Source organism: Clostridium aciditolerans, assembly GCF_016316925.1.
GTDB lineage: Bacteria > Bacillota > Clostridia > Clostridiales > Clostridiaceae > Clostridium_AM > Clostridium_AM aciditolerans.
Map to the genome: position 1 here is coordinate 57,672 of NZ_JAEEGB010000005.1, position 115,343 is coordinate 173,014.

Annotated in this window: 102 protein-coding genes, 2 CRISPR repeat arrays and 5 riboswitches (2 of these 109 cut by a window edge); of the genes, 25 read left to right on the forward strand and 77 right to left on the reverse strand. The window is 31.3% G+C overall.

All coding sequences use genetic code 11. The annotated features are described in order from the left end of the window. From I6U51_RS04035 to I6U51_RS04075, 9 genes are all read right to left on the reverse strand, one after another. Positions 1 to 2,560 carry the 5' portion of a cell surface protein gene (locus I6U51_RS04035; RefSeq protein WP_211141312.1) on the reverse strand. The gene continues 284 nt to the left of window position 1, outside the view, so 2,560 of the gene's 2,844 nt are visible here — the first part of the coding sequence; the start codon lies at positions 2,558 to 2,560; the stop codon falls past the left edge of the window. Positions 2,561 to 2,733: 173 nt separating this feature from the next. Further along, positions 2,734 to 3,549, reverse strand: a complete 816-nt coding sequence (locus I6U51_RS04040) for a hypothetical protein (protein ID WP_211141313.1) — start codon at positions 3,547 to 3,549, stop codon at positions 2,734 to 2,736. A gap of 267 nt (positions 3,550 to 3,816) precedes the next feature. Further along, positions 3,817 to 4,004, reverse strand: a riboswitch (cobalamin riboswitch). Between the two features lie 97 nt (positions 4,005 to 4,101). Further along, on the reverse strand, positions 4,102 to 5,355 hold the full coding sequence (locus I6U51_RS04045) for a prenyltransferase/squalene oxidase repeat-containing protein (protein ID WP_211141314.1): 1,254 nt from the start codon (positions 5,353 to 5,355) through the stop codon (positions 4,102 to 4,104). A 25-nt stretch (positions 5,356 to 5,380) separates the two neighbouring features. Continuing rightward, positions 5,381 to 6,148, reverse strand: coding sequence for a DUF4430 domain-containing protein (locus I6U51_RS04050; protein WP_211141315.1), 768 nt, complete (start codon positions 6,146 to 6,148; stop codon positions 5,381 to 5,383). A gap of 27 nt (positions 6,149 to 6,175) precedes the next feature. Beyond that, positions 6,176 to 6,862, reverse strand: a complete 687-nt coding sequence (locus I6U51_RS04055) for an ECF transporter S component (RefSeq protein WP_211141316.1) — start codon at positions 6,860 to 6,862, stop codon at positions 6,176 to 6,178. Beyond that, the gene (locus I6U51_RS04060) at positions 6,859 to 8,484 is read right to left on the reverse strand and encodes an ABC transporter ATP-binding protein (RefSeq protein WP_211141317.1); all 1,626 of its coding nucleotides are present in this window, start codon (positions 8,482 to 8,484) and stop codon (positions 6,859 to 6,861) included. Before I6U51_RS04060 ends, I6U51_RS04055 begins: the two co-directional genes overlap by 4 nt. Then, on the reverse strand, positions 8,465 to 9,400 hold the full coding sequence (locus I6U51_RS04065) for an energy-coupling factor transporter transmembrane component T (protein ID WP_211141318.1): 936 nt from the start codon (positions 9,398 to 9,400) through the stop codon (positions 8,465 to 8,467). Before I6U51_RS04065 ends, I6U51_RS04060 begins: the two co-directional genes overlap by 20 nt. Positions 9,401 to 9,463: 63 nt before the next feature. Further along, the gene (locus I6U51_RS04070) at positions 9,464 to 12,292 is read right to left on the reverse strand and encodes an Ig-like domain-containing protein (protein WP_211141319.1); all 2,829 of its coding nucleotides are present in this window, start codon (positions 12,290 to 12,292) and stop codon (positions 9,464 to 9,466) included. Between the two features lie 12 nt (positions 12,293 to 12,304). Then, positions 12,305 to 14,284, reverse strand: coding sequence for a cell wall-binding repeat-containing protein (locus I6U51_RS04075; RefSeq protein WP_211141320.1), 1,980 nt, complete (start codon positions 14,282 to 14,284; stop codon positions 12,305 to 12,307). Between the two features lie 297 nt (positions 14,285 to 14,581). Beyond that, positions 14,582 to 14,781: riboswitch (cobalamin riboswitch) on the reverse strand. Positions 14,782 to 15,073: 292 nt separating this feature from the next. Further along, a riboswitch (cobalamin riboswitch) is annotated at positions 15,074 to 15,255 on the reverse strand. Between the two features lie 188 nt (positions 15,256 to 15,443). Between I6U51_RS04075 and I6U51_RS04080 the strand changes: the two genes are divergently transcribed. Further along, entirely contained in the window at positions 15,444 to 16,403 is a 960-nt protein-coding gene (locus I6U51_RS04080) for a cell wall-binding repeat-containing protein (RefSeq protein WP_211141321.1), read from the forward strand. 138 nt (positions 16,404 to 16,541) lie between these two features. Here I6U51_RS04080 and I6U51_RS04085 read toward each other — a convergent pair whose 3' ends face one another. Beyond that, entirely contained in the window at positions 16,542 to 17,087 is a 546-nt protein-coding gene (locus I6U51_RS04085; RefSeq protein ID WP_211141322.1) for a flavodoxin family protein, read from the reverse strand. 117 nt (positions 17,088 to 17,204) lie between these two features. Here I6U51_RS04085 and I6U51_RS04090 point away from each other — a divergent pair, with 117 nt between their 5' ends. Continuing rightward, positions 17,205 to 17,546 carry a winged helix-turn-helix transcriptional regulator gene (locus tag I6U51_RS04090; RefSeq protein ID WP_211141323.1) on the forward strand — a complete coding sequence of 114 codons (342 nt, stop codon included), beginning with the start codon at positions 17,205 to 17,207 and terminating at the stop codon, positions 17,544 to 17,546. A gap of 218 nt (positions 17,547 to 17,764) precedes the next feature. Here I6U51_RS04090 and I6U51_RS04095 read toward each other — a convergent pair whose 3' ends face one another. Beyond that, positions 17,765 to 18,373: a lactate utilization protein gene (locus tag I6U51_RS04095; RefSeq protein ID WP_211141324.1), complete on the reverse strand. Its 609-nt coding sequence runs from the start codon at positions 18,371 to 18,373 to the stop codon at positions 17,765 to 17,767. A gap of 132 nt (positions 18,374 to 18,505) precedes the next feature. Here I6U51_RS04095 and I6U51_RS04100 point away from each other — a divergent pair, with 132 nt between their 5' ends. Then, complete coding sequence (locus I6U51_RS04100) at positions 18,506 to 19,393, forward strand: LysR family transcriptional regulator (protein WP_211141325.1); 888 nt, start codon at positions 18,506 to 18,508, stop codon at positions 19,391 to 19,393. A 159-nt stretch (positions 19,394 to 19,552) separates the two neighbouring features. Here I6U51_RS04100 and I6U51_RS04105 read toward each other — a convergent pair whose 3' ends face one another. The 4 genes from I6U51_RS04105 to I6U51_RS04120 all read right to left on the reverse strand — a co-directional run bounded on the left by I6U51_RS04105 (position 19,553) and on the right by I6U51_RS04120 (position 21,648). Then, positions 19,553 to 20,116 carry a GNAT family N-acetyltransferase gene (locus I6U51_RS04105; protein WP_211141326.1) on the reverse strand — a complete coding sequence of 188 codons (564 nt, stop codon included), beginning with the start codon at positions 20,114 to 20,116 and terminating at the stop codon, positions 19,553 to 19,555. 229 nt (positions 20,117 to 20,345) lie between these two features. Then, positions 20,346 to 20,534: a hypothetical protein gene (locus tag I6U51_RS04110; protein WP_211141327.1), complete on the reverse strand. Its 189-nt coding sequence runs from the start codon at positions 20,532 to 20,534 to the stop codon at positions 20,346 to 20,348. Positions 20,535 to 20,873: 339 nt separating this feature from the next. After that, entirely contained in the window at positions 20,874 to 21,278 is a 405-nt protein-coding gene (locus tag I6U51_RS04115; RefSeq protein ID WP_211141328.1) for a VOC family protein, read from the reverse strand. A gap of 46 nt (positions 21,279 to 21,324) precedes the next feature. After that, the gene (locus tag I6U51_RS04120) at positions 21,325 to 21,648 is read right to left on the reverse strand and encodes a hypothetical protein (RefSeq protein ID WP_211141329.1); all 324 of its coding nucleotides are present in this window, start codon (positions 21,646 to 21,648) and stop codon (positions 21,325 to 21,327) included. 260 nt (positions 21,649 to 21,908) lie between these two features. On the opposite strand from I6U51_RS04120, the gene I6U51_RS04125 reads away from it, so the two are divergent. Together I6U51_RS04125 and I6U51_RS04130 are read left to right on the forward strand one after the other, a co-directional pair. Continuing rightward, entirely contained in the window at positions 21,909 to 22,220 is a 312-nt protein-coding gene (locus tag I6U51_RS04125) for a PadR family transcriptional regulator (RefSeq protein ID WP_211141330.1), read from the forward strand. 14 nt (positions 22,221 to 22,234) lie between these two features. Further along, positions 22,235 to 22,750 carry a DUF2812 domain-containing protein gene (locus tag I6U51_RS04130; protein WP_211141331.1) on the forward strand — a complete coding sequence of 172 codons (516 nt, stop codon included), beginning with the start codon at positions 22,235 to 22,237 and terminating at the stop codon, positions 22,748 to 22,750. 295 nt (positions 22,751 to 23,045) lie between these two features. On the opposite strand, the gene I6U51_RS04135 is transcribed toward I6U51_RS04130, so the two are convergent. Continuing rightward, entirely contained in the window at positions 23,046 to 23,300 is a 255-nt protein-coding gene (locus I6U51_RS04135; protein WP_211141332.1) for a TfoX/Sxy family protein, read from the reverse strand. Positions 23,301 to 23,348: 48 nt separating this feature from the next. Next, the gene (locus I6U51_RS04140) at positions 23,349 to 23,675 is read right to left on the reverse strand and encodes a winged helix-turn-helix transcriptional regulator (protein WP_211141333.1); all 327 of its coding nucleotides are present in this window, start codon (positions 23,673 to 23,675) and stop codon (positions 23,349 to 23,351) included. Positions 23,676 to 23,813: 138 nt separating this feature from the next. On the opposite strand from I6U51_RS04140, the gene I6U51_RS04145 reads away from it, so the two are divergent. The 3 genes from I6U51_RS04145 (at position 23,814) to I6U51_RS04155 (ending at position 26,308) form a co-directional block, all read left to right on the forward strand. Then, a complete protein-coding gene (locus I6U51_RS04145; RefSeq protein ID WP_211141334.1) occupies positions 23,814 to 24,821 on the forward strand; it encodes an NADH:flavin oxidoreductase in 1,008 nt (335 codons plus the stop codon). A gap of 271 nt (positions 24,822 to 25,092) precedes the next feature. Then, a complete protein-coding gene (locus tag I6U51_RS04150) occupies positions 25,093 to 25,746 on the forward strand; it encodes a flavodoxin family protein (protein WP_211141335.1) in 654 nt (217 codons plus the stop codon). Between the two features lie 43 nt (positions 25,747 to 25,789). Continuing rightward, positions 25,790 to 26,308 carry a nitroreductase family protein gene (locus I6U51_RS04155; RefSeq protein WP_211141336.1) on the forward strand — a complete coding sequence of 173 codons (519 nt, stop codon included), beginning with the start codon at positions 25,790 to 25,792 and terminating at the stop codon, positions 26,306 to 26,308. Between the two features lie 71 nt (positions 26,309 to 26,379). On the opposite strand, the gene I6U51_RS04160 is transcribed toward I6U51_RS04155, so the two are convergent. The 5 genes from I6U51_RS04160 to thrC form a co-directional block, all read right to left on the reverse strand. Then, on the reverse strand, positions 26,380 to 26,820 hold the full coding sequence (locus I6U51_RS04160) for a GNAT family N-acetyltransferase (protein ID WP_211141337.1): 441 nt from the start codon (positions 26,818 to 26,820) through the stop codon (positions 26,380 to 26,382). 160 nt (positions 26,821 to 26,980) lie between these two features. Next, positions 26,981 to 28,267 (reverse strand): homoserine dehydrogenase, encoded by a 1,287-nt coding sequence (locus tag I6U51_RS04165; RefSeq protein WP_211141338.1) that lies wholly within the window; start codon positions 28,265 to 28,267, stop codon positions 26,981 to 26,983. Between the two features lie 36 nt (positions 28,268 to 28,303). After that, positions 28,304 to 29,620, reverse strand: coding sequence for an aspartate kinase (locus I6U51_RS04170; RefSeq protein ID WP_211141339.1), 1,317 nt, complete (start codon positions 29,618 to 29,620; stop codon positions 28,304 to 28,306). Between the two features lie 216 nt (positions 29,621 to 29,836). Then, complete coding sequence (gene thrB, locus I6U51_RS04175; protein ID WP_211141340.1) at positions 29,837 to 30,745, reverse strand: homoserine kinase; 909 nt, start codon at positions 30,743 to 30,745, stop codon at positions 29,837 to 29,839. 9 nt (positions 30,746 to 30,754) lie between these two features. After that, a complete protein-coding gene (thrC, locus tag I6U51_RS04180) occupies positions 30,755 to 32,236 on the reverse strand; it encodes a threonine synthase (protein ID WP_211141341.1) in 1,482 nt (493 codons plus the stop codon). A gap of 380 nt (positions 32,237 to 32,616) precedes the next feature. After that, positions 32,617 to 32,710: riboswitch (glycine riboswitch) on the forward strand. A 144-nt stretch (positions 32,711 to 32,854) separates the two neighbouring features. On the opposite strand from thrC, the gene I6U51_RS04185 reads away from it, so the two are divergent. From I6U51_RS04185 to I6U51_RS04195, 3 genes are all read left to right on the forward strand, one after another. Next, a complete protein-coding gene (locus tag I6U51_RS04185) occupies positions 32,855 to 33,124 on the forward strand; it encodes an ACT domain-containing protein (protein WP_211141342.1) in 270 nt (89 codons plus the stop codon). Positions 33,125 to 33,148: 24 nt separating this feature from the next. Then, positions 33,149 to 34,504 (forward strand): DUF711 family protein, encoded by a 1,356-nt coding sequence (locus tag I6U51_RS04190; RefSeq protein ID WP_211141714.1) that lies wholly within the window; start codon positions 33,149 to 33,151, stop codon positions 34,502 to 34,504. Between the two features lie 242 nt (positions 34,505 to 34,746). Continuing rightward, positions 34,747 to 35,988, forward strand: coding sequence for an MFS transporter (locus I6U51_RS04195; RefSeq protein WP_211141343.1), 1,242 nt, complete (start codon positions 34,747 to 34,749; stop codon positions 35,986 to 35,988). Between the two features lie 27 nt (positions 35,989 to 36,015). Here the strand turns inward: I6U51_RS04195 and I6U51_RS04200 are convergent, their stop codons facing one another. Continuing rightward, entirely contained in the window at positions 36,016 to 36,792 is a 777-nt protein-coding gene (locus I6U51_RS04200; protein WP_211141344.1) for a DUF817 domain-containing protein, read from the reverse strand. A 104-nt stretch (positions 36,793 to 36,896) separates the two neighbouring features. Continuing rightward, entirely contained in the window at positions 36,897 to 38,321 is a 1,425-nt protein-coding gene (locus tag I6U51_RS04205; protein ID WP_211141345.1) for a sigma-54 interaction domain-containing protein, read from the reverse strand. Between the two features lie 474 nt (positions 38,322 to 38,795). Between I6U51_RS04205 and I6U51_RS04210 the strand changes: the two genes are divergently transcribed. Further along, complete coding sequence (locus I6U51_RS04210; protein WP_211141346.1) at positions 38,796 to 39,512, forward strand: CoA transferase subunit A; 717 nt, start codon at positions 38,796 to 38,798, stop codon at positions 39,510 to 39,512. Between the two features lie 13 nt (positions 39,513 to 39,525). Next, complete coding sequence (locus I6U51_RS04215; protein ID WP_211141347.1) at positions 39,526 to 40,173, forward strand: 3-oxoacid CoA-transferase subunit B; 648 nt, start codon at positions 39,526 to 39,528, stop codon at positions 40,171 to 40,173. Positions 40,174 to 40,353: 180 nt separating this feature from the next. Here I6U51_RS04215 and I6U51_RS04220 read toward each other — a convergent pair whose 3' ends face one another. Further along, the gene (locus I6U51_RS04220) at positions 40,354 to 40,890 is read right to left on the reverse strand and encodes a cysteine hydrolase family protein (protein ID WP_211141348.1); all 537 of its coding nucleotides are present in this window, start codon (positions 40,888 to 40,890) and stop codon (positions 40,354 to 40,356) included. 35 nt (positions 40,891 to 40,925) lie between these two features. Beyond that, a complete protein-coding gene (locus I6U51_RS04225; protein ID WP_211141349.1) occupies positions 40,926 to 42,095 on the reverse strand; it encodes a threonine synthase in 1,170 nt (389 codons plus the stop codon). 141 nt (positions 42,096 to 42,236) lie between these two features. Between I6U51_RS04225 and I6U51_RS04230 the strand changes: the two genes are divergently transcribed. Then, the gene (locus I6U51_RS04230) at positions 42,237 to 43,118 is read left to right on the forward strand and encodes a LysR family transcriptional regulator (RefSeq protein WP_211141350.1); all 882 of its coding nucleotides are present in this window, start codon (positions 42,237 to 42,239) and stop codon (positions 43,116 to 43,118) included. An 81-nt stretch (positions 43,119 to 43,199) separates the two neighbouring features. On the opposite strand, the gene I6U51_RS04235 is transcribed toward I6U51_RS04230, so the two are convergent. The 5 genes from I6U51_RS04235 to I6U51_RS04255 all read right to left on the reverse strand — a co-directional run bounded on the left by I6U51_RS04235 (position 43,200) and on the right by I6U51_RS04255 (position 47,340). Continuing rightward, positions 43,200 to 44,219, reverse strand: coding sequence for an ABC transporter substrate-binding protein (locus I6U51_RS04235; RefSeq protein WP_211141351.1), 1,020 nt, complete (start codon positions 44,217 to 44,219; stop codon positions 43,200 to 43,202). After that, a complete protein-coding gene (locus tag I6U51_RS04240; protein ID WP_211141352.1) occupies positions 44,219 to 44,959 on the reverse strand; it encodes an ABC transporter permease in 741 nt (246 codons plus the stop codon). Before I6U51_RS04240 ends, I6U51_RS04235 begins: the two co-directional genes overlap by 1 nt. Continuing rightward, positions 44,956 to 45,708, reverse strand: coding sequence for an ABC transporter ATP-binding protein (locus tag I6U51_RS04245; RefSeq protein WP_211141353.1), 753 nt, complete (start codon positions 45,706 to 45,708; stop codon positions 44,956 to 44,958). The genes I6U51_RS04240 and I6U51_RS04245 overlap by 4 nt, the downstream gene beginning before the upstream one ends. Positions 45,709 to 45,714: 6 nt before the next feature. Next, the gene (gene tenA, locus I6U51_RS04250; protein WP_211141354.1) at positions 45,715 to 46,374 is read right to left on the reverse strand and encodes a thiaminase II; all 660 of its coding nucleotides are present in this window, start codon (positions 46,372 to 46,374) and stop codon (positions 45,715 to 45,717) included. Positions 46,375 to 46,469: 95 nt separating this feature from the next. Beyond that, positions 46,470 to 46,578: riboswitch (TPP riboswitch) on the reverse strand. 300 nt (positions 46,579 to 46,878) lie between these two features. Continuing rightward, positions 46,879 to 47,340, reverse strand: a complete 462-nt coding sequence (locus I6U51_RS04255; protein WP_211141355.1) for a hypothetical protein — start codon at positions 47,338 to 47,340, stop codon at positions 46,879 to 46,881. Positions 47,341 to 47,405: 65 nt separating this feature from the next. On the opposite strand from I6U51_RS04255, the gene I6U51_RS04260 reads away from it, so the two are divergent. Next, on the forward strand, positions 47,406 to 47,702 hold the full coding sequence (locus I6U51_RS04260; protein WP_211141356.1) for a hypothetical protein: 297 nt from the start codon (positions 47,406 to 47,408) through the stop codon (positions 47,700 to 47,702). A gap of 6 nt (positions 47,703 to 47,708) precedes the next feature. Here the strand turns inward: I6U51_RS04260 and I6U51_RS04265 are convergent, their stop codons facing one another. The 7 genes from I6U51_RS04265 to I6U51_RS04295 form a co-directional block, all read right to left on the reverse strand. Next, positions 47,709 to 49,088, reverse strand: coding sequence for a diguanylate cyclase domain-containing protein (locus I6U51_RS04265; protein WP_211141357.1), 1,380 nt, complete (start codon positions 49,086 to 49,088; stop codon positions 47,709 to 47,711). A 37-nt stretch (positions 49,089 to 49,125) separates the two neighbouring features. After that, the gene (gene cheB, locus I6U51_RS04270; protein ID WP_211141358.1) at positions 49,126 to 50,157 is read right to left on the reverse strand and encodes a chemotaxis-specific protein-glutamate methyltransferase CheB; all 1,032 of its coding nucleotides are present in this window, start codon (positions 50,155 to 50,157) and stop codon (positions 49,126 to 49,128) included. Between the two features lie 18 nt (positions 50,158 to 50,175). Then, entirely contained in the window at positions 50,176 to 52,392 is a 2,217-nt protein-coding gene (locus I6U51_RS04275; RefSeq protein WP_211141359.1) for a hybrid sensor histidine kinase/response regulator, read from the reverse strand. Between the two features lie 17 nt (positions 52,393 to 52,409). Continuing rightward, the gene (locus I6U51_RS04280; protein ID WP_211141360.1) at positions 52,410 to 54,458 is read right to left on the reverse strand and encodes a methyl-accepting chemotaxis protein; all 2,049 of its coding nucleotides are present in this window, start codon (positions 54,456 to 54,458) and stop codon (positions 52,410 to 52,412) included. A 108-nt stretch (positions 54,459 to 54,566) separates the two neighbouring features. Beyond that, a complete protein-coding gene (locus tag I6U51_RS04285; protein ID WP_211141361.1) occupies positions 54,567 to 55,055 on the reverse strand; it encodes a chemotaxis protein CheW in 489 nt (162 codons plus the stop codon). Further along, the gene (locus I6U51_RS04290) at positions 55,052 to 56,500 is read right to left on the reverse strand and encodes a CheR family methyltransferase (protein ID WP_211141362.1); all 1,449 of its coding nucleotides are present in this window, start codon (positions 56,498 to 56,500) and stop codon (positions 55,052 to 55,054) included. Before I6U51_RS04290 ends, I6U51_RS04285 begins: the two co-directional genes overlap by 4 nt. 320 nt (positions 56,501 to 56,820) lie before the next feature. Next, entirely contained in the window at positions 56,821 to 57,972 is a 1,152-nt protein-coding gene (locus I6U51_RS04295) for a methyl-accepting chemotaxis protein (RefSeq protein WP_211141363.1), read from the reverse strand. A gap of 269 nt (positions 57,973 to 58,241) precedes the next feature. Between I6U51_RS04295 and I6U51_RS04300 the strand changes: the two genes are divergently transcribed. The 4 genes from I6U51_RS04300 (at position 58,242) to I6U51_RS04315 (ending at position 62,969) form a co-directional block, all read left to right on the forward strand. Further along, positions 58,242 to 59,879 (forward strand): helix-turn-helix domain-containing protein, encoded by a 1,638-nt coding sequence (locus tag I6U51_RS04300; protein WP_211141364.1) that lies wholly within the window; start codon positions 58,242 to 58,244, stop codon positions 59,877 to 59,879. 135 nt (positions 59,880 to 60,014) lie between these two features. Next, positions 60,015 to 60,530: an RNA polymerase sigma factor gene (locus I6U51_RS04305; RefSeq protein WP_211141365.1), complete on the forward strand. Its 516-nt coding sequence runs from the start codon at positions 60,015 to 60,017 to the stop codon at positions 60,528 to 60,530. Beyond that, entirely contained in the window at positions 60,530 to 61,831 is a 1,302-nt protein-coding gene (locus I6U51_RS04310; protein ID WP_211141366.1) for a DUF4179 domain-containing protein, read from the forward strand. Before I6U51_RS04305 ends, I6U51_RS04310 begins: the two co-directional genes overlap by 1 nt. A 46-nt stretch (positions 61,832 to 61,877) precedes the next feature. Then, complete coding sequence (locus tag I6U51_RS04315; protein WP_211141367.1) at positions 61,878 to 62,969, forward strand: XdhC family protein; 1,092 nt, start codon at positions 61,878 to 61,880, stop codon at positions 62,967 to 62,969. A 118-nt stretch (positions 62,970 to 63,087) separates the two neighbouring features. Here the strand turns inward: I6U51_RS04315 and I6U51_RS04320 are convergent, their stop codons facing one another. The 19 genes from I6U51_RS04320 to I6U51_RS04410 all read right to left on the reverse strand — a co-directional run bounded on the left by I6U51_RS04320 (position 63,088) and on the right by I6U51_RS04410 (position 79,550). Beyond that, positions 63,088 to 63,540 (reverse strand): cupin domain-containing protein, encoded by a 453-nt coding sequence (locus I6U51_RS04320; RefSeq protein WP_178910156.1) that lies wholly within the window; start codon positions 63,538 to 63,540, stop codon positions 63,088 to 63,090. Positions 63,541 to 63,600: 60 nt separating this feature from the next. Then, positions 63,601 to 64,716: an ethanolamine utilization protein EutH gene (gene eutH / locus I6U51_RS04325; RefSeq protein WP_211141368.1), complete on the reverse strand. Its 1,116-nt coding sequence runs from the start codon at positions 64,714 to 64,716 to the stop codon at positions 63,601 to 63,603. An 80-nt stretch (positions 64,717 to 64,796) separates the two neighbouring features. Next, entirely contained in the window at positions 64,797 to 65,066 is a 270-nt protein-coding gene (locus I6U51_RS04330) for a EutN/CcmL family microcompartment protein (RefSeq protein WP_211141369.1), read from the reverse strand. 28 nt (positions 65,067 to 65,094) lie between these two features. Further along, complete coding sequence (locus I6U51_RS04335) at positions 65,095 to 65,814, reverse strand: hypothetical protein (protein ID WP_211141370.1); 720 nt, start codon at positions 65,812 to 65,814, stop codon at positions 65,095 to 65,097. 26 nt (positions 65,815 to 65,840) lie between these two features. Next, a complete protein-coding gene (eutJ, locus tag I6U51_RS04340; protein ID WP_211141371.1) occupies positions 65,841 to 66,668 on the reverse strand; it encodes an ethanolamine utilization protein EutJ in 828 nt (275 codons plus the stop codon). A 13-nt stretch (positions 66,669 to 66,681) separates the two neighbouring features. Next, positions 66,682 to 67,308 (reverse strand): ethanolamine utilization phosphate acetyltransferase EutD, encoded by a 627-nt coding sequence (gene eutD / locus I6U51_RS04345; RefSeq protein WP_211141715.1) that lies wholly within the window; start codon positions 67,306 to 67,308, stop codon positions 66,682 to 66,684. A 22-nt stretch (positions 67,309 to 67,330) separates the two neighbouring features. Next, positions 67,331 to 68,083 (reverse strand): cobalamin adenosyltransferase, encoded by a 753-nt coding sequence (locus I6U51_RS04350; RefSeq protein ID WP_211141372.1) that lies wholly within the window; start codon positions 68,081 to 68,083, stop codon positions 67,331 to 67,333. 105 nt (positions 68,084 to 68,188) lie between these two features. Beyond that, positions 68,189 to 68,473 (reverse strand): ethanolamine utilization microcompartment protein EutM, encoded by a 285-nt coding sequence (gene eutM, locus I6U51_RS04355; protein ID WP_211141373.1) that lies wholly within the window; start codon positions 68,471 to 68,473, stop codon positions 68,189 to 68,191. A gap of 48 nt (positions 68,474 to 68,521) precedes the next feature. After that, complete coding sequence (locus I6U51_RS04360) at positions 68,522 to 69,988, reverse strand: acetaldehyde dehydrogenase (acetylating) (RefSeq protein ID WP_211141374.1); 1,467 nt, start codon at positions 69,986 to 69,988, stop codon at positions 68,522 to 68,524. Beyond that, positions 69,985 to 70,644, reverse strand: coding sequence for a BMC domain-containing protein (locus I6U51_RS04365; protein WP_211141375.1), 660 nt, complete (start codon positions 70,642 to 70,644; stop codon positions 69,985 to 69,987). Before I6U51_RS04365 ends, I6U51_RS04360 begins: the two co-directional genes overlap by 4 nt. A 15-nt stretch (positions 70,645 to 70,659) precedes the next feature. Next, positions 70,660 to 71,316: an ethanolamine utilization microcompartment protein EutL gene (eutL, locus tag I6U51_RS04370; protein ID WP_211141376.1), complete on the reverse strand. Its 657-nt coding sequence runs from the start codon at positions 71,314 to 71,316 to the stop codon at positions 70,660 to 70,662. Between the two features lie 18 nt (positions 71,317 to 71,334). Then, positions 71,335 to 72,216, reverse strand: a complete 882-nt coding sequence (eutC, locus tag I6U51_RS04375) for an ethanolamine ammonia-lyase subunit EutC (protein ID WP_211141377.1) — start codon at positions 72,214 to 72,216, stop codon at positions 71,335 to 71,337. 14 nt (positions 72,217 to 72,230) lie between these two features. Beyond that, complete coding sequence (locus I6U51_RS04380) at positions 72,231 to 73,598, reverse strand: ethanolamine ammonia-lyase subunit EutB (protein ID WP_211141378.1); 1,368 nt, start codon at positions 73,596 to 73,598, stop codon at positions 72,231 to 72,233. Positions 73,599 to 73,620: 22 nt separating this feature from the next. Continuing rightward, a complete protein-coding gene (gene eutA / locus I6U51_RS04385; protein ID WP_211141379.1) occupies positions 73,621 to 75,054 on the reverse strand; it encodes an ethanolamine ammonia-lyase reactivating factor EutA in 1,434 nt (477 codons plus the stop codon). Positions 75,055 to 75,341: 287 nt separating this feature from the next. Then, entirely contained in the window at positions 75,342 to 76,748 is a 1,407-nt protein-coding gene (locus tag I6U51_RS04390; protein ID WP_211141380.1) for a sensor histidine kinase, read from the reverse strand. A gap of 33 nt (positions 76,749 to 76,781) precedes the next feature. Next, positions 76,782 to 77,360 carry an ANTAR domain-containing response regulator gene (locus tag I6U51_RS04395; protein ID WP_211141381.1) on the reverse strand — a complete coding sequence of 193 codons (579 nt, stop codon included), beginning with the start codon at positions 77,358 to 77,360 and terminating at the stop codon, positions 76,782 to 76,784. Positions 77,361 to 77,407: 47 nt separating this feature from the next. Further along, positions 77,408 to 77,842, reverse strand: a complete 435-nt coding sequence (locus I6U51_RS04400; protein WP_211141382.1) for a EutP/PduV family microcompartment system protein — start codon at positions 77,840 to 77,842, stop codon at positions 77,408 to 77,410. A gap of 11 nt (positions 77,843 to 77,853) precedes the next feature. After that, positions 77,854 to 78,243: an ethanolamine utilization microcompartment protein EutS gene (gene eutS, locus I6U51_RS04405; RefSeq protein WP_211141383.1), complete on the reverse strand. Its 390-nt coding sequence runs from the start codon at positions 78,241 to 78,243 to the stop codon at positions 77,854 to 77,856. Between the two features lie 137 nt (positions 78,244 to 78,380). Next, the gene (locus I6U51_RS04410; protein WP_211141384.1) at positions 78,381 to 79,550 is read right to left on the reverse strand and encodes a 1-propanol dehydrogenase PduQ; all 1,170 of its coding nucleotides are present in this window, start codon (positions 79,548 to 79,550) and stop codon (positions 78,381 to 78,383) included. Positions 79,551 to 80,109: 559 nt separating this feature from the next. Between I6U51_RS04410 and helD the strand changes: the two genes are divergently transcribed. Then, a complete protein-coding gene (gene helD, locus I6U51_RS04415; protein WP_211141385.1) occupies positions 80,110 to 82,356 on the forward strand; it encodes an RNA polymerase recycling motor HelD in 2,247 nt (748 codons plus the stop codon). Between the two features lie 318 nt (positions 82,357 to 82,674). Here helD and dsdA read toward each other — a convergent pair whose 3' ends face one another. After that, positions 82,675 to 84,039: a D-serine ammonia-lyase gene (gene dsdA, locus I6U51_RS04420; protein WP_211141386.1), complete on the reverse strand. Its 1,365-nt coding sequence runs from the start codon at positions 84,037 to 84,039 to the stop codon at positions 82,675 to 82,677. Between the two features lie 384 nt (positions 84,040 to 84,423). On the opposite strand from dsdA, the gene I6U51_RS04425 reads away from it, so the two are divergent. Together I6U51_RS04425 and I6U51_RS04430 are read left to right on the forward strand one after the other, a co-directional pair. Further along, positions 84,424 to 84,978, forward strand: coding sequence for a helix-turn-helix domain-containing protein (locus I6U51_RS04425; protein WP_211141387.1), 555 nt, complete (start codon positions 84,424 to 84,426; stop codon positions 84,976 to 84,978). Positions 84,979 to 85,422: 444 nt separating this feature from the next. Further along, positions 85,423 to 86,334, forward strand: coding sequence for a DMT family transporter (locus I6U51_RS04430; RefSeq protein WP_246517070.1), 912 nt, complete (start codon positions 85,423 to 85,425; stop codon positions 86,332 to 86,334). Positions 86,335 to 86,357: 23 nt separating this feature from the next. On the opposite strand, the gene I6U51_RS04435 is transcribed toward I6U51_RS04430, so the two are convergent. Next, on the reverse strand, positions 86,358 to 87,722 hold the full coding sequence (locus tag I6U51_RS04435; protein WP_211141388.1) for an aminotransferase-like domain-containing protein: 1,365 nt from the start codon (positions 87,720 to 87,722) through the stop codon (positions 86,358 to 86,360). 114 nt (positions 87,723 to 87,836) lie between these two features. On the opposite strand from I6U51_RS04435, the gene I6U51_RS04440 reads away from it, so the two are divergent. Then, positions 87,837 to 88,787: a DMT family transporter gene (locus I6U51_RS04440; RefSeq protein ID WP_211141389.1), complete on the forward strand. Its 951-nt coding sequence runs from the start codon at positions 87,837 to 87,839 to the stop codon at positions 88,785 to 88,787. Between the two features lie 83 nt (positions 88,788 to 88,870). Here the strand turns inward: I6U51_RS04440 and I6U51_RS04445 are convergent, their stop codons facing one another. The 5 genes from I6U51_RS04445 to I6U51_RS04465 all read right to left on the reverse strand — a co-directional run bounded on the left by I6U51_RS04445 (position 88,871) and on the right by I6U51_RS04465 (position 93,751). Beyond that, entirely contained in the window at positions 88,871 to 89,635 is a 765-nt protein-coding gene (locus tag I6U51_RS04445) for a DeoR/GlpR family DNA-binding transcription regulator (RefSeq protein ID WP_211141390.1), read from the reverse strand. Between the two features lie 84 nt (positions 89,636 to 89,719). After that, positions 89,720 to 90,097: a RidA family protein gene (locus tag I6U51_RS04450; protein WP_211141391.1), complete on the reverse strand. Its 378-nt coding sequence runs from the start codon at positions 90,095 to 90,097 to the stop codon at positions 89,720 to 89,722. A gap of 19 nt (positions 90,098 to 90,116) precedes the next feature. Continuing rightward, positions 90,117 to 91,067: a sugar phosphate isomerase/epimerase family protein gene (locus tag I6U51_RS04455; RefSeq protein WP_211141392.1), complete on the reverse strand. Its 951-nt coding sequence runs from the start codon at positions 91,065 to 91,067 to the stop codon at positions 90,117 to 90,119. 292 nt (positions 91,068 to 91,359) lie between these two features. Further along, the gene (locus I6U51_RS04460; protein WP_211141393.1) at positions 91,360 to 92,142 is read right to left on the reverse strand and encodes a DeoR/GlpR family DNA-binding transcription regulator; all 783 of its coding nucleotides are present in this window, start codon (positions 92,140 to 92,142) and stop codon (positions 91,360 to 91,362) included. Positions 92,143 to 92,470: 328 nt separating this feature from the next. Next, positions 92,471 to 93,751 carry an MFS transporter gene (locus I6U51_RS04465; protein ID WP_211141394.1) on the reverse strand — a complete coding sequence of 427 codons (1,281 nt, stop codon included), beginning with the start codon at positions 93,749 to 93,751 and terminating at the stop codon, positions 92,471 to 92,473. A 443-nt stretch (positions 93,752 to 94,194) separates the two neighbouring features. On the opposite strand from I6U51_RS04465, the gene I6U51_RS04470 reads away from it, so the two are divergent. After that, entirely contained in the window at positions 94,195 to 95,076 is an 882-nt protein-coding gene (locus I6U51_RS04470; protein WP_211141395.1) for a YitT family protein, read from the forward strand. A 117-nt stretch (positions 95,077 to 95,193) separates the two neighbouring features. Beyond that, positions 95,194 to 97,979: direct repeats of the CRISPR family, unit length 30 nt; unit sequence ATTTAAATACATCCTATGTTATGGTTCAAC. 180 nt (positions 97,980 to 98,159) lie between these two features. Here I6U51_RS04470 and cas2 read toward each other — a convergent pair. From cas2 to I6U51_RS04525, 11 genes are all read right to left on the reverse strand, one after another. Continuing rightward, positions 98,160 to 98,447 (reverse strand): CRISPR-associated endonuclease Cas2, encoded by a 288-nt coding sequence (gene cas2, locus I6U51_RS04475; protein WP_211141396.1) that lies wholly within the window; start codon positions 98,445 to 98,447, stop codon positions 98,160 to 98,162. Position 98,448: 1 nt separating this feature from the next. After that, positions 98,449 to 99,450, reverse strand: a complete 1,002-nt coding sequence (gene cas1b, locus I6U51_RS04480) for a type I-B CRISPR-associated endonuclease Cas1b (RefSeq protein ID WP_211141397.1) — start codon at positions 99,448 to 99,450, stop codon at positions 98,449 to 98,451. Between the two features lie 103 nt (positions 99,451 to 99,553). Then, positions 99,554 to 100,042 carry a hypothetical protein gene (locus tag I6U51_RS04485; protein ID WP_211141398.1) on the reverse strand — a complete coding sequence of 163 codons (489 nt, stop codon included), beginning with the start codon at positions 100,040 to 100,042 and terminating at the stop codon, positions 99,554 to 99,556. 40 nt (positions 100,043 to 100,082) lie between these two features. Continuing rightward, entirely contained in the window at positions 100,083 to 100,577 is a 495-nt protein-coding gene (gene cas4, locus I6U51_RS04490; protein WP_211141399.1) for a CRISPR-associated protein Cas4, read from the reverse strand. A 110-nt stretch (positions 100,578 to 100,687) separates the two neighbouring features. Continuing rightward, positions 100,688 to 101,725: a threonine aldolase family protein gene (locus tag I6U51_RS04495; protein ID WP_211141400.1), complete on the reverse strand. Its 1,038-nt coding sequence runs from the start codon at positions 101,723 to 101,725 to the stop codon at positions 100,688 to 100,690. A 287-nt stretch (positions 101,726 to 102,012) separates the two neighbouring features. Then, positions 102,013 to 104,574, reverse strand: a complete 2,562-nt coding sequence (gene cas3, locus I6U51_RS04500) for a CRISPR-associated helicase Cas3' (protein ID WP_211141401.1) — start codon at positions 104,572 to 104,574, stop codon at positions 102,013 to 102,015. Positions 104,575 to 104,616: 42 nt separating this feature from the next. After that, on the reverse strand, positions 104,617 to 105,411 hold the full coding sequence (cas5b, locus tag I6U51_RS04505) for a type I-B CRISPR-associated protein Cas5b (protein WP_211141402.1): 795 nt from the start codon (positions 105,409 to 105,411) through the stop codon (positions 104,617 to 104,619). Positions 105,412 to 105,414: 3 nt separating this feature from the next. Next, a complete protein-coding gene (locus tag I6U51_RS04510) occupies positions 105,415 to 106,365 on the reverse strand; it encodes a type I CRISPR-associated protein Cas7 (RefSeq protein ID WP_211141403.1) in 951 nt (316 codons plus the stop codon). Continuing rightward, the gene (gene cas8b / locus I6U51_RS04515; RefSeq protein ID WP_211141404.1) at positions 106,365 to 108,113 is read right to left on the reverse strand and encodes a type I-B CRISPR-associated protein Cas8b/Csh1; all 1,749 of its coding nucleotides are present in this window, start codon (positions 108,111 to 108,113) and stop codon (positions 106,365 to 106,367) included. The genes I6U51_RS04510 and cas8b overlap by 1 nt, the downstream gene beginning before the upstream one ends. 12 nt (positions 108,114 to 108,125) lie before the next feature. After that, positions 108,126 to 108,818 (reverse strand): CRISPR-associated endoribonuclease Cas6, encoded by a 693-nt coding sequence (cas6, locus tag I6U51_RS04520; RefSeq protein WP_211141405.1) that lies wholly within the window; start codon positions 108,816 to 108,818, stop codon positions 108,126 to 108,128. Between the two features lie 374 nt (positions 108,819 to 109,192). Then, positions 109,193 to 112,119: a CRISPR direct-repeat array (repeat unit 30 nt; unit sequence ATTTAAATACATCTTATGTTATGGTTCAAC). Between the two features lie 200 nt (positions 112,120 to 112,319). Continuing rightward, a complete protein-coding gene (locus tag I6U51_RS04525) occupies positions 112,320 to 113,093 on the reverse strand; it encodes an MBL fold metallo-hydrolase (protein ID WP_211141406.1) in 774 nt (257 codons plus the stop codon). A 54-nt stretch (positions 113,094 to 113,147) separates the two neighbouring features. On the opposite strand from I6U51_RS04525, the gene I6U51_RS04530 reads away from it, so the two are divergent. After that, positions 113,148 to 113,615, forward strand: coding sequence for an Lrp/AsnC family transcriptional regulator (locus I6U51_RS04530; RefSeq protein WP_343069503.1), 468 nt, complete (start codon positions 113,148 to 113,150; stop codon positions 113,613 to 113,615). Between the two features lie 184 nt (positions 113,616 to 113,799). Here I6U51_RS04530 and I6U51_RS25025 read toward each other — a convergent pair whose 3' ends face one another. Continuing rightward, positions 113,800 to 114,624 (reverse strand): methyl-accepting chemotaxis protein, encoded by an 825-nt coding sequence (locus I6U51_RS25025; RefSeq protein WP_211141407.1) that lies wholly within the window; start codon positions 114,622 to 114,624, stop codon positions 113,800 to 113,802. A 182-nt stretch (positions 114,625 to 114,806) separates the two neighbouring features. After that, on the reverse strand, positions 114,807 to 115,343 hold the 3' portion of the coding sequence (carB, locus tag I6U51_RS04540) for a carbamoyl-phosphate synthase large subunit (RefSeq protein WP_211141408.1). It continues 2,670 nt past the right edge of the window; the window shows 537 of its 3,207 coding nt (coding positions 2,671-3,207); the start codon falls outside the window, past its right edge — the gene reads right to left on this strand; its stop codon occupies positions 114,807 to 114,809.

Below are 115,343 nucleotides of genomic sequence, written 5' to 3' on the forward strand. Positions count from 1 at the left end.
AGGTTGAACTTGCATTTAAGTTACTTATCTCTATTGATGTTGGTTTAGGATTTTGATTTACTTTTTCTTCTGCTGCAGTTAACTTAGCCTTTACTTCATCTTTAATAGAAGCTTTTTTAGCATCGCTGAGTCCATCATATAAAGCTCTTGCTGCGGCAACTTCTGCTTTGTTATCAGAAGTAATATTTTCTGGCAAAGCTTTTATAGCATTGTTCACAGGCACAGTAGAATCTTTAACATCTGTACAATCAAAAATAGAATTTCTTCCTTCATATGCTCTTATAAGAGACTCTAAACCTCTACCCATTTGTGCAGGTTCATAACTATTCTTCTCTATTTTGGTAGTACCTTTTTCAATATCATAGGATTCTAATGGATCATCTAAAATACTTTTGCCATTTTTAATAAATTTTTTATCAAAGATGTCCACATGAGCCATTCCTAGAGTTATATACACCTGAGCATTAGTCCATGGATTACTATACTCATAACTATAGCCTCCATAAAAGAAACCTTTATAGGTTTGAGAGTTTGAGATTTGATCAAGTCTATGATTCATATTTTGTTTTACATCATAGTACTTGTCTCCTTCTTTTGCATTTGGATTATAGTAAGCTGCAATAGGTTGAAATCCCATAGTCCACATATCCGGAGCCATATTCTCTAATACTATGGAACCATCAGCACCTTTTGTTCCATTTCCAGGTTTAGCCCACTCATGTATTAAATCCTCTAAGTTAATATGATTACCATCCTTTGGAATAGCATAATTATAAGAATTCAATGCAAAAACTGCATACTGATTTTTAAAAATTTGTATTGACACTTTTAAATAATCATTATTTGAAATAATATCTATTAAATCATAGGCTTCAATATCACGAGGATCATATCCAACAGCAGTAATTGCCAAAACTAATTTTTCCCACTCTGTCATCTTTACATCCTGCACAGTTATGCCTGCTGCTTTCATTTTCTTTAATCCATCTCGCACACTTTTAAACCAGTCATCATAATATCCTTGCCTTACTCCTTTATAACCAGAACGAGCAGCTGAAAACACACCCCACACATCTGCCATAAATATAATAGTACCTTCTTGTTCTGGAGCTGGAGCTTTATCTCCACTCCAAGTAAATTCCGGAACAGCTCCTTGTCCAATCTCTAATTTTTTGTAGAGAATATCCTGTGCCTTTTTAGCATTTTCTATCTGCTCTTTTTGCTGCTCTTTTCTAGGTCCTGGAGCTCCGTTATCTTTAAGTTTAGCAGTGGAAGGTAAAGCTTTACTCAAAACAAATTTATAATCGTCATTTTTAGCATTAGTTAACTTTACCTTACTTAAATCAAAATTTACAGGTACGTCTCCAATAGTTGGTGCTGAAAAGGTTACATCTCCATCATAAGTAGCAGTAACATTATATTTAGCTATTAAAGCTTCATTTTCAGAGGATTCTGCAACTATCTTTATATCTTTTACTTTTGTTTTAAGATTATCTGCTACAGAAAGATTGGTATCATAGGTTTTATCTTCAGCGGTTATCTGGACATTTACAGGAATTGTAGTTGCTACTTTATTTTCATTTTCTGGATTTAAATAAGGGTAACCATCATTTACAGAAGGATCCATTTTCCAAGTTTTATCAAAGTCGAAACCTAAAGCTATATAGGTATCTTTATTCTTCATTTCTGCAGTTGTACAACCCTTGGCAATATCTATTGATGAAGTATATCCTGATGTATCTTTATCATAAGCACAGTTTTTTATACTTTTATAAGGACTATTGTAAACCATATCACCAATAGGGTTAATAGAATTTTTATCACTTTGGCCTAGAAATTTTCCACCAAAATAGCAGTGTTCTATTTGATATAAATTTGCAGAAATGCCGTAACTTTTTTGATTATCCGGATATCCATCTCCATCCTCATCCGGTACACTACTTTTAAAAGTAATATTGCTGTAACAATCCGATATATCACCGTATATATTCAAACTGGAATCGCCAACTATCCCTGCTACACCAAGTATTCCAGTAGTAGTTTCAATTGTACCTGTAGTAGAACAGCGAGTAATTTTACCTTCTGATCGATTAGCAATTAAACCATAATATTTACTACATGGCTCGTATTGAATTACAGCATCATAATCTGAAATAACTACATTAGCATCGATTCTAACATTTTCTACCACAGCATCTTTATTAATAAATGCAAATAAACCGGATGCCTTATCAGTATAACTGCTTATAGTATGAAATTTACCATTAAAGGTACCATTAAAAGTATTTGTATTTGTAAAAGCTTGTAAAGGTTCTGTGGATTTACTTATATCAATGTCCTGAGTTAAAACAACATTTTTACCTGAATAATCTATTCCCTTATCAATATCACTTCGTAATTTATTCAAATCTGCTACAGATGCAACTATGTAATTTCCTGAGGTATCCATGCTCAATGATGGTGTCAATGCCCCATCAGCTTTAGCACAATATGGTGTAAATATAGTTAGTATAAATACAAGTATCATTCCTAAACTTAGTGTTTTAGAAAATTTTTTCATCTATATTCCCCCTTGTATACTGAAATAATGGGCTAATTATTATTAGCCCATTATCATACTCTAGTAAAACTATTTTTTAAACAAAAATTTGTTTTTAGTATATGTTTGCATATACTTTTAAATGCTATTTTACTTAGTTCAATAATAGATTACTTAAAGCCTTAAACTCTAAATTATTTTAAATTACCACTTACATCCATATCATCATCAACATCAGCTTGAGAAATTGTTAAATTTTTCAAATCATTTAGTGCATTAGTATAAGCTGCATCGGTTTTGTTGCTGTGTTTAGCCATAGCTTTTATTAAAGTTGTTTTGTTTGCTCTTGTGAAGAAAGGTGAAGTATACGCAGCAGTGTTCCAATCATAGTATCCATCAGCCTTAGTTTGAGTTGGTAAATAAGCATTTAATCCAATATCTGCTCCCATAGCTGCACTGAATTCCCAACGAATTACAGCATCGCTTGGTAAATCAGCTAATTTTGTATCAGCACTGTAGTAATTACCAGCATTATTATCTGTATTTTGAACTGTAAACATCCATCCAGAAATTCCACTACATTCTTTTTCTCTTAACCAGTTTGCATCAGTTATAATAGGTTGAGCTGCTGTTGAAGTAAAGACGATACCTTTAGTTGCATCTTTTACATTTTTATAATATTTATAATTTTTATTAAAAACAGCTTGAGTATCTGAAGTATCTGCAAAACCATTTACATAGTTACCATATCCACTTGAAACTGAACTAACATTAGCAGCACCTGCTGCCTGTTTTGTAGCATCTAGAATTGTAGAGCTATCATCAAGCGTAACTGCTACTGGCTGTAAAATAGGAGCTTGTCCTAAAACATTTTTCTCAACATCCACATAAACAGTTTTTGGAGTTCCAGCTGCATGTACACTATTGAAAGTAGATGGTACTACAGCTCCTAAAGTTAATGCTGCCACACATAAAGTAGCAAATAATTTATTTTTCATTCTTTTGATCATTTTTACACACTCCTTTGAATTTTATTTGTTTTCCTGCCACTTTGCTTATTTCTCATCATTAGTAGTTTAGGGATGAAGTAACTTTTAAATTCTAGCCTTATTAATTCTTATTGATCACCTCCTAGCTTTCTTAGTCAGTGACAATAATAAGTAAATAATAAAAAGACCCTCCTTCGAAGGTCTTTAATTATACGATACGAATACAGCTTTAGTTCAAAAACTAAAATTATGTTATCGCTCGATACTTATCTTTCCCACCGAAAGAACTATATCCATTGGTAACAGGTAGGTCTACTGGCTCGGCATCATCCTACTCCCCATACCTTCCCAAAGGCTTGTACCTTCAGTGGCTATTTCATGAGTTTCGTCTTCCTTACAGCAGCGGGGGCTGCAGTGGCTTTTAACCACTTTCCCTATTAATTCCCGTGAGGGAAGCCTGCTCCAAATATTATGAATTTTTCAATTACTATGATACGCCTAATTTAAGCATTCGTCAAGATAATTATGGAAATTATTCATATTTTATCATTTTATGTTATATATTGATAGATATTATTTAAAACTATATATACTTCCATTTCCCTCTTTAAACATTTTATACGCTTCTAAGGCTTCCATAGCTTGTTCCGTTGCCATTGCATTATATCTAGTTCCTTTTATATGACTAAACCCTCCATCTTCTGCTCTATATTCAAGTAGTGCATCCAAAGGGTTTTTCCCATTTTTTATAAATCTATTATCACTTGTAGGGTCTATTCCATTACCACATAAAGCTATTATAACCTGGCATATACTCTCGCTATTTTCTGTTCCCCAGGAAGCGAAGCCTCCATTTTCTTTTTGCAGAGAAGAAAGCTTGTTTATTGCCTCGTCTACAGCAGCCTTTACTTCAGCTTTATCTTTGTATGGAGCTAAAGCTGTAAGAGCCATACCAGTCATATCTGGGTCAGCCTTATCTCCAGCATAATCCCATCCCTTGTCAACAGTTCTATTGTCCAATATAGCCTGTATTAACTTATCTCTTGTCCATAAAGCATTACTAGGCACATCAAATTTTCCAGCATCTAGTGCTATAAGACCAAATATATAGGCATTAATACCTTGCTCATCCATATCCTTGTTATTATATATTTTTTCTACAAGATTATAACCTTTAAAGTTTGTAGGATCTTTTCCTACAGCCAATAACCCTAGAACTGTTCTCTCATAATCTGTAGCCTGTCCCATGACTCCTTTTGTGGTATCTAGCTTATTTTCTAAAGAATTTAAATAGATTGAAGGAATTTCATCTCCATATCTAGCTATTCCTATTACTTGCCAATCACTCAATCCTTCTTTTTCTAACCTTTCAGGTTGTAATATTTTACTTGTACTTAATTTTATTGTACTATCTACACTTTCTTTATATTTATCACTACTTGAAGTTTTGCTGTCCTCTTTTGTTACTTTAAAAATACATTTTACATTTTCTTTTAAGTATTTATTATTCTTTGAATGAACTTTATCTCCTATATTTAATGTATATGTTTCCCCTTCTTTATACTCTTCCTTTGGAGCATCTACTACTATTGTTTTACTGTCACCTATTCTTATATTAGTTACTATAGAGTTTCCATTACTATCTTTCACCGTTATGTTGTTCTTAACAGCATCATTTAACTCTATTTCCTGACTAAATTTTATATTCCATGCTTTATTAACATCTTTTGTTTCCTTGTTTATTTCTGATGCCTTAACGGGCAACTGGTAAAATATCGCAGTCATTGTTAACACTAATATAATATACTTATTTTTTCTTTTTAACATTTAAATTCACTCCATTCTTTATAATCTATTTATCCCAATCATCAGAATATCCATCATGTATCCCATCTGCAAGGTATTTCCAAACTACTATGTCCCCTTTTTTGTATGTCCATTGTCCACTTCCTACATTAGGTTTATGAAATCTAGTATCACCTTTTTTCTTTACATAATAGCACCAACCTGATAGTCTACCTGCCTTTTTTTCTTCAAGACCATCTATAGCTGCAAAATACAAAGTTGATGCTGATCCTGTAGTTCTATAGTTTATTTTAGCTTCATCTAAAAGTTTGCAGGTAATATACCCTACTGTTTCTCCTTCTATATCAACATGCTTTTGCAGAATTACCCTATTTCCGTTTACTGTATCTATGAATACAAAGGTAGCCTCTTCATCTGGTTTTGGGGTTGCTGTACTTTGTTTAGGCACTGTAGCTTCTGCTGTTACACTGCCCTTTGAGTCATTTGAAACAGCTTTATTTTCTTGCGGAACTGTAGATGTTTGGTTATTAGCGGTCTTTTCTCCACTCTTAGTTGAATCCTTTGCTTTATCAGCTGCTTTGCTGCTATCTGTGCTTTGAGGAGTATCACTTGGTTTAGCAGAATTTTCTCCTTCTTTCTTATTTTCTTCTGCTGCTTTTGGTGCTTTCTTAGTATCCTCATCTTTACTTTGAGATGCTTGTTTATTTGTAACATTATTTGCATACATTCTCTGAGCCTTAATAGCTAAAAAAAACATAGCCGAACATACAACAAAAGCTATCAATGCTATTAAATATTTCTTTTTATTATTCATGACTTTCCCCCATTTTCTAATTTCTTTTTATTTTATATAACTTACAATAAGTCTTCTCTTATAACGCTGAAGTACTGGTAAAAAACTATCATAAAAAATTATAGAAAATATAAAAGAACCTCCACCATGTAAAATATCAAAGGTTAATCCAGCAAGGTATGCACCTATAATGCTTTGAGTATTAATAGGCTTTACAAACCCAATGATAAACCATATGTTCATAATCCAGTCAAACATAAATCCAAAGAAAAAACATACTATTGAAAATTTCATGGCAGAAACCTTTTTATCTCTTTTTCCCCAAAAGCCGCATATGATTCCTACGAGTCCCCAGGAGAACATTTGCCATGGAGTCCAAGGCCCTTGTCCAAAAAATATATTAGACAGAAAAGCAGAAGTACTTCCTACTAAAAAACCTTCATAGGGTCCAAATACAAACCCTGCAAGTGCAGTTAAGAATGTAACAGGTTTTGCATTAGGAATTGGTGCAAAAACTATTCTAGAAACAGCAGTAAAGGCACTTAAAGTAGCTATAATCGCTATTTCTTTTGTCCCCATAGTACTTTTTTCAAAATAGAAATAACTTAAAAAAAGTATAAGAAACACTCCAAAGGTGGTAAGCAGTGAGACTCCTGTTTGAGCATCTCCATGTAATGTTAAAGCCATAAGAAGTATAATTACAGCAGCGGTAAGAACAATTATTAATTTTTTCATATTATACACATCCTTAGCGCTTCTTCTAGAGTAAATATTTCTCTATTTTTACCTCTTAAAAGCTTATTTATTGAAGTAGTATAGAATATACCATCTGCTAAAACTTCCTTTTTTCCACCGTCTGCAGCAATGCTTCCATTAAACATAAGGATATATCGTGTGCAAAAACTACTTGCAAAATCTGCATCATGAGTTACAAGTATAATTGTTGCTCCTTCTTCATTGAGTTTTCTGAGTATATTTCCAAGTTTAAATTTCAATTCACTTTCAAGTCCTCTTGTAGGTTCATCTAAAAGAATTATTTCTGGTTTTAAAACCAAGATAGAAGCTATTGCAACTCTTTGCCTTTGTCCACCACTTAAATCTCTTGGATTTTTATCTTTTAAATCATATATTTCTAATTCTTTTAACACTTCTTTTATGATTTTTTTATCATATATATTGTAGTTATCCATAGTAAATTTAAGTTCATCATATACACTATCCTTTGATAAATAATCATTAGGATTTTGTGAAACATACCCTATATGCTTAGCTATACTTCTTATGTCCATGTCCTTCGTAGCTTGGTTATAAAGTTTTATTGCACCTTCATATTCTCTAATACCCATAATTGATTTTAGTAGTGTACTTTTTCCCGCACCATTAGCTCCCATAATACTTATAAAGTCACCCTTGTTAACTGTAAGGTTTATATCCTTTAAAATTTCTTTGGAATCAATTGTACAATTAAGCTTCTTTATATCAAGTATTGAACTACACTCTTCCTTATAGGTACTGCTCTCTTCTTTTTTTAGAGTTACATTGCTATTTAAAAATTCTATTCTCGCTTTTTTAAAGTTTTCAGGCATAACTTTAAAGTTTATCTTCTTAAAAAACTTAAGATAGTCTGGCATAAACATAAATTCATCTTTGCTGCAGTTATTATAAAAGTCTTTTTTATCTTTAAATGAAGTAATTTTTCCACTGTCCATAATAGCTATTGAATCTGCAGCATCAAACCATCTGTTTACTCTATGCTCTATGACAATAACTGTTATTCCTAATTCTTCATTTATTTTTTTTATTAAATTTACTATTTCATCTGCAGCTGAAGGGTCTAGTTGAGAGGTAGGTTCATCTAAAATTATGCATTCCGGCATGTATGCAAGGGCAGAGGCTACCACTACCTTTTGTTTCTCTCCTCCAGACAAAGATGTTATATCTCTTTCTGAAAGGTGAAGTATTCCTGAGAACTGTAGAGCTTCGTAAACTCTTCTTTTTATTACTTTTTCCTCTGCACATACATTTTCTAGCCCAAAAGCTACTTCTCTATGCACTTTGTTCATCATAAGTTGTTTTTCTGGATCTTGAAAAACCATAGTTATTTTTTTTGCTCTCTCTTTATGACTCATCTTATCAATAGGTTTAGCATCAATCTTGATTTCTCCACCTATAGTACCTCCATAAAAATGCGGAACTGTTCCTATTATAGCTCTTCCTAAAGTTGATTTCCCCGAACCAGACTTTCCAGCTATTAAAAACAATTCTCCTTTTTTTATACACAAATTTATATCTTCTAAAGACTTCTTTTTTTCTAAAGGATAACTAAAATTCAAGTTTTTAATTTCTATATATGACATCTTTTTTCTCCTTGCTGTTAAATATTAATACAAAAGTCATAACTACTATAAAAGTAAAAATTATAGCTATACCAATGTTAATAAAATTTATAATAGTTACACCGTCGTATATATTAAACTGCACCCAATGTTTAAACTGAGCAAAACAATAAAATATAATAAGTGCTAAACTTAATCCTATTATCTTAAAATCCCTAATATAAAATTTTTGTCTTTCATATACACTTCTTTTTCCGCTTAAGAATCCTCGTACATAGGCTGCTTCTCCTATATCAAAAGACCCTTCCATAGAGTCTTCTAACAATATAGAAAGTACAGGAACGTAGCTTGCAGTTTTTTCTTTAGATTTTTTCTTGTTGAATACTACTCCCCTTATTTCATATATTTCTTTTAAATTTTTAAACCTCTCCTTCATAGTTGGAACAAGTTTAAAACTTATCATAAGCATTAAAGTTGATTTTGGCATTACAGAAGAAAAGTACGAAACTGCCCTGTCAGAATCAATCATAATTTCAAGTATCATAAAAAGGTAAATAGCGGCCAATAGCTTAAAAGCCATAACTACAGCATATATTATAGATTCCAGTGTAAATCTTTTATGAAATAAATAAAAAAGTGTTTTGCTTCCTGCACTTACAAAAAACATATTTATTACAACTATTAAAATCGCAACAGGAATAAAATATATAAAACCTAATTTAAACTTTTTTGTTTCTTTACTTGAAACTATCATTCCTATTATAAATGTGTAAATAGAAGCCAATATCATGGGATTATCGTTAGAAAATACTATACTCAGCATAGCCATAAAGATAAATGCCACTGTTAACACATGATACTCTTTAAAATCTCTATAGTATTTTTCTTTTTTTTCTACTAAACAAACTTCTTCCTTTGAATTAGTGTATACTTCCATATGATCACTTCCTTAAAGTGCTTAAAGAATGACTGTTTAAATAAACAGTCATTCTTTAATGTATTATTTTACAGGTATCTCTATAATATCAGTGAATGGATTCATAGACTCTAAATCATCCCAAACAAAAGCCCTTAACTTATACTGACCTTCTTTTGGAAGCTTCATCATATTTGTTAACACAGAAGAATCTCCTTTTTTTATAGTTTGTTTTCCGCTTACATAGTTAACAAATTGACCATCTTTATCAAATAAACCTATTATTAATGAAGCATCTTGATCTTTTTCTCCTTTATTTGTTACATTTATACTTACTTTTGCATCACTTCCTAAATTAAATACTGTATCTTTTGTTAAATTTTCTATTTCTATAGTTTTGTTTTCTGGTTTATTTTCATTATCATCTACTTTAAAGCCTTTATATACAGAACCTTTTCCCTCTTTAAATGACTTATATGCTGCTATTGCTCTTAAACCTTGCTCTGTAGCCATTTCATTAGTTCTTGTATTATCTGTGAATCCAAATCCACTATTATCGCTTACTGCAAAACTTAAAAGTGCATCCATTAAGTTGTTTCCATTCTTTATAAAACGTTTATCTGTAGCTGGATCTATTCCATTATCACAAAGTCCTATTATTACCATTGCTACACTATTAGAGTTTGCACTACCCCAAGATGTAAAGCCGCCCTTCTCTGTCTGAAGCTGTGAAAGTTTCTCTATAGCTGCATCAATAGCTGCCTTTACATCTGTATTTGTATTATAGTAAGGTGCTAATGCTGAAAGTGCCATAGCTGTCATATCTGGATCAGCCTTTGTTCCACCAAAAGACCAGCCTCCATCATTTGTCTTTGAATCTAAAATAGCTTGTATAAGCTTTTCTCTTGTCCATTTCGCATTTTCTGGAATTTTAAAGTTTGCTGAATCTAATGCAATTAATCCAAATATATAAGCATTTACGCCTTGACTTTCCATCTTTGCATTGTTGTATATTTTTTCTACGAGATTATATCCTCCAAAATTTGTAGGATTTCCTCCTGCTCCTAATATTCCTAGAACTGTTCTTTCATAATCAGTAGCTTGTGAAAAAACTCCTTTATTTGTTTTTACAGTTTCCTCAAGTTTTGTTAAATAGTCCTTTGGTACTTCTTTTCCTGCTTTATTTAGCTCTAGAGCCGCCCAGTCACTTATTGAAATTTTTGGACTTATGCCATCAATAAGAGCATTTATTAAATTTGCATAACCTTTTGGTACTTCTGGTTTATTTTTCTCTACTGTTATATTACAAGAAGCTGTTTTTCCGCCATCTTCACTTGTTACTGTTATATTTGCTGTTCCTTCTTTTAACGCTATCACTTTACCATTATCATCTATTTTTGCTACTTCTTGATTATTACTTATCCATGTCATCTTCTTATTTGCAGCATTATCTGGAGTTACAGTTGCATTTAATTGTAAAGTCTCTCCTTCGCTTATTTTAGCTGCTGACTTATCTAAAGCTATAGATTCTACTTTAATTTCTGGCTTTGTTGGTTCCTCTGTTTTACTGCCAGCTACAGTGATTTTACACACAGCAGTCTGCTTTGTATATTGTGTTGTTGCTGTTATATTTGCTGTTCCTTCTTTTAATCCTGTTACTTTTCCGTTCTTATCTACCTTTGCTATATTTTCATCATCACTTGTCCAATTTATTTTTTCTGTTGCTTCTTTTGGAGTAACACTAGTAGTAAGAGTTTCTTCTCCATTAACCTTTAAACTTAATTCTGTTTTATTTAAATCAATTTTGTCTATATCTCTAAATGAAGTTTCATCCATAAATCCTTCTACAAATATAAGATTTATTTTGTCTCCTTGTTTTGCAGTATAAGAACCCATTCCCACATTTGGGAACACACCATTAACACTGTATTTCCAACCACTATATGTGCCTCTGTCTCTTTCTCTTTGGTCAGCTATCATAGCTATATATCCACTTCTATTTGCATATGTTATTCCCTTGCTGTCCAAAGTTCTTGTTAAAAAGTTTAAAACTGTTTCTCCGTCTTTTACTTCTAAGTCTTTTTCATCTAAAAATGTTCCTTTATAACCTGTAATATTTAAATTTACTTTGGATTGTACATTAGTTTCTTCAGTATCTTTTGGACCTTCACCACTATCTTTAAATATTGTTATTGTGTTTCCATCTTCCAGTTGAGCATCCTTTGAGTTATAGGTACTTTTGTCACCATTTAAGATATAGCTCCAGTATTGACCACCCTTTGACATTAAAATTCCTGTTGGTAAAGATGCTTTATCAAAATCTCCTCCATGACTTTTTAATGCTTCCATGATAGCTGCATTTATAGAGTTACCTTTTAGTACAGTAACTTTTTCGGTAAAACTGTTATCTTTCTCAGTACTTTTAACTGTTACATTTACAAAATCATTTTGGATTGAATCATAAGATGGCAACAAATCATAAGGTGATTTTGCATAATAGAAAAATATATATTCCCCATCTTTTATAGTCTTAGTTCTTGGCACATCATTTGGCATCATAAAGCCAACTTTATACATCCACCCACTTTGAGAACTATAGTTTCCATCATCTGTTCCATTTTTTTGATCTTGTATACCACTTACCCATCCACTACTACCAATTTCTAATTTCAAGCCTGAAGTTGTAGTAGCCCTTAATGCATCTTCCGCAGTAGGCTCTTTTCCATCACAATTTAAAGTAATTTGCTGTGGTTTCAAAAGAATTTCATTATACATTCCTACTACTGCAATATTAACATTTATACTTTTATTGCCTTCCTCTGCAAAAACACTAGTTATATTCATACCTACAATACCTATCATCATAACTAAGGTCATGAATATAGATATAACTTTTTGTTTAAAATTTCTCATATTACACCTCTATTATTTAACTTCAAATTCATTTATTCCTATTCTGTCTGTACTTGAAGCTTTGACAAATCCATGATACTTTCCTGCTTTAAGAATAGTATCTTCTTTTAAAGCTCCATTTGAATTTTGATTTATATAACTTAAATTTCCCTTTTCATCATATAAAACTATTGTAATATGATCCTTATCACTTTTACTATTTCCTTCTATTCTTATAGTCCCAATACTCATTTTAGTTATAGTAAAGTTTATTTTGTCTGTTATGTTTACAAGTTTAACATCTACTGGTATTGGGCCAGGTCCTCCATTGCCTACAATATTCACTTCTTTTTCTGCATAACCACCATCTTTTTCTACTCTAATTTTATGTGCTCCTGAATTATTTATTGTTATTGTTGCACATCCATCTATGTCAGTAGTTGCTACTTCTTTTCCATCTACTTTTACTGTTACTCCGTAAACTGGTCTATAAACACAAGTTACTTTTAGATTTATAGTTTCTCCCATATTTGCAGAACTTGGTACCTTCTCTAATTTAAGAGGGATTTTCCCACTATACCCTGGCTCCATTAATGAATGCCAGTCCCATTCATGATAGTCAAAATTCAAAGTATCTCCTTTTTCAGGGTATACACCTGAAGCACCTGTTGGAGTAAGTTTTCCATTTAAATATATAAACCAATCCTTACCTAAAATTCCTCTCTTTCTCTCATCTGTTGAAAGGTTTTCAATCTTTACATTTATTAATCCATCTATTCCATTTATAAAGCCTCCACCTTGAAGCTCAGCAACACTTGCTACACTTTTTAAGTAATCCATTGCATTTTTATTCTTCTCTATATTTACAGTTTTTGTTTTTATAGTTTTTGATCCATTATCTTTTGTAATTACTAAATTGAAAGCATCACCTTTTGGTGGATCTAAAACTACTCCTCCGCCACCAGCAGCTGGTGCTCCAGGAACTCCTATACCAGCAGTAGGAGTTTTACCATTAAACAAGTCTATCAATGCATCTTGTATTTCATTTGGTACTACAGTGGTTCCTCCTAGTGCTATAAGATTTGTTTTTTGAGATATTTTAGATTTTATAAACTCTGCTGTTTTAGAATGTATTGTCTTATATATAAGAATTACTGGCGATGATTTTTGAGCCGCTAAAGCAGAGCCTGAGAGTGCATCTGCAAATTCACTTCCTGTTGGTCCATCACCTTGAGCTATAAAAACGTTTTCGAAATTTAATTCACTTTGGAAATTTTGTATTATAGTAAGATTAGTCTCAAATCTATCTTGTCCACTTAATCTTGTAGCATTAGGAAGTTCATTTTGAATTTTATCGCTTATAACTCCAGTTCCACCAATTATGTAGCTCTTCTTTATACTTTTATTTTTTATGTAAGCTTTTGCTGAGTCTGTTAGATTGTCCTTTTCTGTTAGTAAAATAGGAATACCTTTCTTGGCAGCAATAGGTGCTATAGACAAACTATCTGCATAACCATTTCCTGAAGTGATTACAACACTATCTACTTCTCCTAAACTTTCAGCTACCTTTAAAGATGTTTCATATCTATCCTTACCCCATAGTCTTTCATTATTAGTTATACCTGCATTACTCAACTGATTTTCTACATTTTCTGATAAAACCCCTGGTCCTCCAATTATAAAAACCTTTTTGACTTTAAGTCTTTTTAATTCATTTATGGTTCCATCACTTAATCCGCTTTTATCTGTAAGCAATATTGGAGCATTATATTTTCTAGCAAGCGGTGCTGCACAAAGTGCATCTGCATATCCATATCCTTGAGCTATAACAGCCGTATCTGTACCATTTTTCCATCCATCTTCACTTATTTTTATAGATGTCTCAATTCTGTCATTTCCAAAAATTCTACTTTTCTTTATAGTTTCATCTGCATGTACACTATTATTACTACTGAATAAAATAGTACTGAACATAAATAAAATCAGCATTATTTTACTAATGATTCTTTTCATGTTATCCCTCCATATAATTTTATTAAAAGAGGCCTAGATTTAAATTTTATCTTTTGGGAAAATAAATATTTTATAAGTTTATGACTTTTTGCAAATTGATTATTGAAAAAGATATTAAGGAAATGAATTTTTATATTTTTGCATAACAATATACCTCCCTTTCTGTTTCAAAGGAGAATATACACACCTTAATAAGAACTGCATAAAAAAAGAACCACTAAGGGTTCTTTATATCGTTTAAAATAATATTTATAATAAGTAAATATTACTATAAGCTGTACACATCTTCCCCTCCGAAAGAATCAACAATATTAGGCAGGTTTCCTGGCTTAGATTCATCTTACTTCCTCGTCTTCCCAAGATACACACAAGTATCCTAGTGACATAATTGAGGTTTCATCATCTTCACAGTAGCGGCGGGCTGCAGTGGTTCTTCCACTTTCCCTTTTAACTGCCATTTTTAAAATAATGGCAGCACCTAATACTATAAATATTCAATTTTTTAAATTCATTTAGTTTACGTTCATATTTACATTATATTTGCAAATATGTATATAGTCAATAACATTTGTAATAATATCAAAAAATGTTTATAACTTGAAATAAAAAAATACACTTACTAGTAAGCAAGTGTAAATATAAGGATTATATATATTTAAATTAACACCATTCGTAAAATAAAAGGGACTTCTCTCGAAGCCCCCATTAATCAAATTATAAACACACACATTGTTATATCCAATATAATGACATAACAATCACTATGCATTTTCTTTCCCTCCGAAAGCTTGCAATTCAAGATATTAGGCAGGTCTCCTGACTTACACATCAATCCCTATGAATAACCTTCCCAACAAAACGTCAGTGGTAACATAAATTCATAAGTAGTGTTTACAGTAGCGGGGGCTGTGCTGGATTTTCACCAACTTCCCTATTAATCTATTTAAAGAACCTATAGAATATTATTTAATTTATTACACATATAAATCTTATTCCATAATTTATAATAAGTCAACAAAAAATTACTTTATTATTTCCCCATTAGATGGCAAAAGTGAAAATTTTACCATTAAATTATTCTGAAATAACCTTTTTTGTATTATAATAATACTAGAATATACAATATTTCAAAAAACTTACTAACATCAGAGGAACTAAAATGATTAAAAGCAAATTAATACTTATGCTGTGTTCTATAGGCATAACTTTTTATCTATCAACTAAAGTATTAGCTTCAAACAATACTCAGCGTATCTGGGGTAATGATAGATATGCTACTGCTATTGAAGTTTCTAAAGGTGGTTGGACTGATGGTTCAGAATATGCTGTACTAGCTAATGGTGAAAACTTTCCTGATGCCTTAGCAGGTTCAGCTATAGCAGCAAAAGAAGGCCAGTGGATTTACTATACGGACGGATATAGCCGATTGTATAAATCTAAGGATGATGAAAGTTCTACTATAAAATTAATTGATATTCAAGAAGATGCTGCATCTCCCTCTAGAATATCAGATATAAATGTTTTGGGCGAATGGATTTATTATACTGAAGGCTATGACATAAATAAGATAAAAATTGATGGAACAAGTAAAACAAAAATAGACGAGGGATTCCTTTTAGCTGTTATTGGTAATACAGTTTACTATATAAATGTTTCAGATAATAATGAGATATATAAAATGAAACTTGACGGTTCAAATAAAACAAAAGTACGTGATGAGGCTGCTCAACAAATGATTATCGGCAATAGTTTTATATATTACCCAGTAAATGGTGGAGTTTATAGAATGAAACCTGATAATTCAGATGTTGTTTGTATTGTTAATAATCATAACAATGGTGTAACCTTTAATGTTTCAAGTGATTGTATTTATTATACGATGGGAGAAGGTAATTTATATAAAATAAAATCAGATGGTAGCAGTAATGTTAAGGTAGCAGATGTTAATGCATTTAAACTCACTCCCGGAACAAGCAGTATATTTTTCCCTACCATTGTAGAAGATTGGACTTACTATGAATGTGATGTTCATACTCCAGGTGACGATTATTTTACATATAAGTGTAAAGTTAAAACAAATGGCTCTGAAAATAACATTATAAATCCTAAATATAGATAATAATACGAGGAATTAGTAAAATAAAAAACCTATGCTTTAATTGAATTTTAGCATAGGTTTTTATTATCCAATCATATAATCTATTAAATTTTGAGGTATTAATTCCATTTTTCTCAGTTACAACTGCTTCTTTAGCTACTAGATATTACTGCCCATCTTTTCTGCACGAATAAGATAGTCAGTAGATAATATATCTCCTTTATTGATTACCCCTGGAACAACTAACTGACCTCTATCTGTCCATTTTTGATAAGAGCAAATCAATTTATATGTGCTAATAATACCGTCAAAGGCAGATTCATTATTTTCTTCTCCACAAACCAGAAGCATACTCTCTTTTATATTTAGTTTCTTTTCTCCAATTATAAATGAATACATTTTATCAATGATTGCCTTAAGTTGAGACGGAAACGTATACCAGTATAGCGGTGTTGCAAAAACGATTACATCTGCTTTTTCTATAAGAGGAGCAATATTATTAAAGTCACAATTGAATGAGCAAGGTGTTTCTTTACTATAGCAAGTATTACAAGCTATACACCCCTTAATATTTTTTTTACAAACATCACATTTTACTACTTCGTGTCCTGCTTCGTTTGTTCCTTTTATAAAGGCATCAGCCAATAAATCACTATTACCTCTAACTCTTGGACTACCATTTAATACCAAAATATTTTTTTTCATAGTTCATTCATCCTTTCAAATTATTATAATTGACAACAATTAGAGTATAATTTACAATATAATATTAGTAAAGTACGCACATTAAGGTTATGTACTAGCTTGAAGGGAAGTGTAAAAATGTCCAAGGAAAACTGCAATTCAACTGGTGTAAATATAAAAGATACTGATTTTGGATATACATTATCACTTATAAATGGTAAATATAAAATGATTATCATGTATTGGCTTGCTGAATATAAGTCAGTTATGAGATTTAATGAACTTCAACGTTCTATTGGCACAATCTCATTTAAAACCTTAAGTAAAACACTTAAAGAAATGGAAGATGATCAATTAATAATACGGGAAGAATATCCTCAAATTCCACCAAAAGTTGAATATAGTTTATCAGAACGTGGAAAATCACTCATACCTATTTTAGATATGATGTGTGCTTGGGGTGGAAAAAATCGTTTATAGCTTAAATGTTTCTCATATCTCATAACTGGAGTGCATTGTAATAACAAAAAAGAAGGGGTGTTTCTCAACTAATTACTTAGTTTTGAAACATCTCTTCTTCTATTGATTATTGACCTATAACTCATTGAAAGTATCTTTGATACATTATCTCATATCACTATTTGATTGCTTATATAGGCTACTTTTGATGGATACTTATATATCACATGTATGAACCATTAAAATCCAAGTTCTTCGTTCACCAGCCAAACCTCCAAAGATCTCTGGTTTAAATTATTTTCAATCAGTACTGATACTTGGCATATACGTTCCGGACTGCGACAGTCCTGACATTTGCCAGTAAGGCGGCAAGGCAGATTTCGATTCAATCGTTCAGCATTTTTAGGACATGCTACAGTTTTGATTCGTTCCAGAGCGGAAGAATAATCTGGTGCAAGTTTGTTTTTCCCAGCAATAATGATAACTCGTGGAGGCCCAAAGAACAAGGCTGCTGTTCGATTTCCTACTCCATCAATATTTAATAGTCTGCCATCTTCAATAACTGCGTTGCTGCTGGAAACATATACATCCGCATTCATAGCATCTTTCAACAGCTTCGGTACTTTCTCACCAGAAACCCTCCAGTGCCAAAGTACATTTTTTCCATTGTTCATTAGGGCTTCATATGCTCCTAATTCTTGAAGAGTCATTGATCCGCCAAAAGCCGTCGTCTGTCCATCTTTAATCGTCTCTAGCAATGCAATAAGTGCTTCTGAACGACTTGGAAATACCCTTGCACTGATTCCTCTCTTCTCAAACTGTTCGGCAACATGTATTAACTTATTCATATAAACCCTCCTCTTAATACGACGATATATTTGCAATTTATATATCTTATGCTATCATAGAGATATCAATTAGTAAAATTAATGATATTAATGATAACAATCGATAAATACGATTGATGATGAGGTGAAGTAATGGAATTACGTCAACTAAACACATTTGTTACCGTAGCTAAATTTAATAATTTTACAAAAGCTGCAGCCTACCTAGGCTATTCACAGTCCTCTGTAACCTCTCAAATACAATTATTAGAAAAAGAATTAGAAGTTCACTTATTTGACCGAATAGGAAAAAATATATTTTTGACTCACGAGGGTGAGAAACTTCTGGCCTACTCCAAACAGATAATTAAACTTTGCGATGAAGCGAAAAACTCCATAACTGCATCTAATGAACTAGAAGGGACCATAACTATCGGAGCAAGCGAATCACTCTGTACCTTAAGGTTGCCTCTTCTTTTCAAGGAATTCCACCAGCGATATCCTGCAGTTAAAATGATTTTAAAAATGGCAAGTTGTAATGAATCACAAACATTATTAAGAGAAAATGAAATTGATGTGGCTTTTGTTATTAGCTCGAAAATATGTACTTCCGAATTCATTTCAGACCTTGAATTTCCAGAACCTGCGGCTTTGCTGGCAATTCCAGGGCACCCGCTTTCTTTCAAACGTCATATTTTTCCTGAAGATATAACCCCATACACTGTAATCCTTTCACAAAGGGGTTGCAGCTATCGTAGCACTTTTGAGAAGAATTTAGAAGAGACTGGGGTTTTTCCTAAATATATTATGGAAGCTGGCAGTATCCAGGCTATTAAACAACTTACCATAAGTGGTATAGGGATAACTCTGCTTCCTCGAATTGCAGTTGAAGATGAATTGAACAGGAATCTGTTAGTTGAACTTGATTGGGCGGGAACTAGTTTTGACTTGGTAACACAAATGCTTTATCACAAAGACAAGTGGGTTTCACCGGCATTAAAGGCTTTCCTAGATCTGGCAAAAGAAACAATGAAGCATTGATATCTTAACTAAAGGAACTTGGCGTTGTAAAGAGTAAACACCTTATGGTAAATCCCACGGTAATGGAATGCAATACAGCCCGCTCTGCGGATGCGGGCCTGTTATACGAAAGCGTAAGAAAATATTTAGAAAGAGAATGGTGTATGTATTATTTTTAAACTATAAATCTGATTTTAAAAATGAATACAAATCTAAATCAATGATACCTTTTCCTGTCCAAATTGCCCCTTGTCTTATTGTTCCTTCTTTTGTAAATTTATTTCTTTCTAGCACATTTTTTGACTTAATATTATTAGACATGACAAAGGCTTGTACTCTATTTATTCCTATAGTATTTAGCAAATAATCACGTAATGCTTCTACTGTTTTAGTAGCAAAACCATGCCCCCAATAATCTTCGTTTAAAGTGTATCCTATAGTAACCATATTTACTTTTGCGTCAAAATCAAATATTTCAGCGACTCCAATAATTTTTTTCAAATCTTCATTTAAACAAATTGCAAGAAATATGGTTTTCTTTTTACCAAAATCTCTTTCAAAATGAGAAATCATGTTTTCAACTGTAGACTTATTCTTTTTTACTTCTCCTGGTCTATATTTGAATAAGTTTTCGTTACTGTATATTGAGTAAAGGTCATCTAAATCAGATTTTTCTATTTTTCTGAGAGTAATTTCATTTGTTTGAATGAATGGAAATTTTGAAAATAAAATCGCCTTGTCCATAGTTTTCCTCCTTAAATTAAAGACAATTAAGTTATAGTATTTTACACGCATGAACTTAATACCTGCTAAAGTATTTGTAAAATTAATCCTTATATTCATGTTATAGCAATCATCTATAAATTGCAACTTACAATACTAATTATTCTATTTTCATAAAGATAAAATACTCTGGGCCTTAAAGGTTACCAGAGCACAATTTTCTACTATACCATTTCTTAACTTTTCAAATTTATTTTTTTAAATCTTCCTTTATTCTTTCCTCTGAATAACTTTCTCTCTCTATATTATTTAATCCTAAATTAACAGAACCATAAGCTAACATGCTATCTATCTGCTTATCTATTTCATATTGCTGTTTATTACGTCTATTTGTATGTCTTCCTAGTTCCATATCTATCTCTGTCTCTTTATCAATCATAATAATACCTCACACCAAATTGCTATATTTAAATTTTCATATATAATTTGTCCTAATATATATCTAAAAATACATATGGCATAATTAATATGAAACTCCTTCTCCTATCGTCGAATGAGTACTCGCTGAGTAAGCGACTCACTCCAAATCAGAGATTTGAGTTCGCTGCTTAACCGATCATATCAAAATCAGCACTCTGTGTAAGTGACTATCACCAAATCAACACGCTGTGTAAGCGATCATCTCAAAATCATAGATTTTGGATGCCTGCTTAAGATTTGGGATACCTACTTAAGATTTTGTATGCCTGCTTATAGGATTAATAATAATTTTAAGTCTTTATATCGGTAAATCTCTTATTTCAATCTCTGTGCCTTCTGGTGCTTTAATTTTAAATAAATATCCGTCTTCAACTTTATATACTACCTCTCCATTTTTAATCTTAAAGTTTGTATATCCTAATTTTTTTATCCTATCAAATTCTTCTTGAACATTATCCACTAAAAAGCACATATGAACTATTCCTTCATTTAATGAACTCCAACTTTTTAATTTATCTCCCTTTTTACCAGTCTGTAATTCAATCATGAATGTTCCTAATCTTAACCATGTATTAAAATTTCTTTTATGAAAATTTGCGGTTTCTGTAACTAGTTCAAACCCTAAAATTTTAGTATAAAATTGGAGTGATTCTTCATATTTTTCCGTTTGAATACATACATGGTGCACCATTTTTATGCTCATAATTACATCTCCTTAAGTAACTTAATTACAAAATATTGTTTGGTATTTATTTCTCATCCTTGTTAGGGCACACCTCATTTACATAATCCCAATATTCTCCTGGAGTTAAAGCTTTTGGTTCAGTAATCATTTCTGCTACTTTTGCAAGCTCTTTGATTTTGTTACGAAGCATCGGTTGTAAACAACTAGGCACATGGTCTTGATTAACTCTATGTAAAAGTACACATTCAAAACACTTTCCATGCCACTCACACTTTATTTTAGGGCATGTACAATGCCTATTCTTTTCTGTTTTTATCATTTCTCTACATTCTTTTACCATTTCAAGATATTTTTCTTTTTTCTCTTGACTGATCTCAACACATTCCATAGAAGTTACCTCCAAGAACATTAATTTTGCATTGTCTTAATTTAGACAACAATTTGAATTATAACATAAAGCTACTATTGTTTAAACATCATAAATTTATGATTAATGTACCTTATAAGAAAGATACTAATTAAATATTATTTTACTACATTAGTTCCCCATCCATCATAAAATTTATTATACGAAACATTATTGACATATATATCGAGAGGTGATATATTTACATATATCGATAGGCGATAGATTGGAGGTCGATAGACTTGGATAGTAGTACACCTTTAACAGAAGCTTTATTTTATATTTTATTGGCGGCACGAACACCAAACCACGGATATGGGATTATTCAGGATGTAAGTGAGATGACAGATGGAAGGGTCACACTAGGACCTGGAACCTTATATGGCGCTATTAATTCAATGCTTACAAAAGGATGGATCAGTTTATATAGTGAGGATAAAGAATCAAGAAAGAAAAAAGAATATCTGATTACAGATATAGGAAAGGAAGTATTTCAAAATGAAGTAAAAAGGTTGAAGGAGCTTGTAAAAAATGCGAAAATGATGAATGATTAGGAGGATATGAATATATGTTAAAATTCAGATTATATTATGACAAAGACGCAGAAGAAGATTGGTTAAAAAAAATGTCTTTAAATGGATGGGCATTCAAAAAATTCTTCCTTGGATTTTATACTTTTGAACCATGTGAGCCTGGAGAATACAATTATCAGATAGATTTGCTTGATAATTGGAACGGTGATAAGGATAATTATTCATCTTTTATGGAGGATGTAGGTGTAGAAGTTGTAGGCCAATGGTGGAGATGGGTATATTTGAAGAAAAAGACAGCAGACGGTCCCTTTGAAATGTATACAGATGTGGAATCAAAAATAGCTCAATACAACAGGATTAGGAATTTTTTCAAAGTGTTTTTCGCCATAGAAATAATTTGCTTCCTCATGGAATTGGTGGCAACAATTAATACTGGTCACTATATTGGAGGAATATTTACAGTATTAATTGGGCTTATATCTTTGGCATTGTTAAGGATAGTATGGAAATGTAAATTGAAAATCGAGCAATTTAAACGTAACGAAAAGTAGTCGGTAATCCGTATATTTACGTGTAAAAGAATCAGAGCTTAAAGCAGTGGACTTTGGCAGATGTGAGCTCGGTCTCCATCTGCAATTTTCATTACATTATGAATCCTTTTTTGCATATCACTTTGACAATATGGACATTTAATCATTTCTTTTATAGCTTCATCCTATAACACCAACAATTTATTATCATTATAATACTCTATAATACTCTCCTCAAAATAAATTAAGCCAGAACTTTAATTCGCAAGAACTAAAATTATAACTTAACTATTACATCTTAAAATATTTCTATCAATCATTTAGAAGTATTATAAAACTCTTTTAGCTCGGCTTTCACTTCTTCTGAAAGATTATGCCATCGGATTCCCTCTACTGCGCCTTCCAAAGCATATAACCTATTTATGCACGCCGAGTCATCAATACTTCTTATTCTCAACCAAGCTTGCTTACTTCCAATCTCAATTAATTGTTTTATTGTTTCTATTCCAACTTCATTTAATTGTTGTTCAACTGTTTTCCCAATATTAGGCAAGGTAGACAACTCTCCCATAATATCATTCCTCCATCTATTTACATCTCCATACAATTATATACTCCATTATATTATATCTTTATTTTTTTTACCCCATTTGCACATTTCATTAATTATAGGAACTAGCGAGAGACCTTTTTCAGATAAAGAATACTCTACTTTGGGAGGGATCTGAGGATACTCTTTACGTGTAACAATCCCATCATTCTCTAATTCTCTGAGTTGGCCACTTAACATCTTATGAGTAATGTAAGGTATATTTCGTTTTAGTTCGCCGTACCGTAATTTAGCTTCACAAGCCAATTCATAGATTATTTTCATTTTCCATTTACCACTAATAATAGCAAGGGTATATTCAAAAGGGGCTTGTTTACTACGACATAATGTATTCATCTAAGTTACACTCTCCTAACGGTAAGTATGCTACAAAAAAGTGCATACTTTCTTTTTGCTTCAAAGTTATTATAATAAAAAATATAAAGAAAATAAATACCAAATATTACACATAAATTTATAGGGGGATAAATCATAATGGAAATTTTAAATCCAATTAAAATTAAAAACATCCAATTTAAAAATAAGGTAGTTATGGCTCCTATGGTTCCTTTTGGGTTGCAGAGTAAAGACGGGATTATGGGAGAAGAAATGCTGCAGCATTATTTAAAAAGGGCAGATACCGGAATTGGACTTATTATTTCTCAGTCCCTTTCAATAGCAGCTAGAAAAACGTTAGATGGTAGAGCAGGTGCATATTCAGATTCACATATAGATTATCTAAGCACAATAGCAAAAGTTTGTCATGATAATGGCACAAAATTTTTTGCACAGCTTGCCTATCCTAGCATTGGTTATCAAAATGGCGATACTATTAATAACCTAACAGAAGAAGATATTTTAGAAATACAAAATGAATTTATTAATGCAGCTAAAATCTGTAAAAAAGCTGGTTGTGATGGTATTGAACTACATGGTGCACATGGTTTTTTCCTCAATATGCTTACATCTCCCCTTTCAAACAGGCGTAAAGATCAGTATGGTGGAGATATAAATGGAAGATTATTTTTAGTTAAAAAAATCGTTGAGGGAATAAAAGAATTTGCCGACGATAACTTTATCATCTCTTATCGGTTGGGATGGAGTGATTGTTTAAACACCGATATCCAAACTGCTCAGGCTTTAGAAAATTTAGGTATAGAAATGCTGCATATTTCTTCTGGAATTCCTAGTGATAGGAATCTTGAAATTCCTAAAGATTTTCAGTTTAATGAAATCGTCTATACTGGTTGTCAAATTAAAAAAAATGTAAATATCCCTGTTACCGTTGTAAATGATATAGAAACATTAAATAGAGGTAATTACTTAATTGAAAACAAGTTGTGCGATTTTGTAGCCTATGGAAAACCATTTCTCGCAGACTCAAATTTTATGCTAAAGTCTATAGAGAACCCAGATTATAAGTCCTGCCTTGTATGTAAAAAATGCCAGTGGTTTATAGATGGCGAGAAATGTCCAGTACAAATTAAAACAAAAGTACGTTAAGAATCATCAAGTGATTCTAAGGTTCAGATGGAGTTTGCTTATAAGGATGACTTTCTCAATCTGAACCTTAGAAGAACTTATCCAGGCGCGTAGCAGTGCTTATCCCCCAGTTAAGCAGAGAGCCTAAATCTGTGATTTAGTGCGAATCGCTTACTCCTTCGACAATAGGAGAAGGAGTTTCATGCAAAGATGGAGGTGTTAGCAATGGTAGCGATCGGATAAAACAATTTATTCCAGTTTTAGTAAAATAGCAAACATGGAGGTATAATTAATGAAAGTATTAGCAATTAACGGAAGTCCTAGAAAAGATAAAAATACTGCTACTCTTCTAAATAAAGCACTTGAAGGTGCAGCTTCACAATGCGCTGAAACAGAACTTATCCATCTTTGCGAACAAAACTATAAGGGTTGTGTAAGTTGTTTTGCTTGCAAAATGAAAAATGGTAAAAGTTATGGCAAGTGTGCTTTAAAGGATGATTTAACACCTATACTTGAAAAGGCTGCAAAAGCTGATGCCATTATTCTAGGCTCTCCAATATATTTTGCTTCAGTTACTGGAGCTATGAGATCTTTTTTAGAAAGGTTCATGTTTCAATATTTAGTTTATGATGCTGATTATTCAAGCCTTTTCGGTAAAAAAATATCAACTGGATTCATCTATACTATGAATGTTACTAATGAACGAATGAAAGGTATAGGATATGAGCAAAGTTTTAAATCCTCGGAAATGGTCATGAAAAACCTCTTTGGTTCTTCTGAATCATTAATTGTAAACGACACATATCAATTCGATGATTATTCAAAATATGTTGTTACATTATTCGATGAGAAGGAAAAATCAAAAGTTAGAGATGAGCAATTCCCTAAAGACTGTCAAAAGGCTTTTGATATGGGAGTAAGATTTGCTAAACAGACTAGTATATAAAATCTACTATATTACAAGTAGCATATAAAAGGGAGGTATTTATATGAATTTTATAGAATTAGCAAAGGAAAGATATTCTTTAAGAAGTTTTGATACTAGAAAGGTTGAAAAAGATAAATTAGATTTAATTTTGAAAGCTGGACAATTAGCTCCTACTGCTGTAAATTATCAACCTCAAAGAATCTTAATAATTGAAAGTGATGAGGCACTTGCTAAACTGAAAGATTGTACAGTTTATCACTTTAATGCACCTATGGCTTTACTCATATGTGCTAACAAAGATGAAGCATGGAAGCGTAGCTATGATGGAAAAGTCCATACTGATATTGATGGAAGTATTGTTGCTACACATATGATGCTGCAAGCTACTGAACTTGGATTGGGTACAACATGGGTTGGTCATTTTGATCCAATTGCTGTTCGTAACGCTTTTAATATACCATCAAATCTTGAGCCAGTATGTATTTTCCCAATAGGCTATCCAAGTAAAGATGCAAAACCTCATCCTAATCATACAAAAAGGAAAGATATTTTAGAAACTGTTTCCTATAACCATTTTTAATTAATTAATAAAACCAGTGCTATTTAAGTACTGGTTTATCTTATATTCATAATATTATTGAAGGCTTATTTCTATAATTCTTTTTTCATATGCAATATTGGATAAGGTCTTCCATCATCATCTGTTGGAGATTCAGATACTACTTTAAATCCTTTGTGTAAATAAAATTCTTTTGCCTTTGGATTGTCCTTATTTACATCCAGCGATAAAAATGAGTACTTTTCCATCATATAATCAAATAAACTGCTGCCAATTCCCCTTCCAATGGAGTCTGGATGTAAAAACAACATATTTAAATTGTTGTCTTTAACATTTGCGAACCCCAATATACTTTTTAGCTCTGTATCATAAGCTACTTCGATTACAACTTTATCTAGATAATCTCTCAATTGTAGTTTCAGTTCATCAAAATCTTGTTCTTTCAAAAAATCGTGTGTAGCTTTTACTGATTCTTTCCATACTTCAAAAACTTCATCTATTTCATTTCTATTTGCTATTCTGTACTCTATCATGTTAAATTCTCCTTTTTCCTTATTATAATATCACCTCCCTCTCAAAATAATCAGAAATTACTTTTCGTGTTTTAAACCACTCTATTGAAAAGGTCATTGTCCACACCTCTCATTCATACCCTTATTAAGTTATTTTAACATAAAAACATTTTATAGTTTTTTAATAATCTAAATTTTCAATTCTAATTACATTCTCAATTTTATTTACTTCTTCTAATTTCTTTATATTTTCTAAGGACTTATTAACATTACCCTCGAAAGTTTCGTGAGTAACAATAACTATATATACAAACTCTCCTTTTTTAGGCTTTTGTATAAAGGATAAAATACTTACTTCATTTTTACCAAGAATAGTAGCTATTTTTCCTAGAACACCTGGAAGATCCTTTACTGAAATTCTTAGATAATATTGAGATTTAAAGCTTTCTACAGGAACTACTTCTTTATCCGCGTAATTTCTGATTAGAACATTTGACCCTTCAGTATCATTTCTCAAAACTGATATAATATCTCCAACTACAGCACTTCCTGTAGGCAGTTCTCCTGCCCCTCTTCCATAAAGCATCAAGTCCCCCACAGCATCTCCTTTAATGAAAATAGCATTAAAGGAATCATTAACATTTGCTAAAGGATGAATAGCTGGAAGCATTGTAGGATGAACTCTAAGCTCCAACTTACCCTTTACTTCCTTAACTATTGCCAGAAGTTTTATAACATATCCAAGTTCTTTACCATATTCAATATCAATAGCCTTTATTTTAGTTATTCCCTCTGCATATATATCATTTACGTCTACTTCTGTTTCAAATGCTAGTGTAGATAAAATAGCTAATTTATAAACAGCATCATAACCTTCTACATCAGAAGTTGGGTCTGCTTCAGCATATCCCTTTTTCTGTGCTTCTTTTAGTGCTTCTTCAAAACTCATATTTTCTAAAGTCATTTTAGTCAGTATATAGTTTGTAGTTCCATTTATTATACCAACCACCTCTTGAATTTTGTTTGCAGTTAAGCTTTCATTTATACCATTAATTATGGGAATTCCACCAGCTACACTGGCTTCAAAGTTTACAACAACTTCATTTTTCTCTGCTTCTTTAAAAATTTGCTGACCATTAGTTGCAATAAGCATTTTATTAGCTGTTACCACATGCATCTTTCTTCTTATAGCATTTAGAACATAATCTTTTGCAGGCTCTATTCCTCCCATAACCTCTACCACAATTTTAACACTATCGTCATTAAATATCTCATCTGCATTTGTAGTTAGAAGTTCTTCTGGAACATCTATAGTTCTCTTTTTATTTATATCTCTAACTAATATCTTTGCTATCTCAATATCATAGCCTGATCTTTTCATTATGGCTTCTCTATTAGAATTTAATATATTCCAAACACCCTTACCTACATTTCCTAAACCTAATAACGCTATTCTAACCTTTTTCATAACTTTGCCCCCTCTTTCTAGCTATAAGCTACCGAACTATGCGAATGCTTTGTATATGCCTCTTAGTGCTTTTTCAAAATCTTCATTTTCTACACCGACAGTGATATTTATTTCACTTGCTCCCTGATTGATCATTCTTATATTTACGTCTCCCTCTGCAAGACCTCTAAATAACTTTGAGGATATTCCCTTAGTTCTATCCATTCCTCTACCCACAGTAGCTACAAGTGCCATATTAGGATAAACCTCTAGAGAGTCTGGATTACACTGCCTTTTGATTTCCTCCAATATGTTATCCAGCTTATCTCCAAGCTGTGTATCTTCTATAACTAAGGAAACAGAGTCTATACCAGAGGGCATATTTTCAAAGGATACTCCATTACTCTCCAATATGGAAAGAAGCTTTCTGCAGAAACCTTGTTCTGAATTCATAAGCATTTTTTGTACAGCTATAACTGTAAAGCCTTTTTTGCCTGCTATACCAGTGATAGTTCCACTGTAGCTTATAGGCTTGTCATCATCCACAATTAGAGTTCCTTTGTCCTGTGGTCTATTAGTATTTTTTATATTTATAGGGATATATACGTCTCTGATTGGAAATATACTTTCCTCGTGCAGTACTTTTGCCCCCATATAAGAAAGCTCCCTAAGTTCCTTATAAGTTACAACTTCTATTGGCTTTGCATTTTCCACAATATTTGGATCTGCCATTAAAAATCCTGAAACATCTGTCCAGTTTTCATAAAGTTCTGCGCCTAAGCATCTTGCAACTATTGCTCCAGTTACATCAGGACCTCCTCTTGAAAAAGTCTTTATAGTCCCATCAGGTATTGCCCCATAAAAGCCTGGTATAACTGCTCTTTCCACAGCTGACATCTTTTCATCTACAGCTTTTTGCGTAGCTTCAAAATCTATCCTGCCATAACTTTTAAAACGTATAATTTCTGCTGCATCTACAAATTCATAGCCTAAGTAGTCAGCAAGAATTAGTCCATTTAAATATTCCCCACGGCTAGCTGTATAATCTGCTGAAGCCCCATCTTCAATTTTAGCTTTTATTTCATCAAGATACTTTTTTATATCTATCCTAACCTCCAGCTCCCTTACCAAGCTAGTATATCTCTCTTCTATATGCCTAAAAACATCATCAAAAGATATGCTATTTTGAGCATGTGCATGGCACAAATATAATAGATCTGTAATTTTGTAGTCCTTACTAAACCTTTTACCTGGTGCTGAAGGCACAACATATCTTCTTTTTTCATTTTCTAAAACTATGTTCTTTACTTTTCTAAACTGCTCACTATCAGCAAGTGAGCTTCCTCCAAACTTAGCTACGATTAGATTATTCATTCTTAGCCCCCCATTTATTGTTTAAATGAAACTCCTCTTCCTTATGTCGAGGAGTACTCACTGAGTAAGCGACAATATCAAAACCGAAGATTTTGTATGTCTGCTTAACTGATTCACACAAAATCAGCACTCTGTGTAAGTGACTATCACCAAATCACAGATTTGGTGATAGTCACTTAAGATTTTGGTTGCCTGCTTAAGATTTTGGTTTTCTGCTTATCCACACTGAGTTAGCTGCTCTAAATTATTTACCACAGTACCCTTATCATCTATGTTAAGCTCTTTAACTTCCCATTTACTTTGCAAATTTTCTAAAAAACCTTGAATATTTTTGCAAAACTCCTGATCTTCTTCCTTAAGCATAACCATAATTGTTGGGCCTGCCCCACTTAAAAATACGCCCAAACAATTAAGTCTTTCACACTCTTCTTTTATTGAATAAAAATTCTCTATAAGCTGCGCTCTGTAATCCTCATGTAGCTTGTCTTTACAAGCATATTTGATTAAATGAAAATCCCCATTATTTAATGCTGATATCAAAAGTGCAGTTCTTCCTACGTTAAAAATCCCCTGCTTATAATCTATATTCTTAGGTAAAACTGCTCTGGCTTCTTCTGTAGATAATGTAAAATTAGGTATAAGTGCACAAAATTTAATGCCTTCCTTAACCCTTACATTGTTGTAAACAACCTTTTTGCCTTCTGATATAGAAACAGTCATTCCTCCGCAAAAGGCTGGATTTATGTTATCTGGATGACCTTCTACCTCCACCGCCAAATCTAAGAGTTCTTGATCATTTAAAACTCTTCCAGCCAATTCATTAGCGCAAATAACTCCCCCTACCACACAGGCAGCACTACTCCCAAGACCTCTGCATACAGGTATATCGCTCTCTATTCTTATTCTTAAACCAGCAGGTTTATAGCCCATCTTTTCGAAACATCTTTTCATTGCGACATATGTCAGGTTATCTTCATTTTTAAATTTATCTTCACAACCTTCGAAAACAAGCCCCTCTTCGATTTCCTCCACATAAAATCTATTGTACATATTAACTGCTACCCCAAGACAATCGAAGCCTGGTCCCATATTAGCACTTGTTGCTGGTACTCTAACCTCTACCATAACTATCACCTACACCCCTAAAAAATTTTTAATTACTTCTCTCATTTCATCCTTTTTACATGTTACTTTATGACGAATTTCTTTTTTATCTAAGCTCTCTATTCCCTTAGGTATTTTCAAGCCCATCTTCTCAGATAGTACTTGTACCATCTCAAAATCCGAAGCACTGCTATTTGCAAAATTTAAAACCTCATTTATACTTCTTGGAAACTTAAATGGACTTGCAGTAGAGGCTATTACGGCAGCTCTATCATTATATGTATTTTTCTTATACTTTTCATAAACCTCATAGGCTACTGCAGTATGTGTATCTATAACATATTCTGAAGCTTCATAGACCTTTTTAACTGCTGCAAGAGTTTCTTTTTCGTCAGCAAAGCCCCCATATAATATCTTCAGCTTTTCTTTCATCTCTTCATTTATCTCATAATTACCTTCTTCTTTAAGTTGTTTCATAAGATTATTTATAAGTTCTTCATCTCTGCCGCTTATTTCATATAAAAATCTTTCTAAATTGCTGGATATTAAAATGTCCATAGAAGGAGAATTGGTCACGGAGAATTCTCTTTTTCTGTCATAAATTCCGGTGTTTACGAAATCTGTAAGTACTTTGTTTTCATTAGATGCACAAATTAACCTTCCTAGTGGCACTCCCATTGCTTTAGCATAAAAAGCCGCTAGTATATTACCAAAGTTTCCTGTTGGTACAACTACATTTATGCTTTCCCCTTCTTGTATTTTTTTATCTTTTAGCAGACTTACATATGAATAAACATAATAAACCACTTGAGGCACTAATCTCCCTATGTTTATAGAGTTTGCCGAAGAAAGCATATAGTTATTTTTATTTAATAGCTCATTAAATGCTTTATCATTAAATATCTCCTTAACTCCATTTTGTGCGTCATCAAAATTCCCCTCTATACCAACTACAAAAGTATTTTTCCCTTCTTGTGTAGTCATTTGTCTCTTTTGAATTTCACTTATCCCATCCTTTGGATAAAAAACTACAATCTTTGTTTTATCAACGCTATCAAAACCTTCTAATGCAGCTTTTCCAGTATCCCCGGATGTAGCAGTAAGTATAACTATTTCTTTTGTCATGCCTATTTTCTCTGCTGCTGTTTTTAAAAGATAGGGAAGTATACTTAGTGCCTTATCCTTAAATGCCAATGTCTTTCCATGATAAAGTTCTAAAAAATATGCTCCTGCTTTGTAGTTCAGTGGTGCTATATAAGAATTTTCAAACTTTTCATCATAAGCTCTATCTATACATTCTCTAAGTTCAGCATCGCTAAAATCATCAAAATACTTTTTAATAATATAAAATGCAAGTTCCCTATATTTCATATCCCCTAACTCTTGAAAGGATTTTGTGATTTTAGGAAATTCTTCTGGTACATATAGTCCTCCATCTTCAGCTATGCCCCTAATTATTGCTGCAGATGCTCCCACAACTTTCCCGTTCCCCCTAGTACTTCTATACAACAATGTATTAGTCTCCTTTTTGCAATTAATGTCATTTAGATTTAAAACTCAAATATGATTAACACTTTATAATGTTTCCACACAAAAGTCAAATGTATTTTGTTCGCGTACATTTCTAAATTATAAAATTTAAACGTTAACATTTGCTTATTTTTCAATCTTATTGGTGAGTTTATATTCTTCTAAAACTGAAAAGATTAAAAGTTTTAGTTGCAATTCAAAATGCAAGATTTTTGCAGGAATCTCCTGTTTGAAAACGTTTTTATTGCAAAAACAAACAAAATTCGGAAATTGATTTAGATTGGTGTCTATGTTAATATCCTATTAAACAATTTAATACGGATCGGATGAATTTAGCGGAATAATTTTATTAAACCGTTATTGGACGAACCTCTGGAGAGACTCGACTGAGCACCGAAGGGGAAAGCCAAAATATATTTTGGTGAAGCTCTCAGGTAAAAGGACAGGGGATTTTGAACGGGAAAAAATAACTATTTATTTTTTGCTTCAAAAATCTTGCTTTCCAGAGACTAAATTTAAATTTAGTCTCTTTTATTTTGTCCGATGGATACACTCCTGGGTAAATTGTTTAAAATTTAATTTCATAAGGAGAGATAAAAAATGAAAGCATTTGTAAGTGTATTAGGAAAAGATAAGGTAGGTATTATTCATGAAGTAACTTCTGTATTATCTAAAAACAACGTAAATATTTTAGATATTAATCAAACTCTCATAGATGATTACTTTGCTATGGTAATGCTTGTTGATTTGTCAAAAATGCAGCTTGAATTTAAGGATTTAAAAACTAAACTTGAAAATAAAGCTGCAGAAATAGATGTTTCTATTAAAGTTCAGCGAGAAGATATATTTAATTCAATGTACAAAATTTAAATTACAAGGAGTTTTAAAGCAATGATTAATTTAAACAATATAATGGAAACAATAAAAATGGTAGATGATCAAAATTTAGATATAAGAACAATTACAATGGGTATATCTCTTTTAGATTGCTGTCATAGTGACGGAAAGCAATCAAGAATTAAAATTTATGATAAAATAACTAAATATGCAGAAAACTTAGTTAAAGTTGGAAGAGAAATTGAAACAGAATATGGAATACCTATTGTCAATAAAAGAGTATCTGTAACTCCTATATCTATTATTGCTCAAGCTTGTGATGATACTGATTATGTTGAATTCGCTAAGACTTTAGATAGAGCTGCTGAGACTTTAGGAATTGACTTTATAGGAGGATTTTCAGCTCTAGTACAAAAAGGATACACTAAAGGAGACCGAATACTTATAGAATCAATTCCTGAGGCTCTAGCTATTACAAAAAAAGTTTGTTCCTCAATAAATGTTGGAAATAGCAAATCTGGAATAAATATGGATGCTGTTAGAGACATGGGGAGAATAATAAAAAAGACTGCTTATCTTACAAAGGACACAGACAGTATAGGCTGTGCTAAGCTTGTAGTATTTGCTAATGCAGTAGAAGACAACCCATTTATGGCTGGTGCATTTCATGGAGTTGGAGAAGCTGAATGCATAATAAATGTCGGTGTTAGCGGACCAGGAGTTGTAAAATCTGCCCTTGAACAAGTAAAAGGAAAAAGCTTTGATGTAGTTTCAGAAACAATAAAGAAAACTGCATTCAAGCTAACAAGACTTGGCCAATTTGTAGCACAGGAAGCTTCAAGAAGACTAGATGTTCCTTTCGGAGTAGTTGACCTATCACTTGCTCCAACACCAGCTATAGGTGATAGTGTAGGAAGACTTTTAGAAGAAATGGGACTTGAAAGCTGTGGATGCCATGGAACTACTGCTGCTTTAGCCCTATTAAACGATGCAGTTAAAAAAGGTGGTGTAATGGCCGCTTCTCAAGTAGGTGGGCTTAGTGGTGCATTCATTCCTGTAAGTGAAGATGAAGGAATGATTGCTGCAGTAAAATCTGGTTCCTTAAATTTAGAAAAATTAGAAGCAATGACTTGTGTTTGTTCCGTAGGTCTTGATATGATAGGAATCCCTGGAGATACTCCAGAATCAACTATATCAGCAATTATTGCAGATGAGGCTGCTATTGGAGTAATAAATAACAAGACAACTGCAGTAAGAATAATACCTGTTTACGGCAAAACAGTTGGTGATGAAGCTGAATTTGGTGGCCTTTTAGGAACAGCTCCTATAATGCCTGTAAGTAAATTTTCCAGCGAAGATTTTATAAACAGAGGCGGACATATTCCTGCGCCAATTCACAGCTTTAAAAATTAAAAAGTCAAAAGGGCATGGATTTACAATACAAATCCATGTTCTTTCTTTTACATAAGTATTTAATATTGTTATACCTATTATTTTATAGTATAAACTAATACAAATACTTTACACTCCGTTTTTTGCTTTCATTTGACTTTTGTTAAAGTTTAAGAAGATATGATATAATCTTCACGTATTTGGAATAATGTATATCTAGACATATTTTTTAAATTAAACATGAATAAAGAAGGCGATAAAATATGAATTTGAAAAAGCATTTTAAAATGTTTATAGAAGACAATTTTCATGCTCTTACCCATAAAAACTTTAGATACTATTGGATTGGGCAATGCGTATCTGTTATTGGTACCTGGGTTCAAAGTGTTAGTCAATCTTGGCTTGTACTTTCACTTACAGGTTCACCTTTCTTGCTTGGAATTATAGGAACAATGCAATTTTTACCTATAACGCTTTTCTCGCTATTTGCAGGAGTTGCTATAGACAGGTTTCCAAAGAAAAAAATCCTTTTAATCACACAGACATTATCAATGCTTTTGGCTTTTATAATGTCTGCACTAGTATTTACCCACAGCATAAAATACTATCACATTGTAATACTTGCACTTTTTTTAGGATTCATAAATACAATTGACATGCCTACAAGACAGTCTTTTATAGTTGAAATTGCAGGCAAAGAGGATTTAATGAATGCAATAGCTTTAAACTCTGCTACCTTTAATCTTGCTAGAATTGTAGGCCCTGCTATAGGTGCACTACTTATGGCTTATATAGGCATAGCCTGGTGCTTTTTTCTAAACGGCTTGAGCTTTTTAACAGTGCTTTGCGGTCTCATATATATTGAATCAAAACCTTATGTGCGAAAGAACTTTTCTAACAACATATTTAAAGAAATTAAGGATGGTCTTAAATATATTTTTAATAATTCTGTGCTATTTGAAACTGTTTGCATGGTCACTGTAATTGGAATATTTGTCTTTAATTATAATATTTTAATTCCTGTTTTCACAAAAAACGTTCTTCATCAGCAGGAAAAAATATATGGATTTTTAATGTCCTCCCTTGGAGCAGGCTCTCTTATAGGCGCAGTTATGGTTTCCTTAAGAAGTAAATCAGGACCTAAGAAGCTAATTTTATTCGGAAGTTCAATAATTACTGCTGTTATGCTTATCTTCATAGGTTTTTCCCGTACTTATTATACGGCGGCAATTTTTCTTGTAATAAATGGACTTTTCAATATTTATTTCTCTACTACTGCTAATTCAACGCTGCAAGTTAACTCTAAGGATGAGTACAGAGGAAGAGTTATGAGCGTATATTCACTTGTATTCGCTGGAAGTGCTCCTTTAGGTAGCCTATTTTCTGGTTATGCCGCAGACAAAATTGGCTCTGCCTGGGCTTTTGTACTATGTGGTTCTTTAACATTAGTTTGTGTTTTTATGCTTATGATTATATTTAAAATAAGAGCTAAACCTGCAACATAGAAGTTCAATATTGTAGGTTTAGCTCTTTCATGTATTACAAATTTCATCACTGGAATGCTTCAGCTTTAAATTAGCAACAATTATTATGCTTATAATCACTAGCAGAAACCATGAGCTTATCTTTTGTAAATGAACAATATTCCATGTTTCTGTTTGGTTTGGGTATTTCCAAGCCCCTAAAAATGTTGATATATTTTCTGCTACCCATATAAAAAATCCAATTAAGAAAAAGGAGAGAACAAGATGCATCTTAAAACATTTTTTATAAACTTTAAATTCTACATTTGACTTTAAAAAAATGACAAATAGACTTAATACAATAAACCATCTTAAATCCAATATATAGTGATGTGAAAAAAAGTTAGTATATATTACAGCTGCTAAAGGGTAAGTAATATAATTGCTTGGCCAATTTATAAATTTTAGATCAAATCGTCTCCATGCCTGACAAATATAACTTGCTACACTGGAATACATAAAACCACTGTATAAAGGAACTCCCCAAAATTTAGTTATAGCATACTCCGGATAAGCCCAAGAACCCATATGTACTTTATATAATTCAAGAACTAAACCTATAATATGAAATAGTGATATTACTTTTAATTCTTCTATAGTTTCTAATTTAAAGTGAACCATCATTACTTGAACAATTACACAAGCTATCAAAATAAAATCATATCTATATAAAAAAGGTATGCTTATCACCTTTGAAATTGCTAATATGAGAAATATTGCAACTGGAAAAACACATGATAATGCTTGTTGTGCTGCAAAGTAAATTAGATATTTTATATATTTCAATTTTTTTCCTTCTTTCAATATTTTTAAAACATAGACAATCATTAATTTTATATTGCTATTATATTAATTTACCCTGCTGAAATCAACATAAATCTATTTTTCTTCTATTTAATACTATGCTTTTCATTTAGTTTACGGTAAAGAGTCATACGTGGAATACCTAAAGTTTTACATGTCTCTTTCTTATTATAATTACATTTTTTCAAAGTATCGTGTATAATTTTCATCTCTATTTCTTTTAATGTATCCTTTAAAGTTAAATTTTTAGGACAATCTAGCTGATAATTTTTCATTTGTTGTTTTTGTACATTTTTTAATATATATTCTGGAATATCTTCATTTTTAATAATAGTATCTTCAGAGTTTATGATAATACTTTCAATAATGTTTTTTAGTTCTCTTACATTTCCTGGCCAAGAATAGGATTTAAGAATTTTTATAATTTCATCTGGAATTATTTTGTATATTCCTAACTTTTGATATAACTTAGTTGCAAAATGCTCTGCAAGTAACTGAATATCCTCTCCTCTTTCTCTAAGACTAGGAACTTTTAGATTTAACACATTTAGTCTATAAAATAAGTCCAATCTAAATTTTCCTTGCTTTACTTTATCCTCTAATGAAGCATTAGTTGCGGCAACTACTCTTACATCTATAATAGTCTTTTTATTGCTTCCCACTTTTTCTAATTCTTTTTCTTGTAAAACCCTTAACAGCTTTGTTTGCATACTTAGCGGAAGTTCTCCAATTTCATCAAGAAAAATAGTTCCTCCATTAGCTAACTCAAATTTACCCTTTTTACCGGATTTTTGAGCACCTGTAAAAGCTCCTTCTTCATATCCGAAAAGTTCGGATTCTATAAGTGTTTCCGGTATAGCCCCACAATTTACTGGTATAAAAGGTCCTTCTTTTCGTGGACTAGCGTTATGAATAGAGTGAGCAAACAACTCTTTTCCAACTCCACTTTCCCCAGTGATTAAAACTGTAAAATCCACACCACTATATTTAATGGCTTTCTTCTTGCAACTGAATCCTGTTGAAGAAATTGTTAAAATATCATTAAAAGTATATTTTGAATTATATACTTCTGATACTTTACTAGCTTTATATAAGGATAACTTTTTAGTAAAGTCATCTTCCACTAAAAGATTATATAGAAAACTCAAATCATCAATAGATATAATTCCCAACCCTCCAATTATCTTATTATGATAAAAAAGAGGAATCCTATCTACAATACATTCTCTACCATCCTTAAATTTATGTTTTTGTCCTATTTCTGCTTGTCCAGTTTTTAGTACAAGAGGTAATCGAACTGTGGGATCAATTTCTGGTAAATATTTTCCTTCCACATCTTCATGTTTAAGGTTAAGAAGTTTTAAAAATGCTTTATTCATAACTATTACTTTACAATCTGTATCTACAATGTTAATGGGTATAGGCAATTGATCAAAAATAAGGGAAGTTATATAAGTAAATAAACTAGAAATTTCTTCTTTATTAAAACTGGTATTGTTATTTTCAAGCATAGCATCACCTCATTACATTATATCCATAAATTTCAAATTTATGTTGTCTATAAGTATACCATTGAGCTGTGTTTATTTCAAATTTATGAATAGAGTTCTTGGCATCGGATAAAAGTTTTTAGCTGCTAATGAAATTTTTTATTATAAATAAAATTAAGTAACAGAGTGTTACTTAATAACATTTTGTTACCCATTGTAACTATATTAGTAGAATGAGTTCTCAAGGGAACTTTTTATCTAGCTGTAACAAAATGTTGCTAGAGCATATTATTAGATAACAATCTTATATTGAAAATATTAGTTTTTTCATAGCAAAGCTCTGGCATGTTACTTGCTAATATACTAAAGGGCCAGGTTAAACAAAGTAAAAAACTATAACTCTATAGCTTAGCAGTCATTAACTCACTTCTTATAGAAGTTGGAGTTCTATAGCTGGTATCTAATGGGCAAATTATTTTAATGGGGGGATGAAAAATGGCAATTATACAAAAAGTTGAAGATGCAGTAAAAAATATTAAAGACGGGTCAACTGTTATGATTGGTGGATTCTTAGGGGTAGGTGCACCACTTGGAATAATTGACGAATTAGTAAAAAATGCTGTGAAAGACTTAACTGTCATAAGCGTAGTAGGTGCTAATCCTGGTGGAAACTTTGATATTGGAAAACTTACAGCAAACAGGCAGATTAAAAAATTTATTGGAGCACATATAGGAACAGACCCTTGTCTTGTACAACAATATATAAACAATGAAGTTCAAGTAGAATTCAATCCAATGGGAACCTGGATTGAGAGGATACGAGCTGCTGGAGCTGGCTTAGGCGGAGTGTTAACCCCTACAGGCTTAGGTACTGAAATGGAAGATGGACGTGAAAAAGTTACAGTAGATGGTAAGGAATTTTTGTTGTATTCTCCACTAAAAGCAGATATAGCCATTATAAAGGCTCATAAAGCAGATAAATTTGGTAATCTTCAATATAGAGGAACAGCTTTAAATTCAAATCCTGTAATGGCTACTGCTGCAGATTTAGTTATAGCAGAAGTTGATGAAATAGTGGAAACTGGTGAGCTCTCTTATAACGAAATAGGTACACCTGGAATTTTCGTTGATATTATTATTCAAGGTAGTAGCTTAGAAGAAAGAGAGAAGATCTTTGAAGATTTATGGGTAAAAAGCAAAAAACTAAGATAATGGAGGTATAAATATGAATGAAAGAGAAATTATAGCTCAAAGAATCGCAAAAGAGTTTAAAGACGGAATGGTTGTAAATTTAGGCTTCGGAATTCCTACAGCATCAGCTAACTATATACCTGAAGGAGTTAACGTAATTTTACAAACGGAAAACGGTGGCTTGTTATTTGGTCCTAAGCCTAAGCTTGGAGAGTCGGATCCTGATTTAGGTAATGCAGGCGGTGAACCTATAACTATGCTTGCTGGTGCATCAGCCTTCGACCTATCCTTATCTTTTGCTATTATAAGAGGTGGACATGTGGATGCTACTGTATTAGGGGCTCTTGAAGTAGATCAACAAGGAAATATAGCTAACTGGAAAATACCTGGTAAGTTCATCCCTGGTATGGGTGGTGGAATGGATTTATTAGTTGGTGCTAAAAAGGTAATTGTAGCAATGACTCATACTGATAAAGCAGGTAATTCTAAGATTCTTAAAAAATGCACTCTTCCTCTTTCCGCTGCTGGTGTTGTAAATCTAATAATAACTGAAAAAGCAGTTATTGAAGTTTCAAAAGACGGACTAGTGCTAAAAGAAGTTGCTCCTGGAGTAAGCGTAGAAGATGTAGTAAAAAGCACAGAAGCTGAATTAATTATTCCTGAAAAAATTGGCCTTATGTAATATAGATATCCAACTTGGGTGCTTGATTTATTAGCGGTATTCATGGGGGTACCTCTTCTGTACTGCCAGATGTACCCCTATGAATACCTTGGTTAACTCAATTATCGAAATTGGATATTTATAGCAAAAAATAAACCAATCCCTTTAATTTTTTAAAAGCCTTTACTAATATCCTATTAGTTAATTGTCTAGCAAAATTTTCATTACATCGTCCATTGAAAGAACATTAGCAAAACGTTTATTCCAAATCTTATAATTATAAAACTCATAAAGTTTATTACCAGATAGATACTCGTTATCGAAAGTTGTATTTGTTTCTTCTGGAATTATTATTTTATATCCATAATCAAAGGCACTTTTTAAAGTAGCATCAATACAATATTCTGTTTGAAGTCCTACCAGTATAATGGTATCTATCTCTTTACTTTCTAAATGCTCCCTTAATCCAGTTCTATGAAAAGCACTGTTATACTCTTTTTCAACAATAAATTCACCACTATTAGGTGCTATATCATTATAGATCTGCCAGCCATCTGTCCCTTGTTCAAGCTCGGTTCCCTTTCCATCATCATGACGTACATATATAACTTCCTTCTTATTATCTCTTGCAGTTAAAATGAGTTTTTTAATATTTTCAATAACTTTCTGTTCATTATGAGGATGTTTCTTAATTAATGCATTTTGCACATCTACCACTAGCAAAACAATATTATTCATAGTTTCTTCCCTCCTAATTTTATTACTTTCTATTTCTAAAATAACTCAGGTTTATTTTTAAATCCATTGGATGTTCCTATGATAAGAATTCTACAATTCTTATCCAGTATCCTTTTTTCTATTGCCCTTTTTAGAGCACTAAATACTACCGCGGAGGATGTTTCAAGATATAATCCCAAATGAGCCATTTGTCTGACATCATCGATTACATTACCTTGAGGTATATCAACCGCAAAACCATTGGAATCCCTTATAGCTACATAAGACTGGTAAGTTACGGTACTCCCTCCGATGGAAGCGGTTAAAGAACATTCGCCAGGAAATTCTTTTCTATAGTCTTCCCCTTCCAACACTTTGGAAATTCTTCTAAATGGTTCTACACAAACCAACTTTGGTAATGCAACAATATATCCAAGCTTCAGCAATTCCTTAAAACCCTCAAATATTCCCCAAAGGAGGTCCCCTCTAGATACAGGTACAAATATATATTCAGGTAGGTTGTCTCCAAATTCCTCATATATTTCATAAGCTATGGTCTTGTATCCTTGAACTCCAAAGCAATTGCTTCCTACTGCCGGTAAAATATAATTTGTTGCCGGATACCAATCATATTCTTCAACCATTTTCCTCATATAACCCCATCTACCATTAGCAGCTATATCATCAGCTTCATCAACTATTACTAGCTCTGCGCCTGTTGCTTCAATGGCAGTCTTATAGGCCATATTCACATTTGGTAATGATGTGATTTTACAATCCAGACCTGCATTTGCAGCATAGGCTGCTATGGAAATACCTGCATTTCCACTTGAGGCAGCTACTATACCTTTTTTGCCCAGTTCAAGTGCTCGTGCCACTACCAGTGGACTCATTCTGTCTTTGTGAGAACCGGTAGGGTTTTGGAACTCATTTTTTATAAATATTTCTTTAACTCCCAAGAGTTTTGCCATTTTCTCAAGCTTCACCACTGGTGTATCACCTTCACCTAAGGTTGGAAATGTTTCATAAGGAAGTATACGTCCATATTTCTGCATACCTTTCATGCTAGGATTTTTGAAGATTGCTTCCTTATACTGAAATGAAATAGCGGCATTTTCCCCTTTTTCTAGACATTTGGGGCATCCTAAAAAATAATCTCCTACCGTATATTTTTCTCCACATTTAATACAATACATCGATTCAATTTTTTCATTCATCTTATACATAAATAGTCCTCTTTCCTTTATAATAGTTTTATCGAGTTATTTACATCTTCGATTATAAAAGAGGTTTTTCTATTTGTATAACGAATATATTGAATAACAACTATCGAAAATATTAATTATAGATAAGAGGTGATTTGACGTATGGACTATGATCTTTTAATAACTTTCATTTACTTAGCTAAGTTGAAAAACTTTACTAAAACAGCTGAACAGCTTCATGTGGTTCAGTCTACCATCACCAGCAGAATAAAAAATCTTGAATATAATATAGGAGAAACCCTGTTTGTCCGGACAAATAAGCATGTGGAACTGACAAATGCGGGAGAAGCTTTTCTTCCCTACGCTAAACAGTTGCTAAGTATACAGGAATCTGCTATTTTTCGGCTTAAAGCTCTGGAATTATTCAACGATACACTTAATATTGGTGCTGTACACTCTATTTACGATTGCCATGTGCAGGACATGGTTCTTAAATATATGCAGCAAAATAAAAAAATTGCAGTCAAAGTTACCATTGAACATAGTGAAGAACTGATACAAATGCTTCATGAGGATCAGGTAGATATTGCATTTACATATTGGGACATTAAATCTCCTAAATTCATATGTGAACCCTTCCATAGCGACAGAATCATATTGGTTACTGGTTCACAGAATAGTGCCGCTGCATGCGGTATCACAGAGGTTGAGCTTAGAAATCTGCCTTTATTGTGCTCTGCAATTATGACTGCTCCATTTCAGGAATGGTTCTACTCAATTTTCCCGAAAAACTATGTATATCCACTGGATATCAATATTAGCAGCAGCATCATTAAATTTTTAAAAGAAGGAATTGGATTTAGCTTCATGATAGAGTCCGCCGCTAAGAAGTTTCTGGAAGAAGGTTCACTAGTGGAAATAAAGCTTCTCGAAAGCACACCACCAAGTATAGAAAGCTATATGTTAATAAACAGGCAGCGAATTAATTCGGAAGCAGTAAGTCAATGGCTGACTGAGTTTATGCCTTCCTCTTCTCTTCCCTAGCATTACTCATCTCAAGCAAAACAATAATAAAGAACCCAGAAGCAATGTGATTCAATGCTTCTGGGTTAAATATGTATAAAACTATTTAACTTCATCAAGATTTACATAACAATCTTCTGCCTTAACTTCTCCTTTTAACATACCTTTTTCTTGTAACCATTTTATATTATTTTCCCAAACCTTCTTATCCTGGTATAAGAAAGGCTCATCCTTTGATTCCATCTTAGGAAGAAGCACATTCATGCTTTGTTTTTCCACTGCGTCTATAAGAGGGAAGTTGTCCTTTTGTTGATTATTTAATAATATGCTTAAGGATTTATCTGGATTATTCTTAGTAAACTCATAGCCTTTTTTAGCAGCTTTCATAAACTTCTTTAAAGTTTCAGGCTTGTCTTTTAAGGTCTTATCGCTTGTAACAAAAACTTCTTCATAATAGTTAGGTACTCCATATTTAGATGGGTCAAAATAGTTTACTGGGTGTCCTTCATGCTCAAGTACAGGAACCTCGTGATTTATAAGTCCCCCTGTAGTAGCATCAACTTTTTTTGTTGTCATGGAAGAAAGTAATTCGAAACCTACATCTATTGATTTTATTGAATTTGGATCTCCTCCATCTGCTTTTATCATACTTTTAACATATTCTATGTTTAGAGGATTTCCTGAAAAGCCAATAGTCTTTCCTGACAAATCCTTTGGTGAATTTATATTTTTTTCTTTTAAAGATATAACTACATTTAATGGTGTATGTACTATTGCCCCAATAGATTTTACTGGAACCTTTTCATTGGCTCTTGCCATTACTATGTCTGGTTGATAATAAATACCTATAGTTGCTTTGTTTGCAGCTGTTAATGTTAGTGGATCTGTTGCATTAGACGGATATTTAATATTTACCTTTAATCCTTCTTCTTTAAAGTAGCCGTTTTCAATAGCTGCATATATAAAGCTATGTATTGCATTTGGATACCAATCCAGTACTAAATCTACATCCTCCAGCTTTTCTGAGCTGTTATTAGCAGCTTGTTTGCTTCCACATCCAGCTAACATGAAAGTTACAAATGTAAATACTAATAATAGTGATAAATACTTTAACTTTTTCATTATTCATTCCTCCATTTTATTATTTTATTTTCTAATATACTAATTATGGCAACAAGAATTATTGTAATAAAGGATAAAATTACAATTGGTGCAAAAACTGCAGCTCCATCTAATTGAGTCATCATTCTTTTGCTGAAATATCCAAGCCCTGATTGGGCTCCAAGCCACTCACTGATGGCAGCACCTATCATACTAAGGGACACTGTTATTTTTAAAGCAGAAAAGAAATATGGCATCGCTGAAGGAAGCTTTAGTTTAATAAATATATCCATTTTGCTTGCTCCATAGGTCATTAAAAGCTCCTCCATCTCCCTTTTTGTAGAGCGGAGGCCGTCATATACATTTATAGTTATAGGAAAAAAGGTCATAAGTACAGTTGCCAATACCTTACTCCAAATACTATATCCAAACCACAGTACAAATATTGGAGCTAAAGTAGTAATAGGTATAGTTTGCGTTACTACTACAATAGGATATATTGCCTTTTGTATATTTTCACTTAAATTCATTGCTACAGCCAAAGCTACTCCTAAAACTATTGATATAGTAAGTCCTATAAAAGTAACTAACAATGTGGCAGGAAGATGTACCAAGAAAAGTTCTTTCCTTAATATCCAAATCTTTTCTAAAATGCTGCTAGGTGATGGAAGTATATACGCTGCATCTATATATCTTGCAAGTCCCTCCCAAATTATAATAAATATAATACCTACAATTATTGATGATTTATACTTCTTCATAGCTCAACCCTCTGCTTTAATTCATTTACAAGCTCTTCTTTTATACTTAGTATTTCAGGTCTGCTTAACATATGCCTGTCCCTTGGATAACCAACAGGTACTATTACTTCCTTTAACTTGTTAATAGGTTTTTCAGAAACAACAAATATCTTATTAGATAAAAATAATGCTTCCTCAACATCATGAGTTATAAACAGTATGGTCTTATTAAACTTTGACCACTGATTTAAAAGCCACTCCTGCATAGAAATCTTAGTTATTGCATCTAGTGCGCTAAATGGCTCATCTAAAAGCATAACCTCTGCTCCGGTAAGCAGTGTTCTAATAAAAGAAACTCTCTGCTTCATGCCCCCTGACAAATCCTTTGGATACTTGTCTTTATAGCTGTCCAATCCAAAAGCCTCCAAAAATTCTTCAGCCTTCTTTTTTGCATTTTTTTGCTTTCTACCGCCTACCTCTAATGGTAAACAGGCATTTTCTAAAATAGTTCTCCAGGGTATCAGTAAGTCACTTTGAGGCATATATCCTATAGGGCTGTCGATATCGTTAACATTTTTATCATTAATATAAATATCTCCATCTGAGCTTTTCTCAAGTCTTGAAATCAATCTAAATATAGTGCTCTTACCGCATCCACTTGGACCAATTATGCTTATAAATTCTCCCCTATTTACATGAAAGTTTAAACTATCTATAAGAAGTTTTGAATCATTCTTATACTTAAAATTAACATTAAAAAACTTTAACATTGAGAATTACATCTCCTTATTGTAAGACATGTCCCAAAACATGTATTCATATTTGCTGGTATTTATAAATATTTCTCTTAGCTTTTCCTTATCCTTTTCTGAAAGGTTTTCTGAAAGCTCATCTACTAAATCTATTACCCATTGAGTACCTTCTTTGTACTCTTCTGAAATATAACCCCTAATCCATTCTCCGTAAAATTCATGTTCTGTTGCCCCAGGATTTTTACTTAAGACTTTGCCAATTTCTAAATAGCTCCACATGCAAGCTAGTAGAGATACTGAAAGCTCTGCCAGGCCACCCATCTGAGATACAGCTAGCATATAATGAGTATAGGAAATATTTGAAAGTGAAGCTTTTGTATTTTCAATTTCCTCTTGAGTAATCCCAAGTATTTTCATATAAGAACGATGAATACTCATTTCCCCATTTAATATTCCATTTACCATAGTTGAAAAACCCTGCATTATCTCTTCTCTGTCTGCTTTTACTACACCTAATGCATAAACCTTTGCGTAATCTAGAAGATATATGTAATCTTGAATCATGTAAAACTTAAACTTATCTACCTCTAAAGTCCCGTCACCAATACCCTTTACAAAAGGATGAGTATAATAGGATTCCCAAATCTCTTTTACGCTTTCGTATAGACTTTCCGAAAACTTCATATTAACGCCTCCCAAATTCTTTAATTTTAAATATAAAAAAGTACAAACCAGTTGGAGGTTTGTACCTATATCTTTAAAGCTATAAAGGTATTTTTCAAATACATAAAACCTCTTCCTACGCTGGTATTAACCAGATCAGGTTATAGGGTCAAAGAATTCCATTCTTAATCTCAGCTGGTAACACCAGCCCCCCTGGGATCAATGATCTTAATTTATTAAGTTTTCCTACAAAGTCATCTTACTACACTATGTTAAGAACGTCAATAGTAGTAATATAATTCGTAAAATTTTTATCAGAGGACAATTGACAGAGGACAGTGGACAGTGAAGGTGAGTTTTCTTCCTTACGTCAGAAAACTAATTTATTTTTGAGCTCGTTTCACTAATGTGAAACATCGGCTTATAAATATAATCAAAGATTTTTCGTAGTGTAACGTAGAAAAATCCTACTTCATTGTCCTCTGTCAATTGTCCTCTGTCCTCTAAAAAATGCTTCGCATTTTTTTATTCTACGATTCTTAACTGCACCTTTAAAGAGTGCGGATTTTTTCTTATAACTACAATGCTATAGGAATAGTTTTTAACTATATACTCCATGACATCACAGTACTTTTTCTCAAGCACATACAAACATACTCCATTTTTATTTACAAAGCTGTACAAGTTATCTAATTTTTTTATATACAGGTTATCCCATTCTCTAACTTGAAAATTTTTATTTGCTATATCAAACATTATCCCTCTTGATTTTAATATTGATACTAGTGAATTAAATACTGAATCAACCTTTTTATCCTCTTCTTGTAGCTTTTCCTTTTCGTTTATTAACTGATTAAAGCCATTCTGTTCACTTTTAAGTTTTAACTTCAGTTTTTCTTTTCTGCTGTCTAAATTATTTATCTTTCTATTTTTGGAGTCATTATATATCCTTATAAGCTTGGACAGCAAGCCATCTTTTTCACTCATGTTTTTCTGCTCCTTGCCTTAATGGTTAAATTAGGTATAAAATAATACTATGGGAGGTGTTAACTATGGATAAAATTTATTTAAATATAATAAAATTCTTAAAAACACTAAAAAGATTATTATTATCTCTCATAAAATATTGCAGCACCTTTTTCCAGAGAAAAGAAACTATTGACAATATGTATACTTCAATAATACAAAACAAAACAATAGAAATCAAAAGCCTGGAAAAAGAATTAAATATTGTACATAGCAAAAATATTAAGTTAAAAAGAGAAATTGAAGTTATAAAAAATTCCTTAAATAAAAAGAATGTGATTATATCCAATCTTCAAGACTTAATAACCAAAAGGGTAGACTAAAGATACTTAACTATTATAGTCTTCTGCTCTGCCCTTACAGTTTTTATTTTTATACATTAGTCTGTCTGCTCTGGCCATTAATTCGCCAATACTCATTGGATTCTCAGGATCAAAATATGCAGCTCCTACACTCATAGATATATTAAAAGGATAATTACTTTTATCATTATATTCTTTCTGATTATTCAAAAGTTTGTTTACAAATTTTTCCACATCTCGCTCGCTTACATCCATAGATAAAATTGCAAATTCATCTCCGCCGATTCTTGCAATAACATCATTTTCTTTAAAAGTATCTCTTAAGATATCAGATACACCAACTAACGCGCAATCTCCATGATTATGAGATAGTGTGTCATTTATACATTTCATATCATCTACATCAACAAAGAATAATAACATCCCTTTTTTATTACGCTTTGCAAAGTTAACTTTATGTTCAACTAAGCTTAAGAAACCTCTTCTATTATATAATGTTGTAAGTTCATCTGTAATTGATTGAATTCTTAATTTTTCTCGAAGATGCACTTTTTCAGTAATATCCCTGATAGATAGAAGATAGGCCTCTTTTCCTTCCCAATCCGTATCTGAAATACACATCTCTCCAATAACTTGATTGCCCTCTTCATAATTTATTGTAACTTCTTTTACACCCTTTTTAATTTGCTCAAAATCCAATATACTAATTATTAATTCCTCATAGTTTTTGCCAAGCAATTTCTTAGCTGCTGGATTAAGATAAAGTATTTCCTTATTATCATTAATTACAAGTAATGCGTCTGTATTGCTTTCTAAAATTGCCCTATAATTTCTTTCAAGTCTTCCTATTGTTTCAAAGGCCTTTTTTAATTCATTATTTGTATCTTCTAGCTCTTTTGTTTTTTGTACAGCATTATCAAAGGTAGAAAGAAGAAGATCTATAATCTGTATTCTCTCTGAATTAATAAAATGCTTTTCTCCTGCAAAAAATACCTCAATCCCAATTTCACTAATTCTGTTTTTTCTTAATTCAATATTGATAAGCATATGCTGAATACGTGAAACAAGAAAGTGTTCATTATATGGTTTTGTTATGAAATTATCCGCCTTAACCTTAAGTCCTTTTATAACATCAATAGGGTCTGATAATGATGTAAGCAATATAACTGGAATATGCTTTAACTTATCATCCTCCTTAATTTCTTGGCATAATTCATATCCATCCATCTTTTGCATAAGTATATCTGTTATAACCAAATCCGGCATAGACTTGCCAATATACTCTAAAGCTTGCAGCCCATCATTTACAACTTTTACTTTATAGTCCTTTTTTTCTAATATAAATTTAAGTTGTTCCGCCTGTGTTAAGCTATCCTCTACAACTAGAATCTCTATTTCTTTGTTCATATTTGATATTAGCCTCCTTAATTTACACTAACAAAAGTTACAACCTTCCAAATAGCTCTGCTATTTTTTCTGGTGGAAGAATATATGTGGCAGCATCAAGCTTTACCGCCTCTCCAGGCATACCGTAAACTATAGAAGTCTCTTTATCCTGTGCCACAGTAATTGCTCCTATATCCTTTAACAACTTTAGTTCTTCTGCGCCGTCTTTTCCCATACCTGTCAGAAGAATTCCTATAGAATTTTTACCATAGTAACGTGCAATAGATCTGAATAAACAAGATACTGCTGGCCTTAATCCATTTTCCTTCTCAGAGTCGCTTAAAAATATTTTTCCATCTCCTCTGATCTCCATATGGAACCCATCTGGTGCAAAGTAGATATGCCCTGGCAATACCTTTTCTCCCTGAACTGCTATATGTATAGGATATTCCGTAACTCCAGAAAGCCAATCAACAAGTCCTTCTATAAAGCCAGGCGTTATATGTTGTACCACAAGTATAGGAATCTTAATGTTTGCAGGAAGTTTAGAGAATATGCTTTGAAGAACAGGAGGTCCTCCTGTAGATACACCAATAGCTGCCATTTTTATACTTGATAAAGTGCTCTTAGCCTTATAATTCTCTAAAGGACCTGCTTTTTTATTTTTATATATAGTTTTACGTTTTATCACCTTTATCTCTGACATAAGCTTTATCATATGAACAATATTTTGTGCTGCTTTATCAAAATCGTCACCTGTTATTGCTGTAGGTTTTTCAATTACTGAAACCGCTCCTGCCTCCATTGCTTGAAAGGTTCTATCCATGTCTTTAGAATTAAACAGTGCAGTTATTATCACAATAGGTACAGGGGTTGTTTCCATTATCTTTCTCGTTGCTTCAAAGCCATTCATCTTAGGCATGTCTATGTCCATAGTTATAATATCCGGTTTATTTTTTTCCATAAACCTTACCGCATCTTCACCATTAGAAGCAACTCCTATTACCTCAATATCTTTATCTGAAGTCAGTATGTCTTTCATTATTTCCCTTATAGTAGGCGAATCATCAACAACAAGTACTTTAATCATCTTCTAACACTCCATTATTTATATAAGTCTTTTTATAATTTCTAACAAGTTACCCTGCTGAAAGTCATTCTTAACAATATATGCGCTTGCCCCAACATCAACACCTCTCTCCTTATCTTCTCTAGATTCTAAGGATGTTACAAGGATAACTGGCATTTCAGAAATTTTACTATCCTCTCTAATCTTTTTAGTTAACTGGAATCCATCCATCACAGGCATTTCAACATCTGTAACTACAAGATCAAATTGTTCAGATTTCAATAAACTCCAACCTTGAGAGCCATCAACAGCAGTTTTCACTAGATATCCATTGTTCTCTAAAATATTTTTCAAAAGTGTTCTTGAGGTTATTGAATCCTCTACCACAAGAATAGACTTTTTCAAAACTTCATCTTTTGAGCTTGTATCAGTAAAGCTGGAAGCTCTATTACCATATTTAAGGGAAGACTTTATCAGATCTTTAACATCTAATATTGGAACGACTTCTCCAGAACCTAGCACCGTTGCTCCGGAAATATTTCTAACTCTTTTTAATTGTTTATTAAATCTTTTCACCAATACTTCCTGCTCCATTACTATTTCATCAACGCTGAAAGCTACTTTTCTTTCCATGTGATTTACGACTAGAATCGAAATAGTATTATTTAAAGCTTCTTCTACTGCTCTACTCTTAAGCCCCAGTACATCTTCTAATTTAAAGATAGGGGTAATACAGTTATCAACTAGTATTGCAGCCATATTCTCTATCACTTCTATTTCTTCTTTTTTAATTCTCATGACCTTTTCAACTTTTCCAGTTGGTATTACAAAAGGGCTTTTAGCCGCTTTTATAATTATTCCTCTATTTGAAGAAATAGTTATAGGCAGTATTATGGTGAAGGTAGTCCCCTTTTGTTTTTGAGTTTTTACAGTCACAGTGCCTTCAAGCTTTTGTACTTTTTCATATACAATAGCAAGTCCTAATCCTCTTCCAGAAATATCTGTAATTATATCACTAGTAGAGACTCCTGATTTAAAAATAAGCATCGCAGCCTTTTCATCCTCAATATTCTTAAGTTCTTTTTCTGCCAAAAGCTTGTCTTTAGCAACCTTTTCCTTAACCTTATCAATATCAATTCCTGCTCCATCGTCGGAAATTTCAACTTTTACCCTGTCACTGCTTATTGGGGTAATGTTTAAACTTATTGTTCCTTTTAAGAGCTTTCCCAACTTTTCCCGTTCTTCTAACTTCTCTATTCCATGATCTATGCAATTTCTTATTATATGAATAAGTGGGTCCTTGATTTCCTCAAGTATGCGCCTGTCGACCTCTATCTCTGCCCCACTTTTTATAAACTCAATCTCTTTATTAGTTTGTCTACATAAATCCCTTACCATCTTAGGAAAGATTTCTATTATTGATGAAAAAGGAAGAAGCATTATATCTTTTACATCTTCTATAAAAGTATCTATCATTCCTTCTATAGTTTTAGCATCATTTTCCGCTAGCTTCATCAAAGCTCCAATATTATTTTCCAATGCTTCAATATAGATGTCATTTTTTTCTTTTTTCCATAATTGAAATAATGTGTTTATTTCTTTAATTTCTCTAGCCCTCTGTGCAGCTGAAAGCTTTGTATAAAGCATTTCCTCTCCCTGAACCAACAGGGTATCTAGTTTATTTTTTGAGACTCTTATGACATCATCATTTTGTGTTTTTTTATCTTCTACTTTATCAATTGCTTTTATAGCCTCAGAAATCTCAACATCTTTTATTTTTATTTCTTCGGAAATACTTTTTATATCTACATTATTGCTTACATCTTTGTTTTTAAATTCCTTAAAACCTTTATTTTCAAAGTTTCCTGACTCAACTTTAGAGAGAGCTTCAATAATTTTTGAAATATCTTTAATCTTATCTTCAGGCATAGCCAAAATATCTTCTACAGTGTCTAAGGCCGAATTAAATATATCAAACATCTGCAAATTTAAAATTAACTTCCCTTTTTTTATACTTGAAAATATGCCTTCAAGTGTGTGACAGATAATTTCAATTTCTTTAATATTTACTGCTCTAGCTGCCCCTTTTAGACTGTGAAACTCTCTGTATATAGTTTCAATAGCTGTTTTATTTTCTTCCGTAGGTTTATCTTCTAACTCAAGCAGCAGTAAAGAGATAGTTTTTACATGCTCATAAGCCTCTATTTTAAAGGTAGATCGAAGCTTCTTTAAAAATTCAGCATCATTTGTATTCATTCCTATCCTCTCTTTCTCTAAGCTTTATACTTTTCTGTTAATTGCTTAAGTCTATCTCCCATTTCTTGAAGCCCACGAGCTGCTTCTTCTAATTGCTTCATACTATCAACATTTTGAATACTAGCCTGATTTATACCTTCCATAGCAATTGCTACTTGGTCCATACCAACTAACTGCTGTTGACTGGAAGCTTCTATTTGAATAGCAGCTTGAGCAGATAAGTTTATATTTTTCATAAGCTTGTGTATAGCATTGCCCGCTTCATTTGCTTGTTCCATTCCAATGTCTACTAATTTTATTCCTTTTTCTGTTGTCATAACCGCCGTATTAGTAGCCTTTTGTATATCCTTCAATATGCTTCTTACTTGCTTCGTGCCTTGCTTTGACTGCTCTGCCAGGTTTTTAATTTCCTGAGCTACTATTGAGAACCCTTTACCCATCTCTCCTGCTTTAGCTGCTTCTATTGAAGCATTTACTGCAAGAATATTTGATTGTTCTGATATATTGTCAACACTTTCTATAAGTTCGCTTATGTTTTGAGTTTGTTCACTTAAGGCTATTATGCTATCTGCAATCTCCTGCATCTGATTATTAATAATTCTCATTCCTTCTAAAGTATCTTCTGTCGCTTTATTTCCTGATTTAGACACTTCAAGAGATTGTTTTGCACTGATTGAAACATTTTTAGTTTTCTCGCTTGATAAATATACAGTTTGTTTGACTTCCTCAACGGTTGCAGTTGTTTCGCTAACAGCCGAAGAAGTTTCTGCTGCTCCTGAAGTTACTTGGGTAAGTGAAACTGTGATTTCGCTTACAGCAGATGAAAGTACATTTACAACATTGATAATTTCCTTTGTCTGCTCTCTAAGAGCATGAAGCATATGGTTAATAGAGTTCATTAAAATTCCTATTTCATCTGAACGTTTTCCTTCAGGAAGCTCTACTGTCAGATCTCCTTTAGCTATCTGCTCCGCAGCCTTTGACATTTTTACCATAGGTACTGCAATGTTTGAAGATAAAATAATAGAAAAAGCTATTATAGCAATTATTGTGGCTACTAAGATAATTAGCATTAGGCTCTGTAATTTATCTACTGATTGAAATGCCTCATCGCAATCTATCTTAACTAATATGCCCCATTTCAAATTGTCCACATTTAATGGTGCATATGCAACAATAGATTTTATATTATGGTAATCTATGTATGTACTAATATTTGTATTACCTTTCAGTACGTCTTCCGTTCCTGTTGTCCTTATTTCTTTCAATAGAGTTGTATTATTAGCGGCCTTTATCTTTTCGTCTTTCTCGTCACTTAAAAATCTAGTGTTATTTCTTACCTTATAGTCTTGTCCAACTAAAACTACTTCTCCACTTTGCCCAAGGTTTAATGATTCCCACTTATTATTATTAGAAACAATTTGGTCTATTTTACTTGTGCCTAGCTTAAAAATAAGAATACCAACTTTTTCATCTCCTTTAAAAATTGGAGCTGCTATAAATGCCGTTGGCTTATTATTTGAAGGAGCATAAAGTTCATAATCTGTGATAGTGGCAAAATTTTTATCATTGCTATTTTTAGCTGCTTCAAAAGCCTTTGCAGCATTTGTATTCTTGTAAGGGCCAGTTATTAAGCTCGTACCATAATCACTTTCTTTAAGTGTGGAATACAGTATAGTACCGGTTTTAGTATCTGCAAGAAGTACATCTCCATTCTCTAATTTATTAATGAAATTAACAAATTTAGGATTATATTTTTGATATACGCTATTATATGTACTGCTTTCAAGATCTGTTGTATGACTAAACTCTACCATAGCCTCTATAGTCATTGGCTCTTGTGCCATGTAAGAGGTTTTATTTAAACCAGATTTCAGGTAATCTTCTATCTCCTTTTTCTTTGAATCTCTTACAAAAGCCAATTGAGACTGGGCATCTTTCTCTAAGGATTTTTTTGAGCTAGCATAACTTAAGCCACCTATAGTTATAGATGGTATAATAGAAAGTATTAAAAAATATATAGTTATCTTTCCTCGTAAACCCTTAAACCAACTTAATTTTTTCATGTTTATATATCCTCCTTTTAGTGGTCACACTGGGTAACTTAAGATTTTCGCTTCCGCTCACAAGTTGCCCGTTAAAGTTCATTTAGGACTTTAACCTCCTTAAAACTATTAAACCACTTCTTCATTAACAATGATTTTTTCGTCCATCATTATATTTTTAATATCTAGAATAATGCTTCTTCCCTTCGTTAGTCCCTTAATATGGCTATTTTTAAAATTTATTGATGGTAAAGCATTTTTCTGTATTCCTGATGTGCAAATTTTATCACAGCCTAAAATAGCATCTGCTGCTATACCAATCTCTATATCATTTAATTTTACTACAATAACCTTCTTTACATTCTCTACATCAATGGTTTCTTCTGAAAATCCTAAGAAGTTTCTAATATCAACTACAGATATTATTTTTCCCCTAAAATTTATGATACCTATTATAAAGGCTGGAGTACAGGGAAGCATAGTAACCTTTCTTACAGAATGTACTTCACTTACATATAAAACTTCAATTGCATACTTTTCACTAGATTTATTATTATTTAGTAAAAACTCAATAATTTCTATGCTTTCAGCCATCTCTTCACTATCATATCTATTCATATAAATTCTCCCTGAAGTTCTATATTACTAATAATTTGTTTTAGCATTCCCACCGTCATCTCTTCAGAATATGGTACTATATCTTCTTCACTTAACTTATTAAGAAGCATAACTGCATTTTCAAAATTTTTATATGCCTCCTTATATTTTCCCTGTTTTAATTTTAGATTGCCTAGATTAAAATAAGCCATAATAAAATCTGAATCTAAATAGATTGATTTCTTTAAAGATATAATTGCTTCATCAATATTTCCCTGCTCTTGCTGGATACTTGCAAGAAGGTAATAATAGTAAGGGTTTATTTTATCTGATGAAATAGCTTTTTCGCACCATTTAAGAGCCTCTTCAAAATTACCTTCATTTGCAGAAGAACGACATAACAATTCGAAGTCTTCTGTGATAACTGTCTCTTTCCTAGGTAATTCATTTGAGCTTTTTTCTTCTATAATAAAAAAATTAGACATAAAAGATTCAGATGGACTTAGTAGTTTATCCTTATTATATACAGACTTATGTACAAGGTTTGTTTTAATTTCCTTTTCTATTGAAAAGCCTCTTAACCTACTGTAATTATCCTGATTTTTAACTGGGTTATCTTGTCCTATATTTTTGTTAAATAAAAACATATTATTAATGTTAACAGGTTTAAAAGCAGTATTATTGACAAACATACTTTCAGTAGGAGCTACAACTAACCATCCTCCATTTATAATAATGTTATAAAATCGGTTTATTATTTGATTAATTTGAGGTTTGCTGAAATACATAAGAACATTTCTACAAAATATAATATCAACATTGTTTATAATTTTGCCATCTGCTATATAGTTTGAATCTGCTAAGTTCAATCTATGAAACTTTACCAATTTCATTACGTTGTCTTTTAGTTTGTACTGTGTATTTTCAATCTTATCAAAATACTTATTTTTTAAATTTAAGTCTACCCCTCTAAAAGACCACTCTCCATATATACCTTCTTTAGCCTTATCAAGGGACTTATAATTTATATCTGTAGCAATTATGTTTATATTCCAATTTTCATATTCTGGAATAAGTTCTTTAACTAATATTGCTATTGAATATGCTTCCTCACCAGAAGAACAGCCTGCACTCCAAATCTTTAAACTCTTATTAAGGTGCTTTCTACTATTAATTATGTCTGGTAGTATTTTTTGCTTCATTATTTCAAATAAACTTTTATCCCTAAAAAAATAAGTTTCTCCAATAGTTAAACATGAAGCTAAAATTTTAATATCTTCTTCAGACATTTTATTTTCAAGTATCAAATCAATATACTTCTCTAAGACAATGTCCTTTTGTTTTGCAGCACAAGATACTCCTCTTATTAAGTCTTTAAATCTTTCTTTAGAAAAATATAATCCAAGTTTTTCTTCAATAAAATTACTTATATTTTCAATTACAGTATTTGGAACGTTGTCATTCATTTCATACCTCTATTTAATTTTTTAAATTTTGGATGTCTGCTTAACGCATAGAAATATTATACCAAAATTTATAAAAATGTGTTATCTACGTATATTTAATTATTTTAATATTATAGGTTCTCAACTACATTAAATATAACAAAAACACTATCAAAATTTATTGAAACCCAATAAACTAATAGTGTTTATTATGTAAAATTAGAAATAAACTAAGCAGATGAATTTTTAAATTCACCTGCTCAGTAAAGTCTAATATAAAATTTATTGGGAAAATAAGCGATAAGTTAGTTTATTACCACGGAATTATTAGAAATTTATAGCTAAAGTTTTTGTGAGATTTTATTCAACTCTTCTGTTAGACTACTTATCTCTTCAATACTTGCAGTAATTTCTTCCGTAGCAGCAGATTGCTCTTCACTTGCCTGAAGGGTGATTTCACTTATTTTACCAGTATCATCTACTTTATTTTTTATGTTTTCTGTTAAACTTTTAATCTTAGGCACAGAACTTTTTATTTGGCTTGACAACTTCCTTATTTCATTTGCAACTACTGAGAAACCTCTACCTGAATCTCCAGCCCTAGCAGCTTCGATAGCAGCATTTAAGCCTAACATATTAGTTTTTTCAGCAATTTCTCTAATAAATGTTAAGACCGTATTTATCTCATCAGTAAACTTATTTACTTCTTTTAAAGCAGTGTTAAGTTCTCGCTCATTACTGTGAATTTGAGCTGCAGAAGAGGCTAACTCTTCGATTGCTGCAGACACTCCTCCTAAACTATCGTCTACATTATTTGACATTTCTCTCAATTGAAAAGCAACACCCTTTGGTATAACCATCCCAAAAGTACCAACAACCACATCTGCATTGTCTTCATCAAACATCGGATGGTTTAAAATTAATACTGGCACTCCATATCGGTTTGCATCAACTTCTTCAACTGAAATACTCTTACTTTTTATGGTTTTTGATGCAATATCACTTTCTTTTAGCTCGTATCCAACTGTAACATTTGGAATATCAAACTCTTTAGATCCTTGTCTATTTATTATTTTATGTAGATCGGTAACATACAGTAAAACACCCTCTGGAAACATTTCAGAAAGAATAGGTGCGAACTCATCAAATGCAGCAGCAACTGGATGCAGCCTTGGATATACTATTGTGACAGCACCGGAAACTACCCCTGTTTCATCTACTACAGGCATAGAAGTAGCAATTATGCGTGTACCATATACTGATCTTGGAATTTTCATTGTTAATGTTTTTTTTTCATTAATAGCCTTTAATGTACAACTTTGAGTATTAAGTTTTTGTCCAACTTCAAGTGCCTTAATTCTAAAATTATCAGAAGCTAAACTCCAAACAATTCTATCTCCTTCTGCCAAGAAATATATAGCACCTCCTGAAATTTGATCAATCTGCATTTCCGCAATCATTTTAAACGTTTTTACTTCTGTTGTCGTCATCATATTATATAATCAGCTCCTCAAGTCTATTTTTTCTACAGAACTTTTGGTTTCATTATTTTTATATTCCTATATTTCGACTTATTCTTCTATTTTAAATTATAAATTACAAAATTTTTCAGTTCAATAAATAAGTGTTAAATGTCAATAAAATGTCATTGACTTTTTGCAAGTCAATTAGTCAAATTGCATTTAGTTGATATATACATAACTTTCCTTTATAATTAATAAAAAACGTCTTCTCTTACAAAATAATTCGTAAAGGTGATTTTATGCAGAATAGTTGGGACTTTGGTATGTGTATCTCTACATTACTTAATATTTTAGACATTAGCAGTAATAAATTAGCTAAAGCTATCAATGTAGATCCTTCTTTAATAAGTAGATGGAAGACAGGTAAAAGAAAAGTATCCCATGAATCTAATCATTTGAAAGCAATGGCAGATTACTTTTCCAGTAAAATTCTTAATGACTATCAAAAAACAAACCTTATAAATATAATAAGTAAGTTTAATTTGCCAATTAGTATAGAATGCTCTAGCAATATAAAAGAATACATACACATTCTTCTGATTTTATCCCTACAAAGTTCAAAGAATGAACAGATCAAAAATAACAATTTAAGAACTTCTAATATAAATTATATGGCAAATCAAGACTTTGTCGTTAATAATTCCCACACCAAAAATATTTGTTATCCAAGCCATACGATAGATAACAAATCTGCATGCTTACAACAATGCTCTTTTACTGAGACTGGATATATTAGCAATTTTGAAATGATAATAGGTCACAGCAATGTAATAAATGCTGGAATAAATCTTTTAAAATCTCTTCCTAAGAAGCCTGATTACATAAAGGAACCTATTTTAATAACATTTCTAACTGAATTAGACTCATTTTCTAATTTTGAAAGTACAAGTCTTGAATGGCATAATGCCCTATTAGAGACACAAGCAAAGGGTTGGTCTATTAATAAACTTATGAACATAAATGAGAATATAAATAGAAATATGAAAATAATAAATGAATTTCTAGTAAACATAATGTCTAAAAAATATCATCCCTATCATTTAAATAAATATGATTCTATAATAAAGCTTAGAGAATTTATTATGATTCCTTCAATTGGTATTTTAGTATGTTTGTGCAGTGAAAATGCTGATAGAATTGACTCTGCTTTTCTTATTAGAGATGAACAAGCATTAAGTGCTTTAAAAGGTGCCCTTGACCTTTGTATTAATTATACCAAACCTTTGATAACTAATAGATTTGCTGAACAAAATATTGGTTTGTTAACTGAAATTGCAAATTACGAGGAGTTAAGCGGTGACAGATTCACCTTTAATTTCTCTTTAAATTATATAATGATTCCATTAGAACTTGTAGAAAAGTTTTCATTCTCAACTAAAGAGAAAATGTCCGATAAGAAGATTTTTAAAAGAGATTATCAATATAAAAGAATGAAAAAAGCTTTCGATAAGCAAATTAAAAATTACAAGTTTCTTGACATATATTCAAAAGTCTTTATTGAAAATCTTATTAAACTCAGCAAAAGTCCTTTAACTCAAATTGAACCTTCTCATATACTTAAGCTTTTTGAAAACATTATATATATGTTAAAAAGATATGATAACTACAACATTGGATTGTTAGATAGTTCTAACCTAAGAACCTTAAGTAATTTTTCATGTATGATAAAGGATTCAAATGTTATACTTACCAATTATTCTGATAGAAATAAAAGGATTATCAATAAATCCTGGGTATCAATTTCTGAGCCTAATATAGTAAACACTTTTAAAAACTATTTTGAAGACTTATGGGATCAGATTGCTCCAATAAATAAAGAAAAAGAATCCGTCATTTCATGGTTTGAGTCTCAAATGAAGGGACTAAATAATCTATAAAATTTTATCAAAATAAGGTCGTATGAAGTTTTTCAATACGACCTTTGATTTTTAAATAAAAACATTTTATTTTTATCCTAAAAAATGAACTTTTACCACAGGTTAATACTCTTATATATAGAATTGAGGTGCTAAATGGATATAGAAGTTTTAATCAAAAAGGCAAAACAAGGTGATAAAGAAGCTTTAGTGCAGCTTATAATGGCCCAAAAGAAGGGTTTTTATAAACTTGCTTATTTATATATGAAAAATGAAGAAGATGCTTTAGATGCCCTGCAGGACACTATTGTAATCTTGTATGAAAATATACACAAACTAAAGAATCATGATGCTTTTTACAGCTGGAGCAAAACCATTTTAGTAAACTGCTGTAAAAAACTTTTGAGAGAAAATAAAAAAATAGTTCCCTTAGCTTCTGTTAAAGAAGAATCTTATGAGGAAGGTTTTGATAAAAAAAATGAACAAATTATATTACAGAAGCATTTATCAAATCTAAAAGAAAAGTATCAAGAGGTAATTAAGCTTCATTATTTCTTAGATTTAGATAATGAAACCATAGCAAAAATACTTAATATACCTGTCGGAACAGTAAAATCTCGTATATTTAATGGTATTAAAAAACTGAAAGAGAGCTTGAGAGGTGAAGAATAGTGGATAATATTGAAAACTTATTGAGTAAAAATAAACTAGAACTTGATGAACTAGAAGTTCCTGAAGCTTTAGAAAACAAATTAAGAACTGCACTTGATGGTAAGAATAAAAAAATAAGAATTAGTAGAAGTTTTAAAATAAAAGCAGCCGCTATTTTTATTTGTTTAATATTAATAGGATACAATTTTAATACTTTAGGTTTTTATACTGAAAAACTTACAGGCTATGATAAATTAATGGATGCAAACTTAAAAAAGCTAAATGAGCTAGGAAAAGGTCAAACTATAGGTAAGAGCTTCACCTTTAAAAATGGTTTAACCTTTACTTTAGATGGAATAATGCTAGATGATAATAAATTTTTAGCCTTTTATACACTAAGAAACCATAAAGGAGATATTGAAAATGCATCAATTGATCCCGCTCTTATAGACTTAAAGGGAAAATTTAAGGATTATACGTCCGATAGTTCTTATGGAAATATCAATGATACAAGAACAGAAATAAAGTATATTTCTACCTTTGAACCCCCTTATAGATTTGATAAAGATTTAGTTTTAAATGTAGTTTCTAAAAAAAATAATCAAAGTGAAGCTGGCAGAATTTCTTTTACATTAGATAAAAACAAAGCTATGGGACACAGTACAAAAAAATTTCTGCATAAAAATATCAAAACAGATGGTACTAATCTTCGTTTTGAATATATTTGTGCTTCTCCTAGTACTACATTAATTAAAGGAAAGGTTGAAAATATAATGGAATTAGCTATGGACAGAATCCGTGGTATTAAATTTTCACCTAGCAGCTTAGATATAAAATTAATTGCTGATGGAAAAGTTATCGAAACCCAACAGGCTGAACTTGCTTCAAACATTGACGGAGTTACCTTTAAGTATAACTTTGATCCTTTGCCAAATAATTTCAAAAAGCTTCAAATTCAATTTTCAGCCTTAACCTCTGAGCATATTATAAATAAAAATTTTAAGTTAAAAAAAGATGTGGAAAATGAAAACATTAATATAGAAGGTAAAAATATAGAAATAAGAAAAATATATGAAGCTAATGGAAATACTTATGTTACATTAGCCTCAGAATCAGACGTAATTTTAACAAAAGTAAATATGCTAATGGATGGGAAAATAGTGGAACTTAACAAAACAACTTCAGAGAATACTAATAAAAACTCCAATATAAACACTAGAACCCTAGAATTTATCGGAACAGGTAATAATTTAGAGCTAAATGTTCAACGTATGCTTTATAGAAAAAATTATAATGAAGTTGTAGATATAATTTCAAATTAAACTATAGTATAATTTAACTACTATAGTTTAACGGGGGAAAAATAATATGGAAACAAATATCTATAAAAACTTGCTAGAGAAAATTAATAATGGAAAAAGAGCAGTTGTAGTTACAACATTAGATAACATTCATAATGATATAAGCTCTTCTCAAAACAAAATTCTTTTTACACAAGAAAGTCTAATTGAATACGGTAAAACATCTAATTTTGATGAAATAATCTATGAAAAAGCTAAATACGCTTTAGAAACTGGTAATCTTCAATTTATTAAAGTTTCTGAGGAAAAAACATATTTAATTGAACCCTATTTTCCTGAACCTAATTTAATAGTTTTAGGTGGTGGGCATATTGCTAAACCTTTAGTTGAATTTGGTGCTAAAGCAGGATTTTCAGTTACTGTTATTGATGATAGACCGTCCTTTGCAAATAAACAGAGGTTCCCTGATGCTGAAAATGTAATTTGTGAAAGCTTTGAAAAGTGCTTTGATCTCATTAACTTAAACGAGTCTTCTTTTGTTGTTATTGTAACTAGAGGTCATAGACATGACATGGATTGTCTTAGACAAACATTAAAGTACAATACTTCCTATGTTGGAATGATCGGTTCAAAGCGCCGCGTTAGAGGTGTTATGGATCAATTGCTAAGTGAAGGTTATTCTGAGGAAAAACTAAATAAAGTTAATGCCCCTATAGGCCTTGAGATTGGCGCAGTTACACCTGAGGAAATAGCCTTTTCCATTATATCTCAAGTTATTCAATATAGAAGACTTGTTGACAGAAGCACAGGCCTTATGAAAACTTCAAAAACCAACTGGCCTGAGTTTGACAGAGATGTATTAACAAAGCTTAGCAAAGAGGAAAATACATCAAAGGCAGTGATCACAATTGTTTCTGCTAAAGGCTCTGTACCAAGAAAAGAAGGAGCAAAAATGCTTATAGGTTCTCAAGGTGAGATTTTAGGTAGCATTGGAGGCGGCTGCAGCGAAGGGGAAGTAATAAATACTGCTCGTTATATGCTTAGAAACAATATTGCATATCAAACTGAAAAAATAGATATGACAGGGGATGTTGCAGAAGAAGCAGGCATGGTATGTGGCGGAATTATGAATGTAGTTATAGAGCGTTTTGATTTTTAAAGCACCATAGGGGTACTAGACCGAAAGCTAGTTTCACTATACAAGCTACAAATATTTAATATTATTGAAAATAAAAACTCATCATATTAGCTTAATGATGAGTTTTTATTTATTAGTTTTATTCTGTCTCTGCCCAGTTTGCTGGATAAGTTACATACATAAATCTAGCATAATTTGGAACGGTAAAATGAATTGATGAATTTTTAGGAATGAAAATTATATCTCCTTTGTTTCCAACAACTTTTCTTCCATCTATGTCTATTTCTAATGTTCCATCTATTATATAATCTACTTCGTCATATTTTAAGGTCCATGCAAAGCTTGTTTCTTCCATCTCCATTATTCCGCAGCCAAGTCTTGGACTTTCTTCAAGTGTTAAAACATCTTTTAATAAAACTTTGTCTCCTTCTTTTCCTGTATCAAACTTTTCTGGTTTTACAGTACTTGTTTTAATAGACATAATCCCACTAGCATCTCTATGTTTTTCAAACTCTGGAGTAGTTTGTCCTAACTTTTCATTTATAATTTTTCTTATTATTTCTTCAATTACTTGTGCATTTATATTTTCCATTGTTATCTCTCCTTCTTATATAATCTTCAATTTTTATATATAATTAGTTTTATATTAAGTTTAAGCGTTACTTTCAGTAGCTAAATTGTCTAATTTAGCTGTTGCTGCTTTAGGTGCAATGAGGCAAGCTACTACTATTGCTGTAGCTCCTCCAACTAATTTACCAACTATCATTGCTGTTATCATGTCTCTGTTAACCCCTGCTGCAAAGCCTAAGTGGTCTCCAAATACAAAGGCAGCACTTACTGCAAAAGCAACGTTTATGATTTTTCCTCTTTCGTCCATATCTTTCATCATTCCAAACATAGGGATATTATTAGCAAGTGTAGCTATCATACCTGCTGCCGCTACTTCCCCCATACCTAGCAATGAACCAAGCTTCATTAATGGTTTTGAGAATACTTTTGTTATAAAGTGAACTAGTGGATATGCTCCTGCAAGAACTATTGTTATGTCTCCAACAATTTTGATTCCTGTGCTAATTGGAGCCATTCCTGGGATAACAACTATTCCAGTAAGTGTTTCAATAATTATTGCTGCAAGTCCGATTGTTATAATAGCGGTAACAAATTTTCCGAAGTAAGTAAATCCCTTTATCATTTTTTCTTGTGCAAATTTTAATCCTAATGCTATTAATATTGCAAATATTATAATTGGAGTTAAGTTTTTTAATATAACTATTGGTGATAATCCTGCTACCAATCCACCTACAAAACATCCTATTGGGATTGTAATCATTCCAGCTAGAACTCCCTTAGCTAAATATTTCTGATCTTTTTTTTCTATTATTCCAAGAGCTACTGGAATAGTAAATACTATTGTAGGTCCCATCATTCCACCTAATACTAACCCTGCAAAAGGAGCTATACTTTTATCTACTGCAAGTTGCTGTGCTAACTGATATCCACCCATATCACATGCAAGCAATGTAGTTGCGAACATTGATGGATCTGCACCAAGTGCTGTATATACTGGAACTACTATTGGTTTTAAAACATTAGCTAAAACTGGTGAAAGTGATATAATTCCGACCATGGCAAGAGTTAAGGATCCCATAGCCATAACTCCTTCTTCAAACTTTTCACCGTATCCAAATTTGTTTCCCAGAATCTTATCTATTACACCTACTACCATGAATATTACCATGATATATATTATAATTTCATTTATACTCATATAGCCTATCCTCTCTTCATCTTAGATTTTACAATGACTTGTTATTTTCTTTCATATGTCTTAGGAGATGGAATTATAGTTTAATCTTGTAGTTCTAGTGAATCAACAATACCAACGATAGTTGCATCTACTGGTGCTTTTCTCTCCCCTAAAGTTACTCTAGCAGAGCTTCCAGATGCAATTAGCACTTGATCGCTAATTCCTGCTCCAACACTATCTACTGCAACTATCATTTTATCAGTTCTTTCCCCTTTATAGTCTAATACCCTAACTACTAAAAACTTAAACCCACTAAGATTTTCATCTTTCCTTGTAGCCCATAAGTTACCTATCACTTCTCCAACTATCATTATTCTATCCTTCCTTCTCCTATATTTCTTATCCTTTATTTATTTTAAGTCTATTAACTCTGGCAAAGTCCATAGCTAACGGAGTAATTATAGACTTTTTAGAAACTAGTACTTCTTTAATTCCCTGGTTAAAGATAGTTCTTAATTCAACTTCAGATACTAGTTTTTTGTTGGTTAAATCTATATAAGTTTCTTTATTCTCTTTAACCTCTACTGTCTCAATATCATTTTTTACTAAAGTTTTGCAGGTAGGTTCCTCTAAACAAATAGGTTTATTATTAAGAGATTCTATTAGTTCTTTTAGTCCAACAAACTCTATACCATAGGACATTAATTTATCTTCATATTCCTTAAACATATTAAAGAATAATCTATTAGAGGTTCCTTCAAACTTTCTATACTCTACACCTTTTTTCATTGAATATAGCTTATTCCCATTAAATATAGCTTGTATGACTACTTTTTCTTTAATTGAACCTTCTATACCATGAGCTAAATTTGCAAGCTCACCATTTTTTATATTTTGGAGAATTATACCTTCATAGGAACTTAAATCTCCCATATTATCTATGCAATCTACTATATAATTGTTTTTTTCTAGTGATAGAGTTAGCTCACTGCATAAAGTTTCTTTATGTTCTAATACCAAAACCTTTTTCTTAGCAGCCATGTTTTTATCCATCAACATAGTTTTTAGTTTATTTATAACTTCTTTTGTTATAAGCTCAACTAATTGTTCATTGTTCATACTACCTTCCCCTTTTACTTATGCAATTAACTTTTACAGCAATTAATTGCTATTCCTACTGGAGTAACTAAAAATGGATTAGCAGGCTTAATTGTATCTATGCCTGTTTCTTTCTTTATTATTTGTTCAATATTTTTCAGACAACAAGTTCCTCCAACTAAGTAAATTTTATCTACATTAAATCCTTTTATATGGGATTTTATAATAGATGCAATCTTCTGCACTACAGGAGTTACCATAGGAAAAACTTCATTATAATATTTAGGATCTTTTTTACGCTTCTCTCCCTCTTCAAAAGGTATTCCATAGGCACCTGCAACTACAAGAGATAGCTGGGTTCCTCCTGTAGCTTCATCCGCAGTATATACAACTTCACCATCTTTAATTATAGAAAGGCCTGTGGTTCCTCCACCTACATCTACTACAACACCATTTTCAATTCCAAGCACTGCATTTGCTGCAGTAGGTTCATCTAAGACTGCTACTACTTCCATGCCCGCTCCCTCTACTACATAGTTATGAGTTTTTACATCTCTTTCATCTGTACCAGGTGGAATAGCTATAGCTGCTTTAGTAAGTTCAACTCCTAATTTTCTTTCAATATTTGCCTTAAGCTTTCTAACAATGTTTGTAGCTCCTATATAATCAACTACTAGTCCATCCCTTACAACTTGAGCAAACTCCATTTCACAGGCTATTGGTTTTTTGTCTTTATCTAAAACAACAACTACGATATAAGCAGTACCAAGATCTACACCTACAAATAAATCTGAGTTTCTATTAACTTTTACAGGATTATTTATAGTTTCTTCCACCGCTAGTATAAGCTCATCTACTTTATTGAAATTTTTCATAGCCTTGCCCTTTCTATTTAATTATAGTAGCTTTCATTCCTTTAACAAATCCGCAAGCATTTGCTTCATCATAATCTAAATGCACTACTGTTTCAAACTTGTCGCTGACCCTTACCACTACATTAGTAAAAATTACTCCTCTTTCTCCAATAATTTTTACACTAACCTCTTCATTGTTTGAAACTCCATATTTTTTAGCATCTTCAGGAGTTATATGTATATGTCTTTTAGCAACTATTACTCCCTTGTCAAGCTTTATGGCTGCATTTTGAGTAGCTATAATTACTGACCCACTATTTTCAATATCGCTGGACATTTTAACTGGTGCTTTTACTCCTATTGATACAGCATCGGTCTTTGATAGTTCTATTTGAGTCTCTTCTCTTTCCGGTCCTAAAACTGAAACATTTTGTATAGTTCCCTTAGGTCCTATAATCATAACCTTTTCATCACATAGATATTGTCCTGGTTGGGATAGTTCTCTTTTTTTAGTTAACTTATATCCCTTTCCAAATAACATCTCTACAGACTCTTTTGAAAGATGAACATGACGGCCTGAAGCTTCAACTAATATACCTTCCTCTTCACTTTGTAATCTTTTTACTACTTCATTTACTATATAATTAAGACTTTCTTCCATTGTATTCACTAAATTTCACCTCTTACTTGTACTTACCAGCCATATACTTACACATCATTATATAAAAACAACTACTTAATCTGTTCAATGCTAAAGCTATATCTTCTCTAGTTGACTCATTTTCTTCATTTTTAAAGGCTTGATATGCAGAAATTTCTACTTCTCTACTTAAAGCTCTTAAAGCATTAAGCCAAATAACTATTGGTCCCATATCAATACTTGGATAAAATATATGCTCTGTATTTAGATTCTTTTTAGGGTTATGTGAGTAGGCTCTTAATTCATCACTGCTTAATCCAATTAAAGTATCTAAATTAAATTCTTTTTCTAGGACTTCTGCTTCTAGTATCTTTCTTACATAACCTAGCACTTCTTCAAGTTCCTTTAATACCTTAATTTCATTGATATTTTTACACTGAACTTGAACTTCTAATATTTTACTTTGAAGACTATCTATTTTACCTCTAAATATAATCCTTTTATGGTCTTTAGCTACTAACTTATTATCTTTAAGCTGTGTCATATGCTCCGGCTTCTTTTCAAAAACTCCACCATTCACATGTATATATTTAGGTGTAAAAGCCTTAACTTCACTTTGAATATTCTGACTATTTACTTCTTTAGATTTTTCATCTTTGTAAACTAGCTTAATGTTTTTATCTTGTAAATATTGTCTTGCTGATGGAGTAACAATTACCCCTTTTTCTACTTCATACTCAGTTACACTTGTATTTCTCAGTTTATTTCTTAATGTGCTTTCCGTTAAAACACTCACACTCTCACATCCTTTAAAGATGTATTTGATATAATTGAACTTGTAGTGCAAGATAAGAATATTAAATTACACTACAAGTCTTTAACAATGCTAAGTTTTTATTGATTATAAATCAGTTTTAGGAAGTATAACTTCAACTTCACCGTGTGGTCTTGGAATAACATGTACAGATATTAATTCTCCAACTCTTTCAGCAGCAGCAGCTCCTGCATCTGTAGCAGCTTTAACAGCACCAACATCTCCTCTTACCATTACAGTAACTAATCCGCCACCAACTTGCTCTTTTCCTATTAAAGTTACGTTTGCAGCTTTAACCATTGCATCTGCTGCTTCGATTGCTCCTACTAATCCTTTAGTCTCGATCATTCCTAATGCGTTCATGTTTGCCATTTTAATATCCTCCTCAAATTTACACTATAATTATTTTTTATATTTGTTTTATTTATTAATTAATGCTAATTTTTCAACTACTTTGCTAATGATAAGCTCTAGATATTCTTCAGGAATTTGAACTGTAGGTTGTACACTTCCACTTCCCTTTAGTTCTTCAAGCTCTTTAACACCATAAGCTACTCTTTTTATATTTAATAAGTTCATAGGCCCTATATTATCTGAAGTTGAACTTCCTCCTACTGCACCACAGCCTAATGTAAGTGCTGGAACAAGATTAGTTGAAGCACCAATTCCGCCTAAGGCTCCTGGTGTATTAACTAACAATCTTGAAACTGGAATTCTAAGTCCAAACTCTCTAACTATATTTTCATCTTCGCTATGAATTACTAATGTATGACCTTTTCCTTCATTCATCAATATTTCTGTGCAAAGCTTAATTCCATCCTCTACACTCTCTACAGTATAGAATGCCAATATTGGAGTGAGCTTTTCTCTAGAATACGGGTTGTTTTTGCCAACTGTAGTTTGCTCTGATATTAAAACCCTAGCTCCCTTTGGAACATTTAATTTAGCCATTGAAGCTAATGCTTCAACACTTTTACCAACTATTTGTGGATTCATTGTTCCATTAGCTCTTAAAATAAAGTTTCCTAGCTTTTGTGATTCTTCTTCATTTAGGAAATATGCTCCTTGTTTTTTAAGTTCATTTATAACAGTTTCTTTCATTGAGCTTTCAACTACTATTGATTGCTCTGAAGCACAAATCACCCCATTATCAAAGGTTTTACTGTCTAAAATTCTCTTAACTGCTAGAGAAACATTAGCAGACTTGTCTATAAATGCAGGTCCATTTCCTGGCCCTACTCCTATAGCTGGAGTCCCTGAGCTGTAAGCAGCTTTAACCATAGCTTCTCCACCAGTTGCAAGAATTAATGCTGTATCTTTATGTTTCATTAATATATTAGTAGCCTCTAAAGATGGTATAGTTATACATCCTATTAGTCCCTCTGGTGCTCCTGCATTAACTGCTGCTTCTTTTAATATACTAGCAGTTTCAATGATACAGTTTTTTGCATTTGGGTGAGGTGAAACTACTATTCCATTTCCTGATTTTAGAGAAATTAAAGTCTTATATATAGTAGTTGATGTTGGGTTAGTTGAAGGAATTAATGCTGCCACTACTCCCACAGGAACAGCTACTTCAAAGTATTTACCAACCTTTTCTTCTCTAATTATTCCTACAGTTTTCATATCCTTTATTTTTTCGTAGACTACTTTACTAGCAAAAGTATTTTTAACTATTTTATCTTCCCATTTTCCAAAGCCTGTCTCTTCAAAAGCCATCTTAGCAAGCCTACTTGCTTCCTTTTCAGCAGCTTCAGCAACAGCTTTAACAATTGCATCAACTTTCTCTTGAGAAAAAGTTTTATATATTTCTTGGGCTTTTTTAGCACTCATAATAAGGTTTCTAGTTTCTTGTATTGACATTAAATCTTTATCTAAACTTGTCACTTATCTTGCCTCCTATTGTTTTTAAGTATTTCTTCGATAAGTTGCTCCTTCTTAGAAAACTTAATTTGTTTTTTAGTTAAAGGTATATTTTGAAGGCCTCTTGCTATAGTTCTAAGTTCTGTTACTTTCATACCTTCAAGCTCTTCACGTGTTGTATAGATTTTATCTTTAAATTCTTCATTTAAGTCTATTTCAGTTGAATCTACTTCTGTTTCACTTATCTTATCTTCTTCTATTTCAGTTAAGTTTACTTCAGTTTCATTCACACTATCTTCTATTTCGGTTAAGTCCATTTCAGTTTCGTCTAGCTCATCTAACTCTATTTCAGTTAAGCTTACCCCAGTTTCATTTACCTCATCTTTTTTAACTAGGTCAGAACTTTTTACATCTTGAAGTATGTCCCGTACTTCGTCATAAGCCCTAGCTATAACATGAGTACTACGAAGTACTCCTAGTTTTTCTACTGCTATGGCAGCAGCTTCAACTGATGCCTTAACAGAAGCTACTTCACCAGTAATTATTATGGTGACAATACCGCCTTTAACAAATTCACAGCTTACCAGTTCAACATTTGCAGCTTTTGCGGCTACATCAAGAGCTTCAACAGCTCCGATAAAACCATAAGTTTCAATTAATCCTAGTGTGGATTGTTTCATATATATTACCTAGTATTAATAATCAGTAGGGTTTTCTGCTACAAACTTAACTGCTGCTGCAAAGGCATCACATGCTGCTTTACATGCTGATTGGCTTCCTGTTAATAATCCTCCACCAAAGTTTGTTTCTGATGGTGGTCCAAAAAAAGCTTTAAGTTCAACAGCTGCGGCCTTCATTGCTGCATCTAATCCATATATAGCTTCCATTGGTGGTGCTATTAAGTATGCTAAAGCTTCTCCTTCTTCAATTCCAGCTGTTTTAGAAAGGTATGATCCTGTTCTTGATATACACTGCGCATAATAAGCTATACTATCGTCATCATTTGCACTATAGAAAGTAGCAACTCCACTTTCTATAAAATCTACTGCTGCATTTAATCCACTTCTAACTTCTGCTGGACTTGGACCTGCAATTATTCCAATAACTTCTCCAGCAAGCTTGGTGTTTGCATTTGCTGCTCCACCATATAAGGATCTTCCATAAACTACTTCAACATCTGCTGCTTTTGTAGCCTCATCTAAAGCTGTATATGTTACATCATCACAGTCTGCAGTAATGATACCTATACTTTTGTGTTCTGGTTTTAACTCTAATTGCTTTACCATATCAGCATTAACATTAGGAATTATTTTAACGCTTAATACCGTTGGACGAAGTTGATCGTTTTTCATTTGCTTATTCCCCCTAAATTATAGTTTTAAATCTAATCCACTTGCTTTTTTCTCAAGCATTAATTTAATGATATCTGCAATGTATGCACCTGCTTCAACAGAAGGTGTACCACCTTTATGAATATTTGATACAACAGTTCTTCTTGATTCAGGCATTCCAACTGTTCCTTTGTATGTTATATAAGCACTCATACTTTCTGCTGTAACAAGACCTGGTCTTTCTCCTATTAACACACAGGTTACATCGGAACCTAGTTCCTCAGAAATAACATCCATAGCTCCAACTCTTCCAAATTTTACGTAAAAAGGTGTTCCGGCTGTTATTCCATATCCTTCTAGACCTTGCATTAAAGCTGGCAGGATATCTTTTACGTTAGCTTCTATAGCTTTTGAACTTAATCCATCTGATACATATACTTGAACTTGTGGATTTCTCTTAAAGGAGCTTAATTTAGCTAATTCTTCCTTAGATATTTGTCTTCCAAGGTCTGGTCTTGTGATAAACTCATCTTTAGAAGTACAATTAGTTTGAACTGTTATTAAGTTCATTTCATTTAATATATCTTCATTAACATCTGTAAAAACTGAATCTTGAGCTGATGCGTGGTCTGCTCTAAATCTAAGCATTGTCTCAGTTTTGTATCTTGCTCCAGTTCTACCAATACCAATTCTTGCTGGAGTATGTTTTTTCATTTTTAAATATCCTTCTCTATCAGTTGGATCATCAACTAAAAGAGTAGTTTTTATATCAACCTCAGTTATATCTGGAATCATTCCATTTGTATCAACTGTAGCATTTTTTTCTATATTATTTTCTGAAGCAGTAGTTACTTCTTGTTTTGTTGTCATTTCCACTAAAACTTGTTCTACTAGTTTCTTTAAATCATTTTCTGAAAACATTCTTCTACCCCCTCTTATTTCTTAAGAAATACAGATCCATCGCCTGCTTTTCCTGTTAGTCTTCCATTTTCCATGAAGCCCCACTTCTCAAGCCATGCTTCAAACTCAGCTATTGGTCTCTTGCCTAAAAGTTCTCTTAATGCAGCAGTTTCGTGGAAACCTGTACACTGATAGTTAAGCATTATATCATCACCATGAGGAATTCCCATAAAATAAGTACATCCTGCAGTACCAAGTAGTATTGCTAAGTTTTCTATATCATTTTGATCTGCCTTCATATGATTTGTATAACAAGCATCACAGCCCATTGGAAGTCCTGTTAATTTACCCATGAAGTGATCTTCAAGACCTGCTCTAATAACCTGTTTGTTATCATATAAATACTCTGGTCCTATAAATCCAACAACGGTATTTACTATAAATGGTTGATACTTCTTAGCAAAACCATAGCATCTTGCTTCCATAGTAACCTGGTCGGCACCATGATGTGCATCTGAAGATAACTCTGATCCTTGTCCTGTTTCAAAGTACATAACATTTGGACCTGCCGCTGTACCTTGAGTTAGTGCAAGTTGTCTTGCTTCTTCAATTAAATCTCCAGTGATTCCGAAAGCTGCATTTCCTTTTTCAGAACCTGCTATACTTTGGAATATTAAGTCTGTAGGTGCACCTTGTTTTATTGCTTCCATTTGTGTAGTTACATGAGCAAGCACACAATTTTGAGTTGGTATTTCATATTTTTGTTTTATTTCTTCAAATTTCTTTAAAACTTTTGATACACTTCCCACAGTGTCATCAACTGGATTTAATCCTATAACAGCATCACCTATACCATAAGTTAAACCTTCTAATAATGATGCTAATATTCCATCTACATCATCTGTTGGGTGGTTTGGTTGTAATCTTGCAGATAACCTTCCTATTTCCCCAATAGTTGTGTTAGCATGAGCTGTAACTTTAATTTTGCTAGCTCCGTAAACTAAGTCTAAGTTAGACATTAATTTAGCAACACCAGCTATAACTTCACTTGTTAAACCTCTGCTTATTCTTCTTATATCTGCACCTGTAGTTTTTTCATTTAAAATCCACTCTCTAAGTTCAGATATTGTCCAATTTTTTATTTCATCATATATTTTTTCATTAACAGCATCTTGGATTATTCTTGTAACTTCGTCCATTTCATATGGAACTACTGGATTGTTTCTTAAATCTGCAACAGTTAAATTACTTAATACAACTTTAGCAGCAACTCTTTCTTGAGCATTTTCAGCCCCTATTCCAGCTAAATTATCTCCTGATTTTTCTTCATTAGCCTTTGCTAATACTTCTTTAACATCTTTAAATTGATATACTTTGCCAAATAATTTTGTTTTTAGTATCACGCTATTCACTCCCTTATTAAAATTAAGAATTAAAGACTAGTGTTTTTATTACTACTGGAACAACTTTTCCATTAACTAATGGTTTTCCAATATCAATGTAGTCACCATTTTCAACTTTTATACTGTCGATGCAAACTACAATGCTGCTCTTATTTAACTGACGATATATGGTTTGTCCTAAAACTTTCGCTATATCGTTTTCAACAATAATAAAAATTGGGTATCCCTTTTTTAAGAGTTCAGTCATTCCATTTATTAAAGCTCTTGCGAGCATTTGAATCTCCTCAAAGCTTGGACTTTTAAATGCTTTTATTGCCACAGCCACCTGTTGACTTTCATTTTCTAAGTTAAACCATTTAAGCTTTTCTCTTATACTTCTTTCTATTGAATCAAATCCTCCAGCTTCATCTTCAGCGGCTAACTTTAATATAGGTAAATTTTTTATTGGGAATACATCATCTGTATAGGTTATAGTACTGCCGCTTATATCCGTAGTATGAGAACCAGCCCCAACTACTGTAGCTCTAATAGTTTCTATAGCAGATTTAACCTTTAATTTTTTAACCAAATCTGATTTAGCTATTTCTTCTCCTAAAATTACCCCTATGTCTCCATATTTGAAGGGATCTGAGTAATCTTCATTGTATACATAGTCAGCTACCCCACCAGAAAAAGTAATGTATTCTATGTTATATCCATCTTTAATGCCTTTATTGGTTAATAGCTCTTCATATATTGGAGTTCTTGCTTTTACTGAAACAGATTCTTCTAGAATTTTGGTCATTGCCCTAGCAACTTTCCTTATTTTATCTATATCAGCAGTATCACCAACTTCAATTTTGACACCTATACTTTCTGCTAATTTTTTTATTTTAGGATATATATAGTAAATCTTCTTAGTATCTTTATCAATCTTTATAAGCCTTCCACCTATATCTAAACATCCCGTATCTACAAGCTCCCCATTTTTGAATAATGCTAGATTAGATGTTCCACCACCTATATCAATATTTACAACATAAGCATTTTTCTCATCAGAAACTTTATCTGCTCCTGCTCCTCTACCTGCAATGATAGATTCTAGATCAGGTCCTGCTGTTGCTACAACAAAATCTCCTGCAAAGCCACTAAGATTTTGTAATACCTCATTTGCATTTTCTTTTCTAGCAGTTTCTCCAGTTATAATAACCGCTCCTGTTTTTACGTCATTAGGAGTAACGCCAGCCCTTTTATATTCTATTTCTATAATCTCTCTAACTTTATTTCCATCAATTTTGGTTTGTGTGGTAAGAGGGGTAAAGTGAATACTGCTTCTATAAATAAGCTCTTTATCTACAATCTTAATTCTAGGTATAGTAAAACTGCTTGCTGTATTTTCAATTGTTATGTTACTAAATACCAACTGTGTAGTTGATGTTCCAATATCTATTCCTACACTCAATATTTTTTCTCGCATTTTCTCACCTCTTTTCAATAAGGCATCTGAAATAAAATAACAATCAAAGATGCGACGGATATTTTGTGTCAGACAAGGAGACAGGTTCTGCAGATAGTTGGTTTCTATCTAAAGGTTCTGTCGACGAAGTATGACGCAAAATAGACTAGCATACTGATTAGTTATTTTTTTGAAGATGCCCAATATAAAAGCCCAGAGTATGTATTTTTAAATAGCTATTCATAACTACTTAAAAATACATATTCTGGGCTCCATTGCCACTTCTAAGCACAACTTTGTACTTATTATTAAATTTTAAAATCAAATACTACTTTTGTACCTTGGCTATTTGAATATATATTTAAATTACCATTTAATTTATCCTTAACTAAACTTCTTACTATCATCAATCCTAAACTGTTTGTTGAAACCTTATCAGTATCAAATCCAACCCCATTATCAATAATTGATATAGTAGAATAGCTATTTCCCTGTTCTATACTTATGGTAATTTCTCCTTCCTTTCTGTCTTTAAAAGCATGTTTAATTGAATTTTGAAGGAGTTCATTTACTACCAATGCCGTTGATGTAGCTTTATCTGAGCTTACTGTGAAATCATCACCAGTAATGCTAATTTTCAAATTGACATCATCGTTTTTTTCAAAGCTTACTATACTAGATTTTATTTTGTTAATTACTTCTTTTATATTGACTTCATCAATTCCTTGTTTTGCTAGAATCTCATGGGTTGCTGCAATGCTAAGTACTCTATTGATACTTTCATTCATTGCATTTAGAAATTCTTCATTTTTAATTCTTCTAGATTGAAGTCTCAAAAGACTCGCAATGGTTTGAAGATTATTCTTAACCCTATGATGAATTTCTTTTATAACTACAGATTTTAATATCAATTCCTTTTCCTTTTGCTTCATATCAGTAATATCTCTAATTAGTACAACCAAATTTAAAGCTTTATTACTTTGCACTATATATTTTACTTGTAGGCACATTTCTCCCACCTCAAGTTCATATACATCAATGCAATTATTTGAAAGAATATCCTTAAAATAAATTTTATCTAAAGATAAATTAGAAAAGTTCATACCTATTATATCTTCTTTATATCCAAGTTTACTATAAAGTAAGTCTGCTCCTGGATTTTTAAATTTTAATATTCCACTTTCATCAAATATTAATATAGCTTCATTAATATAGTAGGTTATATCACTTTCCTTGTAATATTTCTTTTCAATTTGAGTAGTTAGCTCTTCATTTGCTTCTGCTAATATTTCCATCTTTCTATCATTGTTTAAATTTTCAGTTACATCTTTTTCTATTATAAGTATACCTATAGTTTTATTATCACTATTTCTTATAGGTTCAACACTTTGCTTTACTTTAATATGTTCTTGAGTTATTCCCTTTATATCTCTTCCAGGCATTCCAATATCAATTGCTCTGATAACTGCAGGTTCATTTTCTCTTATGGCTAGTTTTCCAACTACTTTTTGCTTGTACAAGGATGCTTTATTTGTAGGCTTTGCCTCAGCTACCACAATAGCCGCATCCTTATGAGTAGTTGGACAATCTATAAAAACATCACCACCAGCAGAATCTGCAATTAATTGAATAGTCCTAGCTATATTCTCAATAATTTCGATATCTTTATCATTTAAACATGTGTGCTTTAAGCACAACTCTCTTATTTCACTCATATTATTACCTACATTGTCTTATTATTTGTAAAATTAAATCCCATCTTTGCTCATGATTATTATTCCCGCTATATCTTTCATGGTTACTCTTTTCTTCATACTCAAGTTTCTAATCATTGAAAAAGCCTCTTCTTCTGATATTCCCTGTTGAGTCATTAATATACCTTTAGCTTTTTCAATTACTTTTCTTGCTTCAAGTTTTTTTTCTATACTTATCATGTTATTTTTCATTTCTTTTAGTTCATTTGATTTAGCCATAGCTACTTCTATCGCAGGTATAAGTGATTTATTATCTAATGGTTTTACTAAATATCCAATTACTCCTGCATCCTTTGCTTTCTCAACAAAGTTTGTATCACTATAAGCACTTAGAAGAATAATACCATCTGCTAGTCCTTCTTGAATAATTATTTTTGAAGCATTTATTCCATCTAATAGTGGCATTTTTATATCCATGATTACGATATTAGGTAAATGTTTCTTACATACTTCAATAGCATCAAAGCCATCTGAAGCTTCTCCTACCACAACGTAGCCAGCTTCTTCTAACATTTCTCTAATGTCCATCCTTGTAATAGGTTCATCATCGGCTATTACAATTTTTTTACTCATGTTTACACCCCTCTTTGGAAATAATAATCAAATCAGAACAATATTTGTTAACTATTATTCCAATGTAAATAACTTTTTATGTTTTCTATTCCTAGATTTTCAATAACACTTACTTTAAATATCTCCTCAGCACCTGCTTCTATTAAATATTCCTCTGAAGCTTTAATATCTTTATCACATAAATCCACCTTAGTTATTATTCCAATAACAGGTTTAGGAAAAATACTCCCAAAGCTAGGTGGAAAAACACTTAATTCTTTATCACAAGGCTGTATAAGACCAATAACGTCTGCATCTACAGCTTCTGTAATCAATGCATTATAGTAATTTCTATTTTCAATATACTCTCCTGGAGTATCTATAACTAGATTACTATATTCCATTGCTTGAGTTTTTTTATATTCCACTTTTTCATTATTTAGTGCTTGAGTTAAACTTGTTTTTCCACATCCAACTTGTCCAATTAGCATTATCTTTTTCAACGGTATTCCTCCTATGATTTAGTTATCTTAGATGTAGTAAAATCCAGCACTGTACTGAGCATATTTAAAACCTCTGTTAATGCAACTTCAACGCTGGAAACGTCACCTACAATTACAAGAGATCCACTAAATCTATCTACAAAGCCTATTTTTACGTCAGCTACCTTAGTTGCTACATCAGATGCGATTATAGCAGCCTCGCTAGGCGTTATAGTTAAAATTCCTATAGCCTCAGTATACTCATCTGATAATCCTAACTTTTTATATACAGCCTTATTGGGATGAGCAATTAAATGAGCTAATGTTATTTGTTTTCCAGGAACATATTCTTGAATTACTCTTTGTTTTTCTTCCAATTTCAACACTCCAATACGAAATAAAAAGCCCTTTAAAAAACGCATATAGCGTGATTTATAAGAGCTCCATTACTCAATTTATATTGCTCGCCGTTGAACAACATTTATAGCTTATATATTTATGTACTAATTATATAAATAAAAAGGAAAATTGTCAATACTTTATTTATTCTGTAAAAAAACTACTTTCCGTTGTAAGTTTTTCTAAATAACTGAATTAAATCTTCTTTACATGCCTCTCTAGGATTAGTTGAGGTACATCCATCTTTAAGCGCTATATCACAAATATCACTCAAGTTTTTTTCAAATTCAGTTTCATTAATATTTAAATCTTTAATTTTATTTACGATGCCAACGCTTTTAATTAAGCTCTTAACTCCACTAACCAGTGCCTTAACACCATCACTAACATTATTGGAAGTAGTTAGTCCTAAAAACTTAGATATTTCTGCATATTTAACAGCAGCCTTAGTATATTCCTTTCTTGCGTTAAATTTTATATCTGCATTATATTCTATTACATGTGGTAATACTATTGCATTTGCTTTTCCATGAGAAACGTGGAATCTTCCACCTAGTATGTGTGCCATACTGTGATTTATTCCAAGAGAAGCATTGGTAAAAGCAAGTCCAGCTATACATGAAGCATTATGCATTTTTTCTCTTGCTTCCATGTCACTACCATCTTTATAAGCTCTTTGCAAATATTTAAATACAAGTTTAATGCTCTTTTCAGCTAATGCATCGGTATAGTCTGTAGCGTTTTTAGAAACATAAGCTTCAATACCATGAGTCAATACATCTATTCCAGTATCTGCAGTAATCGGTTTCGGAACAGACTTTACAAGCTCTGCATCTAAAATTGCTATATCCGGTATCATTTCTTCTTCAACTAATGGATACTTCATATTAAGCTTTTTGTCTGTAATAACAGAAAATGAGGTAACCTCAGACCCTGTTCCACTGGTAGTTGGTATTGCAATAAATATTGTTTTTTTAGCTTCCTGTCCCTTCTCTAAGCCTTTTTTGATTAAAGTTCTAAAATGAATTATAGACTTAGCAGCATCTATCGCTGAACCTCCGCCCATCGTAATTAGTACATCTGGATTATATTTATCCATAGCTTTAATTCCCTTAGCAACTACTTCAATAGGTGGATCTGGAACTATTTCAGAAAAAATTTCATAATTAATATCTGAAGCCTCTAAATGCTCCGTTACCTTATTGATGAATCCTGAAGTCACCATAAATGGATCTGTTACAACAAATGCTCTTTTACAGTTTATTTCTCTTAGCTTTTTAAGTTCACCTTTCCCAAAATACACTTTGGGTCCTACATTAAAAGTACTCATTTAATCACTTCCTGTTCTAAAATTCTTATTTTTGATAGTTTAAAAAAATATAAAAAGCCCCTTAAGAAAATCTTAAGGAGCTTCATTACTCACATAAATATGCACATCTTTGTACATATCTCTATATTAAATTACAGTATTATTTATTTGTTATGTTACTACTCAAACTTAACTTTGTCAATAGTTCAATTTTAGATACGATTAAGAGCAAAAACTTATTAGGGCAAGCTCATACATCTCATTCTAGAACAAAATGAATTATTTAAGCTTTATTACTGCAGGATACATCGTCACTATTTTGTGTTATAAATGTAATTTATTACAACATGATTTTATTCAGAATTAACTCGGGGGAACAACATCATAAAAAGCCATTTGTTCAATGACAAACGGCTTTAATATTGACACAACAAAATAAAAGTGATACTATAGGTTTGGTGTCACTTTCTGTGTAATTAATTTTATAATTTCTCAATTATATTATACACCTTCACAAAAACAATGTCAACAGGTTTTAGAAATAATCTTACTAAATTATTCATTATTAAGGGGGTTTATTATGAGCAATAACGACTTTGAATGGAAACTCGAAAATGAATGGCTGCTGGAGGTACTTAAAGAGGCTAAAAAACAGTTTGATGAAAAACATGATTTTAAGGAAAAATTTAAAAAGGATGCCCTTGAAACACAAAAGCAGCTCTGGCAGGACATAGGTTCTGTTTCCATAAGCAATGGATTGGAACAGATCGTGGGCTTTATGGAATTTATCGATACCATGAAAATACAAAAGAGAAGGCATGAGTTTACTAGAAAGCTTGAGGAGAAATATGAAAGAATGCTTTTGTCGCCCTATTTTGCAAGAATGGATTTTGTTGAAAAGGGAGAGGATACTGCTGAAAAGTGTTATATAGGAATCTCCAACCTTATTAATGATAATTTTGATTTCCTCGTATATGACTGGAGAGCGCCAATTTCCAGCATGTTTTATGATTACGAAATTGGAGAAGCAAATTATAAATGCCCTGAAGGAATAGTAGATGGGAAACTTACACTGAAAAGACAGTACAAAATTAATAATGGTAAAATTGAATATATGTTTGACAGCAATCTTAAGATAGACGATGAAGTACTGCAGGATATCTTGAGTAAGAGTACCGATAGCAAGATGAAGGCCATAGTAACAACTATTCAAAGAGAGCAGAATAAAGTAATTCGTAATGAGGAGTACAAAAATTTGATTGTTCAAGGTCCTGCTGGAAGCGGAAAAACTTCTGTTGCTCTTCATAGAATTGCTTATCTCTTATATAAGCATAGAGATAAGATAACACCTAAGAATATAATAATATTCTCTCCAAATGATATTTTTAATGATTATATTTCTAATGTATTACCGCAGCTTGGAGAAGACAATATGTATCAGACCACCTTTAAGGAATATATGCATAAGGCCTTAGGAAGTGAGCTTAAGAAGGAAAACTACTGCGAGATGATGGAATATATCCTTGCCTCAAGGAAGGAATGCTCATATCAAAAGAGAATCAGCAATATAAAACTTAAGTCTTCAATGGAGTTTATAGATATATTAAAACAATATGTAGTCTACGTTGAAAAATTGGATAGAAATTTTGTGGATATAATTTTAAGAGGCAATTTAATAATCTCTTCAAAGGAGTTAGAAGAACTGTTTTTTAAAGATTATGCGCAGCTCCCACTGAAAAGAAGACTTCAAAAGATAAGAGAAAGAATTTTGTTCCTTTTAGAGCCTTATGAAAAATATCATATAAAAGAAGTTGCTGATGAACTTAGGAATTCAGGCTCGTATATAGATAAAGAAGAAATTATGGAACTCAGTACAGCTATGATAAAGGGTGAGCTGAAAGATATTTATTATGAAATCAATAGAATGACAGAGTTTAATTTAGTGGATATTTATAAAAAGCTATTTGAGAACCTGGAGTTTTTCTTGAGTAATTCAAATACCGAATACGATGGGAAGAAAATTAGCAAAATAAAAAGCTATACCTTAGAAAACCTGAATGCTCGAAAGCTTAATTATGAGGATCAACCGCCTCTTTTATATCTAAAAGGCGCACTAGGAGATCTTCCTAAGACATCAGAAATCAAATACGTTATCATTGATGAGGCTCAGGACTATACACCGCTGCAGTATGAAATTTTTTATCAGCTTTTCAATCACGCCAATATAACTATACTGGGTGATCTTAATCAATCCATCAATCCGTTTATGAACGTAGGAGATTATAATAATATCTCTCATATATTTTCGAAAGATAACACCTGCATAATGAATTTAACCAAAAGCTACAGATCCACAATGGAAATCACTAAGTTTTCAAGAAGGCTGCTTAATAAGAACATTACTGATGGATGTGTAGAAAGAAGTGGAGATGCTCCCCTGCTCCTTGGCTTTTCAGATGAAGAAGCTATAAAAGCAAGACTTATTGAGGATATAAAAATATATAAGGAGAAAGGCTACCAATCAATTGGAATCATAACAAGGACTGCAAAGGAAGCACAGGAGGTATACAGTTTCTTGGAAGATAAAGTTTCAGTTAAAGCAATAATAAAGGATGATGATGAATATGTGAGTGATACCTTGGTGATCCCAGCTTACCTTGCTAAAGGATTGGAATTTGATGTGGTGCTTATCTATAATGCAGGAGATGAAAATTATATTTGCGAAGAAGAAAGACTTCTTCTTTATACTGCCTGTACCAGAGCGCTTCATGTTTTATGCATATACTACTCAGGCAAGGGAACACCATTGCTTAAAGGAAATTATTAAATTTAGAGCTATAAATATTCTTTTTGACGGAGAGAGAGCATGGCTTGTAGATTGGGAAGCAGCTTTTTAAACGATCGCTATTTTGATTTAGCCCTTTTCGCAAACTTTGTGATACTTGAAAACAAATAACTTTCTTAAAATTTTACCAGCCGATTTTACACTTTAAAATGCTTAAAGAAAAAAGCACCCTAAAATCTTATATTTCAAGGTTTTAAAGGTACTTTATTTTAAAACGCGGCTGGTAAAATAAATTGAGATTATTATAAGTATAGAAGACGTACCACTATAAATATCTTAGTTAATTTAGTTTTCTATCTTTTAATCCTCTAGTAACTCACAGCCCTTTTTATAGTAAGCTTCCATTACATCCTTTGGAACCATGCTTCCACCTGTAGCCCAAGCAATATGTGAAGCATTTTTCATTTTATCTTTTAAGTTGTTATTTTCTATATACTTTTGTCCAGCTTCAGTTTTAAATAGGTCAATTGGACCAGGTATACCAGCTAAAGCAGAAGGCTCTAGATAGATGTTTTCTGATTCTATTAGTGTACTTAAAAGTACATATAATTTTTCATCTTTTGCTGTATAAGATCCGCTCATTAGCTCTTGTAGTGTCTTCCCTACGAAGCCTGAAGCTCTTCCAACAGCAAGTCCGTCTGCTGCTGTAATATTGTCTATTCCAAAGTCTTGAACGCATACCTTATCATGCATGTCTGTCATTAATCCTATAATCATACATGGAGAATGTGTTGGTTCTGCAAAGAAGCAGTGTACATTATCTTTAAATATTAATTTTAAACCAAAGGCAACTCCACCAGGTCCACCTCCAACTCCGCATGGAAGATATGCAAATAGTGGATGCTCTTCATCTACAACTACATTCTTTTCCTCTAATTGATTTTTCAATCTATAAGCTGCAACTGCATATCCTAAAAATAAGTTAGTTGAATTCTCATCATCAACAAAATACATATTTGGGTCTGCCTCTGCTTGTTTTCTACCTTCTTCTACTGCTTTACTGTAATCTGACTCATACTCAACTACTGTAACTCCCTTACTTCTAAGAAGATTCTTTTTCCATTGTTTTGCATCCGCTGACATATGAACAAAAACTTTAAAACCTAGTTGAGCACTCATTATTCCAATGCTAAGACCTAGATTTCCAGTTGATCCAACTGCGATAGAATACTTAGCAAAGAATTCTCTAAATTTATCACTATCTAAAATTGAATAATCATCTTCTACTGTTAGCATGCCCTTTTCAATAGCTAAATCTTCTGCATGCTTTAGTACTTCATAAATGCCGCCTCTTGCTTTAATTGATCCTGAAATAGCAAGATGACTATCGCATTTTAGTAATAGTTGTCCTAAAATTTCTTGATTAAACATTTCCTCTATTTTTTTCTGCATATTAGGAATCTTAGCAATAGGAGATTCTATAATTCCATTTGTTTGTTGTGTTTCTGGAAAAACTTTAGCTATATATGGTGCAAATCTTTTTAGTCTTTCTTCTGCATCTTTTACATCTGCTTCTGATAAAGAAATCTTTTTTATAGCATCTTCAAACTTTCCATACTTAGGGTTGGTCCAAAACGCTTCTTCTGTACAAATAATTTTGTCCATTAAAGGATATTCTGCTTTCCACTGCTCTAAAGTTTTTCCTTGTATTACTTTTTCACTCATACAATATACCTCTTTCTTCTATAATATTTTATATTAAACGTTTTCTCAGAGAAGTTTATTTTAATTTAATATTGTTAAGTATAGTTTAACAGTACCATTTATTTTAGTCAAGTTTTATTTAACATAATTAAATTATATTAAACACAATTTTACAAAACATTAAAGTATTATGTTATAATAAATAATTATATTCATTATTAAATATATAAATCATTTTTTATCCGATGACTACCCGCTCTAATACTCCCATCTTTTTTTAGCCGGAGTAAAGAGCGGCTATGTCCCTGGATAACGACTTCTAAGCTTCAGATGAACTCAAAACTCCACCTGAAGCCAAGAATTCTGTTTAAATAAAATAACCTATATTAAGAAGGAGAACAATGTATGGATGATATAAACGTTGGTGAAAAAATATCAGAGTATCGAAAAGCAAAAAATTTGAGCATAAGAGATTTAGCAAAGCTAACTAATGTAACCCCTTCTTTATTAAGCCAGATTGAAAGAGGATTAGCAAATCCCTCTTTAAATACGCTAAAAGTTATTGCTAAAATTTTAGAAATTCCGCTATTCGCCTTTTTCGTTACACCTTTAAATACTAAGGAATTAGTAGTAAGATCTGATAAACGTAAAAAAATGATATTACCAGAAAATAAAAATGTAGCATATGAATTATTGTCACCAGATCTAAGTGGAGCAATTGAATTTGCGCTTATGAAGTTAACACCTAATTCTAATTCCTCTGAAGAGTTGATGGAGCATGAAGGAGAAGAAGTAGCTTTTGTTATAGAAGGAAAGCTAAATCTTTATATAGATAGTAATGTTATTGTATTAGACACTGGAGATAGCGTACGCATTCCTAGAGGAATGAAACATAAGTGGGAAAACTCATATAAGGAGAATGGAGCAATTGTTTTTGCCATTACTCCGCCATCATTTTAGTATAGGAATGTGGTGACAGTTTTATTGTCACCACATTTTTAGTTCTTCAATTTAAATTCAAACTCTTCGCTTCAAAATCCAACCCATATAGATATTCAACCTAAATGTTTGACTTATTAGTCTTATTCATAGGGTCACCTCTTCTGTACTGTTAATAATAAATATCACTCTAAAATGAAGTGATATATACTAGGAATAGTTTAAGATGCAACAATATATAAATATAATATTATACAAAATTCATTCTTAATAAAAAATACTGTTATAAAGGAATCTATACTATACTTTTTATCTAAACAAACCTTAAATTCTTGAAGATAATAAACTTGTATAAAATACTAAATTATTTAAGTTTCTTTTTATTTTATACAAAGGTATAAAAATATAGTAATAGAATCAATAAAACAAGAGTTATTATTAATCATAATTAATTTATGAAAGGAGATGATCAAACTGAATAATAAAAGATTAGGCGCTAATATACTCTTGCTACTCACTGCAGCTATATGGGGATTGGGATTCGTTGCACAGAGGGTAGGTTCTCAATCTATAGGAGCCTTTACCTTTAATGGAATAAGATTTGCCCTTGGAAGCATTTCTCTTATACCCTTACTTATTTATTTTAATAAAAGAGAGAAAATCACTAGCGATGACGAGAGTACTGTAGAAGCACCCTCTAAAAAAACAATTCTACCTGGGGTATTGGTTGGTGTTGCTCTTTACGCAGGTGTAACCCTGCAGCAAATAGGACTTATATATACAACTGCTGGAAAAGCAGGCTTTATTACAGGGCTTTATATGGTCATTGTGCCAGTCATCGGAATATTTTTAGGACATAGAATTGGGAAAAATTCATGGATCGGAGTAGGACTTGCAGTTGTTGGACTCTACCTCCTAAGCATAAATGAAAATTTTAGTATCAGCTATGGCGACTTACTTGAGCTTATAGGATCAGTGTTCTGGGCCATACACATTTTAACAATAGATTATTTTTCTAATAAGATTGAGCCTTTGAAATTATCATGTATTCAATTTGCAACATGTTCATTATTAAGCCTGATAACAGCTTTAATATTCGAACATATTACCACGAGCAGCATATTAGGTGCTTTAATTCCACTACTTTACAGTGGTCTTTTATCTGTTGGTGTAGCATATACCCTCCAAGTAGTAGCTCAAAAGAATGCTAAGCCCTCTCACACAGCCATCATTCTAAGTATGGAGTCAGTATTTGGTGCTATAGGCGGTGCACTTATACTTGGAGAAACTATGAGCAGCAGAGGGTATATCGGTTGTATTCTTATACTTGGAGGAATACTAGCATCACAGATCAAATTTTCTCCAAAGCAATCATAGTCAGTTTTCAATTGTTTTATACTTTAGACAAAATTCTTTCTGCTTAAATATTCAATCTCTTGAATTATTTCATTAATTCCTTCATCAATATAGTCTTCTGCCACATTTGAAACATTTATTTTCAGTATTGATTTCTTTATTGGAAATGAGTTCAAATAACTACTATCTGCTGTGTCAACTATAATTGATTTCTTTTTTAGTCTATTTATAAGTTTTTCACAGGATATTTTCTTATCTAATTCTATATATGTATGAACACATATATTTTTCAACGGACTATACTTATAAATATGATTACTACTATCAATTTTCTTTTCCAATAAAGAAGTCAAACATTTTGCTCTTAAAAGATAGGATGCTTTAATTTTTTCCTTATGTCTTTCAAACATACCGCTTTTAATGTAGATTTCTAATGCTGCTTGAGAAAGCATTGAACTATCTATATCAAGAACACTTTTATATTTGCTAAATCTTTCAACAATGCTTTCAGGAATAACTGCAATACCAATCCTTAAGCCTGGAAAAATAATTTTTGAATAACTTTTTAGATATATAACATGTGAAAAATCATCATATGAGAATATTGGATCAGCTTTCAAATTCTGTTCAAAATCAGCTAAATAATCATCTTCTACAATATATACATCATATTTCTTTGCAAGTTCTAAAATCTTCTTCTTTTCTTCTTGTGAATATGAAGTTCCTAAAGGATTATGATATCTTGGCATAGTGTAAAAAAATTTAATGTTTTCTGATTTAAATATTCTCTCTAATTCTAGCATATCAATTCCTTCACCGGTTCTTTCTATACCAACTACTGGTACTTTATGCGTTTCCAAGTAATCTATAAACAAATGATAACCAGGTTGTTCAATTAGTATAGTTTCTTTATTATTTGGAAAAGGTATTGAAGCTAAAATTGATAATGCCTGTTGAACACCTGATGTAATAAAAATATTTTTCTTATTGGTAAACACCTGATAGTTAGCCAATTGTTTTTGTATAACATCTATTAAAGAAGATAGCCCTTTAGGTGTGCCATATATAAACAAATCATTTTTATATATATCAATTGCTTGATTAATACAATGCTGAAAATCTAAGTATGGAAACACCTCTGGATCTGGGGCAGAAGATGAAAAATTCAATATAAGCTTCTCACCTTTTGTTAAGTTAGGTTTTCTTGTCACAACATAGTATCCACTTTTGGGAAGAGAATAAACTATGTGTCTTCTTTCCAATTCATTTAGTGCACTAATAACCGTACTTTTATTACAATTGTAATTTCGAGTTAAACTTCGAATCGAAGGAATTCTTTCCCCTTCTTTATATCTACCACTTTTTATCATGTTTTCAATCTCATTTGATACCGCTAAGTATTTATACATAACTTACTCCTTTGAACTATTGTACCGGTATAGATTGTTTTTATTTTTATTGTATCATAAGATTTTATCTACTAACATAGATATATAAGATTATAATTACGGAGGAATATTAAAATGAAAAATGTAAATAAAAAGAATGCCTATTTTGCTGCTTCTCTATATGCACTTATTATAGGATTCTCATTTCTATTTGTAAAACTAGCTTTAACTGTTACAGATCCACTAAATATCCTTGCACATAGATTTACAATATCTTTTCTTGCTGCTTCTATCCCTATTATATTTGGATGGATAAAGTTGGACATAACCTTTAAAGATATACTTCCAATATTACCAATTTCATTGTTTTATCCAACTTTATTTTTTGCTTTTCAGGCCTTTGGATTAGTATATATTTCATCCTCAGAAGCTGGAATCATCCAAGCGACTATACCAATTTTTACAATGATTCTAGCAACACTTTTTTTAAAGGAGTATTCTAGTAGACTACAAAAGGTATCACTGATTTTATCTGTATCTGGGGTAATTTACATCTTTCTTATGAAAGGTTTAAATTTAAAATCTGCTAACTTTATAGGAGCCATATTAATTATTTTATCAGCACTTGCCTCCGCTGGTTATAATGTGCTAGCAAGGAAAATAACAAAAAAATATAAAATAATGGATTTAACTTACATGATGACCTTTATAGGCTTTCTAAGTTTTAATTTAATATCTATCGTGGATCATGGTCTTCGAGGCACTCTTAATGTTTATTTCAAACCATTTGTTAGTCCATTATTTGTAGTTTCAGTACTTTATTTAGGTATATTATCTTCACTTGTAACGTCATTGTTATCAAATTATACTTTGTCCCAAATAGAAGCATCTAAGATGAGCGTATTCAGTAATCTATCTACACTGATAACTATGCTTGCTGGAGTTATATTCCTAAATGAGCATTTATATTATTATCATATAATTGGAGCAGTGATGATTATTGCTGGAATAATTGGAACGAATTTTTTAGATAAAAAAATCTTAAAAAGTGATTCCAAAGAAAAAATTTCTGAAGATTCTCTTTAAAGTTTTAAAAAAGAACCGGTATTTAATATTATCTAAGTTGATACCATTAAATACCGGTTATGTACATACTGTTCTATAACTTTTTATTCCCTTATGATTTCAACACCATTATCTTTATATATATCAATATAACTGTCTTTTAACTTTGAATCAGTAACAATAACATTGATTTCTTCAAAATCACAAAGCTTTAGTAAAGACACTTTACAAAACTTACTGCTATCAGCTAATATTACAGCTTTTTCGGATACCCTAATCATTTTTTTCTGTACTCCAACCTCTTCAAAACTGTAACTTGTAATACCTTTATTAATAGATATTCCCCCTACACTGATAAATGCAATATCTAAATTAAAGTTGTTCATAATATCCTCTGCTGTACGACCAACAATAGAAAGCTCATCATTTTTCAAAAATCCCCCTATAACAATGATAGTATATTGACTCATATCTGATAATTCATCTGCAATAACTAAAGAATTTGTCAATATAGTTAATCTTTCAAATTTACCTTTTAATACTCTTGCAAGTTCTAAATTAGTCGTACTAGCATCCATTGCGACAGATTGTCCTTCCTTAACTAAACCTGCTGCAATATTTGCAATTTCTTTTTTTTCTTCCACACATTCTTTTTTACGAGCCTCAAATCCTGTGGTTCTTTTGTTAACTTTCTCAAGAACTGCTCCACCATGGACCCTTTTACATAATCCTTCTTTCTCTAAATTTTCTAAATCTCGCCGTATAGTTTCAATAGATACATTAAATAATTTAGTAAGCATAGAAACTTTTACAACACCCTTTTCTTCAAGAATATTAATAATTTTTCCATACCTATATTGTGCCAACATGAATTATCCCCCCTATAACAATACAAAGTATCACAAGCAATTTAATAAGGATGGCGATTTTTAACGCCATCCTTAGTTTATATATTAGATAGTTGCTACTAATTCAATTTCAACTAATGCACCCTTTGCTAATTCAGCTCCTCCCACTGTGCTTCTAGCAGGATGTTTTTCTGAAAAATAAGTGGCATAAACTTCATTCATTTTTGCAAAATCTTTTAAGTCTTTTAAGAACACTGTTGTTTTAAATACTTTGCTCATATCGCTTCCAGCTGCTTCGATAATTGCCTTTCCATTCTCTAAAGCTTGTCTTGTTTGCTCTTCAATAGTCTCTGCAATTTCTCCTGTTTGAGGATTAATTGGTAATTGTCCTGAAGTATACACCGTATCTCTAACTATTACTCCTTGTGAATAAGGTCCAATAGCTGCTGGTGCATTATTAGTTGATATAATTTGTTTTTCCATGTTTATTTCTCCATTTCTATTATCTGCAATATTTATCTCTTAAAGCTAAGACATGTTTAACTGTTTGTTCAACACCTTTTTCTTGATCTTCAATCATTTTTTCAATAAGATTTTCTGGTGGGTAATAATAATCTGCAGGTTTAATTACATTTTCATCGTATGGTGGATTTTCAACTTTAAAAGCACCTTGTCCTACTTCATATACTCCACCTGCTCCAGGTTCTCTTTTAAAAGAAACTGCATATGGGAAACACATTTCAATATTAATTCTTGTTAATTTTGATTCATTAACTAGTGTTTTGAAACATTCATCTAAATCTATATTGCCTGTACCTGCTGGAACTCCACAAACTTTATATTCATCTCCATCTTTAATAACAGTATGATCTTTAAAATGTGTAGTAAATGCATATGGAGCTAACTTTCTAACAGCTTCAACTGGATCTTCCCATGCCATCATTCCATTTCCAATATCACAATGTGCTCCAACCCAAGGGCTGTTTACTTCTTTAATTATTTTAATTACTTCATCTGTAGTCTCTTCTTCATGATTTTCAACCGCAAGCTTTATTCTATATTTCTTTAATAATGGTACTATTTGTTTTATATCTTCTGGAGCCTTCTCTAAGATAGCTTGGTCATAAACACCGAAACAGCAATAAGTACGAATTACGTCCGCTCCTATTTTATGAGCAACTTCTATAACCTTTGTTAAATGTTCTGGATCTGTTCCATTGGTATCGATTTCGGCAAATAGATTATATTTTTGAATCTCTTGTTTTACTCTTTCTAAGTATTCAGGTTCAAAAGATTCTAAAACAGCTATGTGTTCTTTTCCTGGCCATGGAATAATATTTAACATTACACCGTCTAATCCCAATTCAGCAGTTTTTCTTATAAACTTAAATACATCCATTCTTTTAGTAATAAACTGCAAATGGTAGCTTTCTGTTTCTAATCCTATTTTCATGCGAGTCCATCCTTTCTATCTATAAACAAATTTTTGCTTTATTATTTATTTAACTAATATTAGTATACATCAGTTTATGTGTATTTTCAAGGTTTTTATTGATATTTATTGTATTTATGTGTTTTTGAGAGCATTTATAACACTTTCATCTGTGCTTTTGTCTGTATTTTGTCTTGAGCATTTCTTTATTTGTAATAATAAAAGCACCCAAAATAAATACTAAATTCATTCGAGTGCATATATATCTTACTTTAATATCTTTTCCCATATAAATTAAATACGCGATTCTTATCTATTCATTTACAATTTCTATTCCATTCTTCAAGTATTTGTTCAAAATTTTAGAATCTAATTTTGAATCCGTTATAATTAAGTTTACTTCATGAATATCTTCCACTTTAATAAGTGATACAGTGTCTATTTTACTGCTATCAGCTAATACTATAGTTTCTTGAGAAATTTCTATTAATTTTTTTTGTATTTGAACCTCTTCTGGCGAAAAATCAGTAATACCTCTTACTAAGGATACACCACTAACACTAATAAATGCTTTATCAACAACAAAATTAGAAATTAGATTTTCAGCAAATTCACCATAAAAAGCACGCTCTTTATGATTTAATACGCCTCCAGTTGAAATAACAGTGAACCTATCTGCATCTACTAGTTCATTAGTAATCAATAATGAATTTGTTATAATTGTAAGTTCTTTAAAATGCTTCTTTAACTCTCTAGCAAGTTCTATATTAGTAGTACTATCATTCAATGCAATTGATTGACCATCTTCTATATACCTAATAGCAGTCTTTGCAAGTTCTTTTTTTTCATATATAAACTCTTTTTCTCTTTTTATATAATTTAATTTTTGAATCTCATTTTTCTTTAATACAGCACCACCATAAACACGTTTTAAGAAACCATCTTTCTCTAAAGCCTCTAAATCTCTTCTTATTGTTTCAATAGAAACGCCAAATAATTTAATTAATTTAGATACTTTAACACTTCCTTCTTCTTCAAGCATCTGCAAAATTGAATCTTTTCTTTCTTCTGCTAACACTAAATTACACCATTCCATTAAATTATAAGTATTTACTTAAATATTATACCAATATAACTTCTTTGTTTAAATACAAATTATAAAACACTTAATTTTCTTAGTTTATAAACAGGATTCTTGGCTTCAGGTGGAGTTTTAAACTCCATCTGAAGCTTAGAAGCCGTTATCCAGGGTCGTAGTGCCACTTATGCCCAACTTTAAGAAGTTGGGGTGTTAGTGGCGGTAGACATCGGATAAATTTAAAATAGCTTTAGTAATATTTAGTTGAATATTTCTAAAGCTATTTTTATAAGTTTTTATATTAACTGATCTTTCAAATCAAATTATATCTATTGTTTTAAGCATATTAAGCTACTTGTTTTTCTGCTTGCTTTCTCTTATTAACTATGTTAACTAATATACTACTAATAATAAATCCTATTATTGCAAAAGCTGTCATAAGCATAAATACATGTTTATATCCACCTATTCCTGGTGTTTTGTCTAAAATATTACCATATATAGAGTAGCAGAACATAGAAGGTGCATAGCCTATAAAGCTACCTAGTGACATTGCAGCACCAGTCATTTCTCTTGGCACTCCTATTTCTTCCATAGGGGCAAAGAATACTGCTCTCATAGCAAATATGATTGCACCAAAGCCAAGTGTCATTGTCATTCCAGCATATACGCCCATAGATTGATGAGGCATCATTATGATTACAATCATAGCTACAATTACTACTATAAATGATGCTCTTAAATATTTTGATGCAGATTTACATTTTTTATCAGCTAAATATCCACCAATAGGACCGCCAATCATCTTTAAACCATATTGATTTATAATACCATAAGCACCAAGCAAAGTTACAGGTAGTCCATAAATATCTTTTAAGAATGGAATAAAGTATGTTAAACCACAATATACTGAATATACGGAGAAAATAGTAAATGCAACTAACCATATTTGTGGCATTTTTAACGCTTTAATCATATTTTGCAATGCAACCTTATTATCACTAACGTCTTCACTTTTATCTTTAACAACTTTCTTATCATGTTCAAGTAAGAAGTAAGAAACAACACCTACAACAATTACTGTAATTGAGTAAAATAATATAGCACCTCTTAAACCTGCAGCTCCTTTGCCTAATAACGCAAATATACCTAATGCACTAAAAGCTACAACTGTATCAATTACTCCTCTTCCAGCTTCAAGGAAACCAAACATTCTTCCCTGTTCACTTTCATCCCCTAGCAATCTAACAGACTTCAGTAATACAGGCCAGTATATCATATCATTAAATATACTTAACGCAGCCCAAACCATAAGTATGCCGTAATATCCTGGGAATGTTGATAAATACAATCCAATACAACCTGTTCCTATTAATCCTAAAGGTAATAATATTTTTTTAGAAAATCTATCCGCTAAATATATTGAAGCTATAAATCCAAAAGAAGATATCGTACCATTAATTGATAGTGCATTTCCTATCTGCGCATTTGTTAAATGCATGTACTGCTGCATAGGAACATAAAATGCATCCTTTAAAAAGGCAAGTTTGTATATTGTTCCTCCTCCTAGAATTAGAACAATTAACTTAAACCATTTTTGAAAATTACTATTTTTCTTGTCCAACATAAAGACCCCCTTTTAAATTGTTTAATGATTAATGTTGCATAAAAAAGTCGTTAAATGACGAAAACATTTTCAATTCGTTTTTAAGTATATATCATTTTTTGTGGAATGTAAAGTAATTTATTGTATTTCGTTGTTTTTGCGTGCTTTTTTGATAAGTTTTAGTTGCATTTACTTGATTTCATTGGTATTATATAAGCACTATTAAAGATTAAATTCTATTACTTATACTTGTTTTTAATATTAATTACAAAAAAGTAATTGATAAAAAGGAGGTTAAAGTCCTAAATGGACTTTAACGGGTAATTTTACGAGGTAAAAGTTCTAAATGAACTTTTACGGGTAACTTGTGAGCAGAAGCGAAAATCTTAAGTTACCCAGTGCCCGAAGGGGAGCTAGCAGGGGCTAATTACCCAGTGTGACAACTAAAAGGAGGAAAGAAATATATGAAAGAAAAAAATAGCAAAAGCATTATAGACTATATTATTGTATATTGCGGATGTATTCTTCAAGCCTTTGCAGTTACATCAATCTTAAAACCATGTGGACTAGTAGTAGGGGGGTTTACAGGTATTTCACTTATATTAGCTAAAATTATAAATATTAAATATACCTTTATTTATTATTCTTTATGTATTTTAGTTTTGGCAGCAGCTTGGATTATTCTAGGTAAAAAAGAAGCTTTAAAGATTATTCTTTTATCTGTCACATATCCAATTATACTAATCTTCTTTGATAACCTTAATTTGAGCTTTATTGATCTTACTCCTAACGACAAATTATTATACTGCATATACTATGGGATTATTGCAGGCATCGGTATGGGCTTAGTACTAAAAAAAGGCTTTTCACAAGGGAGCTCAGATACTCTTGCTAAAATAATTCATAAGAAGATATTTCCCTATATAAGCATTGGACAAATTCTACTTATTATCGATATATGCGTTCTTGTCTTGTCTGGATTTGTTTTTGGACATACTGCAATATTATATGCTATTATTATGCAGATGATATATACAAAAGCAGTTGATACCATCCTGTTTGGATTTGGATCATCCTTGGTAAAAATGGTTATCCTTAGTAGCGAAACAGATGAAATTTCTGATTTTATCATGAATACAATTAACCGAGGAGTTAGTATTGGCCAAATTTTAGGTGCTTATTCTAATAAGCCTAAAAGAAAAGTTATCTTGATTTGCTCTACCAGAGAAGCAATGGTTGTTAAAAATTTTGTTGCAAAAGTAGATAAATCTGCATTTGTCAATCTTGTTCCTGTAATCTATGCATGGGGAAAAGGAAATGGATTTGATGAGTTACAATTAGATTAAATAAGCAAAACCTGGCTATCATAGGATGCCAGGTTTTATTTTGAATATGTAAAAAGCATCTAAGTCATGTTAAGGTGCAAATGATAAAAACTTTAGTATTTCTGAACAAGAAGCACTATTTAAACACATCCTATGTTATGGTTCAACGAAATTATAAACACTTTGCAGAATATATACATAAACATTTAAATACATCCTATGTTATGGTTCAACCGAGAGATTATGAATAGTAATGCTAATAAATTCTATTTAAATACATCCTATGTTATGGTTCAACAACTATCTTGTTCGACATCTAAAACAGGAGTTATTATTTAAATACATCCTATGTTATGGTTCAACCGCAGCAGAGCAGAGGCAAGAGGCCGCGTTATGTCAATTTAAATACATCCTATGTTATGGTTCAACGAATAATATTGAGTTAGTACAATGGATTAAAGCTTATTTAAATACATCCTATGTTATGGTTCAACACTTTCTTGAAAAAGAAATTGAGGTGGTTAACAAAATTTAAATACATCCTATGTTATGGTTCAACTTTCAAATACACTTTCTTTAATACCTCCTAATGTATTTAAATACATCCTATGTTATGGTTCAACAAACAGTATGTTTAATAATGGTTTAACGGTTTGGCAATTTAAATACATCCTATGTTATGGTTCAACCAGTAGCAGGGACAGGTTATGCCATATATAAAAGTAATTTAAATACATCCTATGTTATGGTTCAACAATTCCGTAATCTTCACTTCCACATTCTTCGCACTCAATTTAAATACATCCTATGTTATGGTTCAACTATTTTCATTATGTTAATTTCAGTATAATCATTCCCATTTAAATACATCCTATGTTATGGTTCAACAGGTAACGACTTGTTTGAGTGGCATGTAGGATATTGTATTTAAATACATCCTATGTTATGGTTCAACATTCCTCCCTACTATTTACTAGCCCAAGGATCACTATTTAAATACATCCTATGTTATGGTTCAACAGAAAGCCAGTGATGAAAAACGTGCATTGACTCTATTTAAATACATCCTATGTTATGGTTCAACTCCATAACTCATTAAAAGGAATTATTTTATCCCAATTTAAATACATCCTATGTTATGGTTCAACACATCTAAGTTCTGAATATAGTGCTACCGATTTTGGATTTAAATACATCCTATGTTATGGTTCAACTTTATCCAGAGGTCGCAAAAGTTCTAGGATTAAAATTTAAATACATCCTATGTTATGGTTCAACCAATCCTTGCAATTCAATAGCGTAGCCCCTTTCAATATTTAAATACATCCTATGTTATGGTTCAACGTTATGAATTCTGTACTAAAAATGGTGTTAACTTATTTAAATACATCCTATGTTATGGTTCAACGCAAATTTTGTTGCTTCCTCTTGTGCTGTACTAGCTATTTAAATACATCCTATGTTATGGTTCAACTCATACCTTTGCTACACACAGCCTTAACGTTGGCCTATTTAAATACATCCTATGTTATGGTTCAACTTCAGTAGTTGAGCAAATGCTAGTATTATACAATGACAATTTAAATACATCCTATGTTATGGTTCAACAACAAATGATGTATTGGAAATAATAGAAAAATACATATTTAAATACATCCTATGTTATGGTTCAACCTTGATAAATCTTTTGTTGAAGTTGCTCTTGAGTTATTTAAATACATCCTATGTTATGGTTCAACTAGCTGTAGCTCCTTTAACATATCCCCCAACCTTCATTTAAATACATCCTATGTTATGGTTCAACTACACATAATTTGTCAAGTGAAAAATTTTATATAAGATTTAAATACATCCTATGTTATGGTTCAACAATACTGATATAAATAATACTTATTTTAATAATACATTTAAATACATCCTATGTTATGGTTCAACAGTTATAACCAGCGGTACTTTCGTGTTCGAGTTAAAATTTAAATACATCCTATGTTATGGTTCAACTAAGCCTATGCAAAATGCATAGACTTACCCACAACGCATTTAAATACATCCTATGTTATGGTTCAACACGATTTAAGAAACTTATAAAGTCGGATGCATTAGATTTAAATACATCCTATGTTATGGTTCAACAAAAGAAGGATTTTCCAAAGTGTTTATCAGTCCTTAATTTAAATACATCCTATGTTATGGTTCAACTAACAGAAATTCATAGTAAGAATATGAATGCTTATAATTTAAATACATCCTATGTTATGGTTCAACTAGTTCTAAATCATTTAGCTTAATTGAAGCATTCGTATTTAAATACATCCTATGTTATGGTTCAACATTTTCTAAATATTGTCGTAAAATATTATGTTGAGGATTTAAATACATCCTATGTTATGGTTCAACTACTTATAATAAAAAGAAATGTGGATACTATCACAATTTAAATACATCCTATGTTATGGTTCAACGCTAACTTGGTTATCACTCGAATCTTTAACTACTATATTTAAATACATCCTATGTTATGGTTCAACGTATTACCTTCGCTATCATTTAAAACTGAATTAGCAATTTAAATACATCCTATGTTATGGTTCAACGTAAAATTAGATGTTTTAGAACAAATTAAAATTGCATTTAAATACATCCTATGTTATGGTTCAACAAGCAGCTAGTTATTACTTTGAACTATCATAATGGATTTAAATACATCCTATGTTATGGTTCAACGTTTGAGCGAAGAAACAAAAGAACTTGTAGACTCTCTATTTAAATACATCCTATGTTATGGTTCAACCTTTATACCTCCTAAATAACCTCCGCGCAGGATATTATTTAAATACATCCTATGTTATGGTTCAACCGTAACATCTATTTACCACTCTCCTTTACTTGTTTATATTTAAATACATCCTATGTTATGGTTCAACCACTGTAAAATAGCCATTCTCTATTTTTATTATAACCTTTAAACCATTGAAAACAAAGACTTCTTCAAAAATTTTCCCAACCGTTTTATCATTTTAAAAAACTCAATAAAAAAATCTCTCCAATCCCTTTAATTTGAAAGTCTAAAAGAGATTTATATTTTTTAGTCAGCTGGGAAAAGCTTAAAGTATTAATGATTCGCTATTACTAAAATTTACACCCAAAGTTTCTTCATCAAAACTTTTTTCATTTATTAGTTTAACTATAGAAATAAAGTCCTCTTTTTCATCTATAACTTTCTTTAATTCCGCTCTTAGTTTTATTAGATTAGATGGTGTTATAGTGCCTCTAAATACTGACTTCTGATGATGCTTAAAATATTTTTTACAAACCTTAAAAACTCTTTGTACTCTTTTTTCATTTATATCATAAAACACAAAAGCATAATTATGATTTTCTATCTTTCCCACTTTACATCATCTCCTTTAGACTAAATGGTGAAAAAAGCTTCCCTTCTCCTATATGCTTCATAAGCTTATATCCATCAAGTTTAATAGCTGTCTCGTAACTAACTTTCCTTTTTAATTTAGGATGTTCAAAAACAGTATTAAATCTATTTTCTAAGGCTTCAATAAATACTTTCTTTCCTGCTTCATTCAATAGGCAATAGTTAAGCTTTTTGTCAAAATGCTTGGACACCTGTATTCTTTTATTATTAACTAGTTCAAAAATAGTTTTATATACAATTACAGGCTTAAATGCTTCCGATAAATCAAGACTTAACGAAAATCTTCCTTCACTTGGTTCATGTAAAAAGCTTATACTTTGATTTAAATGTGTGTGATATATTTGAGAGATGGTTCTGGCATAAAGTATTGAATTCCCAAAGGAAACCATTGAATTCATAGGATTATCTGGTGGTCTTTTTACTCTTTTGTTCATCAAAAAATCTTCTGGTAAAAAGTATTTAAAATTATCATAAAACTTCATCCAAATCTGACCTTCGAGAAAGAGAACTTGTTTTATATCATTAGTCTTAACTAATAGCTCAACAAAATCATGTTTAAGCCAATTTAAAAAGACCTTAGTCTCTTTTTTGTCATGTTTATAATAATGATATACCACTTCATAAATATTAACTGCTATTCCATTTACAAAAGCTTTTGCAATTTCTATTCTATTTTTTATAAAAGCTTCAGACTGCTTTATTGTCATATTACCACTTATTAAATACTCTTTTGGATAAAAGGTTCCACTATAATATCCATAGTAATTAAAGAAGTGTATAACAACTCCTGCTTTAGCTGCAAAATCTAAGAATTTAGTGTTTAGACTTACTTCATTTAACAAATAAAGTTCCCTCGTTGCTTCTATTGGTATGTATGTGTTTTTGCCATCCTTTCTAAAGCAAAGGGAATTATCTTTTCTACTTATCTCTCCCTGGGACATTATAAATCTTGTGCCCTTTCCCATAAAAACACCTCTTTTCAATAGCAAACAATATATTAACTAATTATTATGAATCATTAATATATTTCACAAATTAGTATGTAATTAATTATTACTAGTACTTTTCCTACATATGCGGATTTATTTCCACATATGCCCCTACACTATTAACTTCACTATTCAAGTATTTTTCCCATATATGCGGATTTATTTCTAAAAGGAGTTCAGCAATTTTCCCTATTTCTTTTGCTGAAAAAAAGTTACTACATAAATCATAAAATCCATCAAAATCTAGTTTTTGCAAATAAGGAACTATTCCTTGAACAATCGTTATTAGCAGCAAATCCTCTTCGGTAATATTACTTTTTCTAATCCATTTCATTTTCTCATATTCCAGCATAAAAACAGCCTGTTCCGGAGGTCTTCCATTTATTATTAGCTCTAGTCCTACTTTGTAATAACTATAAACTGTGTCTGTAAATTTACTATTATCCCTAAAATAATTTTCTAAAGATATTGGACCTCTATTATATAAATTTTTAAATATATCTATAGATGTAATAATTAATTTATATTTTCTTTTTTCAAACTCAGCTGAATTCTCATTTTCAAACATTTACTAGTCTCCTCGGTATATTATTATTTTAATAATTTTTTTAAATAAAACAATATTCATAGTAAGCGCATTTCTTACATTTAGGTTTAAATTCTGCATTTGGAGAACTCTTTTCTTCTAATAAATTATTTATGCTACCTAAAAATTCATCCAACTCTTTTTCATTTTCCTCTGTAAGTTCAATATAGATAATTTTTTTGTCCTGTTTATTTCTTTCTCCAAATTCAATTTTGCCTTTTCTCACTATTCCTTTTTCTTTTAGCTTTTTTAAATAAAGTAAGACCTGCCATTTTACCGCTTCTATATCCGCATCAGACTTTTTAATTTCAACCAAGTATTCATCCGTAATTTTATCTATTTTTATATTATCTATAGATATTTCTGTATTTTTCTTTCCTTCTGCTTTTAATTCATGTAAAACTTTTCCTATTCTTACTTCTTCACTGTTATCTTCTAAGTTTATTCTGTTAGCATGAAGCCAGCACTGACGTTTACAGTGGAAGTAGTAGTTTATTATTGTTCCTGTTATTTTCATAACTTCACCTACCAATTTATATATTGAGATACAAAAACACCGCAAAATTCATTTTAAATAAATGAATAATACGGCATTTTAATAAATCATTTTCAATTATTCATTATGGCTTACTGCTCTGAATCTATAACACTTTTCAATTCTTTAATAAAAGCTAGCACATTCTCCTCTTTTGTAGCCCAAGAGGTTACTAGACGAATAGCAGAATTATCCGGATCAACTTTTTCCCAAATATAAAAAGAATAATTCTCTTCAAGCTTTTCTATCAATCTATCTGGTAGAATTGGAAATATCTGATTAGAAGGTGAGTTTATCAAAAACTTATATCCAGCTCTACTGATTTCATTTTTTAGTAAGTCAGCCATTTTATTGGCATGTCTTGCTAAATCAAAATACAAGTCATCTCTAAAAAGTTCTAAAAACTGTATGCCAAGAAGTCTTCCTTTTGCAAGCAGTGCTCCCTTTTGTTTAATGTGGAATCGGAAATCTTCCTTAAGTGAATCATGACATATAACCATAGCCTCACCTATTAATGCACCATTTTTGGTTCCACCTATATAGAAGGCATCTACTAATCTTCCTAAATCAGAAAGCTCCATATCATTTTCTTCTGAACATAGTGCTGAACCTAATCTTGCACCGTCCATATATAAAAACAATTTATTTTCTTTACAAAACTTACTTAGTTGTTCCAATTCATTCTTCGTATATATGGAACCGATTTCTGTAGAGTTGGAAATATACACCAGCTTAGGCTTTACCATATGTTCGTCAGTATGTGCATCTAAAGCTGGCTTGATATCTTCAGGTCTTAATTTACCGTCACTTACATCTATAGAGATGACTTTGTGTCCTGTAGCCTCGATTGCTCCTGTCTCATGAACTAGTATATGGCCTGTGTTGGCAGCAATAGCCGCTTCATGAGGTCTTAGAAAAGCTGAAATTGCAGTAAGGTTTGTTTGTGTACCTCCAACAAATAGGTGAATATCAACATCATCTCGTTTAATTTTTTGTTTTAGAATTTCCACTGCTTTTTCTGTATAACTATCTTCTCCATATCCTGGAGTCTGCTCTAGATTTGATTCAACTAAAGCATTTATTATTCTTGGATGTGCTCCTTCACTGTAATCATTCTTAAAACTGTACATTTGTTATATACCCCCTTTTTATTTTTTAATTAAGCTATAGATTTACTGAAACTAATTTTAAAGTTATGATGTTCTATAAACTTACCTTAACTTTTATAAAAATTATACCATTTTTTCATGTAATTATTTTATATTTTGTGGTAGTTTCCTACATTTTATTATCGCTGTATTATTACGTTTTCAAAGAACTTTTACTAATACCTTCGATTTTAATGACTATATAGCTTTTATCATAGTATCAGTAACTTTTGTTTCTAATATCTTCAAATAAAGTAAAACCTACTACTTTAGAGAAACTCACCTATTCCTTCAACAAATTTTTCTTTGTTCAACTTTCCATCTTCAAAATAAAAATTTCCATTTTCAATAAAATATAACTCTCCGGCTCTATCATTGTATGTAAAATGTTTTTTGCACTTTATTTTATATATAAAATTGTTCATCTTAGCTCTCACCTTTGATAACTTCACTTTCTTTTCTGCATATTCCATATTAGCATTCATTAATAACTCTTTATATTCATTCCATATATGCAATCCGTCAAGTATTTCTCCATCTTTCTTCGTTATTGTACTACTTAAATAAATAGCTATTTCATTTTTATCTTCATCAATCAATTTCATCTTATCTTCTACAGTTTTAAAATCCAAATTTCCAACTTCTTCACTAAAGAAATTATCAATGTTATACTCATTTGGGTTGCTTGTTAACATTTTTAATCTCTCAATAACAAGTTTATAAAATTTATTAAAATCTTTTTCCTTTAATATCTCTATCATTTCTTCATTAATTAATGTAAGATCTTGATCCATTCGCTTATCTTGCTTGTAAATGCTACTCGCCTTATCTAAATTGAAAAAGAAAACTCTTCCCTTTTCTGGCTTTACACATGATCTATTTATTCTTCCTAAAAATTGTTCCTCACTATCTAGCATTGAAATATCCTTATACCCTATGTCCATATCAATATCTACTCCTGCTTCAATAACCTGCGTTGCAACCAAGATAATATCTTTGCTAGCTAAAACTAAGTCTAATATTCTTTCTCTTTCTATAGGACTATCATCTCCAGTCATTAACTGAATATCTGAAACTATATCTTCATCTTCTTTTAATCTTCTATAAAAATTATAGGCACTGCTTTTACTTATAAACTCTACTAAAATCTTCTTTTCATTTTTACTTTGTTTCTTAACATGACTATATAAATCTTCTAGTATGTTTTCAGACTTTAATAATTCAAAGTCTAATTTAACTCTTTCCTTAAAAATAGTATTCTTAAAGTATTTGTCCCTATTTTTTATAAGCATTGTAGTTTTATAAGTACTTCCAGTTAAGCAGTTTAAATCTGGCAAGGTTGCAGACATTATGATAACCTTTATATTTAACAGCTTTGCATAAGCATTTAAAAAGGTTATTATTTCTCCCCAAATTATATTTCTGTAGCTTTGGATTTCATCTAATACAATTACACTATTAACAATTTGATGTAGTGGAAATATATCTTCTTTTGCTGTTCCAAATAAATACTTAAAGATAGTTACATGAGTAGTTAATACAATAGGATAATTTAGAAATTGTCTATTAAGCAATGCTTTTTTATAGTAACGGAAATCGCAATCCTCTCCCTTATTCTTCCTATGTTCATCAATTTCTTTTATAGGAAAGACTGAATTAATAACTGATATCTTATTAAAGATCTCATCTTCTTTATCAAAAATTTTCTTTAATGTATTTATATTTTGCTCCACTAAAGTATTAAATGGATATACATAGAATATTTTATTTTTCTTTTTATCTTCTTCTAAAAGCTTAAAGCTTAAATTAGTAGCAACATTACTCTTCCCACTTCCAGTAGGGGCTTCTAAATAAAATATGTTTGACTCTATATTTTCCTTTAAATTCTCTTCTGCTTCTAAAAACAATTCATTTCTTAAGATATTAATGTCTTTTACCTTTGAAAAATCTGTTTTCTTTTCGTCTCTGTTCATTTTATATTCTTTTGTAAAGTTATATATCTTTCCTTGTTTATAAACATCATAAAATTTATTTATCTCATTGATATTTCCTATATCATCAGTTTCTACGCCATCCATAAATTCTGATGTGGAGTAAAAATCACAAGCAACTAAAATAGAAAATAATAATCTTTCATACATATATCTGTAAATTTTACTTTCATTAATTAATCTTTTAGTATATTTATCATTTACTTTAAATATTTTTTCTATATTACCTAAAGTTAAAGTAAGCTCCTTATTATAAATACCTTTATACAGCTTTTGTTGTGTGGTCAATAGTTTTGCACCTTCACCATCTCTATATTCATCTAACTTTTCTTTAAACTCTTCTAAAGAATTAAACTCACTGTGATGCCTAGATATTATATATCCATTCATAATCATAAAGTCTATTAAGACTTCAACATCTGTCTTAGGTAATACTCTAAATTTTTCAAAGTAATAGTCAAAATATATAATTACAGATAGTATAGAATGATGAGAATTCCCAAAGTCATTTATATCTTTTATACCTAAATTATTGCCCAATCTATCTTCTTGAAATAGTGGATTTATCTTCCCCATATCGTGCATAGTTATTGTATTTACTATCATTTCTCTAAAAAGTTCTTTTCCTTCCCTAGAGCATTGAGATAGAAATTCATCTTCTAACTTACTAAATACTTCATCGATACCTTTTTCATTTATTATCTTGAAAAAATATTTTTCACATAAGACTACATGCTCATATAAGTATTCATATCTCTCTTCATTTTTATGAGCATATATATTATATTTTTTATTTATACTTTCCTTAACATTAAACTTATTTATAAAATCAAAGTGCATATTTCACCTCTTAATTAAAGTTAAAGGAGGGCATACCCTCCTCTAAAAAAATACTAAATTTCTTTCACCCTCATTAAAAACTTTTACTTCACCTTTTGCTTTAACTTTTGAATTTGTTGATATAAAAGTTTTAAATTCATATTTATTATTTGTTTCTTCTAGAGCAACTGGTAACCTTTCTTCGTATTTATATGTAAGTACTTTTTCCTCAAATAAGTCCTCTAAATCATCTACCTCATCCAATTCAAAATCTTGTTTTATAAATAGACTATCAACATTATCAGGTTCGATTACCTCTGTAACCCCCTCTATAACCTGTACATCACATATATCTGCTAAGTGGTCATTTTTTCCTAAGTAAGGTACATAAACAAATCTATTTTCTTTTAAGGCTTTAGCTAATGCTTTACTTTCTTCACTATCTATAACAAAATAAATATCCCAGTTTGGATTTTCCAGCCACTGTTCTTTAACAATTAAGTTTCCACCTGCTTCTTTAGATGCATATCCAACGGAATTATTAAATGTCTGAACCTTCTTAGATATATTAGTACTGTTCCTAACTATTGCTACCCGTAAATCCTTTAGTCTTGAATAAAACTCTGGATAACTTCTATCTTTGTACTTATCATCTTTTTGTAGCGCCTTGCCAAATTCTTTTTTATAATCATTTAAAAAACTCATCTGGTTATATCCACTATATCCTAATATAGCTCCAAACATCCCAAGCAAAGCCACCTTATGAATGGTTCCATATGTAAAATATAGATATGTGTTAACATCAGGCTTCTTAAAAAATGCCGTTTCTCCCTTTAATGTAAACTTTATAACTTCCATAGCCTATACCTCTTCGTTAGTAAATATATTATAGAACTTTGCTCCTTCTATATTAACATCAATTTTTGTAGTGTATGGATTATAGTAAACTTCAATGTTTAAAATTCTTTCTTTTAAATCATTTAATAGCTTATCACAAGTTAACGTCATAGCATTTTTATCTTCACCTTTCTCAAACTTAATATATTGAGTAAGATTAGGCAAATATAAATCACTTTCAGTCTCAACAAATAAAGCAAACTCATTTTCACAACCAACTTTAGCATTTGTTGCAAATGACGTTGCTGCACTTATAGCTGCTTTCTTAAACTTAAGGTAATCTTCTTCTGTATATCCATCAGTTACTCCTAATTCAACAAATTCTTTATATGCTAATGGATTTACCGTAAATGGATAAAAATAATGGGCTTCATTACTTACTATTTTTGTTCCTAGTGTTGAACTTTTAGCCTCTTCTTGGTCTTTTTTATTATCCTTCACTGACGCATCTCTAAAAGGAGATAATATTTGTTGCTCTTCAGCATATGAATCCTCATATTTGTTAAAACCTTGACCTATTTGAACAGCACCAGTGATTGAAATATTATTTCCTTCTTCTGCAAAGGTTGCTCCAAAATTCTTAACATCTATAGCTGAAAATAAATTAGTTAAAACCTTTTTATTATCCTTATTTTTCTTTAAGTCCTCTTCATTAAATATGTACTCATATCTTTCCTTTAATGATCTAGGAACAAGGTCTACTTCTCCACTTTTACCTTGTGACAATTTCATAGATTTTATATAAAGAACCTTCTCACCAGAATTCTCCCACATTTTTTTCATTGGATATTTAAATGCCTTATCACTTCCAAATATATCTCCACTAGAAGTTGTCTTTGGATAACCAGTAAAATCTGCATTCCAGTTAGCCATTATTGATGATATACCTAAAATTCCGTAAACTCTCTTATTCATTATTCTTCACCCTCTCCATTGTTATCTTGATTTTCTTTATTTGACTTCTCAAATAATAAGTTGCTATGTAAATAACCTGCAATAATCATATCGTCATTAATTTTGTTATTAACTTCATATCCAGCAACCATAGAATACAAATTTCTAAACCTAAATATATTACCTTTTAAATCATAGTTATATTTTTTAAATAACGCTTTAAGCTTTTCCTTTATCATTTCATCCTTTTTAGCATTTATAAAAGGATTTGCTAAAGATAGAGGTTTCTTCTTTGACTTACTTTGAGATAAGAAAAAGCTTACCAATTGACCTACTGCAAAAAAGTATTCTTTATCGTTTTCAATTTCTTGGTCTCCGCCCACTGATATTTTGTTTCTTAAATTTTCTTTTACGTCCAAAATAACATCTGCCATGTCTTCCCCTCCTTGAAAATACTTATTTAAAGATGCTCTCAAATTAAACTGTTTTATAGCCTTAATACCATAACCATTCCTGATAGAGCCCTTAATTAAACTCAAAGAAACTTTATCTAGTATATAACCTATATTATTTTCATTTCCTTTATGAATCCAATTGAATAGTGCCGTTCTACTAATCAGCAAATTGCTTTTCAAAGAATCATCTGTAATAGATAAATCCTTTGCTTCTGTAAAGTAATTTCCTATTAAAAAATTACTAAAGAAAACTTCATTGATTATACTTTGCATTTTTCCTATAGTTGAGAAGATATCGTACTCCTGCTTTAATATTTTGTTATCCGCATTTAAAACATTTTTATATTGAAAAGGGTCTCCAAGTTTTGGACTATATCTAGGGATTATATCAAAATCATGTATTTCAACTTCTTTTCCTTTTTTTATTCTAAAGTACATTCCTCTAAAATCTTTTTCTGGTGTTTCACCATTTTTTAATGCTACTATGTTATCTCCAATATAAATATTGGTTTTGCCTGCTGCTACTTGATTCATTAGATAATCGAAAAATTTCTTTTGATATATCACTTCATCTTGATTAATCAAATATGGTACATTAACTTTTCTAGTCTTATGCTCTAAATATGGCTTCTTGGCATTTAACCCCATATTATCGTTAGGTAATCCATATATTTCTTCCCCTACTTTTATATTAAAATCGTTGCTATTATAAATATTAGGTACTAAATATCTCTTACCTTCTCTTTCAAACTCTTTATCTGAGTAGTGAAAAAACACTTTTAAGTAATCTTTTCCTGAATTATCTTCTAAAAGGTTAAAAGTATTATCCTTTATCCATTCTTTTATTTTTATAATCTTCTCATTATCTGGTTTACCTATTTCTTCTTCAACAGCTTTATATAACTCTATTGCTTTAGGTTTTGAATATTTTAATAAAGGATCTTCTAATACTTTATAATAGTTATCTATTATTTCATTAGTTAATTTACCATTAGTTAAACTTTCTTTTTTTATTATAAAAGAAAGGTAGTTATTGCTTTGTATTATTTTTTTACCATCTATTGGCTTATTCATATCTATTAACTTACTGTTATAATCAGCCCTACATATGAAATCAAAAAATTCGATGGTTCTATCAACTTTTTTAGTCTTCTTATCTAGCTTTATGTTAACTATTTCTTTTAGCTCAAATCCATTTTCAACAGGATCAACTATAGCATAGGCTCCATCTGCAGGTATATATTCCCCTAAAATCATTGAGTCCTTTTGCATTTCATACTGTTTTTTGAAAACTTCTAACGCTTGGCCTAACACTTTTTCACCTCCCTATAACCATTTAAAGTTCACGTACCCTGCTCCTCTAGCATTCATTTCTAATATTCCGGTCCCGAGAGCCATATACGCTAAATCCTGAGCTGCTTCATCATCACTTATGTTTATGGATATTTTATCTCCTAGGAGCTTTCTTCCCTTATAGTTCATCGCTACTGGTTTTTGATTCATAAATTCAATATTTGTATACAACTGGAAATCTTCATCTATTTTTGTTTTCATAGCTAAGTTATATTTCTTTATTAGGTTCTCTTTTAGTCTTCTTTCGAAATCCATTAGAGAAAGCTTTCCTTTCCAGTATCCTTCTTCATTCTTTAACATTACTGGAGTAATAGAATATATTTTTTCTATATGCCTTTGAGGTATTATTCTAACTTTTGCTGTTAGTCCCTTTATCGAATCATTGAAATGGTTTACTAGTTCTGTATAAAAAAAGTCTGCTAAATTTTTATTTATTGTTCTTAATTGTATCGTGTATGTTTTTCCTTGTTTATATTTCTTGTCCTCTTCTAAAGGGTAAAACGAATTATAGCAATAATTTTTATATACATTTTCGTTATGAAACTCTAGTAGTTCTGGCACTTTTGCCATGCCACTGTCTATAAAACCGGATATTTTTGAAGAAACATCTGTTGAATTGATCTCTTCTAGTAAGAATACCAGAATAGATATTTCATATACCTTCACATAATCCCCTCCTTGTCATCATTTTAACTCTTATGTAATAATTTGTAAACGAAATTTACTAAAAGTTCCTTTCTCAACATATATCCTCCTTTTCTTTTATTTGTAGACTTAATATGAATACATTTACTTATAGGTTCATTTATATGCCATCTTACAACGCTCTGAGGAATTGCTATTTTTTCTTCTATTTCCTTAGCTCTATGTAAATTTTTATCAGGTCAAGTATTTTTAAATAAATATATTATTCAACTCATTGAAATTATTATATCTTACACTATAATAACATATTCGCATAATTTAGAAGAATTTTGTTTTTAAATATTTACATCTCATGTTATGGTTAATCATAAGTTAAATTATATAATTCAACTCATATTTAAATACATCGCATGTTAAGGTTCAACGTAAAAGGGAGGCTTGCCAATGTACAGCTTTAAAAAATTTAAATACATCTTATGTTATGGTTCAACCTACAATATCATATTATTTCCGTTTGCGCCAATTAAATTTAAATACATCTTATGTTATGGTTCAACTTTTATCAAAATTGGACACTTTAAGCTTCCAATTATAATTTAAATACATCTTATGTTATGGTTCAACATCATTTACTTTGCTAACATTTAAATCATATATGGAATTTAAATACATCTTATGGTATGGTTCAACCCAAAAATTATATTTAATAACTTCGCTCCTATACTTATTTAAATACATCTTATGTTATGGTTCAACTTTGCACCATCACCAAATGTGGTATCAACGACATTTATTTAAATACATCTTATGTTATGGTTCAACAAGGAGCTTTAAAGGTATTAGAGATAACTTACAATGTATTTAAATACATCTTATGTTATGGTTCAACCTTTTGTGTCTAGACTTATTACTGAGGTGATATTATATTTAAATACATCTTATGTTATGGTTCAACATTAGAATCGACAGTCCCCACCTCAACATCCCCTGCATTTAAATACATCTTATGTTATGGTTCAACTAGTAAATAAGCTGGTAAAATTACGTATGCTGGTTAATTTAAATACATCTTATGTTATGGTTCAACAGTTAAGAGGTTGTATATTATAACCCGCTGGAACCGATTTAAATACATCTTATGTTATGGTTCAACTTTCGAGTTGGACTTCAAACAAGCTTCAACTGAAAATATATTTAAATACATCTTATGTTATGGTTCAACTTTATATTGTTAGAGGTTGATTTAAACCATTATACATTTAAATACATCTTATGTTATGGTTCAACATAAGCGTAGCTTTCTTAATAGTATAATTAACTGCTATTTAAATACATCTTATGTTATGGTTCAACTATTTGGAATTCTATAACAGCAGTTTGGAATAGCATTTAAATACATCTTATGTTATGGTTCAACTAGCAATCTAAAAGCTGAATGTTTATGCGAAGATGTATTTAAATACATCTTATGTTATGGTTCAACCACTCGTCACGTTGTTGCAATTCTCGTTGATACTGCATTTAAATACATCTTATGTTATGGTTCAACAAACAAGGATTACTTTAAACCAACTGCTAATACACCATTTAAATACATCTTATGTTATGGTTCAACCAACAACAAGTTCAAGTTGCTGGAGTTGGTGGAAATTTAAATACATCTTATGTTATGGTTCAACCTGCTGGTAGTACTTAGTTGGTAGTTGCATTAACTGATTTAAATACATCTTATGTTATGGTTCAACAGAAACTATGCTACAAATCAAAATATCTTCTATATATTTAAATACATCTTATGTTATGGTTCAACATTGCATTTAATCCAGCTTCAATTATTAATTTCAATATTTAAATACATCTTATGTTATGGTTCAACAATCTTAGTACAATATCAGTAAAGGAGGTTAAAACAATTTAAATACATCTTATGTTATGGTTCAACCCAAAATACTAAATCTCCTGGTAAAGCTTCTGATTGATTTAAATACATCTTATGTTATGGTTCAACGGCTATCGACGAAAAAGCAATTACTATAGTAGATGCATTTAAATACATCTTATGTTATGGTTCAACTAGGCCACAGACTAGCTTTTATTTAACTTTTAATAAATTTAAATACATCTTATGTTATGGTTCAACGTAATGCTGGTAATGGCATCCCTGCGTTCAAACTGATTTAAATACATCTTATGTTATGGTTCAACTGAAAATTTACTATTCTCAGGCTAGGGATCTGTTTCAATTTAAATACATCTTATGTTATGGTTCAACGTTATGTGATGAAAATATTAGTTGCTGCAGGAAAAATATTTAAATACATCTTATGTTATGGTTCAACTATATATATATCATACTCCTTTATATCATCTCTACATTTAAATACATCTTATGTTATGGTTCAACAGAATTGATTTTAAGATATACTTTCCCATTAGTTAGATTTAAATACATCTTATGTTATGGTTCAACGGGTAATACAATGGCTACAACACAAGAACGCATGATATTTAAATACATCTTATGTTATGGTTCAACCTCTTATATACTGTCCCTTCTCTTTTAGTACAGCTAATTTAAATACATCTTATGTTATGGTTCAACAAAAGGATAAAGAAGGATTAAAGACCAAGCTATTACTATTTAAATACATCTTATGTTATGGTTCAACATAGAAAGTAACATAATACCATTTAAATAATTTGTATTTAAATACATCTTATGTTATGGTTCAACTTAATGAAGGGAAAGAAAAAAAATTAAATTCTAAATTTAAATACATCTTATGTTATGGTTCAACTCCTTAAGGTATAATCTGAAGAAAGTTCTTAATGTTATTTAAATACATCTTATGTTATGGTTCAACTTTATAGCTCAAATAGATTATCTTATATGTTTAAATTTAAATACATCTTATGTTATGGTTCAACCCAATACTTTTCATAAATATTTATGAGGTTTTTTCTATTTAAATACATCTTATGTTATGGTTCAACTAAGAGTGGTTACAATAATACATTTGAAATTAATGTATTTAAATACATCTTATGTTATGGTTCAACTATGTCATTAGATCAGACATCAAAAACTTTAATTCAATTTAAATACATCTTATGTTATGGTTCAACAAATATTTGGAGCAAGAAGAAAGTATAATTACTCCATTTAAATACATCTTATGTTATGGTTCAACGCTGACTCTTTAAATGTAACAGAAGAGTTTTTAGAATTTAAATACATCTTATGTTATGGTTCAACTTTAATAGCTTCAGTAGATACTTCTATATCTTTTGTATTTAAATACATCTTATGTTATGGTTCAACCACTGTAAAACAGCCATTCTCTATTTTTATTATAACCTTTAAGCCATTGAAAACAAAGACTTCTTCAAAAATTTTCCCAACCGTTTTATCATCTTTAGAAAATCTAATAAAAAATCCCTTAGCGCATTGATTCTTAATGCCTAACAGGGACTTTTTATTAAAACAAGGTTGGGAAAACACATATTTTAATATAATATTATTTAAACTTCCTCTAAAAAACTATCACAGTTTATACTTTCTCCATCATCAGGCACATATACCTGTTCAACTAATGAGTGCTTTTGCAAGAAATCTTTTAGTTCTGATCTTGTAAGGGTACAATGATTCCATGTCTCCATATGAACAACAATAACCTTTGAATTAGGTACTTTCCTGCAAACATCATAAATGTCTTGTGTTGTCATGGTAATTGGATCTCCCTCACTAAACTTAGCTGCTCCAGCAAAAACAACAGTTATCTGAGGTTTATAGCTTTCCAATGCTTCTTCTACTTCTGGACACCAGATAGTGTCTCCTGCAATATACAAGGAAGGCTCATTGTGAGCAGTAATAACAAAGCCTGAAACTAATCCCATTTCTTTCCCAATCTTTCCTGTGCCATGCTGCCCCTGAGTGCGATTAAATGTGATACCTTCCCATATATAAGACTCTTCTATAGAAATAACCTCAAGAAATCCTTTAGCTTCTATTTTTTCTTTATCCACTGGCTGACAAAATACTGGTATATGCTTTGAAATTAATTGAGCTGCTGCTTCATCAAAATGATCTCTATGGGTATGTGTTAATAGAATCGCATCAACATTAATAAGGCTTTCAAAATCAACATGCAAATCTACAAGAGGGTTTTTATTGGCATTATAAACATTTGGTATAGCGTCCATAGTTCCTGCAGGACTTAGTATTGGGTCAACTATAATCCTTTTGTTATTAATCTTTAAAAGTAAAGTTGCATGTCTAATTAATTGAATTCTCATTATTTATACCTCCAAAGTATATGATATACTTATTATAGGTGATAATGCTATTGATTGGAGAAAGCAAAGTTACTCTATGGATTGAATGATGAAAGGAATTTAAAAATTATGCTTGATCAAACTGATTTTGAAATACTTTCTTTATTAAAGAAAAATTCTAGAATACAGTGGAGAGAAATTGGAGAATTAGTCCATTTAACAGGACAATCCGTTGCAAATCGTATTCGCAAAATGGAGGAGCTTGGAGTTATCCAGAGTTACACCGTTAAATTAGATCAAAGTAAACTAGGTAAGACTCTAATTGCTTTTATCACTATATTTATGAAAACTACTGATCATCTATCTTTCCAGGCTTTCGTTAAAGAAAAATCAGAAGTACTAGAAGCAAATCAAATTAGTGGTGATGGATGTTATTTGCTAAAAGTAAATGTGTCAAATGAAGAAGAACTTATGAATTTATTAGATGAAATTTTGAAATATGGCAACTATCGGGTTAATATATCTATTGGAAAAATAAAGTAATGCACTTGTAAATATTTCATATTTTTTATAAAAACAAGGTTAGGAAAACTTACATTAAATAACGAAAGGAGAATTCATCTGAATTAGAATTCTCCTTTTACTTAGCATTTTTCTAGTTAGATTCTTAATTATACGAAATATATATCTTTGAATCACTACCTTTAAAGATAACACAAATAACATTTTAATCCTTTATTCTGGTAAAGTGAACAAGGGTTTCTGCGCTTGAAGCTATCTCCTCTGTAGCCGTTGTAATTTCTTTAAATTTTACAGACTGATTATCTGCTATCTCTAAAATGCTATCTATTTGCTTCTTAATAAATTCTATAGATTTTTTCATTTCACTTAATTCTCTATATACGCTTTCACTGGATTCTTTACTGGTTAGAGAAAGTTTTCTCATTTCTGATGCTACAATAGAAAAGCCTCTTCCATGTTCACCAGCCCTTGCAGCTTCAATTGCAGCATTTAAGGCTAATAAATTAGTCTGTTGTGCTACATTTTTAATCATGTTTATTATTTTATCTGAATCTGCAATCTTTTTTTCCGTAGCCTTGGCAGATTCGTCTATGTTATTAATCATACTAGTTAGTTTTTCAATATCTACAGAGGCTTCATTAATGCTTGCACTTGTTTCCTCAATAGCACTAAACATACTTTCCGATGATTCACTTATTTTAACTTCATTTTCAATATTTATTGCATAGCCTACTGCTCCTATAACAGTTCCTTTTTCATCTCTTATAGGATAAGTAACCCCTTTAAATGGGAATCCATAGACTTCCTTTGGTACTATTGAAGATATTATTTTATTTTCCCTCATAGTCTGTTTCAAAGGATCGTTATCTGGTATTGGATCTCCAATTTTTATGTTTACTCTCATTTTATCACCAGGATAGTACCCTAAAAACTTTTCAGTATCAGTTACTGAAGTCATTATATCTTCCTGAATTATTTCTTTTAAATGTGGTAACACATCCATAAAGGATTCTAAAATTTTTTCTTTCATAACTCATCGCCCCTTTTTTTCTACTAACTAGCTTAATTATATACTTAATTAATAAAGAACAATTTAGTTCTACATTTAATACTATAATGTTATCGCATCTAAATATCAATTATTTAGTATATACTTATAATTTAAATTATTTAAAAGGAGAATCCCAACAAGTTGGAATTCTCCTCTTCTTTCTAGTTAGCTAGATCAAATACATCTAGCTCTTCATCTTTTATTCCTTTAATCCTAACATCTACCATAGCCTTGAAAGTGTCTAAAGCTGTTATGACTCCTATATTTCTTTCAATAGCTGCCCTTCTTATATGGAAGCCATCTCTCTTTGAATCGTTACCTTTAGTTGGAGTGTTAACTACTAAATCTACTTCTCCATTTTTAATTACATCTATTATATTAGGATGCTCTTCACTAAGTTTTCTAACTTCTCTTACTTCTACATCAGCATCTCTTAAAAGCTGTGCTGTTTTTGAAGTTGCTGCAAACTTGAATCCTAGCTTATGAAGTTCTTTTGCTATTGGCAAGAACTCTTGCTTATCGTGATCATTTATTGTAGCAAGTATAGTTGATCCTGCTTTGTTGGTGAACATGTTAGCTGCTACAAATCCTTTATATAAAGCTTCTTCTATTGTCTTTCCAACTCCTAAAACCTCTCCTGTAGACTTCATTTCAGGTCCTAGTGAAACTTCAACCTTTGGAAGTTTTTGTGTAGAGAA

Bases quoted from the DNA above. Each gene is read 5' to 3' on its own strand.
- I6U51_RS04455 (WP_211141392.1), bottom strand. From the start codon at position 91,067: ATGAAAATAGGATTAGAAACAGAAAGCTACCATTTGCAGTTTATTACT.
- I6U51_RS04395 (WP_211141381.1), bottom strand. From the start codon at position 77,360: ATGAGTAAAAAAATTGTAATAGCCGATGATGAACCTATTACAAGGATG.
- I6U51_RS04330 (WP_211141369.1), bottom strand. From the start codon at position 65,066: ATGATAGTTGGAGAAGTGATAGGTAACTTATGGGCTACAAGGAAAGAT.
- I6U51_RS04080 (WP_211141321.1), top strand. From the start codon at position 15,444: ATGATTAAAAGCAAATTAATACTTATGCTGTGTTCTATAGGCATAACT.
- eutD (WP_211141715.1), bottom strand. From the start codon at position 67,308: ATGGAAGAAAGTCTTAATTATATAGTAAATGAAGTAGTAAAAAGATTA.
- cas3 (WP_211141401.1), bottom strand. From the start codon at position 104,574: ATGCACTTTGATTTTATAAATAAGTTTAATGTTAAGGAAAGTATAAAT.
- I6U51_RS04410 (WP_211141384.1), bottom strand. From the start codon at position 79,550: ATGAGTACTTTTAATGTAGGACCCAAAGTGTATTTTGGGAAAGGTGAA.
- I6U51_RS04100 (WP_211141325.1), top strand. From the start codon at position 18,506: ATGGAATTACGTCAACTAAACACATTTGTTACCGTAGCTAAATTTAAT.
- I6U51_RS04130 (WP_211141331.1), top strand. From the start codon at position 22,235: ATGTTAAAATTCAGATTATATTATGACAAAGACGCAGAAGAAGATTGG.
- I6U51_RS04245 (WP_211141353.1), bottom strand. From the start codon at position 45,708: ATGTTAAAGTTTTTTAATGTTAATTTTAAGTATAAGAATGATTCAAAA.
- eutS (WP_211141383.1), bottom strand. From the start codon at position 78,243: ATGCGTTTTTTAAAGGGCTTTTTATTTCGTATTGGAGTGTTGAAATTG.
- thrB (WP_211141340.1), bottom strand. From the start codon at position 30,745: ATGGTAGAGGTTAGAGTACCAGCAACAAGTGCTAATATGGGACCAGGC.
- I6U51_RS04110 (WP_211141327.1), bottom strand. From the start codon at position 20,534: ATGATTGATAAAGAGACAGAGATAGATATGGAACTAGGAAGACATACA.
- eutL (WP_211141376.1), bottom strand. From the start codon at position 71,316: ATGAAAAACGATCAACTTCGTCCAACGGTATTAAGCGTTAAAATAATT.
- helD (WP_211141385.1), top strand. From the start codon at position 80,110: ATGAGCAATAACGACTTTGAATGGAAACTCGAAAATGAATGGCTGCTG.
- eutC (WP_211141377.1), bottom strand. From the start codon at position 72,216: ATGTTTTCAGAAAATGATTTAAAGAAACTAGTAGAACAAGTTTTAGTG.
- I6U51_RS04195 (WP_211141343.1), top strand. From the start codon at position 34,747: ATGAATTTGAAAAAGCATTTTAAAATGTTTATAGAAGACAATTTTCAT.
- I6U51_RS04335 (WP_211141370.1), bottom strand. From the start codon at position 65,814: ATGAACAATGAACAATTAGTTGAGCTTATAACAAAAGAAGTTATAAAT.
- I6U51_RS04320 (WP_178910156.1), bottom strand. From the start codon at position 63,540: ATGGAAAATATAAATGCACAAGTAATTGAAGAAATAATAAGAAAAATT.
- I6U51_RS04430 (WP_246517070.1), top strand. From the start codon at position 85,423: ATGATCAAACTGAATAATAAAAGATTAGGCGCTAATATACTCTTGCTA.
- I6U51_RS04495 (WP_211141400.1), bottom strand. From the start codon at position 101,725: ATGTACAGTTTTAAGAATGATTACAGTGAAGGAGCACATCCAAGAATA.
- I6U51_RS04305 (WP_211141365.1), top strand. From the start codon at position 60,015: ATGGATATAGAAGTTTTAATCAAAAAGGCAAAACAAGGTGATAAAGAA.
- I6U51_RS04465 (WP_211141394.1), bottom strand. From the start codon at position 93,751: ATGTTGGACAAGAAAAATAGTAATTTTCAAAAATGGTTTAAGTTAATT.
- I6U51_RS04170 (WP_211141339.1), bottom strand. From the start codon at position 29,620: ATGAATAATCTAATCGTAGCTAAGTTTGGAGGAAGCTCACTTGCTGAT.
- cas5b (WP_211141402.1), bottom strand. From the start codon at position 105,411: ATGGAAGTTATAAAGTTTACATTAAAGGGAGAAACGGCATTTTTTAAG.
- I6U51_RS04135 (WP_211141332.1), bottom strand. From the start codon at position 23,300: ATGGGAGAGTTGTCTACCTTGCCTAATATTGGGAAAACAGTTGAACAA.
- I6U51_RS04230 (WP_211141350.1), top strand. From the start codon at position 42,237: ATGGACTATGATCTTTTAATAACTTTCATTTACTTAGCTAAGTTGAAA.
- I6U51_RS04225 (WP_211141349.1), bottom strand. From the start codon at position 42,095: ATGTATAAGATGAATGAAAAAATTGAATCGATGTATTGTATTAAATGT.
- eutH (WP_211141368.1), bottom strand. From the start codon at position 64,716: ATGAGTATAAATGAAATTATAATATATATCATGGTAATATTCATGGTA.
- I6U51_RS04265 (WP_211141357.1), bottom strand. From the start codon at position 49,088: ATGAACAAAGAAATAGAGATTCTAGTTGTAGAGGATAGCTTAACACAG.
- I6U51_RS04090 (WP_211141323.1), top strand. From the start codon at position 17,205: ATGTCCAAGGAAAACTGCAATTCAACTGGTGTAAATATAAAAGATACT.
- I6U51_RS04210 (WP_211141346.1), top strand. From the start codon at position 38,796: ATGGCAATTATACAAAAAGTTGAAGATGCAGTAAAAAATATTAAAGAC.
- I6U51_RS04285 (WP_211141361.1), bottom strand. From the start codon at position 55,055: ATGAATAGATATGATAGTGAAGAGATGGCTGAAAGCATAGAAATTATT.
- I6U51_RS04050 (WP_211141315.1), bottom strand. From the start codon at position 6,148: ATGAATAATAAAAAGAAATATTTAATAGCATTGATAGCTTTTGTTGTA.
- I6U51_RS04060 (WP_211141317.1), bottom strand. From the start codon at position 8,484: ATGTCATATATAGAAATTAAAAACTTGAATTTTAGTTATCCTTTAGAA.
- I6U51_RS04280 (WP_211141360.1), bottom strand. From the start codon at position 54,458: ATGAAAAAATTAAGTTGGTTTAAGGGTTTACGAGGAAAGATAACTATA.
- I6U51_RS04140 (WP_211141333.1), bottom strand. From the start codon at position 23,675: ATGAATACATTATGTCGTAGTAAACAAGCCCCTTTTGAATATACCCTT.
- I6U51_RS04220 (WP_211141348.1), bottom strand. From the start codon at position 40,890: ATGAATAATATTGTTTTGCTAGTGGTAGATGTGCAAAATGCATTAATT.
- I6U51_RS04235 (WP_211141351.1), bottom strand. From the start codon at position 44,219: ATGAAAAAGTTAAAGTATTTATCACTATTATTAGTATTTACATTTGTA.
- I6U51_RS04260 (WP_211141356.1), top strand. From the start codon at position 47,406: ATGGATAAAATTTATTTAAATATAATAAAATTCTTAAAAACACTAAAA.
- I6U51_RS04045 (WP_211141314.1), bottom strand. From the start codon at position 5,355: ATGTTAAAAAGAAAAAATAAGTATATTATATTAGTGTTAACAATGACT.
- eutJ (WP_211141371.1), bottom strand. From the start codon at position 66,668: ATGAAAAATTTCAATAAAGTAGATGAGCTTATACTAGCGGTGGAAGAA.
- I6U51_RS04040 (WP_211141313.1), bottom strand. From the start codon at position 3,549: ATGATCAAAAGAATGAAAAATAAATTATTTGCTACTTTATGTGTGGCA.
- I6U51_RS04255 (WP_211141355.1), bottom strand. From the start codon at position 47,340: ATGAGTGAAAAAGATGGCTTGCTGTCCAAGCTTATAAGGATATATAAT.
- I6U51_RS04105 (WP_211141326.1), bottom strand. From the start codon at position 20,116: ATGGACAAGGCGATTTTATTTTCAAAATTTCCATTCATTCAAACAAAT.
- I6U51_RS04095 (WP_211141324.1), bottom strand. From the start codon at position 18,373: ATGAATAAGTTAATACATGTTGCCGAACAGTTTGAGAAGAGAGGAATC.
- I6U51_RS04295 (WP_211141363.1), bottom strand. From the start codon at position 57,972: ATGATGACGACAACAGAAGTAAAAACGTTTAAAATGATTGCGGAAATG.
- I6U51_RS04290 (WP_211141362.1), bottom strand. From the start codon at position 56,500: ATGAATGACAACGTTCCAAATACTGTAATTGAAAATATAAGTAATTTT.
- I6U51_RS04390 (WP_211141380.1), bottom strand. From the start codon at position 76,748: ATGAGTGAAATAAGAGAGTTGTGCTTAAAGCACACATGTTTAAATGAT.
- I6U51_RS04085 (WP_211141322.1), bottom strand. From the start codon at position 17,087: ATGAAAAAAAATATTTTGGTATTAAATGGTAGTCCAAGAGTTAGAGGT.
- I6U51_RS04240 (WP_211141352.1), bottom strand. From the start codon at position 44,959: ATGAAGAAGTATAAATCATCAATAATTGTAGGTATTATATTTATTATA.
- I6U51_RS04075 (WP_211141320.1), bottom strand. From the start codon at position 14,284: ATGAAAAGAATCATTAGTAAAATAATGCTGATTTTATTTATGTTCAGT.
- dsdA (WP_211141386.1), bottom strand. From the start codon at position 84,039: ATGAGTGAAAAAGTAATACAAGGAAAAACTTTAGAGCAGTGGAAAGCA.
- I6U51_RS04115 (WP_211141328.1), bottom strand. From the start codon at position 21,278: ATGAGCATAAAAATGGTGCACCATGTATGTATTCAAACGGAAAAATAT.
- I6U51_RS04425 (WP_211141387.1), top strand. From the start codon at position 84,424: ATGGATGATATAAACGTTGGTGAAAAAATATCAGAGTATCGAAAAGCA.
- I6U51_RS04215 (WP_211141347.1), top strand. From the start codon at position 39,526: ATGAATGAAAGAGAAATTATAGCTCAAAGAATCGCAAAAGAGTTTAAA.
- cas4 (WP_211141399.1), bottom strand. From the start codon at position 100,577: ATGAAAATAACAGGAACAATAATAAACTACTACTTCCACTGTAAACGT.
- tenA (WP_211141354.1), bottom strand. From the start codon at position 46,374: ATGAAGTTTTCGGAAAGTCTATACGAAAGCGTAAAAGAGATTTGGGAA.
- I6U51_RS04275 (WP_211141359.1), bottom strand. From the start codon at position 52,392: ATGAATACAAATGATGCTGAATTTTTAAAGAAGCTTCGATCTACCTTT.
- I6U51_RS04525 (WP_211141406.1), bottom strand. From the start codon at position 113,093: ATGAGAATTCAATTAATTAGACATGCAACTTTACTTTTAAAGATTAAT.
- I6U51_RS04120 (WP_211141329.1), bottom strand. From the start codon at position 21,648: ATGGAATGTGTTGAGATCAGTCAAGAGAAAAAAGAAAAATATCTTGAA.
- cheB (WP_211141358.1), bottom strand. From the start codon at position 50,157: ATGATTAAAGTACTTGTTGTTGATGATTCGCCTACTATAAGGGAAATA.
- eutA (WP_211141379.1), bottom strand. From the start codon at position 75,054: ATGCGAGAAAAAATATTGAGTGTAGGAATAGATATTGGAACATCAACT.
- I6U51_RS04485 (WP_211141398.1), bottom strand. From the start codon at position 100,042: ATGTTTGAAAATGAGAATTCAGCTGAGTTTGAAAAAAGAAAATATAAA.
- I6U51_RS04440 (WP_211141389.1), top strand. From the start codon at position 87,837: ATGAAAAATGTAAATAAAAAGAATGCCTATTTTGCTGCTTCTCTATAT.
- I6U51_RS04150 (WP_211141335.1), top strand. From the start codon at position 25,093: ATGAAAGTATTAGCAATTAACGGAAGTCCTAGAAAAGATAAAAATACT.
- I6U51_RS04300 (WP_211141364.1), top strand. From the start codon at position 58,242: ATGCAGAATAGTTGGGACTTTGGTATGTGTATCTCTACATTACTTAAT.
- I6U51_RS04065 (WP_211141318.1), bottom strand. From the start codon at position 9,400: ATGGAAGTATACACTAATTCAAAGGAAGAAGTTTGTTTAGTAGAAAAA.
- cas1b (WP_211141397.1), bottom strand. From the start codon at position 99,450: ATGGGAAAGGGCACAAGATTTATAATGTCCCAGGGAGAGATAAGTAGA.
- I6U51_RS04435 (WP_211141388.1), bottom strand. From the start codon at position 87,722: ATGTATAAATACTTAGCGGTATCAAATGAGATTGAAAACATGATAAAA.
- I6U51_RS04070 (WP_211141319.1), bottom strand. From the start codon at position 12,292: ATGAGAAATTTTAAACAAAAAGTTATATCTATATTCATGACCTTAGTT.
- eutM (WP_211141373.1), bottom strand. From the start codon at position 68,473: ATGGCAAACATGAACGCATTAGGAATGATCGAGACTAAAGGATTAGTA.
- I6U51_RS04145 (WP_211141334.1), top strand. From the start codon at position 23,814: ATGGAAATTTTAAATCCAATTAAAATTAAAAACATCCAATTTAAAAAT.
- I6U51_RS04155 (WP_211141336.1), top strand. From the start codon at position 25,790: ATGAATTTTATAGAATTAGCAAAGGAAAGATATTCTTTAAGAAGTTTT.
- I6U51_RS04160 (WP_211141337.1), bottom strand. From the start codon at position 26,820: ATGATAGAGTACAGAATAGCAAATAGAAATGAAATAGATGAAGTTTTT.
- I6U51_RS04445 (WP_211141390.1), bottom strand. From the start codon at position 89,635: ATGTTGGCACAATATAGGTATGGAAAAATTATTAATATTCTTGAAGAA.
- I6U51_RS04165 (WP_211141338.1), bottom strand. From the start codon at position 28,267: ATGAAAAAGGTTAGAATAGCGTTATTAGGTTTAGGAAATGTAGGTAAG.
- I6U51_RS04470 (WP_211141395.1), top strand. From the start codon at position 94,195: ATGAAAGAAAAAAATAGCAAAAGCATTATAGACTATATTATTGTATAT.
- I6U51_RS25025 (WP_211141407.1), bottom strand. From the start codon at position 114,624: ATGAAAGAAAAAATTTTAGAATCCTTTATGGATGTGTTACCACATTTA.
- I6U51_RS04460 (WP_211141393.1), bottom strand. From the start codon at position 92,142: ATGGAATGGTGTAATTTAGTGTTAGCAGAAGAAAGAAAAGATTCAATT.
- I6U51_RS04055 (WP_211141316.1), bottom strand. From the start codon at position 6,862: ATGAAAAAATTAATAATTGTTCTTACCGCTGCTGTAATTATACTTCTT.
- I6U51_RS04315 (WP_211141367.1), top strand. From the start codon at position 61,878: ATGGAAACAAATATCTATAAAAACTTGCTAGAGAAAATTAATAATGGA.
- I6U51_RS04365 (WP_211141375.1), bottom strand. From the start codon at position 70,644: ATGAAACAATCCACACTAGGATTAATTGAAACTTATGGTTTTATCGGA.
- I6U51_RS04185 (WP_211141342.1), top strand. From the start codon at position 32,855: ATGAAAGCATTTGTAAGTGTATTAGGAAAAGATAAGGTAGGTATTATT.
- I6U51_RS04510 (WP_211141403.1), bottom strand. From the start codon at position 106,365: ATGAATAAGAGAGTTTACGGAATTTTAGGTATATCATCAATAATGGCT.
- I6U51_RS04205 (WP_211141345.1), bottom strand. From the start codon at position 38,321: ATGCTTGAAAATAACAATACCAGTTTTAATAAAGAAGAAATTTCTAGT.
- I6U51_RS04450 (WP_211141391.1), bottom strand. From the start codon at position 90,097: ATGGAAAAACAAATTATATCAACTAATAATGCACCAGCAGCTATTGGA.